This is a genomic window from Aeromonas sp. S9(2024) (genome assembly GCF_041403185.1).
Lineage (GTDB): Bacteria > Pseudomonadota > Gammaproteobacteria > Enterobacterales > Aeromonadaceae > Aeromonas > Aeromonas enteropelogenes.
Map to the genome: position 1 here is coordinate 171,104 of NZ_JBGLRE010000006.1, position 95,143 is coordinate 266,246.

The window sequence follows — 95,143 nt, forward strand, 5'->3', positions numbered from 1 at the left end:
CTCAATCGGCTGCAACTCACCCCCAACATGCCCGATACGGAGCCTCAAACCTGATGTTTGCAAGTTTTCTCATTACCCTGCGCGAGGGGCTGGAAGCCTTTCTGCTGGTGGGCATCTGCCTCTCCTACCTCGCCAAGCTGGGGGCGAGCCGCTACAACAAGTTCATCTATCTGGGGGTCGGGCTTGGGCTCGTCACCTCGCTGGTGGTGGCCTTTCTGTTCCAGGTGGTAGTGAGCCAGTTCGAGAGCGAGCGCTACAACCACCTCTTGATGGCGGGGATCCTGATTTTTGCCACCCTGGTGCTGAGCTACATGGCCATCTGGATGCAAAAGCAGGCCAAGTCCCAGGTGGGGGCCATGACGGCGCGCATCGACGCGGCGCTCGATAGTGGCAACCTGTTTGGCCTGGCCCTGCTCGCCTTCCTCGCCGTGATGCGTGAAGGGTTTGAAACCGTGCTCTTCTTCTCCGCCCTGCTTTACTCGGGTCAGGGAGTCGATCTGCAATCCGGCCTTGTCGGCGCGCTGGCAGGCCTGCTGGTATCGGTGGCGCTGGTGTGGGGGCTGCTGCGCTCCACCCGCAAGGTGGCCCTGGCACCTTTCTTTCGCTGGACCGGCCTGCTTATCATCATCATCGCCGCCGGATTGCTCTCCTCTGCCGTCAACATGCTACAGGCGGCGGGGGTCATTACCCTCTGGACCGAGCCGGTGTTCAACATCAGCCACATTCTCGACGATCAGGGGATCTTCGGCACCTTCCTGCGCGCCCTGTTTGGCTACAATGCCTCGCCGGCCGGCCTGCAGCTGCTGACCTGGGTCGCTTATCTGGTGGTCTTCGTTACTCTCTGGCAACGCAGCTACCGCCCCCAGCCACAGCCAGCGGGATCCGGCGCCAAGCCCTGATATGCTGAGGGCCTGATATGGCAAGGCGGCTCACCGGGGTGAGCCGCTTGTTCATCCGTCCCTTTTCTCTTTTGCCAGCCGTTTTGGAACACCGTCATGAGCGACAACAACACACAACACATTGCGGTATTGGGCGCCGGCCCTGCCGGTCTGATGGCCGCCTGGCGCCTGCGCCAGGCCGGTTTTGCGGTCACCCTGTTCGAGCAGGAGAGCGTGGTGGGCGGCATGTGCGCCACCCAGACCTTCAAGGGGCGCGACGGTGAGTATCGCTTCGACTACGGCGGCCACCGCTTCATCACCAAGAACCCCGAGCTGCTCGCCTTTATCGACGAACTGATGGGAGACGATCTGCTCCACGCGATGCGCAAGAGCGTGATCCGCTTTGGCGGGCGCACCTATGACTACCCCTTGAACCTGCCCAATTTGCTCAAGACGGCGCCGCTCGCCCTGATGGCCGGGGCGGTGAAGGATCTGCTGCTATTGCCCTTTGCCAAGAAGCCTACCGATTTCGCCAAGGCGAGCTTTGCCGAGTGGATCCAGAGCCACTTTGGCCGCACCCTCTATCGCCAGTTCTTCGAGGGCTACACCGGCAAACTGTGGGGCATCAACCCGGACAAGCTCTCCGCCGACTGGGCTGGCCAGCGCATCAGCCTCATCGATCTCAAAGATGTGGCGCGCCGCCTGCTGCCAAGGCGTAAGGGGAGCCTCTCGGTGCGTACCTATGCCCGCAAGTACCGTTACCCCAAATATGGCTTCGGCCAGATCTTCACCACCCTGGGCGAGCGGTTGGTTGCCGAAGGGGTTGAGCTGAAAACCGGCGCCACCATCACCCGCCTCGAGCAGGCTGATGGCCGCATCGAACGGGTTTATTGGTCACAAGATAACGTGGAGCAGAGCGAGCGATTTGATCAGGTGATCTCTACCCTGCCGCTGCCGCTCACCTGCCAGCATCTGGGCTTGCCGTGCGATCTGCACTACCGGTCGCTTCGCTTCGTCAATATGCCCCTCAAACAGGAGAACCTGTCGGACAACACCTGGCAGTACCTCTCCGACCCCCATATTCTGGCCACCCGTCTGCAGGAGCCGCGCCGGCGCAGCCCCTTTATGGCACCCCAGGGCCAGACCTCGGTGATGCTGGAGATCCCCTGCAACCCGGGAGATGCCACCTGGCAGGCACCGCTCTCTGATCTGCGCGGCCGGGTCACCGCTGATCTCGCCAGTCTCGGCGTCGATACCGCCAAACTTGGCGATGAAACCTTCGAGGCCCGCAGCGAATACGCCTATCCGCTGATGGATCTCGGCTATCAGGCCCGCCGCAACGAGGCCATCAAGGCGCTGATGCCCATCACCAACCTCATCATGACCGGCCGTCAGGGGACATTCCGCTACATCTTCACCGACACCGCCATGGAGATGGGGATGATGGCCGCCGACATGGTGATCGACGGGGTGGACAGACGCCACGCCATCTTCAACCATCGCAACGAAAATACCGTGATCGAGACCCAGAGCGTGGCGTGAGCACGATGACTGGTGTTCAACAGGCAGACAGACGCCGCAACACCTTCAACCATCGCAACGAAAATACCGTGATTGAAACCCAGAGCGTGGCCTGATGGCCGCGCCATAAACAAACAAGGAGAAGAGGATGACCATCCGCCCGGGTTTACTTGCCCTCACCCTGCTGCTGGCCCTGAGCGGGCAGGTACAGGCTTACTCCTACGCCGCCGCCGGCAAGGAGCCGCTGATCGATGCCCGCGAGGCGCTGCTGGGCGCCGCCACTGACGGCAAGGATGCCAGTGCCACCTTGAGCGACATCGCCGAGGAGCTGACCTATCTGGAGGAGCACCACAAGGTCGAGCTGCAAGCACCGCTCGCGGCCGCCATCAAGGCCAAAGACGCGGCAGCTACCGCGGCCCTGCTCAACCGGGCCTACAAGGCGGAGATCGAGCGCCGCCTCGAGGGGGCCAGCCAGAACCTTGGCGACTACCAGACCGCCAAGGTGCTGGTGGTCAAGAGCAAGCGCTTCCTGGATCTCATCCTCCCCTCCCTCAGTGAAGGGGATCGCAAGGCCGCCGAGCAGGCGCTGGCCAAGGTGCTCGATGCCATCGGCAACCCGGGGGTGTTCGGGGTGGGCGCCAAGCCCGCCGATGCGGCCGCCTTTAGCGATGCAGAAAAAGCGCTGATGGCCGTGCTGGCACCGCTCTGATGGCTACCTGCCCATCACTACACCACCTCGCTGTGACAAGCGGTGGGTTTCGCTGCGCGCTATCCACCCTACGCACTTTGATGACCTCTCATTGATGACGACGGCCCCCCTCATCCCCGACCCTTCTCCCACAAGGGGAGAAGGGGGGCGTCACCATGGCCGATTACGCTTCGCTAATCGACCCTACTTGCTGATCCTTCTGCAACTGGCCTGGCTTGGCTGGCTGCTGGCCTTCCCGGTGGCCCTCGATTCCGACGATGCCCTCAACTTCGCCCACGGAGTAACGCGCTTCAGCGTGCTGGAGTTCTCCCCCCACTTTCCGGGTTACCCCGCCTTTATCTGGCTGGCGAGGCTGATCAATCTGCTGGTGGACGACCCCGCCCGCGCGGTGCAGTGGGCAAGCCTGTTGGGGAGCAGTTTGCTGGCGCCGCTCGCCGCCTCGCTGGCGGTCAGATTGTGGCAACGGCCCAGCCTCCTGGCGCCCGTCTGGCTGCTGGTGCTGGCTCTGCCGCTCACCCCGACGCTCGCCCTCTCCGGCCTCTCTGACGGGCCGGCGCTCGCCGCCTGGCTTGCCGCCCTGCTGGCGCTGTCACCCACTCAATCCACATCCGGACATCAGGCTCGCCACCCGGCGCTGGCCGGTCTGCTGCTGGGCCTCATGCTGGCCCTGCGCCCCTCCTATTTCGTGCTGGCCCTGCTGCCGATCGCTCTGGGGTCGCAACACAGAGGCGAACGGCTCAGGTTTGTGCTTCCTATCGCCCTGGTGGGATTCACCTGCCTGCTGTTTGTCTGGCAGGCCGATGGCTGGGCCTATTTCAGCGAAGGGCGCCGCTTTACCGACGGCCACTTTACCTTGTGGGGCAACACGGCAGCGGCCCACGGGGATCGGTTGCTGAGCTGGGCCAAGACCCTGCACGCCCAGCTCACGCCACTCTGGCCTCTGGCATTCGGGCTGCTGCTGATGCCGCTCTGGCGAAAAGAGAGAGGGAGCAGGCTTGTCTGGACGCTGGGTTGGCTCGCCCTGCTGCTCTGGACCCTGTTTGGCCAGAACCCGGACAATCCCCGTCATCTGGCGCCGCTTACCCTGCTCGGTCTGGTGTTGCTGGCAGGCAGGCTGCCGCACCGGGGGGAGACGCTCGCCGTGCTGGCGGCGCTCCTGCTGCTTGGTTCCACCCTCACTGCACCCCGGCCACCTGCCATGGTTCAGGCGGCCACCCTGGCAGAGCAGCGCTGTACTGCGCTGGTCACCCAATGGGGCGTCAGGCTGCTGCGCGAGACCACGCGGCTTCCGATCACCGATGGTTGGTATGGGGGGGATGCGCGTCTGGTCCTGACGCAGGGCGCCTGTCGTCTCAGTCGGCGCCCTATCGACGCGAGCAGCCTGCCCGCGCCCTACCGGCAGTGGTGGTTTGCTCCGCGCTTTCGCGCCGAGCCCGGCCTCTGGCTTGCCATTCCCGACAGGCAAGCGGATGCTGGGCCCTGACGGCAGGATCAGGATGCAGAGGGAGCCGGCAACTCGACCAGACTCTCCTTGCGGCCATAACCAGCGAGTCCCGACATGGTTGGATTGCGGACGCGCTACAGCATTCCTCTGGTATTGCTGATAGCCACAGCGATTATGTTGTTGCCCTTCTGGCTGCGCGGCGGCAGTCAGGGGCATGATCTGTTTCACCATCTGCTCTCCAGCCACTTTTTTGCGGTGCAACTGTGGCAGGGGGAACTCTATCCCCGCTGGCTGATGGCCATGAATGGCTCCTTCGGCAGCCCGGTTTTTTTCTTCTACCCACCGCTCCCCTACTATGTCAACGCCCTCTTCGCCGGCCCCACGCCCCTCGCTCACGAGGCCATGACGCCCCTGCTCTGGAGCAGCAGTCTGGCGCTCTGGCTCTCGGGTCTGTTTGCCTATCTGTGGCTGCGTACCTTCGCCTCTCCCCGCCGGGCCCTGGGGGCCAGCCTGCTCTATATGGCGCTCCCCTATCATCTGGCTATCGACATCTATGCCCGCTTCGCCCTGGCAGAAAGCTGGGCCTTCGTCTGGGCACCACTGGCGCTGCTGGGGCAGGACAGGCTCAGCAAACAGGCCCCCTTCGGCCTGCTCCTGCTCGCGTTCGCCGTGGCCATGCTGGCCCTCTCCAACCTGCCGAGCCTGCTGCTCATCCTGGCATTGCTGACGGTACGCAGCCTGGTGCTGGCCTGGCGCAACCAGACAAGCGACGCCATCTGGCCCACCCTGCTGGCACAGGGATGGGGGCTGGCCATGGCGAGTCTGTTGCTGTTGCCCGCCCTGCTGGATCAGGGGGGCATCTCCATGGAGCAGATGCGCACCGGCATCTTCGAATTCCAGCGCAATTTTCTCGATCGCCTGCCCCAGAGCCTGGATGACTGGCGTTTTCGCGGTCACCTCACCTGGCTGACCATACTGACCCTCGCCCTGATGCTGGTGGCCTGGGCCGCCACCCGCGAGCCCCATCATCCCGAACTGCGGCGCTGGGGGGTGATCGGTACCCTCTGTTTTCTCATGACCCTCTCCGTGAGCGAGCCGCTCTGGCAACTCCTCACGCCGCTGCAACTGGTGCAATTTCCCTGGCGCTTCAACCTGATCCTGGTCATCGCCACCGTGGCCGTGGTAGCCCTGGCGCCCCCCGTCCATCGGTTATGGCAGTGGCTCTGGTGGGGGCTGCTCGCCCTTATCATGGCCTCGCAGGCGCTCTATGTGCGTGAATCCCCCCTCACCCAGAGCCCTGACAAGGCAGCGATCGATACACTCTTTGACAGCAAGCGCAGCGCCCGGGAATACCGGCCAAGGCAAGTGCCCCGCGGCAACTTCTCGCCCACCCTGCTGGCCTGGAAGGATGAGTTCCAGCCCGAGATCACCACACAGCGGCCGGGCATCCAGTGGCAGATCCAGAGCTGGCGTCCCCGCAACATTGTGCTGACCGTGAACGCCAAGACCCCGGCCACTCTGGTGATGCACCAGTATTACTATCCCGGCTGGCAGGCCTGGCGCGACGATGGCACCGAGTTGCCTGTCAGCAATACCCAGAACGGACTGCTGCAGGTTCAGGTGCCCGCCGGCGACTACCGGCTCACCGTGACCCTGAGTGCCCGCTGGCCTGAGCGCCTCGGCTATGGCCTGTCGCTGGTGACCTGGCTTGCCTGGTGGCTGGCCCTGGCGGGCGCCTTCATCAAGACCCGTTACCAATCGCCCAACACGGCCCGTCACCATGACAAACAGCCGGGCACGCCGGCGCAGGAACGCCATGCCCGGCGTGGTTAAAGCTGATAGACTCGTTATTTCCTCTTATTCGCAACCAAGGTCGACAACCGGACACCCTATGCCCCACGCCCCAGTTCCCCAAGCCGCCGCCCTCTCTCCCCGTTTTCTCTTTATTCTGCTCGGTGCCCTGGCGGGCCTGACGCCGCTCGCGGTGGACATGTACCTGCCCGCCATTCCGGCCATCGCCCGGGATCTGGCCACCAGCATCGACGGAGCCCAGCTCACCATCAGCGCCTTTCTCGGCGGCTTTGCCATCGGCCAGCTCTTCTACGGGCCGCTCGCCGACAGTTTTGGCCGCAAACCGGTGATCCTGGCGGGATTGATGATGTTCGCCATCGCCTCGGTGGGTTGCGCCATGGCGGATTCGCTACCCGAGCTGCTTGCTTGGCGGATGCTGCAGGCCGCCGGTGGCGCGGCAGGCTCGGTGGTGGTCAACGCCTTGCTGCGGGACCTTTTCGAGAAGGATGCGTTTTCCCGCGCCATGTCCTTCGTCATCCTGGTGATGACGCTCGCTCCCCTGGTAGCCCCCGTGGTGGGCGGCTACATCAGCGCCCATAGCGACTGGCGGGTGATCTTCTGGCTGCTGGTGGTCATCAGCCTGCTTATCTGCGTGGTGATGCAGTGGAAAATTCAGGAGACCCTCAAGCCCGAGCACAAGCAGCCCCTGAAGATAGGCCAGGTGCTGCGCAACTACTGGGGGGTGCTCACCCATCGTGGCGCCATGGGCTATGTGCTGTGCGGGGCGCTCTCGAGCTCCGGCATGTTCGCCTTCTTAAGCGGCTCCCCTTACGTCTATATCGAGTATTTCAAGGTACCGACCGAGCACTACGGCTGGCTGTTTGGCCTCAATATCCTGCTGATGATGGTGGTCACCTTCGTCAACAGCCGGCTGGTGAAGGGGGTGGGCGCCGAGCGGATGCTGCAATACGGCCTGCTGGTGCTGCCCTGCGCCGGGGCCCTGCTCATCTACAACGCCTGGAGCCAGACCGGGGGTCTGTGGGGCATCGTCATCCCCGTGGTGCTGTTCGTCGGCCATATCAGTCTGGTGGGGGCCAATGCCATGACCGGCCTGATGGGCCACTTCCCGCAATCGGCGGGCACCGCCTCGGCGCTGGCGGGCACCCTGCGTTTTGGCATCGGCGCCCTGGTGGGCATACTGGTGAACCTCAACCCGCCAGCATCACCGCTGCCCATGGCCATCGCCATCGCCAGCTGCGGGGCGGGATCGGCCCTGAGCTACTGGTTGCTGGCAGGCAAGCGCAGCGCCTCCTGACGCTTCTGTCGCCATCGCGCATGAGACATATGAAAAAGCCCTGCTTGTATCAGCAGGGCTTTTGGCATCCTGGAGCATAGTTCCCTATTTAGCTGTCGCGCCTTCTCCAAGGTGTGGCCTCCAACCCGCTGCGAGCCAGGATCTCGCTCTCCAGACCATCCAGGCTCAACTGGTTTTTCTTGCGCCAGTAGGCCTCGATCCCTTCCCTGCCCTGGCGCATTGACCAGTAGGCAAGATCCTCCCTGTCTCCTTGGTAGTCGAACAGGGGCACCGACATGCCGCAGGAGGCCTGCACCCGCTCGATATCCAGCAAGAAGATCTGGCGGGCCGCGATACTTGCGGGAAAGCGGGCCAGCGCGGCCTCCCACCCCGTGTCGCCACGGTGCAGCACCCGTGCCTGACCATAGGCCCGCAGGATCAGCGGTGCCCCCTCGAAGGCACAGAACATCACCGTCATGCGCGGATTGTGCAGCACATGGGCCGCCGACTCGTTGCCACTGCCGGTCAGATTGAGCCAGGCCAGGGTATGGGCATCGATGACCCTCAACGAATCGCCCCCCTTGGGGGAGAGGTTGACCGTCCCCTGATCCGCAGCCGTGGCGACGAAGTAGATCTTCTGTGCCTCGATAAAGGCCACGTGTTGCGACGAGAGCGCCTCGAACAGTTGTCCCATCTTTCCTTCCCTGGATGTTCATCGCCCTTAGAACTGGGCGCTATTGAGCCACAGATGCGCCCCTATGCTCACCAGATAGCCAAGCAAGATCGCGGGCAGCCACTTGAGGTGGCCGAAGAAGGTATACATGCCGTGGGCCTGCCCCATCAGCGCCACCCCGGCCGCCGAGCCGATGGAGAGCAGACTGCCCCCCACCCCGGCCGTCAAGGTTACCAGCAGCCACTGACCGAGCGCCATGTCCGGGTTCATCGAAAGCACAGCAAACATCACCGGGATGTTGTCGACGATGGCGGAGAGCAGGCCGATGGCGATGTTGGCCTGGGTGGCATTGCCCCCTTCATAGAGCCAGGCGGAGACCAGTTCAAGATAACCCATAAAGCCCAGCCCGCCGACGCACATCACCACCCCGTAGAAGAACAGCAGGGTATCCCACTCCGCCTTCGCCACCTTGTTGAACACATCAAAGGGCACCACGGAACCAAGTTGTCTGAGACGCGCCTGATCGCCGTTGCGCTCGTAGAGGGCGCGCTTGCGGGCAAGTGATGTGGGCAGGGTCTTGCGCAGGTAGAAACCGAAAAACTGCAGATAGCCAAGCCCCATCATCATGCCGAGCACAGGGGGAAGATGGAGGAAGTTATGGCAGGCCACCGCCGTCAGTATGGTCAGGATAAAGAGCGCGACTATGCCAAAGGCCCCGCGTTTGAGATCCACCACCTCGTTGACCGCCTTGGGGGCATGCTTGGGCACCATGAAGCTCATCAGCAGGGCCGGCACCAGAAAGTTGAGCACAGAGGGGATAAAGAGCGCGAAAAACTGGCCAAACGCCACCTTGCCCGCCTGCCACACCATCAGGGTGGTGATGTCGCCAAAGGGACTGAAGGCGCCGCCGGCGTTGGCCGCCACCACGATATTGATGCAGGCGAGGTTGACGAAACGCCGATCGCCGTTGGCCACCTTCAGCACCACGGCGCACATCAAAAGCGCCGTGGTGAGGTTGTCCGCCACCGGCGAGATGAAAAACGCCAGCACGCCGGTCAGCCAGAACAGGGTGCGCAACTGAAAGCCGGAGCGAATGAGCCAGGCCCGCAGCGCATCGAACAGCATCCTGTCCTCCATGGCATTGATGTAAGTCATCGCCACCAGCAGGAACAGCATCAGCTCGGCGTATTCGAGCAGGTTGTGGCGAAATGCCTGCTCCGCAGCCGAACTCATGCCCCCCTGGGCATAGACGATGCCGATCAGGATCCAGATCACCCCGGCAGCCACCAGCACGGGTTTGGACTTGCGCAGTTGCAGATACTCCTCTGCCATCACCAGGGCATAGGCCAGGGTGAACAGGGCGACACAAAACAGGCCGACCGTGGAGAAGGTCATTGGAATGGGACCACTGCTGGCCTCGGCGGGAAACACACAGAACAAAAACAGAGGGACAAAGCGGGATAACGTAGACATGGAGCCTCTTCCTTTGGGAACCGTCTGGCTTTCATGCTAGCACCTGGATGAAAAAATAATTTCATCCAGGTCAATCAATTATCAATTGGTCGGCAACGAGAACTCACCGTTATTTCTTGCCAAACCCCGACTGCTTGAGGGTGTAGCCGGCACTGTTCTGCCAGGCATCCAAACCGCTGCGGTTGTTGCCCGCTACCAGGCTGGCAGCCAGGCTCGGGCTGTTGAACAGCTGATCGGCCACAAACACGAAGCCCCCTTCGCTGCGGGGGGAGAGGATCCCCTTGCCAAGCAGCTCCTGGCGCAGCTCGATCACCGCCTCGCGCAGGGAGGCCGCATCCTCGCCGTTGGCGGTGGAGCCCGCCAGCACCATGAAGCCGGGGTTCTGCCGCTTGCCCACCGGATAACCGTGGGCTTCGGCCCCCTTGCCGTTGAAGTGGTAGAGCTCGCGCTCCCCCGGCTTGTTGTCGGAGAGCGCCTTTTGCAGGGTCATCAGCTCGTTGTAGATATCGATGGGGACCACGGCAGCCTGCTTGTTGCCCTTGCTGTCGACGATAAAACTGACTTGCTTGTGTAACATCCTTGCGCATCCTGTGACCCATGGAAGCCTCTATTCTAACCACCTCTTGCGAGCAGGATCCAGCCAGGATCCGCTTCGCTTTTGCAGCCGTGATCACTAACTGGCATAGTAGCGGGCATACTGAAAGCCATTGACCATCAACCGGTTATCCCATGCTGACCCTGCGCAACCTCTGCAAGAGCTTCGATAACGGCAGCGAACGGCTGCCGCTGTTCCAGCGCCTGGATCTTGCCCTCCCCCCCGGCGAGATCACCCTGCTGCTGGGGCAAAGCGGCTGCGGCAAATCGACCCTGCTCAATCTCATTGCCGGCCTCCTCCCCCCGGATGAGGGGGAGATCTGGCTGGGAGAGACCCGTCTCGACACCCAGCCGCCGGACGAACGGGCCCGCCTGCGCGGCCGCCATTTCGGCATCGTCTATCAGGATTTCAACCTGCTGCCGACCCTGACGGTGGAGGAAAACCTATGCCTGCCACTCGCCATCAACCAGCTCCCGCGCCAGCAGTCAGAGGTTGACACCCTGCTGGCACGGCTCGATCTCGCCCACAAGCGCCACGCCTGGCCGGAGCAGCTCTCCGGCGGCCAGCGCCAGCGGGTCGCCCTGGCCCGCGCCCTCATTCACAAGCCCCGGTGGCTGCTCGCCGACGAGCCCACCGGGAGCCTCGATGAACACAATGCCGAGCAGGTGATGGCCCTGATGATGGCGGCGGTGCGCGATACGGGAGCGGGCCTCTTGCTGGTGAGCCACAACCCCGCCTATGGCGCCTTGGCAGACAGGGTGCTGCGCCTCGAAGGGGGCCAACTGGTCGAGCTAAAGCGTGCCCCCAGCACCGGAGCTCCCCATGGGTGACGTCCGCCCCGTGAGCGAGGGCTTGCCATGCTGCCCCTAAAGGCGCTGCTGCGCCTCTATCGCACTCACCCCTGGCTGCTGTTGATGAGCCTGACCGGGCTCACTCTGGGGATCTCTCTGGTGGTGGCCATCGAGCTTCTTAACCACAGCGCCCGCACCAACTTCGTCGCCGCCCGCAGCCAGCTGGCGGGGGAAGCGAACTACCGGCTGGCGCCGGACGGCGGGCTGGATGAGGGGCTTTACGTCAAGCTGGTGCGAAGCCAGCCCGACCTTGACGCCATGCCAGAGCTGCACGCCTGGCTCAAGGATGAGCAGGGGCGCAGCTTCCAGCTGCTGGGGATGGATTTCTTCAACCCCGGCCCCTTGCGCCGGCTGTTTGGCGCCGCACCGGACAAAGAGCCCACCTTCTCCCTCACCCGCGCCGACAGCGTCTGGCTGGCCGCCCCCGAGGCCAAGCGCCTGGGCTGGCAGCCGGGTCAGCCCCGCACGTTTCTCCTAAGCGATAGCTCGCCTGATGGCAAACGGGGTGAGCGAGCGCTGACCCTCACCCTGGCCGGCACCTTTGAGCCCGGCGCCGTGCCCATGGAGCGGCTGCTGGTGACCGACATCGGCCTCGCCCAGCCCCTGCTTGGCAAGGAAGGGCGGCTCGATCGCATCGTCTTCAAGCTAAGCGAGACGCAAGCTCGTACCCTGCAAACCGCCCTGCAAGCCTATGCCCCCCATCAGCCCCTCTGGCTCGAGCCCATCAGCCCGGCGCTCGATGCCAGCCAGCTCGGCGATGCGCTGGCCCTCAACCTTACGGCGCTCTCCTTGCTCGCCATGGCGGTGGGGCTCTTTTTGGTGTTCAACGCCCAGCGCTTCGTGCAGAGCGTGCGCCGCCCCCAGCTCGCCCAGCTCATCATCCTCGGCATGCCGCCGCGCCGGGTGCTTGGCTGGCTCATCCTGGAGCTTGTGATCCTCGCCACCCTCGGCACCCTGCTCGGGCTGCTGCTGGGAAGCCTGCTGGCCCTGGCCCTGATGGGGCAGCTCACCCAGGCGCTGGCCGATCTCTACGGCCCCAACCCCATCGATCTGCTGCGCCTCTCCCCCGCAAGCCTTGGCAAGGCGCTGGTCATCGGCCTTCTGGGCACGCTCGCCGCCAACCTGCCCGGCTGGTGGCAACTGCTGCGCCAATCCCCCCTTGAGCTGCGAGAGGGCAACAGCCGCCCGCCAGCTCATCCCTGGCGCAGGCGCCTGCTCGCCATCGCCATCCTGCTGCTGTGCGCGCTTTGTCTGTGGCGGCCAGAAACCGGTCTCACCGGCGCCCTCTTTATCGCCGGCGGCTGGCTGCTGGCCATGGCGCTCTGGCTGCCCGATGCCCTGCGCGCCGTGCTGGGATGGCTGCGCTCGCGCCCCGGCGGTTCCCTCAACACACGGCTGGCGGTGGCTGAGACCCGCTACCATCTGGATCGCACCGCCATCGCGGTGATGGCGCTGCAACTTGCCATCGCCGCGGCCATCGGCATCGGGGTCATGGTGTCGAGTTTTCGCTCAAGCGTGGAGATCTGGCTCGGCCAGCGCCTGGCCGCCGATCTCTACGTCACCGCCCCCAAGGGAGTGGCCGGCAGCAAGGGGACCCTGAGCCAGGCAACCTTCAACACTATCCTCACCACGCCGGACGTGAGCGCCGCCTCGCGCCGCTCGGTGCACCCCGCTCGCTGGCAGGGGCAGCCCATCGAGTGGGCGCAGATGGACTTTATCCCCGAGCTCAAAGCCGCCTACCCGCTGCTGGCCGGGCGCTGGCCGGCCACCCCCGACGAGGTGCTGGCGAGCGAACCGCTGACGGTGCGCCTCGGGGTCAAGGTGGGCCAGAGCCTCGAGGTGACCGGCGAGCAGGGGCCAAGGCGGCTTACCGTTACCGGCATCTATCAGGATTACGGCAGCGACAAGGGGCAGATACTGCACGCCTTCGAGGGCGGAGTAGTGCAATCCCTCGCCCTCTTCAGCAACCAACCGGAGCGCCTCGCCGATCGCCTGCGGGCGCAGTTTGGCGAGAGGGTGAACCTGTTGCCCGCCCCCGCCATCCACGCCGCGGCCCTCAAGGTGTTCGACCAAACCTTTGTGGTTACCGAGCTATTGAAATTGCTGATCCTGGGGATCGCCTTCGTCGGCATCGGCTCGGCCTTTATGGTGCTGGGGCTGGCCCGGCACGGCGAGTTGCAGACCCTGCAGAGCTTAGGCGTAGGCCCCCGTCACTGCCGCAGCCTGCTGGTATGGCAAGGGGCGGGCCTCGGGCTGCTCACCGCGCTGCTCGCCCTGCCGGTGGGCTATGGCCTTGCCTGGGTGCTGATTGAGGTGGTCAACCCCCGCGCCTTCGGCTGGCGTCTGGCCTTCGAGGCCGCCCCTTTGCACGCCGTCACGGCGCTCCTGCTCGCCCCCGTCTGTGGCGCGCTCGCCTCCTGGTACGCCGCAAGGAGAGTGGTATGAAATATTGGTTAGCGCACTGGCTCAGCCATGGCTTGACGATCCCATTGACCACCCCACTGTCACCGCCCTTGATTCAGCGCAGAGAAGCGCATAGAGCTGCCGCGAACCATCCCCTCTCCCTTCGGGAGAGGGCCAGGGTGAGGGGAATCTTGCCCTCTTTACGGACCCTGTGGCTCGCAGCCCTCTTGATCCTGCTTATTGCCATGAGCGGCAACGCGCAGGCCAGCGATCTGGGGAGCATCCTTGGCGGCAGCAGCGATCACTTTAAAAAGGCTCTGCCGGGTCAGTCCATCCGCCTGCCCGCCGATCACAGCGCCCATCCCGACTACCGCTCCGAGTGGTGGTATCTCACCGGCAACCTGAAAGACGAACAGGGGCGCGGCTACGGCATGCAGTGGACCCTGTTCAGGCAAGGCATCGAGCAACAGATAAAGACAGACAACCCCTGGCTCACTCCCCAGCTCTGGCTGGCCCAGTTCGCCATCACAGATTTGAGCAAAGGCAGCCACCAGCAGGATGAGCGCACCAGCCGCCAGGGGCCGGGGCTGGCCGGTGCCAGCGGCGGCCAGTATTGGCTCAAGGAGTGGGTGCTGGCCTCTCAAGGGGAATCGCTCTTTCCCGCCACCCTCAAGGTGCAGAGCAAGGCGGGAGATCTTGATTTGCAGGTGAGTGCCGCCAAGCCGGCGGTGCTGCAGGGTAAACAGGGTTACAGCGAGAAGAGCCCGGGCAACGCCTCCTTCTACTACTCCTACCCACGCCTCACTTTAAGCGGCACTTTAACCCTGGATGGGGAAACCCGCACCGTGACCGGCCAAGGCTGGTTTGATCACGAGTGGAGCAGCTCGGTATTGGCCGAGTGGCAATCGGGCTGGGACTGGTTTTCGCTGCAATTTGACGATGGTCGCGAGCTGATGCTGTTTCGCCTGCGCACCAAGGCGGGCCGCACCAATCCCGAAAATCGCTACGGCATCCTAATTGAGCGGGACGGCAACAGCCGGGTTCTCGCCCCAGACAGTCTCCGCCTCACCCCCGGCAGGACATGGCGCGGCCCCAAGGGGCAAGACTACCCCGTCGAGTGGCAACTGGAAGCCGCCGATATGAGGCTCACCATTGAGGCGCGCCAGCCCAATCAGGCCATGACGGGACGCTTTGATTACTGGGAGGGGGCGGTCTCCGTCTCGGGAGACGCCAAGGGCGTCGGCTATCTGGAGATGACCGGCTACTAAGGTGGCCGGATTTCCACCTGCTATTTTTTAGCACTTGTAACTCGATTTCTAGCGTCTCTCTTACCTTTTCCCCCGACACTTCTCGCCTGTATTCCTGATCCACGTCACTAATTGGAACAAAATCAGCACGATAAATTACTTTTTACTCAACACGATTAGTCGATGTTTGATACTTTACCCAAGTGAGCCTCATTGCAATAAAAACCACCGAGGTATGCCAATGATTCACTCCCTATTCAGTTTGGTGACAAAGCAGCACACTGGGAGCTGGAACCCCGTGCGGTAGCCATCCAATTTGCTAGTCGACAAAGACTATTGGTTGCCCAAGTACAAAATCTAATACCGCTAAAACTATTTTTTTACTTCTAGCTTAACGACTTATCTGATAGCAGGATTATTTATGGACGATAAAATTCTTTTAGAAAAGGCAAAGGAGTTAATTGAATTAAAGTATGAATTAGATACTTTAATGTCAAAAATGAACGACCTAAAACAAGATATTATACAAGACATCAAAAATATGGTGTTATTAAACTTGATTCTGGTAAAGTTTATTATGGTGAGTCAAAAGGCGCTGAATCATTCCGTAGAAAAAACGTTCTCCAATATTTAAGAGATACTTACGGGGACTCTTTAGCTAATCAAGTTGATGAAGATTGTACAAAACATGGAAAACCAAGAGCTATCGTTTATGTGAAAATAAATAAAATCTTACCTGAGCAACTTTAAAAAATTTCGGATAACTATAATAATAAAACAATGTTACCATAATATTTATTAACATCTCATTCGCCCCCCCTCATCAAATGATTTAAATAAGGACTTTTATGCCTGGAGCATTTGCACATATCACTGCTGTGAACTTTGCCATGGCCAATTCAAAGCTAGCTGGCTTGGATATGCCCAAAAGAGCTAAATTCATACTCACTAAACATCAGAAATTCGTAGAGCTTGGTTGTGTGAGCCCTGATTATCCCTACTTGAAAATAGGTGATTCTAATCAGAACTCATGGGCCGACAAAATGCATTACGAAAAAGTAGGCATTTTTATCAAAAAAGCTATCATACTCATCAGACAACTCTCCCCTCAAGATCAGGAAAAAGCATTTTCGTGGCTTTGTGGATTCGTTGCTCATGTGATCGCCGATATCACTATACATCCAGTAGTTGAGTTAAAAGTAGGGCCTTACAATGAAAATAAGAGCCAACATCGTATATGTGAAATGAATCAAGATGCTTATATATGGCAGAAGTTAAATCTTGGCGATATTGGTTACGCTGATAGAATCAGATTGAATATAGGATCCTGCGTTGAATCCAATTCCCATGACTCACTTGACAGAGTCATACACAACTTATGGGAAGCCTGTCTAAAGGAAACTCATCCTGACCACGCAGATTTAATCTCCCCAGACATAGATAAATGGCACCAAGGTTTCTTACAAGTTGTTGATCATGTGGAAGAAGGTCATAAGCTTTTTCCTTTTGCCAGACATGTAGCCGCAGAACTTGGACTCACTTATCCAGATGTAAAGCATATCGATATCTCATATATTGATAACTTAACAACTCCCTGTGGAATAGAGCATTATGACTCTATCTTTGAGAGAGCAGTGAGTAACATTCAAAAATATTGGTGCTACTTGGCTAAAGCCATTTATGAACATGGCGAAACAGATATGTTTTTAAACTGGAACTTAGATACTGGTCATTGTGAATCAAATGTATTAACAGCCTGGGTATAAATATGAAATATATCTCTTTTTTATTATTATCACTGACTTTAATAGGGTGTTCATCAACAAATAGCTATGATGATGAGCATATGTATGATCTGGCATCCCAATTCAAAGATTTGGCTCAATCAGTAGATGGCATGGTCAAGTTTGGCGATCTTACAACCAAAGATGGCGATCAAATATTGGCACAGGTGTTTCAAGAATCACCAGAAAAAGCAAAACCATTCGAAAAGTATACGATTAAAGTCGAACTACAGGGAGATAATGCTATTTTATTACTCTGTGATAAAGATATTGCTCTCATAGAGGACGCAGGGTGCAATGCAGAATTGGATAAAGTGCATTGGAAGACCCCAACCCATCATAGCTGCAGCTTTACGATAGACAGCATTCCTTTATGTAAATAGAATTAATAGGCTAGCGTCTGCAATAAGCTGACAAAGTCAAAGTAGTGGTGGAAACATAGCAACTGACCACTGTGATGGGAGAATTTCAGATAATTTTCACAATCACACACAAGTCTGATGCGTTGCCGCATAAATGAAAAACATCCTAATAATAAAATCCAATTTTTATATGAGACCATTTACATGAATTTTATTAAAACTGATCAACTATTCGCAAGACTGCGCGACGTTGTAGATCACCCTGTACACGATGCTGATGCAAGAAAAAATCTTGCCTTAACATTAGCCATTAGCTCGATGCAGTTTTCCGATGCTGTTAGATTATTATGCTCACAAGGGTTGATACTGGGGGTTGGTGCAACATTACGTTCTCAATATGAAGCACTGGTAAGGAGTGTTTGGGTTCTTTATTGTGCTACAGACCTACAAGTCGAAAAGTTAGATGCAGTTTTAAATACAGAGTCTCAACAAGCAAGCAAAAACATTCCCACTGTCAATACGATGCTTGGTGAGCTCGACAAAATACCACAAGTTAAGAATCTATTGGTTTCACTCTATGAATTCAAAGACAGCTCTTGGTTGCCATTAAACTCCTTTGTTCATTCAGGCATTCACGCTGTTTTTTGGACCAAGTACAAAGTACCACCGGAACTAATAGAGCAGTCGTTTCGCATAAGCAACGGATTGAATGTTATCGCCTTTCAGGGAATGGGAATACTTACTGGTCGACCGACCATTCAACAGGAAATATTTTCAGTGATAGCGCATTATTCAGATTGTTTGCCTAAGGCTCGATAGTAAAACTAAAAATATGTACGCATGAAAACATTCCCACCTATCTACCCATCCTATAAACCCCGACAGAATTAATTCTGCCGGGGTTTTATTTATTTCGCCGCCTGATCGACCAGATAGAGAATGCTGTGATAGGGAATGCCGGCGTGCTGGCTAAGCCCCATCTCGCAGGTGCGGCTATTGCTGAACCCCTGACGGCAATTGGCGGGGACCTGGGCGGGCAGGCTGGCGAGGGCGGCGGCGTTGAGCTCCGGGGTCATCAATCCCTTGTCGCCGGCAAAGCCGCAGCACTGGATATGCTCAGGGATTATCACCTCGCGGGCGCAGGCGCAAGCCACCGCCAGCACCTTATCCCCCAGCCCCATGCGCCGGCTGCTACAGGTGATATGGAGCATCACTGTCTCATCGATGGGGGTCAACTCAAGGTGGGGCAACAGGTGTTCCAGCACAAAGGCGGAGGGCTCGAACACCCGAAGACCCTTGCCGAGCGCCCCCGAGAGCAACCGCTGCACGCAGGGGCTGGTGTCGAGCAGCACGGGCCAGCGCCCCTGCTCGCTTGCCTGCCACAGGGCCTCGGCCAGCTCAGTACGCTTGGCTTCCGCCACCTCGCTCATCCCCTTGCTGTCATAGGGCATGCCGCAGCAGAGCCCCTCGATGCCTTGCGGCACTATCACCCGGCAGCCCGCCTTCTTGAGCAGGGATAACACCACGTCCGGCAGTGACGGCGCATCCTCCTGCTGGCCAAATACCCGGCTCGCGCAGGAGGGCAGATAAACCACAGCGCGCTCGCTGGATCCGCCATGGCTCCCCTCCCCTGGCGGCCACTGGTAGCGGCTCGGCCCCGGCAGGGTGGGCAGCCAGGCGGGCGTGCGCTGGCTGCTGATGTTGCGTACCCCGTTCACCAGCCCTGCCAACGCTTTCTCTCCCAATACCTTGCCCGCAATCCCTTTAAGGCCCAGCGCACTGCGGGCAGTGCGGGTGACGCCCGCGAAGTGATCGGCGCTCCAGCGAGCGATGGGCACGAAGCGCCGGTACTTGTCAGTTCGCAGCTTCTTGATCAGGCTGCCGGTGTTGATGCCGACCGGGCAGCGATCGGCGCAGAGCCCGGTCGCGGCGCAGGTGTCGATGCCCTGATAGTCAAACAGCTGGGCCAGCTGGTTGGAGGGCTCATCGGCACGATTGCGGCGGGCCAGTTCGCGATAGAGCACGATGCGCTGACGCGGCGACAGTGACAGGGTGCGCGAGGGGCAGACCGCCTCGCAAAATCCGCACTCGATGCACGGATCCACGATGGCATCGCTCGCCGGCATGGGCTTGAGGTGGGCCAGGTGGGCCCTGGGGTCATCGTTGATGATGACGCCGGGATTGAGCAGGCCGTCCGGGTCCAGCAGCGCCTTGATGCGCCGCATCAGCGCCATCCCCTCCGGCCCCCATTCCAGCTCCACGTAGGGGGCCATGTTGCGGCCGGTACCGTGCTCGGCCTTGAGGGACCCGCCAAAGCGCACGGCGACCAGCTCAGCCACCGCATCCATAAAGGCGCCGTAGCGGGCCACCTGGGCCGGATCGTCGAACCCCTGGGTAAAGACGAAGTGCAGGTTCCCCTCCAGCGCGTGGCCAAAGATGATGGCTTCACCGTATTCGAAGCGATCGAACAGTTGCTGCAGCCCCGCCACCCCTTCGGCCAGACGCTCGATGGGAAAGGCGACATCCTCGATGATGACGGTGGTGCCTGTGGTGCGCACCGCCCCCACCGCCGGGAAGAGCCCCTTGCGAATGGCCCAGAGCCCGGCGCTATCGCTGGTAAAAGGCACAGAGGCGACCTGAACGAACTCGGCCGCCATGGCTGTCACCTGCTCGCAGCGATCGACCAGCTCCTCTTTCGATTCCCCATGCACCTCGACAAGCAAGGCGCAGGCAGCCAGGTCCAGCGTCTTGATAAAGTCCGGCAGGCCGGGCTTGCCCGCCACCGAGCGAAGGGATCGCCCATCCATCAGCTCCACCGCCGCCACTGGCGCGCTTTTCAGGCGCGAGGTGGCCAGACAGGCCTGCTCGGCGTCCCGGAACACCAGCAGGGCCGAGGCCTTGTGGGGGTATTCGGGCACGGTGTCGAGCACCACCTCGGCGATAAAACCGAGGGTCCCCTCCGAGCCAATCATCAGGTGGGTGAGGATATCGACGGGGTCCTCATGATCGAGCAGGGCATTGATGGCGTAGCCGGTGGTGTTCTTGAGCCGGTACTTGTGGCGGATCTTGGCGGCAAGTTCAGTATTCGCCAGCACCTCGGCACGCAGGGCGGCGAGCCCCGTGAGCAGCTCCGGGCGTTTGGCCGCAAAGGCGGCGCGGCTGTGGGGATCGCTGCTGTCCAGCACGGTGCCATCGGCCAGCAGCAAGGTCATGGCGTGCAGGGTGTGATAGCTGTTGTGGGCGGTGCCGCAGCACATGCCGCTCGCGTTGTTGGCGGCGATGCCGCCGAGCTTGCAGGCGTTGATGGAGGCGGGATCCGGCCCAATCTTGCGCCCCAGAGGCGCCAGATAGCGGTTGGCATCGGCGCCGATCACCCCGGGTTGCAGGGCAATGCGGGCCCCCTCGTCCAGAATGCGGTGGCCGCGCCAGCTGTCGGTCAGGGTGATGAGCACCGAATCGCTCAGGGCCTGGCCCGAGAGGCTGGTGCCGGCGGCGCGAAAGGTGCACGGCAGGTGCAATTCGCGGCACACCCCGAGCACGAAGCGCACTTCATCGAGGGAGTCGAGGCGCACGATGCGCTCGGGCACCAGCCGGTAGAAGCTGGCGTCCGTGCCGTGAGCCAGCCGAAGATCCGGGTCGCTCACCAGCCGCTCCGGCGGGATGCGCGAGAGCACGGCGGCGTCAAACTGGTTCCAGGGCATCAGCAATCCTCCACCAGCACCACCAAGAGGCGACTCGGGCCGTGGGCGCCGTAGGCCAGGGTCTGCTGGATGTCGGCGGTCTTGGAGGGGCCGGAGACCAGCAACAGATTGGTGGGCATGGCCTGCTGCCAGCGCCCGGCCTCCACCAGCCCCGCCAGGTTGTCGGCGATGGTGGAGGCCGCCAGCAGCGCGATATGGCAAGGGGGCACCAGGGAGAGGGTGCGCGGCTCGCCGCCATCCGGCAGCAACACCAGCGTCCCGGTATCGGCGATGGCCCCCGCGCAGTGGGTGATACCGGCCTGACAGACGTCGAACAGATCGTCTTTCCAGCCGGCGAACTCCCCCGCCGGGGTCAACACAGAGCGCCCGGCGCAGGCGGCCGCGACCGCCGCCTGCCAGCGACCGCCCTGGCCACAGGCCAGACTCGTCACTCCCTCTTCATCCAGCCAGGCGGTCAGATCCCGGGCCAGGGTCGCCTCCTTGACGGTGAGGATCTCGGCATGGCTGGCACTGATCCCGGCAAGAAAGCGCTCGCGCCGCGCCTGCTCATCCTCCCCGCGCCAGGGCTGCCAGCCATGGGGGGAGTGGGCGATGGGAGTGGCGGCGCCGCGCAGGCGGCTTAATATGACCTCTTTGCTCGACATCTCAGGACTCCTTCTTCTTCTGGCGCAGCAGGGCGTGCAGACTCTGGGGGGCGGGTTGGGGGGCCTCGCGGCACTGGGTCCAGGGGCCAAGGTGTTTAGGCATCAGCCCCCGCAGACGACCGGCGACACCGGTCGCGGCGTGATAGAGGCGCGGGTGGGTGGCGGCGAAGGCAAAGCCCTGCATGGCGAGGGATTCGAGCCGACTCTTGGCCGCCCCCTGCCCCGCCAGCGGCTCGTGGCCGGGCTCAGCGTCATGCTTGGCCTCCCGGCGCAGGCGCTGCAACATGTCGGGGATGGGGATGCGCACCGGGCACACCTCGCCGCAGGCCCCGCACAGGCTGGACGCCGTCACCAGATCCTGGGTGCTTTCGAGCCCCAGCAGATGGGGGGAGATGATTTTGCCGATGGGGCCCGGGTAGATGGTGCCGTAGGCGTGGCCACCGATGCGGGTGTAGACCGGGCAGTGATTCATGCAGGCGCCGCAGCGGATGCACTGCAGGGTCTTGCGCAGCTCCTCGTCCCGGTAAGCCTGGCTGCGGCCGTTGTCGAGCAGCACCAGGTGCACCTCGTCCGGGCCGTCCAGCTCCCCTGCCCGGCGCGGGCCGCTGATGACGTTGAAGTAGGTGGTGATGGCCTGGCCGGTGGCCGAGCGGGTCAGGGCGCTGTAAAGGGGCGGCACGTCGGATAAAAATTCCACCACCTTCTCGATGCCGGTGATGGCCACGTGGACCTTGGGCACTGTCGTGCACATGCGCCCGTTGCCCTCGTTCTCGACGAGGCACAGGCTGCCGGTCTCGGCCACCGCGAAGTTGACGCCGGAGAGCCCCATGCCGGCACGGCGAAACTCTTCGCGCAGGGCCCGCCGCCCGGTCTGGATCAGTGCGTCCACGTCGGTGGTGGGGGTGAAATCCGCCAGATTGCTTGCGAAGGTGTCGCTCACCTCCTGCTTGTTCTTGTGGATGGCGGGCATGATGATGTGGGACGGGGTGTCACCGTCGAGCTGGACGATAAACTCCCCCATGTCGCTCTCAAGGCAGCGGATGCCGTGGCGCGCCATCTCGTGGTTGAAGCCCACCTCCTCGCTCACCATGGACTTGCCCTTGACGATGGAGCTCACCCCGTATTGCTGGGCGATCCCCAGAATGATGGCGTTGGCCTCGTCCGGCGTCTGGGCCCAGTGCACCCGGATGCCGTTGCGCTCACAGTTCGCCTCGAGCTGCTCCAAGAGAGCGGGCAGGCGCGAGAGGCAGCGCTGGCGGATCTGCTCCGCCGCATCGCGCACCGCCGCTTCTTCCTGCGGATCTGCGAAGGCGTCGCGGCGCTTGCCGCGCAGGTAATCCATGGCGCCGCGAAAATTCTGGCGCAGCACGGGGTCGGCCAGGGCCGCCTCGGCCTGGGGATGGAAGCGGCGCGGCGAATACTTGGCGTGATCACTCATGATGGGCCCCCTGTTTTTGCGCTTGTAAGCCCTGAGCCACCGGCTCGCTATGGGCGAGCAGGAAGCTCGCCAGATGGGTGGCAGGGAGCGTCTTACCCTGATACGCCAAGGATCCCTTGATGTTCAAGAGGCACCCCCAGTCGGCACTCACCAGGGTATCGGCGCCGGTGGCCAGCAGGTGGCGGGTCTTGTCCTCCACCATGGCCTGGCTGATGTGGGGATGGCGCACCGAGAAGGTGCCGCCAAAGCCGCAGCACTCGCTCTCGTAAGCCTGCTCGTGCAGGGTCACGCCCTCGAGTTGCCCCAGCAGGCTGCGGGCCGTGGTGTGCACCTGCATCTCGCGCCGGGCCGAGCAGGAGGTGTGCATGACGATGTTCGCCCTCCCCATCCCCTGCCAGCGCACCCGGCAGACCCGGGCCAGAAACTCGGTGAGCTCGAACACCCGCTCGCAAAACGCTGCCACCTCGGAGCTCTCCGGGAAGAGACGGGCATAGTGATGGTGCATCATGCCGCCGCAGGAGCCCGACAGCACCACCACCGGCCAGGGCTCGGGGAAGAGCGCCATCTGGCTTTGCGCCACCTGGCGCGCCTCCTCCTCGTGACCCGAGGTGTAGGCCGGCTGCCCGCAGCAGGTCTGTTTCTCGACAAAGTGCACCCTTATCCCTTCCCGCTCGAGCAGGGCGATGGCATCGAGCCCCGCCACCGGGTCGAACAGATCCACCAGACAGGTGGCGTAGAGATAGACATCGGCCGGCTTGGCCGGATAGACCCGCATTACCTTCATCACTTGCTCTCCTTTACTTCAACTGCAGCAGTGCGTCCGAGACGTGGAAGCTGTACATGAGCGCCAACCCGATAAGGCCGGTAGCCAGCAGGTAGTAGAGGGTCGGCAACGCGGTCTTGCGCAGCGTCGCCCCCTCGCGGCCCAAGAGGCCCACTGTGGCCGAGGCCGCCACCACGTTGTGAATGGCAATCATGTTGCCAGCCGCCGCGCCAACGGCCTGCAGCGCCAGCATGGCGGCGGTGGAGACCCCCAGGGTCTGGGCCACCTCGAACTGGAACTGGCTGAACATCATGTTCGACACCGTGTTGGAGCCGGCGATAAAGGCCCCCAGCGCGCCTATGGTGGCGCTGAGCGCCGGGAAGAACTCCCCGACCAGCCCGGCGGCAAAGTTCGCGGTGGTCACCGGCATGCTGGCGAGATCCGCCCCGTTGACGCCGGAGTTGATGAAGATGCGCACCATGGGCACGGTGAAGATCAGCACGAAACCGGCGCCGATCAGGGTGCGGCTCGACTCGCTCACGGCGCGGCCGAGGGGGGCCAGGGCGCGGGCCTGAATGAGGGTGGCGAGCAGAGCGCAGAACACCAGCAGGCCCCCCGGCAGGTAGAGCGGCTCAATGGAGGCGCTGACCCCCTTCTCCCCCAAGAGGTCGGTGAAGGCGAGGCTCACCGACAGGAGGCTTGCCTTGAACTCCGGGCTCACCCGGCTCGCCACCAGCAGGAGCGCCAGCGCCACATAGGGGAGCCAGGCCAGCAGCAAGGACATGGGGCGGCCGGCGGCCTCTTTGAGATCGAGCTTGAGGGATCCCAGCCACTCGGCGGGCCACTCTTTCTCGGGGGCGAAATCCCAGCTGGTTTTGGGCACCAGAAAACCGTGGCGCGCCGCCGTTACCACCAAGGCCAGCCCCACCAGGCCGCCGATGAGGGACGGGAACTCGGGGCCGAGCAGCATGCCGGTCAGGGCATAGGGCACGGTGAAGGCGAGCCCGGCGAAAATCGCGAAGGGCAGGATGGATAGCCCCTCGGTCCAGCTGCGATTACGGCCAAAGAAGCGGGTCAGCATCATCACCATCAGCACCGGCATCAGGGTGCCGACGGTGGCGTGAATGAGGGCCACGTTGGTGGTCACCTGTTGCAAATAGATGTCCCAGCTGCTGCCACCGGCGCTTAAGGTGTGGCCGATGGCCTGGTTATCCAGCCCCTTGTTGATCCCCACCAGGATGGGAGTGCCCACCGCACCGAACGACACCGGAGTGGACTGAATCATCATGCCGAGCAGCACGGCAGCGAGCGCCGGGAAGCCGATGGCCACCAGCAGCGGAGCGGCGATGGCGGCCGGGGTGCCAAAGCCCGAGGCTCCCTCGATAAAGGCGCCGAAGCACCAGGCGATGATGATGGCCTGGATGCGCCGGTCCGGCGAGATGTTGGTGAAACCGCCGCGAATGGCGGTGATGGCACCGGTGTGTTTGAGGGTGTTGAGCATCAGGATGGCGCCGAACACTATCCAGAGCACGGTCACCGTGATGATGAGCCCCTGCAGGCTGGAGGCGAGCACCCGGGTCGGGCTCATCTGCCAGCCCCAGAGGGCGATGAATACGGTCAGGAGAAAGGCGATGGGCATGGCGCGCTTGGCGGGCCAGTTGAGGCCGACCAGCAGCACGGCGGCCACCACGATCGGCGAGAAGGCCACCAGGGCCAACAGGGTGTCTGTCATCATTGCATCCTTGTCCAGAGGTCGTGCGACGGGCGCACCTTGTTGTTGTTTTGTTAAGCGAACGTGACCTTACCCTGTTCCTTTTTCGCGATATATGGAAATAATGAACAACATTCATTCCTAAAATCGACAAATATGGCCAGTACCGACGACCTCATTCTCTTCGCCCAGGTGGTGGAGGCCGGCTCCTTCAGCAAGGTGGCCGAGCAAAATTCCCTGACAAATTCAGTGGTTAGCAAGCGGATTGGGCGCCTGGAGGAGGAGCTCGGGGTGCAGCTGCTCTATCGCACCACGCGCCGGCTGACCTTGAGCGAGGCGGGCAAGGAGCTCTATCAGGGTGCCAAAAATGTGAAGGCCGCCGCACTGGACGCCTTCGATGCGGTGGCGGGATTCGGTGAAAAGGTGAGCGGTCATGTGCGCATGTCGGTGCCCACCATCTCGGGGGAGCTGCTGCTCGCCGACGCCGTGGCCGATTTTTGCCAGCAGCACCCGGGGCTCACGGTGGAGATGTCGCTCGACAATCGCTTCGTCAATCTGGTGGAAGAGGGGTTCGATCTGGTCATTCGCACCGGCTATCTGGATGATTCGAGCCTGATTGCCCGCCACATCCTCGACTCCCAGTGGGTGATCTGCGCTGCCCCCGCCTACGTGCGCCGCTTCGGGGCGCCGCGCGAGCCGTCAGACTTGCTCAAGCACAACTGCCTGCGCTACGCCTACCAGAGCACGGGGGCCTCGGAGTGGGCCTTCAAGGGGGAACAGGGGGACTATCTGTTGTCGGTGTCGGGGAGTTTCTCCACCGACAACGCCAGCGCCCTGCGCAAGGCGGCGCTGGGGGGGCGCGGCATCGTCTATGTGCCGCGCTGTCTCGTCTATCACGACCTGATGAACGGGGCTCTGGTGGATCTCTTCCCCGACCGGGTGGGCAAGAAGCTCGGGATCTACGCCGTCTACCCCTTCACCCGCCAGCCGCCGCGCAAGATAAGGTTGCTCATCGAGCATATCCGCCAGCGTTACCTCGACATTGCCCACTACTTCGTGTGAGCGAACGGGTTGGCAACTTTGACCTGACGGGAGGCCTTGCTTACCATGGCCTCCCCGTTTACCCAGGAGGCGCCCCATGTGCACCGTTTTCTCCGGCCAGGATCCCTACAACTACACCAGCACCACCCGCTCGGTGCGGATCTGTGGCCATAGCACCAGCATCCGGCTGGAAAACAAGTTCTGGGATATTCTCGAGCAGCTCTGCCACGCCCAGGGGCGCTCCATGGGGCAGTTTCTCTCCGAGCTCTACCAGGAGGCGCAGGGCAACGGCATGGAGATGGGCAACTTTGCCTCCCTGCTGCGCTGCTCCTGCCTCATCTATCTCGAATCCAACCCCGCGACCGCTCGGGACGCTGCCTGAAAAAACGGCCAGAGGATCTCCCTCTGGCCGCCAAGTACATCCTGCCAGTTCAGCGTCAGGCAAAGCGCCCGTCGCGCTCGATAAATTCAATCTTGTAGCCGTCAGGGTCGGTCACGAAGAAGAACCGGGCCAGCAGGTTGCCCTCGTGCTCCATCGCCTTGACCGGCGAGGGTGTGAGCCCAAGCGCCGTCAGCCGTTGATGGGCCGCCTCTATATCCTCCACCGCTACCGCCAGATGGCCGTAGCCGCTGCCGTGGCTGTAGGGCTCGGCCTGCCCGTGATTGTGGGTGAGTTCGAGCTCGAAGCCGCTCTTTGCATTGCCAAGATAGGTGAGGGAGAAGCCGTCGAACGGGAAGTGATCCCGCACCTCCAGCTCGAGGGCATCGCGGTAGAAACGGGTGGAGGCATCCAGATCGCGAACCCGGATCATGGTGTGGATGAGTTTGGTCATGTTGGCTCCTTATCAATGGGAGCCACAGGGTAGCGAAGCGCACGGCGCGCCGGGTAGTAGCGGAGTACCACAGCGGTCGGCAACCGCAAGGCGCCCGATTCAGGGGCGCTGGGCGGTGAGAAAGGCCAGAGTGGTGCGGTTGAACTGCTCGGGCTGCTCCACGTTGCAGACGTGACCGCACTGCTCGATCACCATCAGGGAGGCGCTGGCATCGCGGGCCACCTGTTCGCGCACCGGCGCCAGGAACATGTGATCCTCCTCCCCCATCACATAGAGGGTGGGAATGGGCAGGGCGCGCTCGCGGAAATAGCGCATCAGGGGATTGACCTCGGTGGCGAGGCGAAACCAGCGTTTGAACTCCTTCTGGCAGAGCTTGCGCGCCTCGCGCACGAAGAGATTGCGCGACTCCTGATGATGCTGGCGTGGCATGATAATGAAGGCGAACAAGCGGTAGAGCCACATGTAGGGCAGGATGTGCTGGCCGAGGCGACCGAGCTGCACCAGCACCCGGGAGCGGATGTCGAGGCGCAGGATGGCGCCCCCCAGCACCATGCTCTTGACCCGCTCGGGGCAAAGCTCCGCCAGATGGCGAATAAGGATGGTACCGAGAGAGATGCCGACGAAGTGGGCGCGGCGGATATTCAGATGATCGAGCAGACGAACGATGTCCTCGGTCACGGCGCGAAAGCTGTAGTGGCCCTGGATCACCTGCTGCAGCTTGTGGGACTGACCGTGGCCGCGCAGATCCAGCAGCAGCACGTTGAAATGCTCGCGATAGGCGCGCAGCTGTCTGAACCAGATGGAAGAGCTGCCGCCCGCCCCGTGCACGAACACCACCCAATCCCGTTCGGGACCCAGCTCGAAGGTCTTGTGGTACAACATCCAATGGGCTCCTTCTGTGATGGGGGGTATACTCGGCAGCGCGCATAGTACCAGAAGCAAGCCCCTGATAGATATGCGCAAACCATGACCAGGATCACCCCTTACGCGAGAACCCACCATGGACCTGACTCACTTGCGCCAGTTTCTGCTCACCCTGCCGGGCGCCACCGAAGACACACCCTTTGGTCCGGAGATCCTGGTCTACCGCATCGCCGGCAAGATGTTTGCGCTGGTGGACTGGCAGGCGGAACCCCTCACCATCAACCTCAAGTGCGAGCCCGAGCTGGCTCTGCTGCTGCGAGAACTCCACCCCGAGGTCAAACCGGGTTGGCACATGAACAAACAGCACTGGAACACGGTCACCCTGAGCAACACCCTGGCCGAGGATCTCTGGCAGGGTTGGGTGCACCACTCCTATGAGAGGGTCGTCGCCGGCTTGCCCAAGGCAAAACGCCCGCAGGCTCCTCAGGCCAAGTCATGACGTCGCAACTTCATATCGTCCCGCTGGGTGAGCAGCATATCCCCGCCCTCATCACCCTGTTCGAACAGACGGTGCGCCGCGCCGGCCCCGAGCACTACAGCCCGGAGCAGGTGGAGCAGTGGGCTTTGGGAGCCCATCATCCCGGCTTTGCCAATCAGCTTCGCGAGCACCACGGCTGGGTCGCCTGCTGGGGCGACACGCCCCTGGGTTTCGTCACCTTGAGCCAGGACGGACAGCTGAGCCTTCTTTATGTGAGCGCCGAGCATCAGCGCCAGGGACTTGGCAACCTGCTGCTGACCACGGCGTTGGCAAACGCCCCTCTGCTCGGGCTCAAAGCGGTGACCACCGAAGCCAGCGCCTTCAGTTATGGGCTATTTTTACGACATGGTTTTACCCTGACCGGGATGGAGTGTGTGGAGCGTGGCGGGGTCAGTTTTACCCGATATCGCCTGTTCTGCCGCTTGCCAAGCTAGGTCAAGCCACTAAAATACGCCTGATTTTCGTATTGTTACTGTATTGAGGCTGCACCCATGGTGGTAGAAAGTGATGGCTATATCTCGCTGATCGAGTATCTGGTAGAGCGTTTGGGACTGTTCGAGACCCAACAACAGAGTGAAGGGGGCGAGACCATCGAGGATCTGGTCAGCGGCCGTGTGGCCAGCAACCTGATGGCCATCTGCGAGCAGCATCCCGAGCTCGATCCCAAGGTGCGTTTCGTCATCATGCAGGAAGCGGATGCCGTGGTAGCGGATCTGGAAGAGGTACTCTCGGCCGTCTGGCTGCGCGCCCCGACCCCGGAACAGCAAGCCTTCCTCGAAGAGTTCATCGATCTCATCAAGAACCTGTTTGACAGCGCGATCGCCTGATCCGCGCCTGTTTCACTCTCCTTCGCCAGAAAATGAAAAGGGCCGCCTTGTCAGGCAGCCCTGCTTGCTATCATTTTCAACCCACCCGACCGTTCACTTATCGAGTGGTTCTCAAGGCATGAAATGTGTCTGGACTTTGCATCCGATCCCTGGACGCTAATCAGTTAGTCAGCGGTCGTCGCAGTAAGTTCCAGACTTTGATCTTATATTTTTACTTTTTTTAAAAACCAGCTACCGCTTGCCTCAACGGTTGAGCGACGGCGGCAGGCACACCCCAATTCCCCCCAGACCACAGTAGCCATCCGGGTTCTTCTCCAGATACTGCTGGTGATAATCCTCGGCGTAATAGAAGGGAGCATAGGGCTGGATACGGGTAGTAATGGTGCGACTGTCGCCGCTGGCCACCATGGCCTGCTGGAACGCCGCCAGGCTCTGCTGGGCAATGGCCTGCTGGCTCTCGTCACCATGGAAGATAACCGACCGGTACTGGGTACCGATATCGCCCCCCTGGCGCATCCCCTGGGCCGGATCATGTTGCTCCCAAAAGAGCTTGAGCAGGTCACCGTAGCTAATCACCTTGGGATCAAACACCACCTGCACCGTTTCGGCGTGGCCGGTCAGGCCGCTGCACACCTCTTTATAGGTGGGATTGGGGGTCAACCCGCCCTGATAGCCGGCGGCAGTGGAATAGACTCCCGGCTGCTGCCAGAACAGACGCTCGACACCCCAGAAGCACCCCATGCCAAACCAGGCGATCTCCATCCCTTCAGGCCAAGGGCCCTGAGTCGGGTGACCGTTCACCGCATGTTGCTGGCCAATCACCATCGCCTCGCGGCGGCCCGGCAGCGCATCTGCCGGCGAAATAATCTGTTCCATGAACCCTGTCCTTGTTTAAAACCCTGTGTCATCGCACAGCTGACGAAAAGGAATATCGAAGATAACAGTTTATCGCCCCGGATCAACCAGAGCTCCCCTGCATAATCCAGTGATGGCTCACTCCCCTCCTCTACACCAGCCGCCAAGGCAGCTGAACAAGGGAAACAACGGCGGGACCAGAAATCCCACAAATCAATATTTAGTCTTGATCTGTGAATTTATTTTCATATATTGAGCGAATCGCTGTTTTTTTATGGAAGATCCCTCAAGTGCGTGAACGCGAACCCAGTCTGGTCAATGCTTTCCGGCAATCCACCCCCTACGTCAACGTGCATCGGGGTGCCACCTTTGTCTTGATGATCGGGGGCGAGGCCATCGCCCACCCCAACTTTGCCAATATCGTCAGCGATATCGCCCTGCTGCAGACCTTGGGGATACGCCTGGTGCTGGTGTTCGGTTCACGTCCGCAAAATGACGAGGCACTGGCCCGCGCCGGCATCGACGCCCAGTACCACAAGCGCACCCGGGTCACCGATGACGAAAGCTTCGCCCTCATCAAACAGGTGTGCGGCGGCCTGCAATACGACATCACGGCCCAGCTCTCCATGGGGCTGGCCAACACCCCCATGCAGGGGGCACGCATCAGCGTGGTGAGCGGCAACTTCGTCACCGCCCAGCCGCTCGGGGTGGATGACGGCATCGATTTTTGCCACAGCGGCCGGGTGCGCCGCATCGACGTGGAGGGGATCTCCCGCCAGCTGGATCAGAAAAGCCTGGTGCTCATCTCCCCCATCGGCTGCTCGGTCACCGGCGAGAGCTTTAACCTCAGCTCCGAAGAGGTGGCGCGCCGGGTGGCAGTGGATTTGAAAGCGGACAAGCTCATCTGTTTTAGCAGCACCCAGGGGGTGATGGACAGACACGGCGAGGCCATCTCGGAGCTCTTCCCCGAACAGGCCGAAGAGCTATTGGTGGAGCTGGAACAGGCGGGGGCCGAGATGTCCGGCACCGCCCGTTATCTGCGCGCGGCGATTGCCTCCTGCCGTGGCGGCGTGCCCCGCTCCCACCTGGTGAGCTACAAGGAGGACGGCGCCATGTTGCAGGAGCTGTTCAGCCGCGACGGTCTCGGTACCCAGATAGTGCGCGAAAGCGCCGAGCAGGCCCGCGCCGCCACCATAGAGGATATTGGCGGCATTCTCGACCTCATCCGCCCGCTGGAGGAGGAAGGGATCCTGGTGCGCCGCTCCCGCGAGCAGCTGGAGATGGAGATCGACAAGTTCACCATCATAGATCGCGATGGCCTCATCATCGGCTGCGCCGCCCTCTACTGCTTCCACGAGGAAGCGATGGCCGAGATGGCCTGCGTCGCCATCCACCCCGACTACCGCAACTCCAATCGCGGGGATCAGCTGGTTGCCAAGGTGGCCGAGCGGGCCAAGCGGCTCGGGATCCGCAGCCTGTTCGTGCTCACCACCCGCTCCATCCACTGGTTCCGGGAACGGGGTTTCGAGCCGCTGGAGGTGGAAGAGCTGCCGGTGGCGCGCCAGCGCCTCTACAACTGGCAGCGCCGCTCCAAGGTTTTGTCAAAGAGCATTGCGTAACTTGTTGATTCTGCGTTTGGTTGAAGACTAATTTGAACTTTTTCACGAACTCGATTGACAGTGTAATCCAACGCAGGTTATTTCTAATTGTACTCCACCGCCACGGTGGAGCCAGAAGAGGAGCGCTGCCCAGGCAGCCCGAGGGAGGACGCCAGAGTCCGGTGAACTTGGGTCAGGGGGAGCAGCGCCGAGATGGACGAGGTAACTGGATGCCTCGCTGTCGGCTGCGGGGGCTGAATCCCCCGGGTTGTCATTGGTAGTGGTCATCCCCCACCGCGCTCTCACAGGGCGGGTACGGGATGGGCTCTGCGGATGGAGTGCTTCTGGCCGGGATAGCTTCGATCATTCCTGCCATTTTCAGCCTCCTCCTCTCTTTTGCCCGATGGAACCGGATTTTTATATTAAGACAGGAGTACGCAATGAGCCCGATCAATGTCGCCAAGTTTGGCGGAACCAGTGTCGCCAACGCCGCGGCCATGAACAACTGCGCCGATATCGTGCTGGCCAACCCCGCCACCCGAGTGGTGGTGCTGAGCGCCAGCGCCGGCGTCACCAATCTCTTGGTAGCGCTGGCACAGGGCGAGCTGGATGAGGCGGGCCAGGAGACGCAACTGGGCAAGCTGGCAGAGATCCAGCACGCCATTTTGGCTGATCTGGGCCACCCGAACGACGTGAGCGAGTTCATCCGGGCCCAGCTTGGCGAGATCCGCACCATGGCGCGCCAGGCCAGCCAGCAGACCGACGCCGAGCTGGCCGATCGCCTCATCGCCTGTGGTGAGCTCATCTCCACCCGCCTCTTTACCGAGCTGTTGCACCAGCGCGGCGTCAAGGCCCACTGGCAGGATGTGCGCCAGCTGATGCGCACCGACAGTCGCTTTGGCAAGGCCACTGTGGATATCGCTGCCACCCGCACCCTCTGCCAGCAAGCCCTGGCCCCCATGCTCGGGGACACCCTCATCATCACTCAGGGCTTCATCGGCGCCGATGGCGACGGCCGCACCACCACCCTGGGCCGGGGCGGCTCCGATTACAGTGCGGCCCTGCTCGCCGAGGCGCTGGACGCTGGCAGCATAGAGATCTGGACCGACGTGCCCGGCATCTACACCACGGATCCGCGCCTCGTCACCCGCGCTCGTCCCATCCCGGAGATCAGCTTCGTCGAGGCGGCCGAGATGGCCACCTTCGGTGCCAAGGTGCTGCATCCGGCGACCCTGCAACCTGCGGTGCGCCAGAACATTCCGGTGTTTGTCGGCTCCAGCAAGGATCCGGCGGCGGGAGGTACCTGGATCCGCTCCAGCACGGATTCGAGCCCGCTGTTTCGCGCCGTGGCCCTGCGCCGCAACCAGGTGCTGGTCACTCTGCACAGCCTCAACATGTTCCACGCCTATGGCTTTCTGGCCGAGGTGTTCGGCATCCTGGCCCGCCACCGCATCTCGGTGGATCTCATCACCACCTCGGAGGTGAGCGTGTCGCTCACCCTGGATCACACCGGCAGCCAGAGCAACGGCGAGCCCGTCTTGAGTGACAAGGTGCTGGCGGAGCTGGGGCAGTTGTGCAAGGTGGAAGTGGAGACGGGGCTTGCGCTGGTGGCCCTCATCGGCAACCGCATGAGCGAGGTGAACGGAGTCGGCAGTCAGGTCTTCTCGACTCTGCGGGATCACAACATCCGGATGATCTGCTACGGCGCCAGCGCCCACAACCTCTGCTTCCTGGTACAGGAGTCGGACGCCGGCAACATAGTCAACTGCCTCCATCAGGAGCTGCTGGATTAAGCAGCTTCCATAACAGAGGGCACCCCGGGGTGCCCTCTTTTTTTGCCTTCACGGTTGACCCTGTTTCAGGCCGGCGTCGCCACCGGCAGCTGCCAGGCCATGGCCTCGCGGCGCTGTCGCTGCAAGCGCGCCAGCATGTCATCCTGGCTGGTGCCCTCCTCCTGCCCAGGCAGGTTATCCACCAGCAGGGGATAGTGATCGGTGACCGCCTGCTCCAGCCAGTCGAGACGGCGCAGGGTGAGCGGGCCGCAGCTCTGGCCGCTCAGATCGTCCGCTACATCGAGCTTGTGGCTGCGATACATGTCGCGCCACCAGTTGGCGGCAAGCGCCTCGTCAGTGGCCAGCGCCGCGCTCCACTCCCCCTGCAGGGCATGCAGCCGCGCCAGCACGGGGGCGCTCGCCCCCTGGCGACCGAGATGGAGGATCTCCTGCTTCACCCAGGCAAGGCAGAGCTCGCGCCAGTGGCGAAACTGCGGCAAGGGATCGGGCTCATCGAGCCAGAGCCCGGAGAGGGTGCGGGTCTCCAGCCGCTCCGGAACATGAAACTGGGGGTCAACCAGCCCGTTGGAGTTGTATTCAAAGCGGGGATCGAAGGTCCACATGTAGCCAAAATCGAAGACGCTGATCTGCTCGCCGTCATCGAGCAGGTTGCCGGGGCTCGGATCCCAGTCAAACCAGCCCCAGCGGGCCAGCTCCCCCTCCACTTCCAGCATCTGGGCCAGATTGCGCTCGTTGAGGCTATGCACCGGCACGCCACGCAGCCAGGGAGAGACCAGGATGCCGGCCCGGGCCGAGCCATAGCTGGTGCAGACCACGTGGGAGAGGATGGTGGGATGGAGCTCGCGCAGCGCTTCTATTTCCCGGCGGCGCTCCAGCTCGGTCAGAAAGGCGGTCTTGCCATCGAGATTGGCGACCAGTGAATCCTGGCGGCGCCGCTTCAAGCACCAGTGATGGCCATCGACCTTGAGGTGGAACACCTCGGCCGTCAGGCCATGGCGATAGACCTTGAGCACGGCGGGATGCGTCTCCTTGAGATTGACCAGTTGCCCCACGGGCAGCGGGCAATCGCGCTCGCGCCCGATCCGCACCTCCTCCTTACTCTCCAGCATGCGCAGCAATCTGGCCTGACGCGCCATCACTTTAGGATTCATATATGTACCTCCCGGCTCTATTGAGAGACTAAACAGCCCACTCTCCCCAAACCAGCGGCAAAACATCATGATGACGCTTTCATCACAGAATCCGTGCAGCCTCTCGATCAGGATCACAATTTGCAGGGATGTATCGTCACCCAATATTCATCAAGCCGTCATTAAATTGACAAGCAGGAACAAGGTCAGCACCATCGGGTCAAACAGTATGCGGATACACGCTTTTTCTCTCACTCGCTCAAAGGACGAGCTCATATGAACGTCTCCTCCTCAGGTCGCCCGACGGGCCGCATCCTGAGTCTGCCCACCCTGCTGCTCGCTCTGCTGTGCGCACTGCTGCTGTTTACCCTGGTGTTGCCCCTCCTCAATCCGGGCAGCTGGCTCGGCCGTGCCCAACCGCTGGTGCTGGGGCCCGCCGATCAGCCCCTGGCTACCCTCACCCGCCACTCGCTGCTCTATAAAAGCGACAGCCGTGGCCTCTATCTGGTGGTACGCAGCCAGTGGCAACTGCTCAAACCGCTGCAACCCGAGGACAGGGTGCGCGTCGAACTGCTCAATGACAAGGGGGAGCGGATCGACCAGCTGAGCCAGCGGGTCGACAAGCGTCAGCGTTGCCGGCAGGCCCGCTGCACCCTTGACCTCAACAGTACCTTGCGGGCACCGGACGATGCCCTCGCCAGCCGCTATCAGCTGCGCATCGGCCTGTTGCTGGCAGACCGCCCCGAGAGCGCCGAGTTCAGCCAGATCCTGCAAACTCTGCCGGAACGGGGGTTCAATCTCACCTATCTGTTCACCAGCCTGGTGCTGGTGCTGACCTTGAGCGCCGTCGTGCTCAGGGTACTGATGCCCAGACTCAGGCGCAACATGTGCTGGCGGGTGCTCGGCAGCCTGCTGCTCGGCAACCTCACCTTCGTGCTGCTGCACGGCTTCGTGGTGTTCAAGCTGGGGGAATTTCTGGTCTGGTCCGGCTTTCGACCGGAACACTACTATCTGGCTTGGGCCAGCATGGTGCTGGGTTGGGGCCTGTGCGCCCTGGCGGGGTTCAACCTCTATATGGGGCTGGTCTTCACCGCCCTCTCCGGCATCGGCCTCTTGGCCAACTTCATGAAGATTGCCATCTATGGGGTGCCCCTTGGCGGGGATGACCTTGGCAACCTGCTGGCCCTGGTGCGGATCCTGCTCGATCAGCATCCGGTGCTGCCGATATTTGCCACTTTGCTGGCGCTGTTTCTCTGCTGGCGCTTCGCCCTGTCGCGCTGGGTACTGCGCACCGCCGCCGCCACCGCCGCGTTTTTTGCCCTGTGCGTATTCGCCACCCAGACCGGCAACAAGCTGCTGGGAGCCAACATTCGCTACGTGGACAGGGCGGTCAACTATCACAGGGACATCATCCGCTCCGGCCCCGGCCTCTATCTGTTCAACCTGGTGGACGAGATGCTGCAAAGCGGCAGCGTGTTTCGCTATCCGCTGCAGATCAACGAGCTGACGCCGCAGTTGAGCCACCCTCCCCAAGGAATCGCGCCGCGCTGGGATCTGGTGATCGTGCTGCAATATGAATCACTGATGCTCAACTGGCAGGGACGGATCTGCGCCCCGGCCCCCACCTTGAGCCTGCCCGCCAGCGTGCAGCAGTGGCGCAAGACCATCCACTCCCCCACCACCGGCGGCATGACGGTGCTGGCGGAGTTCGAGATGAATACCGGGCTGCCGGTGGGCCTGCTCAAACAGGGGGTGGTGCCCTATTACTACCTCTCGGAGCAAGTGCCCGGGCTGGCCCAAAGCGCCAGGCAAAGCGGTTACAAGACCCTGTTCGCCCACCCCTATGTGGAGAAGTTCTGGGGCCGCGCCAAGGCCATTCCCGCCCTTGGCTACGAAGAGCGCTGGTTCGATACCCGCTTCACCACCCTGGAGCACAAGGGGCTCTATATCTCGGATGATGCGCTGATCGACCATCTGCTCAAACGCAGTGAGCAGGACAGCCAGCCCCTGTTTGCCTATGCGGTCACCATGCAGGGACACGGCCCCTTCGATGGCCCCCGCTATCAGGGACAGGAACTCAATGGTGCCTGCCCGACCCAGAGCGCGTCAGATAAACAGCTGCTCAACACCTACTACACCGGGGTGGTGGATGCCATGGCATCCCTGGAGCGGCTGCTCAAGACCCTGGATCAATCGGGCAAGCGCTACCTGGTGGTGGCCTTTGGCGATCACCAGCCCTTCCTGATGTCGGCGGGCAAAGGCATTCACGGCGACAAGCCGCCGCGCGATGCCAGCTACCAGATCCCCATGATGGCCTTTGCTAGGGCCGATGATCCCCTGTCGCTGGCCCAGCAGTTTGCCCCGGTGCGCCAGCTTTACCAGATGGGCCAGGCCACCCGCCAGCTACTGGCGGGGGACACCACCCCCATCACCGACCGGCCCCTGCTCCACCCGGTACTGGGAGAAGAGAAGGGGTTCGAGGTCTCCCCCCTGGTGCCCCAGATCCGTGCCAGCTTCCGGCCAGATGCCCTACCCTGAGCCCTGCTGGCCGGATAACGAACAAGGCCGCGATTGCGGCCTTGTTCGTTACCCAATGACAATGCACAGATAGCTCGTCATGACTCATGCCACCAGTGCTCCAACAGGGTGAGGCTCTGGGCGTCCAGATCTAGCTCGGCGTCAATGCCCAGCGGGAGCGTCAGCATGGGGTGGGTATGGGCGCAATCAAATTCCGCCAGAATGGGGAAAGTCGGCTCCCCCACCACTTCCAGCAGGATATCGAGTGGCCGCTTGCCACTGCCCTGATCGTTAAACAGCTCGTGCTTGCCGAGAATGAGGCCACCGATGCGATCAAATATCCCACACAGCTTGAGATGGGCAAAAGCTCGCTCTACCACCTCGGCGCTTTTTAGGCTGTCTTCAATGAACAGAATGTCTCCCGGATTGATGCCCGGCATATAGGGAGAACCCCAGATCCCTGCCATGGTATTAAGGTTGCCACCGATGAGGCGCCCCCGCACCTTGCCACTGCCGACCGAGATCAAGCGGTTGGCCAGACAGTGTTTGGCACGCCCCTGATTCTCCCAGTCGAGTCGCTCCTCGCTCCACTGTGCCGGGGTCGGCAGACGGCACGGTACCTTCGCCTCGCCAGCCAGAGCGATACGGGTAAACCCGGCCAGGGTCTCGTCTACCAGAGGAGACAATTCGCCAAATGACGCCACCATTGCCGGCCCATAGAAGGTGACCAGACTGGTTCTGGCATAGATGCCGAGCAAGAGGGCTGTCACATCGGAGTAACCGACGATGATCTTGGGATCCTGCCTGAGTGCGTCATAGTCGATATGGGGAAGCAGGGAGTTGCTGTTGCTGCCCCCTATCACCGACATGATGCAGCGCACCTCGGGATCACGGATAAGGGCATTGAACTCGGCAGCCCGCGCTTCGATGGGGCCTGAGCGCCAGTACTCCTGCTGGCCGGTGAGGCTGCCCGCTGCCAGCTTGAAGCCGTGCCCCTCGAGAAAGGCTTTGGCACGGGCAAACCGGTTGGGCGCCCAGGCGGTCGCCGCACTGGAGGGAGAGAAAAAGCCGATGGTCTGGCCAGGTTTCAATAAGAGTGGGAAAAGACGCGATGACATGAGCACTCCCTGTTGTCTATCTATCGCACCACTCTACCCACCCTGACCGCCAGAATACAGGCCGCCTTGCGCGGCCTGTCGGGTTTGAAACTGGCTTACACCACCACGGCGGTACCGCTGATGCTGACCATCAGCATGCTGCCACTCTGGCCCACCACTTCGTAATCGATATCGATCCCGACCACGGCGTTGGCGCCGAGCGCCGCGGCGCGCTCCTTGAGCTCATCGAAGGCGATCTCCCGGGCCCGGGCCAGCTCCTTTTCATAGGCACCGGAGCGGCCGCCAATGATGTCGCGGATCCCGGCGAACAGATCCTTGAAGACGTTGGCCCCGAGAATGGCTTCGCCAACCACGATGCCGCGATATTCACGTATGCTCTTGCCTTCCAGAGTGGGGGTGGTGGAGAGGATCATCTTGTACTCCTGCAGGTAACGAAGGAGCCAGCCTACCCCAAGTGGCCGCAAATCCCAACCCGCACGCCAGCCGCACACTGGCGGATAAAAACACACCGCGCACGGGGCGCGGTGTGTTTGTCGTTGGCTGGCGTTACGGATTGTAGGAGACGACCGAGCCACTGAGGCCCGTCATCTGGGCGATCCGTCCCTGCATCCCCTGCAGCTTGGCCTTGGAGACATCCGGACCGATAAAGACCCGGTTGAGCTGGCCCTGCACCGGCGTGCGCGGCGAGGTGTGGGCCGAATAGCCCGCCGCCCGCAGCTTGCTCACCAGCGCATTGACGCTGTCGACATTCTTGAAGGCCCCGAGCTGGAGGATCCAGCTGCCCTGTGCCGGCGCGGGAGCTGGCTGGGTCGGCGTGTTCATCTTGCTCTCGATCAAATCGTCGAGGGACTTGATCTGGCCAGCCTGTGGCTTGGGCGGCGTCTTGACCACCTCGGCCGGCTTGGCAGGCTCGGGTTTGACCACCGGCTTGGGTGGCTCGACCGGTTTCTTGGCGACCACCTCGGGCTTGGGCTGGGGTTTGGGTTGTTCAACCTGTGATGCTGGTGCTGTTGGCTGAGCGGCGCTGCCCTGCCCCTGGTTGGCCAGGGTCATGGGATCGGCGATCTCCTCCACCTGCCACTGCTGGGCCGCCGAGGCCTGCTGCTGGCTGACCTGATGCTCGGCAGGCAGAGTGCTGGCCGCGGAAACCTGCAGCTCGGGACGAGCGGGCTCCAGTTCAGGGCGCAGCGGGATCTTGGCGAATGCCTCCTCCTTTTGCGCCAGCTTCTGCCCATCCAGCAGATCCGGCAGGAAAATGACGACCAGGGCCACCAGGATGACGGTACCCACCAGACGGTTTTGAAACTTCGAGGCCAAGTTGACTCCTAGCTTTACTTAACTCGATACGCGGCAGGCCCCCGCAAGCGGGGGCAGGAGGCTGCCCTAGCGGGGGGCCTGCGCCAAAATGTCGGCGACAGTGTAAAACGAACCAAACACAATGACCATATCATCCGGACTCGATGCAGCCAGGGCAGCCCGATAGGCGTCAACCACGGCATCGTGAGTCTGTGCCGGGCCCCTATCCTCCCCCAGCGCATCGCGCAGCTGGGTGGCGCTGGCCGCACGCGGCCCGGTGAGACTGGCCAGATGCCACTCGTCAATAAGGCCATCGAGTTCGGCGAGCGATCCTGCCATGTCCTTGTCTTTCAGCATGCCGACCACGGCCTGGCGCACGCCTTTGCAAGGGATCTGGCGCAGCTGGCTGGCCAGATAGGCCGCCGAATGGGGATTGTGGGCCACATCAACGATGACCAGCGGCGCAGTTTGCAGCTGTTGCATCCGCCCGGCCAGGCGGGCATTCGCCAACCCTTCGCGGATGGCAGACTCCGGTAGCGGCAGACCCAGGGATTCCAGCGCGGCCAGCACGGTCACCGCGTTCATCAGCGGCAGGGCCGGTTTGGGCAGATCGCACCAGTGGTTGAGACCGTGATAATCCCAGCCGCTGTCGTGCTCATCACCACGAAAGTCTATGCCGACCTGACGCAAATTGGCACCGATGCGCTGTGCTTCGCTGGCAATGGTGGCTGGCGGATTGGGCTCACCGCTGATGGCGGGTTTGCCGGCGCGATAGACGCCGGCCTTCTCCACCGCCACCGCCTCCCGGGTATCCCCCAGCCAGTCGCAGTGATCGAGCGCAATGGAGGTGATCAGGGCCACATCGGATTCCACCACATTGGTGGCATCGAGCCGGCCGCCCAGCCCCACTTCCAGCAGCAGTACGTCCGGCGCGGCACGGCGAAACAGCCAGAGCCCAGCCAGGGTGGCAAACTCGAAGAAGGTGAGGGCCGTCTCGCCACGGGCCGCTTCCACTTCGGCAAACGCGGCGCAGTGATCGTTATCGGCCAGCTCTTCACCGTTGATCCGCACCCGCTCGGTGAAACGCAACAGATGAGGGGAAGAGTAGACGCCGACCTTATAGCCCGCCGCCATCAGGATGCTGGCCGCCATGGCGCAGCTGGAGCCCTTGCCGTTGGTGCCCGCCACAGTGATCACCTTGAACGGCAGCTCGGTGAGCCCCATACGACGGGCGACGAGACCGACCCGATCCAGCCCCATGTCGATATTGACCGGGTGGATCTGCTCCAAATAAGAAAGCCAGTCGACCAGCGACCGGCTTTGGGATTGTTGCATGTTTGAGCTCATCTTTACTCTTCGATGACGTGCGTATTCATCAGTTTGGCAAGCAGGCTGGCCAGACGATTGCGCATCTCGCGACGGTCAATGATGAGATCGATGGCGCCCTTCTCCAGCAGGAACTCGGAGCGCTGGAAGCCTTCCGGCAATTTCTCGCGCACTGTCTGCTCGATGACTCGCGGACCGGCAAAGCCGATCAACGCCTTGGGTTCGCCCACGTTGACGTCACCCAGCATGGCGAGACTGGCGGAAACGCCACCCATGGTGGGGTCTGTCAGCACGGAGATATAGGGTAGACCCGCCTTGGAGAGACGATCCAGCGCCGCGCTGGTCTTGGCCATCTGCATCAGGGAGAACAGGGCCTCCTGCATGCGGGCACCGCCAGAGGCAGAGAAGCAGACCAGGCCGCGACCATCCTTCAGGCACTCCTCGACGGCGCGCACGAAACGGGCACCGACCACGGAGGACATGGAGCCGCCGATGAAGGAGAATTCGAATGAACAGGCAACGACCGGCACCCCTTTGAGGGTCCCTTTCATTACCACCAGCGCATCTTTCTCTCCCGTCTCTTTCTGAGCGGCAGACAAACGATCCTTGTAGCGCTTGGAATCCTTGAATTTCAGTACGTCATGGGGCTCCAGCTCGGCACCGACTTCGGTCCGATCCTGCTCGTCGAGGAAGCTCTCGAGACGGGCACGGGCGCTGATGCGCATATGATGATCACACTTGGGGCACACTTCGAGGTTGCGCTCCAGTTCTGCCCGGTAGAGCACCTGTTCACAAGCACTGCACTTGGTCCACACCCCTTCCGGAATGTTGTGACGACGAGGGGCAGTGATCTTGCTCTTGGGAAGAATCTTCTCAAGCCAGCTCATGGAATTCCTTAATGCTTTTGTGCCTGACAACACGCATCGAGCCTTGGTTGTTCAATGACTTAATAGCTCGATGGCAACAAATGACGGGTCATTAAACCACAATTTTTCGGGCGCAGTTACTAAAAACTGGTCGTACCCGGTGCCGAGTCCGGCAGCCACAGCGGACCGAGCGGCACCCGCGGCAGGGCAAGCTCTGCCGGGTAATCCACGTCCACCAGATAGAGACCACCGGCCTTGGCGGTCGGCCCCGCCAGGTTGCGATCTTTGGCCGCCAATACCTCGGCGATCCACTCCACAGGTTTGAGCCCCTGCCCCACCAGCAGCAGTGAACCTGTGATGTTGCGCACCATGTGGTGCAAGAAGGCGTTGGCGCGGATATCGAGCACCACATAGGGCCCCTGACGGCTGACGCACAGGTGGGTCACATTGCGCCACGGGGTCTTGGACTGGCAACCGATGGCCCGAAACGAGCTGAAATCCTGCTCACCAAGCAGATACTGGCCGGCCTGGTGCATCAGCTCGGCATCGATGGTCTCGTGGTAGTGGCTGACGCCGCTACCGAGGATCGCCGGGCGATAGTTGTGGTTGTAGATGACATAACGGTAGCGGCGGGCGGTGGCGCTGAAGCGGGCGTGGAACTCCTCGTCCACCTCCTTGACCCAGCGCACGGCGATATCCGGCGGCAGGTTGGAGTTGAGCCCCAGGGTCCAGGCGGACTCGCTGCGGATCGCGTGGGTATCGAAGTGGATCACCTGACCGGTAGCATGGACTCCGGCATCGGTTCGGCCCGCACACTGGATGGAGACCGGATGATTGGCGATGCGGCTGAGGGCTTTTTCCAGCTCTTCCTGCACGCTGATCACTTCGCGCTGACGCTGCCAGCCAAAATACCGGCTGCCGTCATATTCAATACCTAGGGCAATTCGCATGGATAAACTTGTCTTGTTGTAAAAGGACGGTGAAAGAAAACTGGCGGATTATACGCGCCTCGTCTCAAAAATCCCAAAAAGCCGAAAGAAAAGGGGCAGCCTGCCGGCTGCCCCTGTCGTCATTGTCTTGCTGGCGCTGGTCTAGCCAAGGCGCTTGAGCAGCTTCTCGGCTTCGGCGCGCTGGTGATCGCTCCCCTGCTCCACCGCCTCTTGCAGCAGCTCGCGGGCGCTATCCTTGTCGTCGATCTCGAGGTAGGCGCGGGCCAGATCCAGCTTGGCCCCCACGCCGCCATCGTCGGCGTCCACGTCAAACCCGGTGGACTCCGGCAACACTTCGGGGAAACCGTCCAGCCCCACGTCCAGGGAGAAGTTCTGGTAAGGCTCCTGCTCGGGCACACCGGCATCGGCTTCGGCCAGCAGCTTGTCAATCTCGACGTAGCCGTTCTCCTCGGCCTGCTCGCGCGGCTGCACATCGCTCGGATGAGACTCCACCTCGGTGAAGGCATCTTCGAAATCGGCCAGCGCCAGTTCGTTGGGATCCCACTCCAGATCCGGTTTGGCATCCTGGGTACCGGTAGGCTCCAGGCCAAGCTCGGCCAGCATCTCGTCGGCACTGCTGTCTGCGCTCAGTTCGATCGCCTCGTCCCCCTTCGCCTCTTCACTCTTCACCTCATCGGCGGGCGCGTCGAAGGCACTCTCGAAATCGCTGAGATCGAAGCTTGCCAGCTCATCATCCGCCTCTTTATCAGTGGCGTGCTGGTTCAGTTCGGGTTCGATATCCGCAGCAAGATCGGCATCCAGCTCGGCAAACAGGGCCGCTTGCAGCTCCTCTTCGCTCATGATCTCGTCGGCGGCATCCGGCTTGGGATTGAACTCGCCGGCCAGATCCATGGCGGGTTCACTGTCCAGCGCCACCGGTTCGTCATGCTCCAGATCGAGGTCGGGCACCAGATCCGGATCGCGGCTCGCACTCTGGGCCGGCATCCGCTCGGGCTCGAAGCCTTGCAGCTCCATCTCGCCCTCATCGCTGAACACCAGATCCACATCCGCTTTTTCCGGCTCGTCCGGTGCAAAGCCGTCCGGGGTGTTGAGATCCGGCACCACGGGGCGCACCGGTTCGTTGTCGGTCACATCGACGCTGAGCAGGTCGTCAAACTCGTTGCGATCCTGATCCATCATCATGGCGGTGGATTCGGAGAGGCTCTTCTCCTGCTCTTCCAGCTCGCGGCGGGCACGGGCACGCAACCACAGGGTCACCATCGCCAATACCAGCAACACCGGCAGCAGGATGATCATGGCGAGGTTGAGCGGCGAAGAGAGCAAGTCCATCAGCCAGTTCTGCTTGGGTTCTGGCTCGGCCGCCACCGGTGGTACCGGTTTGGCCTTGAGTTCGGCAATCTCTTTTTGCAGCGCGGTCTGATCCTGCAACTGGGCCTTGAGGGTTTCCACCTCCTCGGTCAGGGATTGCAGACGCAGCTTGAGCCTGTGGTTCATCTCGGTCATCTGGCCGAGCTGGGCATTGGCATCTTCCAGCGCCAGCGCCATCTCGGTCGCCGGTTGGCCCACCGGCTTGTCGAGATCGGACGGCAGCGGGGTCGGCGCCGTTTCGGCTGCCGCACTCGGGGCCGGGACCACCGCCTCTTTCGGGGCGGATTCGCTTACCTTGGCCACTTCCTGCGGTTGTGCCTTGGGTTCGACGACAGGTGCAGGAATGGACGCCGGCTTGACGACCGGAGCGGGAGCCACAGGCGCTTTCACGGGTTCGGGTTTGACCGGCTCAGGCTTGGCAGGGGCCGCCTTGGCCACCACGGGCTTGGCGGTATGAGCCTGCTTGTCAGCCAGATATTTGGGGCTCAGCCCCTTCCAGCTGGCGTTGTCACTGCGGAACTTGGCGCGGGCCTCGGCATCCGTGATGACGCTCGCTTCTGCCGCCGTGGGCAGCAAGATGCGGGACCCCACCAAGATATGGTTGATGTTGCCATCGGCGAAGCTGCGGGGGTTTTTCTCGTAGATGGCGACCATGGTCTGGTAGACGCTGACCCGGCTGGAGGGGCGGTACTTGTTCGCCAGGCTCCAGAGGGTATCGGTCGGACGGATCGGGCCATAGCTGCCCGCATTGGCGGTGGCGACCTGACGAACCACGGGCTGGGCGGTGGCACGCACCGGTTGTGCCACGGGTCTTGCTGCCGGCTCGGCCTGCTGCTGGGTATTGACGGCAGGTGCTTCAGGCTGATCAGGGCCTTTCAGCTCGACAAAAAAAGGCGCGCGCGCAGGATCTTCGGCCTGGGCCGGGCCCAGCAGGCCCAGTGCGAGTAGCGTTGCCAACGTTATGCGGGAATGTCCCATATTCGTTCCTTCGTATGACGGCCCTATCACATTGAAAAATCTGGATAGTTACCCCAAAACAATCGGTTCAATATAAATCAGGCTTGCATCGCAAGCCAGCAGTCCGACACATTTAGCACCCAACTTGTTCCTGAGTGTAGGAAAAAACTTAATCAGTTGATATCACAACAGAATCTGGATGCAACGTAGTGCGGCCCCGGTCACACCCGGATCAGGTGCGCTAGTACCGGCATCGGGTGCCCGGGTACGCGGCGCTCCCTGCCGCGTCCCCATACTGCCTTCAGCCCTTACAGATAGTCGCGCACCAGCAATTCGGCAATCTGTACGCTGTTGGTGGCGGCGCCCTTACGAACGTTATCGGCCACGATCCACATATTTACACCACAAGGGTGAGAAATATCCTGGCGAACTCGGCCCACCAGCACCTCATCCTTGCCGGTGGCGTCGCGCACCGGGGTCGGATAATCCTCTTCCTCGTCAAACAGGGTCACGCCAGGAGCATGGCGCAGCAGATCCTTGACCTGCTCGGCATCCAGCGGCTGGTGCAGTTCGACATGGACCGCCTCGGCATGGCCGTAGAACACCGGCACCCGCACGCAGGTAGGGTTCACGGCGATACTGGCATCCCCCAGGATCTTCTGGGTCTCCCACACCATCTTCATCTCTTCACGGGTGTAGCCATTGTCGGTGAAGCTGTCGATCTGCGGAATGAGGTTGAAGGCGATCTGCTGCGGATAGAGACTCGGCTCCACCGGACGGCCGTTGAGCAGCTGCGCGGTCTGGCCGGCCAGCTCGCTCACCCCCTCCTTGCCGGAGCCGGAGACGGACTGGTAGGTCGCCACGTTGATGCGGGCGATGCCCACCTCGTCGTGCAGGGGCTTGAGCGCCACCAGCATCTGGATGGTGGAGCAGTTCGGGTTGGCGATGATGTTGCGGTTGCGAAAATCCGCCAGGGCGTCCGGGTTCACTTCCGGGATCACCAGCGGAATGTCTTCGTCGTAACGGAAGCAGGAGGTATTGTCGATGACGATGCAGCCGTGCTCGGCGGCAACCGGCGCCCACTTGGCGGACGCCTCGGCACCGGCGGAGAAAAGGGCGATCTGCACCTGGCTCCAGTCAAACTCCTCGACATCCTGGATCTCGAGGTTCTTGCCATCAAAGCGCACGGTTTCACCGGCGCTGCGGCTGGAGGCCAGCGGATAGAGGGTCGCCACCGGGAACTCGCGCTCCTCCAGGATCTCGATCATCGCCTGACCCACGGCGCCGCTTGCGCCCAATACCGCTACGTTAAACTGCTGGCTCATTCTGTTCTCCTCTGAAAATGGTGCGATGGCGCCGACAGGCACCATGGTCGGCAGATTGGTGTCTGCCTGAAATGTCCGAACCGGTGCAAGGACCCCGGCACCGGCTCGGTAATAAATTGGACATCACGCGCGAATGGCCGCTTCGGGCCACCCGATCAGGGCCGGGAGATATCGAATCCCAAGGCCCCCAACGCCGCGCTGGCATGCTCCCCCCCGATCTGCAGGGAGGATAGTTCACGGCGCTCCGGGTAGTGCTTGCGCTGGGCATCGAAACTGCCGGGCTGCCCCAGCCGGTTGCGAAAACGGGCATCATCGCGGCGCACGTCATAAATAAGGTGCACCAGCTGCTTGATCAACGCCTGATCCGGCGCCCGGCCGGGCTCGACCAGCCGCGCATCGGGCGGCGGCAGGAGGCGGCGCAGATCCTGGCGCGGCTCGCGCCCCAGCTGGCGGCAAAGCGCCTCATAGAGCATCCAGGTGCCACGGGCCTTGCCCTCCAGGCTGTAGCCCGCGATATGGGGCGTGGCGATCTCGGTATGAGGCACCAGCGCCTGCAACGGATCGGGCTCCCCTTCCCACACATCCATTACCAGCCGCAGTGGTTCAGGCCCCTGTTGGCGGGCAAGCAGCGCCCGGTTGTCCCACACCTCGCCGCGGGAGGCGTTGATAAGGATCTGGCCTGCGGGCCGCCTGGCAATCTCCTGCTCCCCCAGCAAATGGAAGGTGGCATCCGGCCCCTCGCGGGTGATGGGCACGTGGAAGCTGATGATATCGGCGCCAAGGGCGCTCTGGTAATCCACATACTCCCCCGCCGCGCCACTGCGGGCCTTGGGCGGATCGCAGCGCAGCACCTTCATGCCAAGCGCCTCGGCCTTGCCGGCCACGCACTCGCCGGTGTTGCCGGCACCGATCACTGCCAGGGTCAGGTTAGCGAGCATCAGTTCGTAGCGCTCGGCCAGCACCAGCAAGGCGCTCAGCACATAGTCACCGACCGAATACTTGTTGCAGCCGGGGGCACTGAAAAAGGGGATGTGGCGACTCGCCAGGAGCGCCTTGTCCACATGATCCGTCCCTATGGTGGCGGTACCGACGAAGCGCAATTTGGGACAATCCGCCAGCAGGGTGGCATCGACCCGGGTGACGGAGCGCACCAGGAGGACATCGGCATCCTGCAGATCCTGCGCCTGCATCTGCCGCCCTGGCAGGGGGACGACCTCACCGAATTCGGCAAACAGCTCCACGGCGTGGGGCATATTCTCATCAACGACTATTTTCATCGGGCTCTCTTTGGTCAATACCGCCAGCGCGCGCCATTCTAGCCCAAAGCCAGTCAGGATTTCAGCCCGTTAGGCAATAACAGTGCCCGCGCGTCCCGATTTCAGCGCGGCGGTACACACAACAACCGGCCAAAGGGCAATATGTGGCCGATTGTGTAAGCAGAGGTAACAAGGAGGCGGCAGACTTTGCCCTCCCGGTCGCCCGCTGGCACAATGACCCTCTTTTGCCATCGCCCTTGTCTGCTTTTCTTTATGTCACCACAGCTTCACGCCACCGCTCTCACTCGCCGTCAGGTAGCCGGTTTCAGCGCCCTGCTGATCCTTCCCCTGCTGCTGCTCGTCTGCCTGCACTGGCAGCCTTTTGTCCCCGCGCTGCTGCATGGGGACGGGCTATGGTGGCTCTACGCCCTTACCCGTACGGTCGATCTCCCCGGGATCGTGGTAACAGGCGCCGTGTTGCTGCTGTTGACCCGCCACAAGCTCAAACTGGATCACGCAGCCTTTGTGGCCCTCGCCGGCGCCCTGTTTGCCCTGCTGGCCTGTGACTGGCTCCTCAAGAGCCTCCTCAAGCACCTGACCGAGGAGCCCAGGCCCTATCTGCTCTGGCTCGAGAGCCAATCCCTCATTCCGGCGCTCAAGACCTTCTACGCCAGTGCCACCGAGCTGCGCAGCGAACAGGTCCATGCCGCCAGCCAGTTGCTGGCCCTGCCCGACTGGCTGGGTCATCACTGGCAGGCGGAGGTGAACTACGCCTTCCCCTCCGGCCACAGTATCGCCGCCATCGCGCTGGCGCAGTTTTTCGGCCTAATCTGGCTGGCCCGTGCCCCCGGAGGGGTCTGGCTGCTCCCCTTGTGGGCACTGGGAATTGGCCTGTCTCGGATGCTGCTCGGCATGCACTGGCCCATTGACGTGCTGGCCAGCGCCCTGCTTGGCGCCTTCACCGCCCTCATTGCGGCGCGCTGGTGGCTGCGCCGCTACTAGGTCGCCCCCCCTCTGGCCAGACGGGGGGACAAGCACCGGCTTTTTTGCCATAATGCCGCCCTGTTTTACGCCGACCGAGATCCCATGACCGACGCAGTTCATACCCTCAAGGGCCGTTTTCGTGGTTTTTACCCCGTCGTCATCGATGTTGAGACCGCAGGTTTCAATGCCAAAACCGATGCCCTGCTCGAAATCGCCGCTTATACCCTGAAAATGGATGAGCAGGGCTGGCTCGTGCCCGACCAAATCTTCCACTTTCATGTCGAGCCGTTCGAAGGGGCCAATCTGGAGAAGGCAGCGCTGGAGTTCACCGGCATCGACCCCTACAACCCGCTGCGCGGAGCCGTCTCAGAGAAAGAGGCGCTGACCGAGATCTTCAAGGGCATTCGCAAGGGGATGAAGGAGCAGGATTGCGGCCGCGCCATCATAGTGGCCCACAACGCCACCTTCGATCATGGCTTCGTCATGGCCGCCGCCGAGCGGGCCGGGCTCAAGCGCAATCCGTTCCACCCGTTTGCCACCTTCGATACCGCCGCCCTGTCCGGGCTGGCCCTCGGTCAGACGGTGCTGGCCAAGGCGTGTCAGGCGGCCCGCATCCCGTTTGACAACAAAGAGGCCCACTCCGCCCTCTATGACACGGAGCGCACCACGGATCTCTTCTGCCATATCGTCAACCGCTGGAAGAGCATGGGGGGCTGGCCTCCCGCCCAGATAGATGAAGAGACCACTTATGCCCCTGCCAACGACGATGCACAGGATGCATAAACCAAAGGCTGCCATGGGCAGCCTTTTTGCTGTTGGCCATAAGGCCGGAGCCTCTTCCTGGCCCCATTCTGACCAGCATAGAGATGAACTGCGGAGATAAATCCCGTACAGGATCAACTTTGTGCCAGATGCCGCTACCGGATGGCCCTCTCTCCTGATTTTTTTCTCGACATTTGTCACATTTTTCGCAAACTAGCTCTCTTTCATATGACAGACAGCAATCACAAACTATAAGGAAATCAAATGAATCCTGTTGTTGTCGCAGTGGGGCTGATGCTGGTGCTCAGCCTGCTGCGGATCAATGTGGTGGTCTCCCTCGCTCTGGGCGCCATCGCCGGCGGCCTGGTCGGCGGGCTCTCGCTGACCGACACCCTCAGCACCTTCAGCGGTGGCCTGGGTGGCGGTGCCGAAATCGCCCTCTCCTACGCCATGCTGGGCGCCTTCGCCGTCGCCATCTCCCGCTCCGGGATCACCGACCTGCTGGCCCGCAAGGTGATCAGCCAACTGGGCAAGGATGCCAGCAGCTCCCGTATCCTCTGGGTCAAGGCTCTGCTGCTTTGCTCCATCCTGGCCGTCGCCATCTCTTCCCAGAACCTGATCCCGGTTCATATCGCCTTCATTCCGATCCTGATCCCGCCCCTGTTGCACGTGATGGCACAGATGCGGATCGACCGTCGCCAGGTAGCCTGTGTCATCACCTTCGGCCTGACCGCGACCTATATGCTGTTACCGGTCGGCTTTGGCGGCATCTTCCTGAACAACATTCTGGCCAAGAACCTGATCGACAATGGCGTCGCCATCACCACCAGCCAGATCCCGATGGCCATGGCCATCCCGGTCGGCGGCATGGTGCTGGGTCTGCTGGTAGCCGTCTTTATCAGCTACCGCAAGCCCCGTCAGTATGATCTGGCCAAGATCCTGGATGCCGAGCCGGAAGCCGTCGAGCTCAACCTCACTCACATCTGGGTTGCCTTGCTGGCCATCGCCGTGGCCCTCGGCCTGCAGCTGATGACCAACAGCATCGTCCTGGGTGCCCTGGCCGGTTTCGTCATCTTCACCTGTGGTGGCGTCATCAAGTTCCGCGAGAGCCAGGATGCCTTCACCCAGGGGGTACGCATGATGTCGCTGATCGGCTTCATCATGATCTCCGCCGCCGGGTTTGCCGCCGTGATGAAGGCCACCCACGGGGTCGAAAGCCTGGTGCAGGTCGTTGCCTCCAGCATTGGCCAGCACAAAGGGATTGCCGCCTTCCTGATGCTGCTGGTGGGTCTGCTTATCACTATGGGGATTGGCTCCTCTTTCTCCACCGTGCCCATCATCGCCACCATTTATGTGCCCCTCTGCCTGCAACTGGGCTTCTCCCCCATGGCGATCATCGCCCTGGTCGGCACCGCCGGCGCGCTGGGTGATGCGGGCTCCCCCGCCTCGGACTCCACCCTGGGCCCGACCTCGGGTCTCAATGCCGATGGCCAGCACGACCATATCTGGGACAGCGTGGTGCCCACCTTTATCCACTACAATATCCCGCTCATCATTTTCGGCTGGATTGCCGCCATGGTGCTCTAAGCGCGAGATATCCGGCTGGATAGACAGATGCAAAAGGCGACCTCGGGGTCGCCTTTTTACTGCCTGCCGCCGACTACTAATGGAAGAGTGCACGTATACTCAGGCTTTGCCTCATGTCAGGGGAACAGACATGCTGGCCCCCGCATCTCTTTATGCTCCTCTTCTCTTGTCACTCGCTCGTTGAGGTCACAAGCGCCCCTTCTCCTTATTCCCTTTCTTGCCATTGCCAGAGCGGCAACAACTACAGGGTAAATCCGTTGCCAACAAGGCACCCTCGATCCCGCACTACCAGCCTTATAGCAGGCTTACCCACAGGATAAAAAAAGACCGCTCATTGAGCGGCCTTTTGATGGGCAGTGTCGGGATTAACCCAGACGAACCCGGGCATTGCGGAACATCCGCATCCAGGCGCCATCCTCGCCCCAGTGGTCCGGGTGCCAGGAGTTGGCCACGGTGCGGAACACCCGCTCCGGGTGCGGCATCATGATAGTGGCGCGACCATCTGTGGTCGTCACCGCAGTGATGCCCGCCGGTGCGCCGTTCGGGTTGGCCGGGTACTGCTCGGTCACGTTGCCGCGGTTGTCCACGAAACGCAGACCCACCAGACCGCTGGCTTGCAGCGCATCCAGGTGAGCAGCATCGCGTACTTCCACGCGCCCTTCCCCGTGGGAGACGGCAATCGGCATCACGGAGCCCGCCATGCCGGCGAAGAAGGCTGAGGGTGACTCCTGCACCTCGACCAGGCTGAAGCGCGCCTCGAAACGCTCGGAGCGGTTGCGCACGAAACGCGGCCACAGATCAGCCCCCGGGATGAGCTCGCGCAGGTTGGACATCATCTGGCAGCCGTTGCACACGCCGAGCGACAGGGTGTCACCGCGCTCGAAGAAGCGCTGGAACTGCTCGCGGGCGTTGTCGTTGAACAGGATGGACTTGGCCCAGCCTTCGCCCGCCCCCAGCACGTCACCGTAGGAGAAGCCGCCACAGGCCACCAGGGTCTGGAACTGCTCCAACTTGATACGACCGGAGAGGATATCGCTCATATGCACGTCGACCGCGGTGAAGCCGGCGCGGTCAAACGCCGCCGCCATCTCCACGTGGGAGTTGACCCCCTGCTCGCGCAGCACCGCCAGACGGGGTGAGACACCTTTGGCGATATAGGGTGCGGCCACATCTTCAGACGGGTTGAAGCAGAGCTTGGCCTGCAGGCCCGGATCGGTGGCGTCCTGACGGGCGGCGTGCTCCTGATCCGCACACTCGGGGTTATCGCGCAGGCGCTGCATCTGCCAGCTGGTCTCACCCCAGATAGTGCGAAGGGCAGTGCGGCTGGCGCGATAAACCTCTTCACCGGCCCGTTGCAGGGTGATGAGGTCTCCCTCACGCACCGTGCCGAGCACATGGGAGCAGGCGGCCAGACCGTGGCCGGCCAGCAGGGTCAGCACCGCTTCCTTGTCGTCGCGGCGCACCTGGATGACGGCACCCAGCTCCTCGTTGAACAGGGCCGGCAGCAGGTCACCACCCACGCGGTCAAGCTGGATGTCGAGGCCGCAGTGACCGGCAAACGCCATCTCGGTCAGGGTGACGAAGAGGCCGCCGTCGGAGCGGTCGTGGTAGGCGATCAGCTTGCGATCCGCCACCAGCGCCTGGATGGCGTTGAAGAAGCCCTTGAGCTGGACCGGGTTGTCCAGATCCGGGGCGCTTTGCCCCAGCTGGCGGTAGACCTGGGCCAGGGCGGAGGCGCCGAGGCGCTGCTTGCCGTTGCCAAGATCGATGAGGATGAGGTCGGTTTCACCGAGATCGGTGCGCAGCTGCGGGGTCACTGTGTTGCGCACGTCTTCGACCCGGGCAAAGGCAGAGATGAGCAGGGAGAGCGGCGAGGTGACGCTTTGCTCCTTGCCATCCTGCTGCCAGCGAGTCTTCATGGACATGGAGTCCTTGCCCACCGGAATGGTGATGCCAAGGGCCGGGCAGAGCTCCTCGCCCACCGCCTTGACCGCCTCGTAGAGACCGGCATCTTCCCCCGGGTGACCGGCGGCAGACATCCAGTTGGCGGAGAGCTTGACCCGCTTCAGCGATCCGATGTGGGCCGGCGCCAGGTTGGTCAGGGCCTCGGCCACCGCCATACGGGCCGACGCAGCGTGGGAGAGCAGCGCCACCGGGGTACGCTCGCCCATGGACATGGCTTCGCCGTGATAGCTGTCGTAGGTGGCGGCGGTGACGGCGCAGTCGGCCACCGGGATCTGCCAGGGGCCGACCATCTGGTCGCGGTTGACCAGGCCCGTCACCGAGCGATCGCCGATGGTGATGAGGAAGGATTTCTCCGCCACGGTCGGCAGGCGCAGCACACGCTCGGCGGCGTCGCCGAGGGTGATGCCGTCCAGTTGCAGCGCCTTGCCCTGGGCGGGCAGGCTCTGCACGTCGCGGTGCATCTTGGGCGCCTTGCCCAGCAGTACGTCCAGCGGCAGATCGATGGGCTGGTTGTCGAAGTGCGCATCGGACAGGGTCAGGTGCTTCTCTTCGGTGGCGGTGCCGATGACGGCATAGGGGGCGCGTTCACGCTCGCACAGGGCCTTGAACAGGGGCAGCTTGTCCTGGGCCACGGCCAGCACGTAACGCTCCTGGGATTCGTTGCACCAGATCTCCAGCGGGCTCATGCCCGGCTCGTCATTCGGGATGGCACGCAAATCGAAACGGCCGCCGCGATCGCCGTCGCTCACCAGCTCCGGCATGGCGTTGGAGAGGCCACCCGCCCCCACGTCGTGGATGAAGACGATGGGGTTGTCGTCCCCCAGTTGCCAGCAGCGGTCGATCACCTCCTGGCAGCGGCGCTCCATCTCGGGGTTGTCACGCTGCACCGAGGCAAAGTCGAGATCTTCGGCGGACTGGCCGGAGGCCATGGAGGATGCGGCGCCGCCGCCCAGACCGATGTTCATGGCCGGGCCACCCAGCACGATGAGGGCGGCCCCGACCGGGATCTCCCCTTTCTGGACGTGCTCGCTGCGGATGTTGCCGATGCCGCCCGCCAGCATGATGGGTTTGTGGTAGCCACGCACCTCGACGCCATTGTGGCTCGGCACCTCCTCTTCGAAGGTACGGAAGTAACCGAGAATGGCCGGACGGCCGAACTCGTTGTTGAACGCCGCCCCGCCAAGCGGCCCCTCCTGCATGATGTCAAAGGCGCTGACGATGCGGCTCGGCTTGCCGAAGTCCTGCTCCCAGGGCTGCTCGAAACCGGGGATACGCAGGTTGGAGACGGAGAAGCCAACCAGACCCGCCTTGGGTTTGGCGCCGCGTCCGGTGGCGCCCTCGTCGCGAATTTCGCCGCCAGAGCCGGTGGCTGCACCCGGGAACGGGGAGATGGCGGTCGGGTGGTTGTGGGTCTCCACCTTCATCAGGATGTCGACCTGCTCCTGGTGATACTGGTACTCGCCGTTGGCGGGGCTTGGGAAGAAGCGGCCGGCCTGGCTCCCTTCCATCACGGCGGCGTTGTCTTTATAGGCAGACAGGACATGATCCGGCGTCTGCTCGAAGGTGTTCTTGATCATCTTGAACAGCGACTTGGGCTGCTGCTCACCGTCGATGGTCCAGTCGGCGTTGAAGATCTTGTGGCGGCAGTGCTCGGAGTTTGCCTGGGCAAACATGTAGAGCTCGATGTCGTTGGGATTGCGACCCAGCCGGGTGAAGTTCTCCACCAGGTAGTCGATTTCGTCGTCGGCCAGCGCCAGACCCAGTGCCAGGTTGGCCTCGGCCAGGGCGGCGCGGCCACCGGCCAGCACATCCACCTGGGTAAAGGGGCGCGGCTCGTGATGGGCAAACAGGGCAGCTGCCTGCTCCATCTCGCCAAATACCACTTCCATCATGCGATCGTGCAGCACGGCGGCCACGTCGGCGCGCTGGGCCGCGCTCAGCTCACCCTTGGCCTGCACGTAATAGGCGATGCCGCGCTCGAGGCGCTTGACCTGGGTCAGGCCGCAGTTGTGGGCGATGTCGGTTGCTTTGGAAGACCAGGGGGAGATAGTGCCGGGGCGGGGGGTAACGAGAAACAGCTGACCGCTGGGGGTGTGTTCGGGGATGGTCGGGCCGTAGCGCAGCAGCTGGCCCAAGGTCGCTCGCTCGGGGGGCGACAGCGGGCTGGTCAGCTCGGCAAAGTGCACATATTCGGCATAGATCCCTTCTATCTCTACTCCTCTCTCCGGTTCACTCTCTGCCGCTATCTGCGCGAAGCGTTGCAGCAGTTTTTGGACTCGAAACTCAGACAGTGCAGGGGCACCACGCAAGATATCCATATGACCTTTCTCACCAAGTTTTAAAGTGGGGGGGAATTGAGACGCGCGTATTATAGGGATCTGGCTCACAGCGGACAAACGTTTTTCTAATTTGATGCAGTGTGACTCGACGCACACTCTCTGGTATAAAGGTGCCTCTTTTTTGACAAATGCCGATTTTTTCAACAAAGGTACTCACCTACTTGCGCTGCATTTTTCGACTGTTTATCGGGTTGATGTTGACGCTGGCCCTGGGTGGCTGTGACTTCTATACCCCCTCCAGTCAGCTGGAGCAGATCCGCCAACGGGGCGAGATCCGGGTTGGCACCCTCTACGGCCCCACCTCCTATTACCAGCGGGACGACATCGCCCAGGGCTTCGATTACGAACTGGCCAAAAACTATGCCGACTGGCTGGGGGTCAAGCTCACCATAGTGCCGGTCAACACCGCCGACGAGCTGGTAGCCCTGCTGCAAAAAGACAAGCTGGATCTCGCCGCCGCCGCCATCATGGTCACGCCGGAGCGGCGCGCACTGCTGCGCTTTGGTCCCGGCTTTTATCAGGTCTCCCCCAAGCTGGTCTATCGCAACGGCAAGCCCAAGCCTGCTTCCCTGAACGACATCAAGGGCAAACTGGTGGTGGCCGCAGGCTCCAGCGGCGAAGATCTGCTCAAAGAACTCAGCAAGGACTATCCCAACCTCAACTGGAGCACCCGCACCGATGCCGACGTGGAAGATCTGCTCAAACAGGTCGTAAAAGAAGAGATCGACTACACGATAGTGCAGGATACCGTGCTGGCTCGCACCCAGCGCTACTACCCGGAACTCACCGATGGCCTGACCCTGGCCCAGCAGCAAACCGTGGCCTGGGCCATGACCAAGCTGCCGGACGACAGCCTCTATGCCAGCGTCATCGACTTCTTCGGCCAGCGCTTCATGGATGGCGCCATCGCCAAACTGGATGAGAAATACTTCGGCCACGTGCAGAACTTCGACTTCGTCGATACCCGCACCTTCCTGAAGCGCGCCAAGAGCCTGCTGCCGAAATACCAGCCTCTGTTCCAGGCCTATGCCAGGAACATCGACTGGCGTTTGCTGGCGGCCATCAGCTACCAGGAATCCCACTGGGATCCCCAGGCCCGCTCCTATACCGGGGTGCGCGGCATGATGATGCTGACCGAACCCACCGCCAAGGCGATGGGGGTCAACGACCGGACCCATCCGGAGGAGAGCATCAAGGGGGGCGCCCTCTATCTGCAACACATGATGGAGAAGGTGCCCGACTCTGTGCCCGAGGATGAGAAGGTGTGGTTTGCCCTCACTGCCTACAACATCGGCTACGGCCACATGATGGATGCCCGTCGCCTGACCAAGGAACTCGGCAAGAACCCGGATGCCTGGGGCGACGTGAAAGAGGTGCTGCCGCTGCTGCAGCAGGCGCGCTGGCATCGCAAGGTGCGCTATGGCTATGCCCGTGGCGGCGAGGCGCGTAACTACGTCAACAACGTGCGCCAGTATTACCAGAGCCTGCTGTGGCTCGACAACGAACAGCAGAAGGATCAGCAGCGGGAAAGTCTCGATCGGGATGACGACAGTCCGTCAGAGCCGGTAGAGCGGCCGACCATTATCGCCGAGGTAGTGAGCCGGATCACCCAGAGTTAACCTGCTGATCCCGCTGTTTTCGGCCAAATTTCTCTGCTACCATCTGATCACATCGGAGCCTATCTGAAATCGCATTGTTTTTCATAGCGTTGAGATATGCACTAACAGCAATTTCCGATGGGCTCCGCCAATGACCCAAGGCCGGGATGGCCACCCAATTGGGAGGAGACCAAGATGCAAAAACGTAGAAAAATCAGTCTGGTCAGAAAAGCAAAGAGCAGCTGGAGCCCCAGACGCAAACTCAAGCTTAATGACATGAAGCGCAAGATATGGCGCAGAAACCGCTCATTTACCCTGCTCATCGCTGAGCACACAGCATAAACCCGGCATTTGCCGGGTTTTTTTATCGCTTCTTTTACTAACCAACCATCATGGCAACAGGGTCGCCTGGAACTGCACCGAGCGTTTTGAGACCAGATTGTTGCAGTGGTTGCAGAAGTAATCCACCGCGCCGCACGCCTTCAGCCGCTCCAACTCCTGCTGGCAAGTGGGGCATAGCGCCGTGATGCGCACGTTGGCCTGACACTGGCCGCAGGTCTGCTCCTTGCTGCGGGTATCCAGTTCGGCCTGGCAGGATGGACAAAGCGGGGTTTCCATTTTCGACTCCTCGTAAAGTGAACCAGCCATGGGGTGGCCCATGGCTGGTTCCCCTTCCCTTCCGGATCCGGGAGAGCATAACAAAGCGGCTGCCGGTGAGGGCAGCCGCCAGGGCTTATTTCTTCTTCATCTTCAGCAGGCGTTTGCGCTGACGCTCCTGACTCAGTGTCAGGGTGTTCTTCTTGCCCTCGAACGGGTTGACCGACTCCTGGAACTCGACCCGGATCGGGGTGCCCATGATCTTGAGGGACTTGCGGAAGTAGTTGATGAGGTAGCGCTTGTACGAATCCGGCAAGTCGTTGAGCTGGTTGCCGTGGATCACGATGCGCGGCGGGTTGTAACCACCGGCGTGGGCGTACTTCAGCTTGACCCGGCGACCGTTCACCATGGGCGGCTGGTGATCTTCCTGGGCCATCTGCATGATGCGGGTCAGCATGGCGGTGCTGGTACGGCGGGTCGCCGACTGGTACGCCTCCTGAATGGATTCGAACAGGTGGCCGACACCGCTGCCGTGCAGGGCCGAGATGAAGTGCACGCGGGCGAAGTCGATGAAGCCCAGACGACGATCAAGCTCATTCTTGACGTCCTCTTTCACCTTCTGATCCAGACCGTCCCACTTGTTCACCACCAGTACCACGGATCGGCCGGTGTTGAGCACGAAGCCGAGGATGCTGAGATCCTGATCGGTGATGGTCTCCTGGGCGTCGATCACCAGCAGGCAGACGTTGGCATCTTCAATGGCCTTCAGGGTCTTGATGACGGAGAACTTCTCCACCGTCTCGTGCACCTTGCCACGACGACGCACGCCGGCGGTGTCGATGATGACGTACTTCTGATCGTCGCGCTCCATCGGGATGTAGACGGAGTCGCGGGTGGTGCCCGGCATGTCATAGACGATGACGCGGTCTTCACCCAGCATGCGGTTGGTCAGAGTGGATTTGCCGACGTTGGGGCGACCGACGATGGCAAACTTGATGGGCAAGTCGGCAAACGGAGTCTCCTTGGTGTCTTCCTTGGTATCCAGATCACCGGCAGCCACCATGCGCAGCAGGGCTTCTTCGTCGAAGTCCTCCTCCTCTTCATCCTGCGCTTCTTCCCCGGTTACCGCACCGACCAGCTCCTCCAGGTGGGGCGCCAGGGCCAGCTCCAGCAGGCTCAATACACCACGGCCGTGGGCCGCCGCCATCTGGTACACCTCGCCCAGGGCCAGACCGTAGAACTCGGACACGGCGGAATCACCGTCGATGCCGTCGGTCTTGTTGGCCACCAGGAACACCTTCTTGTGGGACTTGCGCAGGTGCTCGGCGATGGCCTGATCCGCGGCGGTCAGACCGGCGCGGGCATCCACCATGAACAGCACCACGTCCGCTTCATCGATGGCCAGCAGGGACTGCTCGGCCATCTTCAGCTCGATCCCCTCTTCGGTGCCATCGATACCGCCGGTATCGACCACGATAAATTCCAGCTCGCCCAACTTCGCCTGACCGTATTTGCGGTCCCGGGTCAGACCGGGGAAGTCGGCAACCAGGGCATCCCGAGTACGGGTCAAGCGGTTAAACAGGGTGGATTTCCCCACATTGGGGCGGCCCACCAGGGCTACTACAGGAGTCATAAAAGCCTCATTCTCAAGACGACAAAGGCTCCGGGTCCGAAGACCAGGAGCCGGATATTCACATTTTCGGACGATCAGGGACGCTTGATGGCGTACAACTTGCCGTCACGGCTCTGTACATACAGGGTGTCACCATCCACCAGGGGGGCGGAGTAGAGACCACTGCTGTCGAGCTGCTGCATCGCCTGGATGGTACCGTCGGTACGATCCAGCCAGTACAGGTATCCTTCCACATCACCCACCACCACATAGTCACCCAGGATGACAGGTGCGGTAACGGTACGATTCTCCAGCTGGGTATTGGACCACAGCTCCAGACCATTGCGACGGTCGATGGCAAACAGATGGCTGCGGCTGTCGGTCAGCACGATGGCATTGCCGGTCAGCGCCAGATCGCGGTAGCCGGAATACTTGCGCTTCCACACTTCGTCGCCGCTCATCAGCTTGCGGGCCATCAGCTGGCCGTTGTAGGCGATGGCATAAAGCTCGTCACCGGCGATGAGCGGGCTGGCGTCCACGTCCACCATGCGATCCAGCTCGGTGGCGCCGCGCGGGTCGGCCACCTTGGACTGGCGCACCGGCTGGCCGTTGCTCAGCAGCGCAATACCCACCTTGCCATCGGCACGGCCGTAAATGACGGCGCCGTTGGTGATGATGGGGGCGCCGGTGCTGCGCAAGGTCAGCGGCGGCTGCTCTTCGGAGAGCGACCACTGCAGCTTGCCTTCATCGGTATCAAGCGCCACCAGGCGACCGGAGGTGGTCAGCACCACCACACGGCCATCTTCCACCGCCGGGCTTGCCACCACTTCACCGGGCACCGAGGTCTGCCACAGCACCTCGCCGTTCTCCTCGTTCAGGGCGTAGACCACCCCGTTTTCGGAGCCGAGGAACAGTTTGCCGTAACGGGCAACCAGACCGCCGGAGAGACGGGCGCTGCGCTTGTCGGCATTGATCGGCAGATCCGCCAGATCGACGCTCCACAGCTCCTTGCCGCTGGCGCGATCGAAGGCAGTGACGTCGCCGTCACGGGCGGCGGCATAGATACGGTCCTCTTCCACCACCGGCTTGAGCTGGGAGTAGAAGTTGCCGATCCCGTCACCCACGGTGGAGGACCAGACGGTATCCGCCGTGAAGGAAGAGGTCACCTGCGGCAGGGGCGCCATCGGGGTGAGATCCTCTTCCGAACTGAACAGGGAGCACCCCTGCAGAGCGAAGGAGACTGCCGCCCCCAACGCCATCATCTTGAATAGATTACGCATCCGCTGCCTCACCTGTGGTCGTGGCCGGCAAGGCCAGATCGTCCATCTTCAATTTGAGTTCCTGGCTGCCCTGCAGGCCGCCGGCATCCGCCGCCGCCTGATAGGCATCCCGCGCCTCTTCCAGCTTGCCCTGCCCCAGCAGGATATCGCCACGCACTTCCGCCACCTGGGCCTTGAAGGCGTCATTGTTGATCTTGCCAAGCTGGGCCAGCGCCTCGTCGGCCTTGCCCTGACCGTTCAGCACCCGGGCCAGACGCAGGGAAGCAAACGGACGAATGCTCTCGTCACCTGAGGAGGCCACCAGCGCAAGCTGCTCGGCCGCCAGGTCCAGCTTGCCCGCCTTCACAGCGGCTGAGGCCAGTTGCAGTGCAGCCATATCGCCATAGGCATCGCCCTTGTTGGCGGTGACAAACTGCTGCGCCTGCTCAAGATCGGCAGCTTCGCCCTTTGCCAGCTGCTCCAGCACCTGGTTGTAAGAGCTGGAAGCAGCCTCCATGGTCTCTTGCTGATGCTGGTTGTAATAGCGCCAGCCGAACAGACCAACCAGACCGATCACGGTCCCGGCGATCACCGAGGTTCCGTTCTCTTTCCACCACGCCTTGATAACCTCAACCTGTTGTTCTTCGGTGGTATAGACTTCCACAGCTTACTCTCCTTTGGCTGCCAGCAGGGCAATGGCGGCATCGACCGTGACGGTCTGTTGCTCGGCCTGACCACGCAGATATTTGATGGTGATCTCCCCATTTTGCACCTCGGTCTCACCGAGGATCAGGGCGATCGCCGCGCCGCTCTTGTCGGCACGCTTGAGTTGTTTCTTGAAGTTGCCACCACCGCAGTGGCTCATCAGGCGAAGATCCGGCAGCGCATCGCGCAGACGCTCGGCCAGCTGGAAGCCAGCCTGCTCGGTCCCCTCGCCCACCATGCAGAGGTAGACATCCACCGCCGGGCGGATATCGGCGTTGAGCTCGAGCGTTTCCAGCATCAACACCAGACGCTCCATGCCCATGGCGAAACCCACGGCCGGGGTCGGCTGGCCACCCAACTGCTCTACCAGACCGTCGTAACGGCCACCGGCACAGACGGTGCCCTGGGCACCCAGACTGTTGGTCACCCACTCGAATACGGTGAGGTTGTAGTAATCGAGACCACGCACCAGGCGCTCGTTCACTTCATATTGAATACCGGCAGACTCGAGCAGGCGCTTGAGACCCTCGAAGTGGGCCAGGCTCTCTTCGCCCAGGTGATCGAACAGACGCGGGGCATTGACCAGGATGGCCTGGACTTTTTCATCCTTGGAGTCGAGCACCCGCAGCGGGTTGCTGTACATGCGACGCTGGCTGTCTTCGTCCAGCTGATCCTTGTACTGCTCCAGGTAGGCCACCAGGGCATCACGGTAAGCCGCACGCTCACTGCTCTGGCCCAGGGTATTGAGCTGCAGGGTGACGTGATCCTGGATGCCGAACAGACGCCACAGGCGGTGAGTCAGCATGATGAGCTCGGCATCGATGTCCGGCCCGTTGATGCCAAACAGCTCGACACCAAACTGGTGGAACTGGCGGTAACGGCCCTTCTGGGGACGCTCGTGGCGGAACATGGGACCCATGTACCACATGCGGCGTTCCTGGTTGTAAAGCAGACCGTGTTCGATACCGGCGCGCACACAGCTGGCGGTCCCTTCCGGACGCAGGCTCAGGCTGTCGCCGTTGCGATCTTCAAAGGTGTACATCTCTTTTTCGACCACGTCGGTCACTTCACCGATGGCGCGCTTGAACAAATGCGTCTGCTCGACGATGGGCATGCGCACTTCGCTGTAACCATAACTGGCAACGACCTGGCGCAGGATCTGTTCAACTTTCTGCCATACCGGGCTCTGCTCCGGCAGGCAATCATTCATACCGCGAATAGCTTGGATCTGTTTTGCCACGTTGATACTCGAGAAAAAGAGGTAAAATTTGGCCGCATTATAGGGATTTTCACCCCCGAGGTAAAATCAGGGAATCCGGATGCGGGATGTAAAATCAGTCACCTGGACACGGGGCCACCGAATGTGGCCCCGTTTCGCTCAATCCTTGTCCAGCAGGATCTGGTTGGCGGGATCCAGCATGGCCGCCCGGGCGCGAATGCGACGCTCCAGGGTCGGGATCAGATCCTTGTTGTCGAGCCGATCGACCCGTTGGCCCCCCTCGTAGAAGGCGCTCTTGTTGGCCGCCCCGGCCAGCCCCAGATCGGAAACCAGCGCCTCCCCCGGACCATTCACCACGCAGCCGATGATGGAGACATCCATCGGTGTGATGATGTCCTCGAGACGCTGCTCGAGCTCGTTGACCGTGCCGATGACGTCGAACTCCTGACGGGAGCAGGAGGGACAGGCGATAAAGTTGATGCCACGGGAGCGGATACGCAGGGATTTCAGGATATCGAAGCCCACCTTGATCTCTTCCACCGGATCGGCGGCAAGGGAGATGCGCAGGGTATCGCCAATGCCCTCGCTCAGCAGCATGCCAAGGCCGATGGCGGATTTGACCGCACCGGCACGGAAACCGCCCGCCTCAGTGATGCCAAGGTGCAGCGGCTGCTCGATCTGCTTGGCCAGCAGACGATAGGCGCCGACCGCGAGGAACACATCGGAGGCCTTGACGCTCACCTTGAAATTCTGGAAGTCGAGACGGGTCAGATAATCCACGTGACGCATGGCGGATTCCACCAGCGCCTCCGGGGTCGGTTCGCCGTACTTCTCCTGGATATCCTTCTCCAGCGACCCGCCATTGACCCCGATGCGGATCGGGATGTTGAGGTCGCGGGCGCAGTCGACCACGGCACGCACCCGCTGCTCATTGCCGATGTTGCCCGGGTTGATGCGCAGGCAGTCGGCCCCGTACTCGGCCACTTTCAGGGCGATGCGGTAGTCGAAGTGGATATCGGCGACGATGGGAATTCGGGTCTGCTGCTTGATGAGTTTGAAGGCTTCCGCCGCCTCCATGGTAGGCACGGAGACCCGGACGATATCGGCACCGACCCGTTCGATCCGCTGGATCTGCTCGACGGTGGCGGCCACGTCCGTGGTCTTGGTGTTGGTCATGGTCTGCACCGTGATGGGGGCATCGCCCCCAACCGGTACATTGCCAACCATGATCTGCCGGGATTGACGACGAATAATGGGAGATTCGTGAGCGGACATGACTGAGAGATTACTCCTGCGGCAGTGAGAAGCGGGCAGTACGGCCGTTGTTGTAACGACTCATATCAAACGACTGGCCCTTGTATTCGAGCTTGACGGCCATGGGCGCGCCAACGATCAATTTCAGCGGCTCGGCGCCTTCCAGCACCAGTTCGTCGTTTGCCTTCTTCAGACCGCTATACAGGGTCTTGCCATTGGCATCCTTGACATCCAGCCAGCAATCGGCGGTAAAACTCATCTTGAGCTGGGGCGCGCTGGCCGGCTCGCTCACAGCGCTCTCGTCGGTCGCGGTCACATCAGATGTGCTGCTCTCAGCCTGGGTGCTGACGGCGGCGCTGGGATTTTCCTCAGGCAGGACCGCCGCCTCAGGCGCCAGGGTGCCAGTCGCATCGGAGACGGCAGCGGGCGCTGCAGCGTCGATGACAGGCTCAGTTGCATCGGTCACCGGCGCCAGGCTCTCGGCTCCCGGCACAGTGTCTGTGGCTGCAACGGAGGTTGAGGCGCTCATCTCGGTAGCAGCGAGGGCTTCGTCACCTGCGGAGCGACGGGCCGTGCTCTGCCACCACCAGGCAACGGAGAGGCCGATCAGCACCAGGATCACCAGCCAGGTCACCACCTTGAGCCGACTGTCGTTGGCTTGCTGGCGGGAACGGCGGGAGAAGCTCTGCATGTCGATGTTGTCGGGGGGCGTCAGACCCAGCTTGTCGTAAGCCGCCAGTATGGTCTCTTCGGGGATCCCGACCAGCTTGGCATAGGTACGCAGATAGCCACGGATAAAGGTATGGGACGTGTGCTTGTCGTAAGTATCCGATTCAATGGCGGCAATCAGGGTCAGACGAAGATGAATGCGAGACGCAACCTGCTCTCGTGTCCATCCGAGCTGTTCACGGGCGTTGCGCAGCAGCTGGCCTGGGCCCACTGCCTGGGAATCGTCTTGGAAATCGTGTTGCTGTTCAGTAGTCATTGGCTAAGTAACGCTTGGCTTGTTGCGAAGTGGGATATTGCCTTACCAGCTCAGTCCCGAATTGGTGAAGTAATGCCGGTTTGTCCATGGCCTGCGCCAGCCGCAATCTCAACCAGAGACTCGCTTCGTTTTCGTCCGATACATCGGCAAAACGGGCGAGGTAGGACTGCACGTCAGGTAGCTTGCCATCTTTCATGGAAAGTTCGGCCAAGTCCAGCAATAACCTTGGATCGCGAGGATTATACCCCAAGGCCAGACGATAGTACTCGCCGGCTTTATCATTTCTGCGATTTTGCAGGGCACAAAGCGCCGCATTCTCGTACGTATCGGCTATTTTCACGTACCCGGGCTGGGTGACCGCCTGGTTGAACGCCTTGTCCGCCTCATCATAGCGCCCCCGGTTGCACAGGAAGGCTCCATAGTTGTTCATTGCGTCAGCATTGGACGGATCCATGGCCAAGGCATTCTTGTAACTGGTTTCAGCCGCCTTGAAATCCCCCACCTTCTGGTAGAAGTAGGCAAAGCCGATCTGAACCTGGGGATTGGAGGGGTCATACTGGAGGGCGCGGTCAAGGTTGAACTTGGCCTGTTCGGCATTGCCTTGACGCAGATATTGAATACCCAAATCCAGGCGAGTCTGGGCTGCCGCCTTGAGGTCGGGGCCCACTTCACGCTGGGTCGAATTCTGGCCAGCGTAAGTGGTCTCGGTCACACAGCCTGGCAGCGCACAGAGCGCTGCCACTACGATCAATGTACGTGTATCCATTCCCTGTCTATACAATGGCTTAGCAATTAAACCATTTTGACGGAAATCCCATCCTGTTGCATCCGATTTTTGATGGTGCGCTTGGTGCGGTCGATCACATCCCCCACCAGCTGACCACAGGCGGCATCGATGTCATCACCCCGGGTCTTGCGGACGATCACGGTGAAACCGTACTCCATCAGCACTTTGGAGAAGCGATCGATACGGCTGTTGCTCGGCTTACCGTAGGGGTTTCCCGGGAAGGGGTTGAACGGGATCAGGTTGATCTTGCTCGGGGTGTCTTTCAGCACCTTGGCCAGCTCGTGGGCGTGCTGCATGTCGTCATTGATATGATCGAGCAGCACATATTCCACGGTCACCCGACCGCCGTTGGCATTGGATTTGGCCAGATAACGGCGCACCCCGGCGAGGAAGTCCTCGATGTTGTACTTGTCGTTGATCGGCATGATCTCGGAGCGCAGCTTGTCATTGGGCGCATGCAGGGAGATGGCCAGGGCCACGTCGATCTGATCCCCCAGCATGTCCAGCGCCGGCACCACCCCGGAAGTGGAGATGGTCACCCGGCGCTTGGAGATGCCAAAGCCGTAGTCATCCATCATCAGGCGCATAGCAGGCACCACGTTGGCCAGGTTGAGCAGCGGCTCGCCCATCCCCATCATTACCACGTTGGTGATGGGACGCTTGCCACCGACAACCCGGGCGGCACGCCACACCTGGCCGATGATCTCGGAGACTTTCAGGTTGCGGTTGAAGCCTTGCTGGGCGGTGGAGCAGAACTTGCATTCCAGCGCACAACCTACCTGGGAGGAGACGCACAGGGTGGCGCGATCGTCTTCGGGAATGTAGACGGTCTCCACTTCCTGGTCCCCTACCTGCAGCGCCCACTTGATGGTGCCGTCAGAGGAGCGTTGCTCACGGCTGATCTCGGGGGCCTTGATCTCGGCGATGGCCTTGAGGCGCTCCTTGAGCACCTTGTTGACGTTGGTCATCTGATCGAAATCATCACAACCAAAGTGATAGATCCACTTCATGACCTGATCTGCCCGGAATGGCTTCTCGCCCAGTTCGACGAAAAAAGCGCGCATGGCATCCCGATCAAGATCCAGCAGGTTGATTTTTGTTTCGCTCATCAATGGCCTCGGTTCAAACACTTCATCAATTATTGGCTGACGATGTCAGGGGGCGGCATTGTACAAATTATGGGTCTGGCTTTCTACCTGGAGAATAGAGGGATATTGCACCGGAGGCGAAAACAACAAAGGGAGCCGAGGCTCCCTTTGTCATATCACCCGGACCTTATCAGCCGCGCGGGCAGATCTCGTCATCGGAGAAGAAGTAGGCGATTTCACGGGCGGCAGAGGCCGGGGCATCAGAGCCGTGAACGGCGTTGCGATCGATGCTTTCGGCATAGCAGGCACGCAGGGTACCGGCCAGGGCCTCTTTCGGGTTGGTCGCGCCCATGATTTCACGGTGACGGCGGATGGCATCTTCGCCTTCCAGCACCTGCACCATGACAGGACCCGAGGTCATGAAGCTGACCAGGCCGTCATAGAAGGGCTTGCCCTGGTGCTCGGCATAGAAACCGGCGGCCTGTTCGCTGCTCATGTGCAGCATCTTGGCGGCAACCACTTTCAGGCCTGCGCTCTCGAAGCGGTTGTAGATGGCACCGATCAAGTTCTTGCTGACAGCATCCGGCTTGACGATAGAGAAAGTACGTTCGATGGCCATTGAGATCTTTCCTTAACTACAGAGGTTTATTGTTAGAATCCATGTTCGCTGGCGATTATACGTAAACAAAAACCCAAAAAACACACAGTTTGGCAACTTTTTATTAAAAATAGCGTTCTTGCAGTCAACATCAGGGCCATATTGGCCGAGCCAGGCCAGAAAATATGTGCGCTTGTGCACGATAATCCTATGAAGCGCTTAAAAAGCCATCTTTTGCTCATTATTCCAGCACCATGAAAAAGGGCGCCCAAGGCGCCCTTTTCGTTTAGCCAGCCTCTGCCAGCAAGGTGTGCGCTATGGTGCGCATCCCCAGGGTATTGGCCCCCGGCGCCCAGAGGGCGTCGCCGTTGTCGCTGAAGCAGGCGGCCAGATCGATATGAAGCCAGCCAGTCCCCTCGTTGGCCACAAAACGGGAGAGGAAACCCGCCGCGTTGGAGGCGCCACCCGGCCCGCCTCCCTTGACCGGACGACTGTTGGCCGTATCGGCGTAATGAGACGGACACTGCTGGCGATGCCAGGGCTCGAGCGGCAGCGGCCAAGCCGGCTCCTGCTCTGCCTCTGCATAGGCCATGGCCCGGCTCACCAACGACTTGTCCAGACCAAACAGGGCGTTATAACGCCCACCCAGCGCCATCACGGCGGCGCCGGTCAGGGTGGCCGCATCAATGATGAGCGGGGCACCGGACTCGCTCGCGAGCTGCAGGCCATCGGCCAGCACCAGCCGCCCTTCGGCATCGGTATTGACGATTTCCACCGTGGTACCGTTCTTGTAGGTGAGGATATCCCCCAGCTTGTAGGCATGACCCGACACCAGGTTTTCGGCGCAGCAGAGGATCAGCTTCACCCGCTTGTCGAGTCCACGCAGCATGGCCAGCGCCAGGGCACCGGTGACGATGGCCGCTCCGCCCATGTCGCACTTCATGGTGAGCATCCCCTCGGAGCTCTTCATGGAGTAGCCACCGGAGTCGAAGGTGATCCCCTTGCCCACCAGGGCCGCCGCCACCGGCGCCTTGGGATCCCGACTCGGGTTGAAGTCGAGTTCGAGCAACACGGGTTCGCGCTCGCTGCCACGACCCACCTGATAGAGGCCGACCCAGCCCGCCTGCTGCAAGGCGGCCCCCTTGAGGATCCGGTGGCTCACCTTGTCCGGCGCCAGCTCGGTGATGAAGGCCGCTGCCTCCACCGCCAGTTCCAGTGGCCCCAGCTGCTCGGGGGTAGCATTGGTCATCTCGCGCACCCAGCGACCACACAGCCAGCGCGCCTCCAGTTCCTCCCTGTCCTCTTCCGACGACATGGCCCACTGCAGTTGCACCTCGGCCTTGGGGGTCTGCAAGCCCTGGGCAAAGGCCCACTGCTGTTCACGTTCCCAGTGACCGGCCAGGGTCACTTTCTGGATCCCCTGCTGGCAGAGGCGGCGCGCCGCCTGCTGGATATCAAGCAGGGGGCTTGTGCTCACCAGGTGGATCACCATGCCATCGGCACGGTGGGAGAGCAGTGCCCCCTCCCCCCATTCGGCCGGGGCAAAGTCACGGCATAACCAGACGTTCATACACTCACCTCCTGCAACCAGCGGGCGATGGTGCGCAGACCATGTCCCTTGGCACCGGTTGCCCAGAGATCGTTGCCCGCTTTTTGATAGGAAGCGGCCAGATCCAGGTGCACCCAGCCCTTGCCTTCGTCACGCACGAAGCGCGACAAAAATGCCGCCGCCGTGGTGGCGCCGGCCGTTCCTTCCGCCGAGGCGACATTGCCCAGATCGGCAAACGCCGAGGTGAGTTGGCCTGCATGCCAGGACTCCAGCGGCAGCGGCCAGGCCTTCTCGTTTTCGGCTTTGGCGGCGGCCAGCGCACGCAGCTGCTCGGCCTCGTCCAGGGCAAACACGGCGTTGTAATCACGGCCCAGCGCCATCTTGGCGGCGCCGGTCAGGGTCGCGGCATCGAGAATGTGAGCGGCGCCGCTCTCACTGGCGGCCAGCAACCCGTCGGCCAGCACCAGGCGGCCTTCCGCATCTGTGTTCTGGATCTCGACCGAAACACCGTTGCGGTAAGTAAGGATGTCACCGAGCTTGAAGGCGTGGCCGGAAACCAGGTTCTCGGCGCAGCAGAGGATGAGCTTGACCCGCTTGTCGAGCCCCCGGCTGATGGCCAGTGCCAGCGCCCCTGTGACCATGGCGGCGCCGCCCATGTCGGATTTCATCGGCAACATGTTGTCGGAAGACTTCATGGAGTAGCCGCCGGAATCAAAGGTGATCCCCTTGCCCACCAGGGCCGCTGCCACTGGGGCATCGTCACGACCGGTCGGGTTATAGTCGAGCTCGAGCAGCACGGGTTCCCGCTCGCTGCCACGCCCCACCGACCAGATCCCGATATGGCCCGACTCTTTCAATGCCTCGCCAGCGGTGAGACGCGCGGTCACCTTGTCCCCAGCCAGGCCGCGAATGAGCAGCAGCGCCGACTCCGCAAGGCTCATGGGATAGATCTCCTCCGGGCAGCCATTGGTGACGTCACGCACCCAGCGGGTCGCCCTCTGCAGGGCCTCCAGCTCGCGAGCCTCTTCTGCTGGTTGCTCACCAAAGTCGAGCTCCCGCTCCCCCTTGGCGGCGTAGAAACCCTGGGCAAACGCGTAACGACGTTCCAGATCCCAGCCACCGCCAGCCAGTGTGATGCGCTTGATCCCGGTCGATTCAAGGCGGCGGGCGGCACGTTGAATAGCACGCAGCACCTCGTTTTCCTGGCACACAGGATCGAGATGGATCAACGCACCATCACCGTTGAAACTGAGCAGGGCACCTTCGCCCCAGTGAGCGGCCGCAGCCTGGGTGGACAACCCTACCTTCATCATGTCAGCCATCTTTTCTTGCTTCCTTCTTCACTGGCACTGTTTTATTGGCGCTTGTCATGGCCAAAGGGAAATCACGAATACAAAAAAGGCCGTGCCCTCACGGGTCACGGCCTTCACCATATCACTGATGCACCACAGGTTGCTGCATGTGCAATTCACTCATGTCCGATTAATGACGTTCAGAGGCGAGGTTCAGGGTGTACTTGGGCAGCTCCACCACCAGATCCTCGTCCGCCAGCTTGGCCTGGCAACTGAGACGGGATTCCGGCTCCAGTCCCCACGCCTTGTCCAGCATGTCGTCTTCCAGCTCGTCACTCGGCTCGAGGGAGTCAAAACCTTCCCGCACCACGCAGTGGCAAGTGGTACAGGCACAGGATTTCTCGCAGGCGTGCTCGATCTCGATGCCGTTGCGCAGCGCCACGTCCAGGATGGTCTCGCCGCTTTGCCCCTCAAGGGCAGCGCCATCCGGACAGAGCACGGGGTGAGGAAGAATGATCAGTTTTGGCATATTACACCTTGTTGACGTTTTGTCCGGTCAGCACCTTGCGGATGGAGGCATCCATCCGGCGGGCTGCAAATTCGCCACTGGCAGCATCCGCCGCCTCAATGGCCTCTTTGATTTGATTGGTGGAGCCCGACTGGCGCATGGCCAGCAGATGGGCGATTGCCCCGTCGATCTCGGCACGCTCGTCCGCGTTCAGCAACGCCTCACCATCGGCAGCCAGGGCAGCATTGAGGCTCTCGACCACGCGATCTGCCTCAACCTGCTGCTCGGCCAGCATACGGGCCTCCATGTCCTGCTGGGCGTTCTCGATGGAGGCGCTCAGCATGGAGAGAATGTCCTCTTCCGCCAGCCCGTAGGAGGGCTTGACCTGGATCTCGGCCTGCACACCGGAGGATTTCTCCATGGCGCTGACCGAGAGCAGGCCATCCGCATCCACCTGGAAGGTGACGCGAATGTGGGCGGCCCCCGCCGCCATCGGCGGAATACCGGTCAGGGTGAAGCGGGCCAGGGAGCGGCAATCGGCAACCAGCTCGCGCTCCCCTTGCACCACGTGAATTGCCATCGCGGTCTGACCATCCTTGAAGGTGGTGAACTCCTGGGCGCGGGCCACCGGAATGGTGGTATTGCGCGGGATCACCTTCTCGGCAAGGCCGCCCATGGTCTCAAGACCGAGAGATAGCGGGATGACGTCCAGCAGCAGCATCTCGGCATCCGGCTTGTTGCCCACCAGGATATCGGCCTGGATGGCGGCACCGATGGCCACCACCTTGTCAGGATCGATGCTGGTCAGCGGGGTGCGCTCGAAGAACTCGCCCACCAGTTCGCGCACCAGCGGAACCCGGGTGGACCCCCCCACCATCACCACCTCCAGCACTTCCACCTGCTCGAGCCCCGCATCGCGCAGCGCGCGGCGGCAGGCCAGCAGGGTCCGTTTGACCAGCGAAGTGATGAGCGCGTCAAACTGGCTGCGCGTCACCTCCCCCTGCCAGCCGGCAAAAGAGCAAGGCACGGCATCAGCATCGGTCAGACCGTGCTTGACGGCAGCGGCCACATCCAGCAGTTCCCGCTGCAAACGGGCATCCAGCTCGCCGGACAAACCAGCCTGCCCCTTGATCCAGTCGGCCAGCAGGTGGTCGAAGTCATCGCCGCCGAGGGCGGAGTCACCACCGGTGGCCATCACTTCAAACACGCCGCGGTGCAGGCGCAGGATGGAGATATCGAAAGTACCGCCCCCGAGATCGTAAACGGCGATCACCCCTTCCTGACCGGAGTCGAGGCCGTAGGCAATAGCTGCCGCAGTCGGTTCGTTGAGCAAGCGCAACACGTGCAGACCGGCCAGTCTGGCCGCATCCTTGGTGCCCTGGCGCTGGGCATCGTCGAAATAGGCGGGCACTGTGATCACCACCCCATCCAGATCGCCGCCCAGGGTCTGGGCGCCGCGCTCAGCCAGTTTTTTCAGGATCTCGGCTGACACCTGCACCGGATTGACCAACCCCTGACGGGTCTGCAACTGGGGCATGCCGTTGTCGGCAGCCACAAATTCATAAGGCTGCTGGCGGGTGTCGATGTCAGCCAGCGCCTTACCCATCATCCGCTTGACCGAGACGATGGTGTTGTGAGGATCGAGGGCCGCTTCGCGCTTGGCGTCGAAACCAACCCGGATCCCGTCGGCCTGATAGTGCACGACGGACGGGAGCAGATCGCGACCTTGCTCGTCACTGAGGGTATCGGCGTGGCCGCTGCGCACGGCGGCGACCAGCGAGTTGGTGGTACCAAGGTCGATGCCGACGGCACGCTTGTGCTGATGAGGAACGGCGCTCTGGCCGGGCTCGGCGATTTGCAGTAATGCCATGGGTAATCAAACTTCCAGCGTTAAGGGATCAAGACTCGAGCAGCGAGTCTTCGAATCGTTCCAGCTCCTCAAGGAGCTTGTCGACAAACTTGAGTTTGCGAACGCAATCTGCTGCCGCGAGATCCTCGCCATCGGCGAGCATGCGGGTCAGCTGCTGCATCAGCAGCTGGTGATCATGCCTGATCTCGTGACGAAAATCCTTGATGGCGCGCTCAGGGTCGGCCTCGCCTTTCAGATCGGCCAGGCGCTCGCGCCACTCCAGCTGTTGCATCAGAAAGGCCGTGTCTTGCAGGGTTTGCTGTTCACCGCGAATATCGGTGCCACGCAGGGAGAGCAGATATTCTGCACGGCGCAGAGGCGCCTTGAGGGTCGTGAAGGCATCGTTGATCTGGGCGGCACGCTGCACCGCAGCCAACTGCTCCCGCTCGGGAGCAGTGGCAAAACGATCGGGGTGAAACTGGGTTTGCAGCTGACGATAGGTGTCTGCCAACTGGCGGGTATCGAGCTCGAAGCCTTCAACCAGCCCAAACAGCTCGAAATGGTTCATGCCAACCTCTTAGACACTGAAGCTTTCGCCACAACCACACTCGCCCTTGACGTTGGGGTTGTTGAACTTGAAGCCTTCGTTAAGGCCTTCCTGGACGAAATCCAGCTCGGTGCCATCCAGATGGCTCAAGCTCTTGGCATCGACAATAATCTTGACGCCATGCTGCTCGAATACCTGATCTTCATCAGCCAGTTCATCGACGAACTCGAGCACGTAGGCAAGGCCAGAGCAGCCTGTGGTCTTGACGCCGAGGCGCAGGCCAATGCCCTTGCCCCGGTTTGCCAAGAAAGAAGAAACCCGTGCCGCTGCGGCATCTGTCATGGTAATAGCCATACTGCTCTCCGGCGCTTAAAGACCTTTCTTCTGCTTGTAATCGGCGATGGCGGCCTTGATGGCGTCCTCGGCCAGGATGGAGCAGTGGATCTTCACCGGCGGCAGGGCCAGCTCTTCCGCGATGTCGGTATTCTTGATGCCGGCCGCTTCGTCCAGAGTCTTGCCCTTGACCCATTCGGTCACCAGGGAGCTGGAAGCAATGGCGGAGCCACAACCGTAGGTCTTGAACTTGGCATCTTCGATGATGCCATCGTCACTGATCTTCAACTGCAGTTTCATCACGTCACCACAGGCTGGCGCACCGACCATGCCGGTAGCGATGCTGGGATCGTTCTTGTCGAAGCCACCTACGTTGCGGGGATTTTCGTAGTGGTCGATTACTTTTTCACTGTAAGCCATATCTCACTCCTGCTAATTCTGTTGTTCACCGATCATCGAGATCAGTGATGAGCCCATTCGACCGTGTTCAGATCGACGCCGTCCTTGTACATCTCCCACAGGGGAGACATCTCACGCAGGCGACCGATGGAGTCACGAATAAGCTTGACCGCGTAGTCGATCTCTTCTTCTGTGGTGAAGCGACCGATGCTGAAGCGGATGGAGCTGTGAGCCAGCTCGTCGTTCAGACCCAGGGCACGCAGCACATAGGAGGGCTCCAGGCTGGCGGAAGTACAGGCAGAACCGGAAGAGACCGCCAGATCTTTCAACGCCATGATGAGGGATTCCCCTTCCACATAGGCAAAGCTGACGTTGAGGTTGCCGGAAACACGCTGCTCGAGGTCACCATTCAGGTAGACGGCTTCAATGTCCTTGAGGCCATCCCACAGGCGCTGACGCAGTGCCATCACACGCTGACCTTCGCTGGCCATCTCTTCCTTGGCGATACGGAAGGCTTCACCCATGCCGACAATCTGGTGAGTTGCCAGGGTGCCAGAACGCATGCCGCGCTCGTGACCACCACCGTGCATCTGGGCTTCGATACGCACACGCGGCTTGCGTCGCACGTACAGAGCACCGATCCCTTTCGGGCCATAGATCTTGTGAGCGGAGAGAGAAAGCAGATCGATCTTCATCGCTTCGACGTCGATCTCGACCTTGCCCACGCTCTGGGCGGCATCTACATGCAGCAGGATCTTGCGTGAGCGGCACAGCTCACCCAGCCCCTTGATGTCCTGGATGACACCAATCTCGTTGTTCACGTGCATCATGCTGACCAGAATAGTGTCGTCGCGCATGGCATTTTCGATCATCTCGAGGGTGAACAGACCGTTCGGCATCGGCTCGAGGTAGGTCACTTCGAACCCTTCGCGCTCCAGCTGGCGACAGGTGTCCAGCACCGCCTTGTGCTCGGTCTTGGAGGTGATAATGTGCTTGCCCTTGCTGGCATAGAAGTGAGCGACGCCCTTGATGGCCAGGTTGTCAGACTCAGTCGCACCGGAAGTGAAGACTATTTCGCGCGGGTCGGCACCGATCAGCTCAGCCACTTGATTACGAGCCAGATCTACCGCTTCTTCAGCCTGCCAGCCAAAACGGTGAGAACGGGAAGCCGGATTGCCAAACAGGCCATCCATGGTCAGACACTGCATCATTTTTTCTGCGACACGCGGGTCCACCGGACAGGTTGCCGAATAATCAAGGTAAATAGGCAATTTCATGTTTTTCTCCGTCACAGTTCGGGTCATACATCGCCCCGCTGTGGAAAGCACGTTTATAGTTGGACTTTCAAGCTCACATCGCCGCGTTCCGCCCGTTCAACAAGGGACAACGCAGTTTTCATCTGTTCATCTTGCTTGCCGGCAATCCGGCGCACATCGGCCTGGCAAACCAGTTCGGCCAGGGTGATATCCCCAAGGAAACTGGAGATCCGCTCGCTCAAGTCCCGCCACAGGGAGTGAGTCAGGCACTGGGTGCCACCGTGGCAGCCACCCTTGCCCAGGCATTTGGTCGCGTCGACCGACTCGTCAACCGCGGTGATCACCTGGCCAACCGAGATCTCGTCTGGCGCCAGACCGAGGCGATAGCCGCCCCCCGGGCCACGCACGCTGCTCACCAGGCCATGCTTGCGCAGGCGGGCAAACAGTTGCTCGAGATAGGACAAGGAGATGCCCTGGCGCTCGGAAATATCGGCAAGGGGAACGGGCCCCTGCTCAGCATGCAGCGCCACGTCGAGCATGGCGGTTACAGCGTAACGTCCTTTTGAAGTCAGTCTCATGTGCCTTACCGTCTTGCGAAGCAATTAATGGGCACATGGTCACATACCCGACCAAATCAGTCAAGTATATGGTTGAGTAAATTAGTCGGGATTAATCGATGACGCCCGATTTCTGGACCGAGGTCAAAATTCCCCGCAGGATATTGAGTTCCACCGCTTCCGGTCGGGCCCGATTGAAGAGACGACGCAACTTGCTCATCACGTGCCCCGGGTGATCTTCGGTGATAAAACCGGTCTTGAGCAAGGTCTGCTCCAGATGCAGGTAGAAACCTTCGAGCTGGGCCGCACTCGGGTAATCTTGCACATCGTTAGTTTCAGCGACTTGTTCCTGCGACTGCAGCCAGTGCATACGCACCTCATAGCAGAGGGTCTGCACCGCCATGGCCAGGTTGAGGGAGCTGTACTCAGGGTTGGCCGGAATCGCCACATGGTAGTGACACTTTTGCAACTCATCGTTGGTCAGGCCGGTGCGTTCACGGCCAAATACCAGCGCCACCCGATGCCTGGCCCCTTCCGCCACGGTTTTTTCACCCGCCTCGCGAGGATCCAGCATGGGCCAACTCAGGGTGCGAGAACGGGCACTGGTACCGATGACCAGACCACAATCGGCGATGGCTTCATCCAGGGTAGAGACGACTCGGGCATTGGCGAGTATATCGCTGGCACCGGCCGCCAATGCATTGGCATTGCCATCCGGCAAGGCTTGCGGATCAACCAGCACCATCTGGGTCAAACCCATGGTCTTCATGGCGCGTGCCGCAGAGCCCATGTTGCCGGTATGAGAGGTGTTTACCAAAACAATACGAATCTGATCCAACATGCCCAGTCAATCTTCGGTGAAAAATGGCGCGCAATTATAACATAAGAAAGCGCTATTTTGGCACCGTTAAAGGAACGCCATTTCAGCACTAACGCGACAGTTTGTATAACAAACCAGCATGAGGCAAACGTGAGAGATGACTAAACTTGAAGGATAAGCGATTAACAGCACAGGAGTGCCGCAGCCATGCTTCCCCCATATATCTATGAGAGACTGCCCAGCCTCTATTTGCTGATGGCCATTGTCATGATCACCTTGAGCGAGCAGCCTCTGCTGTGGTTTGCAGGTTGCCTGCTGTTTATCGTCGGGGCGATCACCTGGATGATGCGCTCCAGCTATCGCCGTACCGATCTCATCATCTTTCCAGACAAACGCTGGTTGCAACCGGAGTGGCTCTACGAGGCACAACCCTTTATCTGGCTGGCCTTGGGGCTGCTGATATCGCAGCAACCCGCCCCCTTTGCCTCGCTTGCATTGCTCCCCTGTCTGTGGGCATGCCGTTGTCTTTGGGCCCGGCACCGCTACCGTCATCACGTCTGCGGGGCGACAGCCCACTTAAGACGGGATCCCGCCCGGCGTCGCCTGCATCGCAGTCTGAACTGACCCGTTGCGGGCACGCTCGATAAAGGTCGCCAAGTCCATCAAGGGATACTTCATCAGACTCGGCAGACCATCGAGATCCAGACTATCCATCAGGTTTTTCACTTCCAGACCCAATTCCGTATCACCTTCAATTTTCAGCTTGCGCTGGAAGAAGAGCGAATCCGGGTCTTCCTTGCGTCCGGCGATCAGGATGAGGTCATTGGTAGTGCCGCTGAAGCAGACATCCACTTTTTCGCAGTCGCGCGCCACAACCAGTTGACCCTTCTGCTCGCTGATGAACCAGCACAGCTCGAGATCGGATACTTCCACCTTAAGCCACTTGCCAGCCAGAAATTCGAAGTCGCCATCCTCAATGGCCTCCTTGAATACCCGTGCCAACAGGCTCTCCATTACCTGCTTTTGCAGATTGAAGGGCACCAGTTTGAGGGGATGACGCAAGAAACGGGGGGCCTGCTCTACCAGACCAAGATGCAATTTTTGAAACACGATGGACTCCCTTTTTTGCGCATTCAACCATATGCCTCCCCATCAGATCCTGTGGGAAATCAAACTTCTGCCGAGTTACCTCTAGAAGGGTAAAGCCACCGAAAACTGCCTCAGGTCAAAAAGCAGCGCCATGCCGATGAATACAATCAGGGCCTATTTGCCCTTCATATGCACCCTCGGAGCGTACTAATGGAATTACTCTGTCCGGCAGGCAGCTTGCCGGCACTGAAAACCGCCGTTGATAACGGGGCTGATGCCGTTTATATCGGCTTCAAGGACGACACCAATGCCCGCCACTTTGCCGGTCTGAACTTCACCGACAGCAAACTTGAGAAGGCGGTTGATTATGTGCACCAGCATGGTAGGAAACTGCATATCGCCATCAATACCTTCGCCCACCCGGGGGCTGATGCCAGGTGGAAACAGGCGGTGGATCGCGGCGTGGCGCTTGGCGCCGATGCCCTGATCATCGCCGATCTGGCGGTGCTTGATTATGCCAGCCGTCGCTACCCGGAGATGGAGCTGCATGTCTCGGTACAGGCCAGCGCCACCAATGCCGCTGCCATCCGCTTCTATCAACAACAGTTCAATGCCAAACGGGTCGTTCTGCCCCGGGTGCTATCCATGCATCAGGTCAAGCAGCTGGCCCGCGAGACCGACGTCGGCCTTGAAGTCTTTGCCTTCGGCAGCCTCTGCATCATGGCCGAAGGGCGTTGCTACCTCTCTTCCTACATGACGGGGGAGAGTCCCAACACGGTCGGCGCCTGCTCACCGGCCAAGTTTGTACGTTGGGAAGAGACGCCAAACGGCCTCGAATCCCGCCTCAACGAGGTATTGATCGACCGCTACGGTCCGGGTGAAAACGCCGGCTATCCGACCCTGTGCAAAGGGCGATTCGAGGTGGACGGCCAGACTTACCACGCCCTGGAGGAGCCGACCAGCCTCAACACCCTCGGCCTCTTGCCCGAGCTCTTCAAGACCGGGATCCAGTCGGTCAAGATTGAGGGACGCCAGCGCAGCCCCGCCTATGTAGAGCAGGTGACCCGGGTCTGGCGCGCCGCCATTGATGCCTACCAGGCCAATCCCGATGTCTACCAGGTCAAGAGCGAATGGGATGCCCAGCTCGCCCGCGTCTCCGAGGGAAGCCAGACCACGCTCGGTGCCTATCACCGCCAGTGGCAATAAGGAGTCCCCTATGTCCTTCTCTTTCCTGCTCTTCTCTTGCGGCTACAAGGAGCTCAACTCATGCAATTCTCTCTAGGGCCCCTGCTCTTCTACTGGCCCAAGGCCGACACAGAGGCGTTCTATCAGGCAGCGGCCAGGAGCGACGCCGATATCATCTATCTGGGAGAAACCGTCTGCAGCAAGCGTCGCGAACTCAAGGTGGATGACTGGATCGCCCTGGCCCACCAGGTGGCGGATTCCGGCAAACAGGTGGTGCTCTCCACGCTGGCACTCATTTCGGCCCCTTCCGAGCTCAAAGAGGTCAAGCGGCTGGTCGACAATGGCAATCTTATGGTCGAGGCCAACGATCTCGGCACTGTCCAACTTGCCCGGGAAGCGCGCCTGCCATTTGTATGCGGTCCGGCCATCAACGCCTACAACGCAGATGTGCTCGGCATGCTGCTCAAACAGGGGATGAAACGCTGGGTGATGCCGGTAGAGCTGTCGCGCGACTGGCTGGTGCAACTCAACCAGGATCTGGGCGCTATGCGCCAGCAGTTTGAAGTAGAGGTGTTTGCCTATGGTCATCTGCCACTGGCCTACTCGGCCCGCTGCTTCACCGCCCGCTCCCTCGACAAACCCAAGGACAACTGCGAGCTCGCCTGCATTCACTACCCGACCGGTCGTCTGGCCAACAGTCGCGAGGGGCAGCGGGTGTTCAATCTCAACGGGATCCAGACCCAGTCCGGTTACTGCTACAACCTGGGCAACGATCTGGCGAGCATGACGGATCTGGTGGATGTGGTCAGGCTCTCTCCCCAGGGCATGGATACCCTGGACATTCTGGCCCGCTTCAAGGCCAACCAGCAGGGAGAGGCCCCCCTGCCCCTGCAGCAGGATCGTGACTGCAACGGGTACTGGCGCCAGATCCCCGGCATGAGTCTGGTGGAATAACGCCGGCTCTCGCCCAGCAAAAAGGCCTCATTGCGAGGCCTTTTTTACAGCTGATGACACCAGATCAGGATGGTTGATCGCTCTTGCTGCGAGCACTCTGGGCTCCTGGCGGCAAGGGTTTGCGCGCCATCAGCTCCAGCTCGAGCAGGGCATAGCGGTGTTCGATGAAGTCATAGACGTTGTTGGAGAGCGCCAGCTTGAAGTAGCTGATGGCCTCCTTGCGATTGCCCTTGCCCAATTCTAATTTGCCCAGATAGAAGTAGGTCTCGCACAGGCGCTCGGCGAGTTCGCGATTGTCCTTCACCCCTTTGACCACGTTGGCCATCAGTTTGCTGGCATTGATCTCGCCGGTATAGAGGCGAACCAGATCCCAGTTCCAGGCATCGTCGTCATATTTGTTCAGGCGTTCGCGCATCCGGCTCATGGCGGCAGCGGGATCGAGCTTCTGCTCGGCCAGATAGAGCCAGATCACCCGATAGGGATCTTCCGGCTGCGCCTCATAGAAGCGCTTCATGTCGGCGGCGGAGAGATCGGGGCGGTTGCCGTAATAGAGCGCGATGCCGCGGTTGAGGTAGGCATAATCATAATCGGGAGCCAGTTCGAGGGCGGAATCAAATGCCTCGTAGGCTTCGTCATAGTTCTGCTGCTGCACCAGATAGACACCGATGAAGTTGTAGGCTTCGGCAAAATCCGGTTTCTCCCGCAGGGCACGGTTGAAATCCAGGCGCGCGAGGGAGCGCAGCCCCACCCGATCGAAAACGACGGCACGCTCATAGAAGAGTTCTGCTCGCTGCTCCGTGGTCAGCTCCATTTCGCTCAGCATCTGCCCGAGGCGCGCCAGTGCCAGCTCGCTCTGGTAGGAGACCTGCAGAGGGGTCGCCAAAACCAGTGACGCGGGCTGCGGCTTGGGCTCTTTCGGGGTGTTGATCTGACTGCTACTGCTGCAACCCCACATAGGAAGCAACAACAGGATACCAAGGAGGCATCCAATCCCTTTCCTGACGTTCAATGAACACTCCGACGCTGACGCTTCTTGACCTCGCATATGGTAAAGGGCAACAACCACTTTGTCATGTGGCTGAGCCCCTCTCCATCAAATAAATCAGGATTCGACAGGGTATCCGGCATCCTTCCATCCCCGAAAACCGCCATCGACACTGACAACCCGACTGTACCCCATCTGGCGCAAATTATCGGCCGCCAGGATCGAACGAAATCCGCCCCCGCAATAGAGGTAGAGTTCGGTCGCCGGATCCGGGTAACGAGTCTCGATATCGCGCTCTATCACCCCTCGCCCCAGATAGACGGCCCCCGGCAAATGGCCGTTGGCCCATTCGCTCTCCTCGCGCACATCGACCAGGATGAAGGTACGTCCCTCCTCCTGCCAACGCCGGATCTGGTGAACGTCTGTCTCCTCGACCCGGGCGCGTATCCCTTCAACCAGCGCCAGAAAACGGGGATTGTGTTGCATGGCAAACTCCTGTGACTTGAATCATCTGCGTCAGCATACGACAGGCAGACAAAAGAAAAGAGCGCCAGCGGCGCTCTTTTTCACGGTTACGGCAGGATCTCCTGTTGATCCGCGCCCTCTTTCTCTACCTGGGTTGGCAGCATGTGCTCGCGCTTGACGCCGAGGAACATGGCAAACGCACTCGCCACATAGATGGAAGAGTAGGTACCGAACGCCACACCGATCACCATGGCCACGGCAAAACCGTGGATCAGCGCGCCGCCCTTGAGCAACAGCGCCAGCACCACCACGAAGGTGAGGCCGGAGGTGATGATGGTACGGCTCAGGGTCTCGGTCATGGAGAGATCCAGGATGTACTCGGTATCCCCCTTGCGCACCTTGCGAAAGTTCTCCCGCAGGCGGTCGAACACGACGATGGTATCGTTCAGGGAGTAACCCACGAGCGTCATCAGGGCTGCCAGCACGGTCAGGTCAAACTCGTACTGGAAGTAGGCAAAGACGCCGAGGGTGATCACCACGTCATGCACCAGGGAGAGAATACCCCCCATGGCCAGACGCCATTCGAAACGTACCGCCACATAGGCAAGGATACAGAGGATGGAGGCCAGCATCGCCAGCGCACCGTCCGTCGCCAACTCGTCACCCACCGAAGGACCGACAAACTCGACGCGCTTGAGCACGGCATCCTTGTCGATCAGCTTGGCGGCGGCCAGCACCTCGTTGCCCTGCTGCTCGACCTTGACCCCCTCTTGCGGGGTCAGGCGGAACAGCACGTCACGGCTGGAGCCGAAGTGTTGCAGGGTTGCCCCTTCAATTTTCTGCTCGGCTAGGACGTCGTGGATCTTCTCCAGGCTCACCGACTGCTGGAACCCCACCTCGATGGTGGTACCACCGGTGAAGTCCAGACCCCAGTTCAACCCGCGATCAAACAGGAAGAACAAGGAGATCACCATCAGCAGGGAAGAGAACACCACACCCGGTTTGGCGAAACGCATAAAGGGGATGGGTTTTTCAAAATGTAGGATCTGAAACATGTCTCTTCCTCAGATGGGCAGCTTGTCGATACGCCGTCCACCCCATGCCAGGTTGATAATGGCGCGAGATACCGTGATGGCAGTAAACATGGAGGCAGTCAGACCGATGCCCAGCGTCAGGGCAAAGCCCTTGATGGGGCCAGTGCCGATACCGAACAGGATCACACAGGTGATGAGCGAGGTGACGTTGGAGTCGGCGATGGTCGAGAAAGCACGATCAAAGCCCAGGTGGATAGCCTGTTGAACCCCGCGCCCGTTGCGCAGCTCTTCCCGGATACGTTCGTAGATCAGCACGTTGGCATCCACCGCCATACCGAGCGTCAACACGATACCGGCGATACCAGGCAGGGTCATGGTGGCCCCCGGGATCATCGACATGATGCCGACGATCAGCACCAGGTTCATGCACAGCGCCAGGTTGGCAACCCAACCGAAGGCACGATAATAGATCCCCATGAACAGCACGATCACCAGCATGGCCCAGCCGATGGCTTCCATACCGCTGTCGATGTTCTGTTGACCCAGGCTCGGACCAATGGTGCGCTCTTCGACGATCTGGATAGGCGCGATCAGGGCACCGGCACGCAACAGCAGCGCCAGGTTATGGGCTTCGTTGGCGTTGTCGATCCCTGTGATGCGGAACTGGCTGCCAAGGCGCGACTGGATGGTGGCGACGTTGATCACCTCCTCCTGCTTGCGGAACTTGCGCTTGCCATCCGGACCGGGCTGACCCACCGGCTTGTACTCGATGAAGACGGTCGCCATGCCTTTACCGACGTTGTCCTTGGTAAAGTTGGCCATCTTGTTGCCACCCTGGCCATCAAGCTTGATGTTGACCTGGGGACGACTGTACTCATCGAAACCGGACTGGGCACCCACGATGTGATCACCGGTCAGGATGACTCGCTTGTGCAATACCACCGGGCGGCCATTGCGATCGGTATACACCTTGGAGCTCGGCGGGACACGACCGGCGGCAGCAGCCTGGATATCTGCTGTCTCGTCGACCATGTGGAATTCCAGGGTCGCAGTCGCCCCCAGGATCTCCTTGGCACGGGCAGTGTCCTGGATACCGGGCAGCTCCACCACGATGCGCTCGGCACCCTGCTGTTGCACCAGCGGCTCGGCCACACCCAGCTCGTTCACCCGGTTGCGGATGATGGTGATGTTCTGCTCAAGCGCGTACTTCTTCACCTCCTTGATCTTGGCTTCACTCAAGCCAGCCAGCAGGATGTACTCATCCCCTTTCTGCTGCGTGGTGAAGGTCAAATCAGGGTTCTGGCGACGCAGGTGGGAAACGGCACGCTCCTGATCCGCTTCATCGCGGAACACCACCTGTACCTGATCACCGACCCGGCGCACGCCGGAGTAGCGGATCTTCTGGGTACGCAGTTCGGTGCGAAAATCCTGCACCATCTGCTCTTGCTGCTTGGCCAGCGCCTCGGCCATGTCCACTTCCATCAGGAAGTGCACGCCACCGCGCAGATCAAGACCGAGTTTCAGTGGCGCCGCGCCGATAGCTTCGAGCCAGGCGGGAGTGGAAGGGGCCAGGTTGAGCGCGGTTATGAAACCATCGCCCAATTTATTGGCGACGATATCACGCGCCTTGAGCTGATCTTCGGTGTTCTTGAAACGTACCAGGATCAGCCCGTGCTCGAACGCCGCATGTTTGACCGGGATCTTGGCCGCCTCGAGCGTCTCTTTCACCAGGTCAAGAGTTTCCAGCTTGACTTCGGCACCACGGCTGGCAGAAACCTGCAAGGCCGGGTCTTCGCCGTAAAGATTGGGGGCTGCATATAGAAAACCGATGGCGATCACCACGATCACCATCAGGTATTTCCACAGCGGATAGCGATTTAACACGCTGTGCTCCTCGGGAGATTAAAGGGACTGGATAGAGCCCTTGGGCAGAACGGCAGAAACGAAGTCCTTCTTGATGGTGACTTGAGTCTGGTCGTTCAGGGCGATCACCAGGTAATCGCTGTCAGCTGCCACTTTGGCAATCTTGCCAACCAGGCCACCGGAAGTCAGCACTTCATCACCCTTGGAGAGAGAACTCATCAGGTTGCGATGATCCTTGGCGCGCTTGGCCTGGGGACGGTAGATCATGAAGTAGAAGATGAGACCAAATACGGCCAGCATGATGATCATTTCCATACCACCACCCTGTGCTGCCGGAGCTGCGCCTTCTGCATATGCCTTGGAGATAATGCTCATTTAACAACCTCTTATTGATGTAGATTCACAAAGATAACGAGCTGATACGCTGTTGTTATTTCACGTCATTTTCAGCGAGTGGAGGCACAGGCTTCCCTTGCCGACGGTAAAACTCTGTTACAAAGTCGTCTAATTTACCCTGCTCGATCGCGTCCCGCAAACCCTGCATGACACGCTGGTAATAACGCAGGTTATGGATGGTATTCAGACGGGCGCCGAGGATCTCGTTGCACTTGTCCAGATGGTGCAGATAGCTGCGGCTGTAGTTTTTGCAGGTGTAGCAATCGCAATCGGCATCCAGGGTGCTGGTGTCGTCACGGTGCTTGGCGTTGCGGATCTTGACCACCCCATCGGTAGTGAACAGATGGCCGTTGCGGGCGTTGCGGGTCGGCATCACGCAGTCGAACATGTCGATACCGCGGCGCACCCCTTCCACCAAATCTTCCGGCTTGCCTACCCCCATCAGGTAGCGCGGCTTGTCGGCCGGGATTTTCGGGCAGACGTGCTCGAGGATGCGGTGCATGTCCTCTTTGGGTTCACCCACTGCCAGGCCGCCGACTGCATAACCGTCGAAGCCGATCTCCAGCAAGCCATCCAGCGACACATCCCGCAGCGGCTCGTAAACGGAGCCCTGGATGATGCCGAACAGGGCGTTTTTGTTGCCGAGGGCATCGAACTTGTCACGGGAGCGTTTGGCCCAGCGCAGGGACATCTCCATGGACTTGCGCGCCTCTTCATAAGTGGCCGGATACGGGGTGCACTCGTCGAAGATCATCACGATATCGGAGCCCAGATCGTACTGGATCTCCATGGATTTCTCGGGGTCGAGGAAGATCTTCTCGCCATTGATGGGGTGACGGAAATGCACGCCCGCCTCGGTGATCTTGCGAATATCCCCCAGGCTGAATACCTGAAAACCACCGGAGTCGGTCAGGATCGGTCCCTGCCAGTTCATGAAGTCGTGCAGATCGCCGTGGGCGCGCATCACTTCCTGACCCGGACGCAGCCAGAGGTGGAAGGTGTTACCCAGCAGGATCTGGGCACCGGTCTCGGCTACCTCTTCCGGGGTCATCCCCTTGACGGTGCCATAGGTACCGACCGGCATGAAGGCCGGAGTCTGTACGGTACCGCGTTCGAATACCAGCTGACCGCGACGGGCGCGGCCGTCAGTGGTTTTCAATTCAAATTTCATTGCTACCTCGGTTTCAGTCAGAGAAACAGTCTGACAATGGAAGGCCCTCATGGGTCCGATTTTTTGGGGCCGCCCACGATTATCACAGAGTGCTCGTGAACAGCGCCTGAAGGACGAAGTTAAGCCTGCGCCCGGCGACGGGTGACGAACATGGCGTCCCCGTAGCTGAAGAAACGGTACTGCTCGGCCACCGCAGCCTGATAGGCAGCCATCACGTTGTCATACCCGGCAAAGGCGCTGACCAGCATGATCAGGGTCGACTCCGGTAGATGGAAGTTGGTGACCATGGCATCCACCACCTGGAACTCGTAACCCGGGAAGATGAAAATGTCGGTGTCGCTGAAAAACGGCGCCAGCGGCTTACCCTGGGCCAGGGTGACCTTGGCGGCACTCTCCAGAGAACGCACCGAGGTGGTACCCACCGCAATGACGCGACCGCCACGGGCTCGGGTTGCCGCGATAGCATCCACCACCTCCTGCGGCACCTCGGCATATTCAGAGTGCATGTGGTGATCTTCAATCTTGTCCACCCGCACCGGCTGGAAGGTCCCCGCCCCCACGTGCAGGGTGACGAAAGCCGTTTCCACCCCCTTGGCGCGGATCTTCTCGAGCAGAGGCTCATCGAAGTGCAGACCGGCAGTTGGGGCCGCCACCGCGCCCGGTTTGGCGTTGTAGACGGTCTGGTAACGCTCCTTGTCAGCATCTTCATCGGGACGATCTATATAAGGTGGCAGCGGCATGTGACCGATGGCCTCCAGGATCTCCAGCACTGGGCGCGCATCGAGGAAGTGGATCTCGAACAGGGCATCGTGACGGGCCCGCATCTCGGCGTCAACCTTCTCGCCATCTGGGCCGCCATCCAGGATAAGGCGGGTACCGGGCTTGGGCGACTTGGAAGAACGGACGTGCGCCAGTACGCTGTGCTCGTCCAGAATGCGTTCGACCAGCACTTCCAGCTTGCCGCCGCTGGCCTTCTGGCCAAACATGCGCGCCGGAATGACGCGAGTGTTGTTGAATACCAGCAGATCACCGGGGTTGAGCTGGTCCAGCACATCGACAAATTGACCATGGCGCAGCGCACCAGTCTGACCGTCAAGCTGCAACAGGCGGCTGGCGGTACGCTCTGCCATCGGGTAGCGGGCAATCAGCTCGTCTGGCAGATCAAAATGAAAATCGGATACTTGCATCTTTCACCTCGGGGGAATCGGCGGCTAGTCTAGTTATCCCCCTCTTGCAAGGCAACCCAAAAGACCAAAAACCCAAGAGAGACAAGGGATAGCGGCCATTTTTGTGACAGACAATGGGTTAATGATTCTTTAATGATCTGTATTGACCCTGATCATGTCTTGCCCGCTGGGGGTGGGCTAGGGTGAAAGCAGGTACATAAGGAGGCCCACCATGATGACCCTAGCCGAAATCATGACAGAACAGCCCTTCACCCTGGGTCCGGAGAACAGCGTCAAACAGGCGATGGATCTGATGCAGCAGGAGCGGATCCGTCATATCCCCATCGTCGATGAGCATCATCATCTGCTGGGCCTGGTCACCCTCACCGACATTCTGGCGACTCGCGAGTCCAAACTGCTGCTCATCAGTCCGGAGCGGGAGGCCGAATTCACCGATAGTGTCCAGCTCGACGAGATCATGACCCGTCAGGTGGCAAGCGTGGATCCCCACGCCGGCATCAAGGAGGCGGCCCTCTATTTGCAACGCCACAAATATGGCTGCTTGCCGGTACTCAAGGGGCGCAAACTGGTGGGCATAGTGACTGAGTCTGACTTTATCGCGGTGGCCATTAACCTGCTTGAGTTGATGGAAGAGCAGGATCCCCCTACCGATTTCTGACCACCTATTTGTAATTAAATTACAATAAAAGCGTTTTTAGGCGATAAAACAGCCTGTAAAAATGAAAGCCTTTCATTTTGAATGAAAACTTACACCAAAAACTTGCTTTGTGATCTTCATCACACTATTATCTCCCCCATGCAATAATTGCCGAGGGGGAGACGAGGGATTGTGCACCCACCTTCTTCCTCTCATTTGTCTGCAAGTTTGCACACCCCGTAGTTAGTCTTTGCTGTAAAGCATTTGTTTATATAGCCATTCCTTGTTTGATGACCCGGCCCTGTCTCACGATAGCGCCGGGATTTTTTTATCCGCGTTTTACCCCTCCCCTTCACCTGGCACACTCGCGCCGCCCGTTCGCTCACCCCCGATACCCCTCTGTGCCACGGCTTGGCCGGCACTCTCCCCTCTCCCCCTTGAAAAGCCGAGGTCGCGCACAGATGTTGAATCTCGACAAGGAGTTATCTCTGCATGCTGGCGATATTCATGTTAGGTACAGCAGAGGTGGATTATCTAATAAGTCGATTTAAGTGATTCAAAATTGCGGCTTTTATCGATTAGCGAAAGACCCTAAGATGAATCCATCGAAAGTTAAACGCCTTGTCCGGCTCGACTTATCAACACCAGACAGGCATATGTACATCACCAAGGAGCCAATACATGTCTACCTACATCAACACTGAAATCAAGCCGTTCAACGCCACTGCCTACCACAATGGCAAATTCGTTCAGGTGTCTGACGCTGACCTGAAAGGCAAGTGGTCCGTTGTCTTCTTCTACCCGGCTGATTTCACCTTCGTCTGCCCGACCGAACTGGGCGACCTGGCTGACAACTACGCCGAATTCCAGAAGCTGGGCGTCGAGATCTACTCCGTCTCTACCGACACCCACTTCACCCACAAAGCCTGGCACGACACTTCTGACACCATCCAGAAGATCCAGTACCCGATGATCGGCGACCCGACCGGCACCATCACCCGCAACTTCGGCGTGATGATCGAAGAAGCAGGCCTGGCTGACCGCGGCACCTTCGTTATCGACCCGCAGGGCATCATCCAGATCGTTGAAATCAACGCCGGCGGTATCGGCCGTGACGCTCTGGAGCTGCTGCGCAAAGTCAAAGCTGCCCAGTACGTTGCCGCTCACCCGGGTGAAGTATGCCCGGCCAAATGGAAAGAAGGCGAAGCCACTCTGGCCCCGTCCCTGGATCTGGTAGGCAAAATCTAAGCCTCCCCACTCCAAAGACCGGCCCGATTCAGGGCCGGTCTGCTTTCTGGCCCACGCATACCGCCGACCCGCAATAACAAGAAGGAATTCGAAGATGTTGGATACCAACCTCAAACAACAGCTGAACACCTATCTGCAGTACATCGTCAATCCCATCGAGATCAGCGTGTCCGGCAATGACAGTGACAAATCCGCAGAGCTGCTGGCACTGGCCACCGAGATCAGCGAGATGTCACCCAAGATTACCCAGACTTCTGGCACTGCCGCTCGCAAGCCTTCCATGAGTGTGGCCACCCAGGGCCAGACTCCGCGCATTCACTTTGCCGGCATTCCCATGGGTCATGAATTTACTTCTCTGGTACTGGCCCTGCTGCAAAGCGGCGGTCACCCCTCCAAGGCCGATGCAGCTGTGCAGGAGCAGATCCGCAACCTCAAGGGTGAGTTCCACTTTGAGACCTATATCTCCCTCTCCTGCCACAACTGCCCGGACGTGGTTCAGGCACTGAACCTGATGGCTACCCTGAACCCGGGGATCACCCACACCATGATCGACGGCGCCCTGTTCCAGGACGAGGTCAACGAGCGCCAGATCATGGCGGTACCGAACGTCTACCTGAATGGCCAGCCGTTCAGCCAGGGTCGCATCTCGCTCGAAGAGATCGTCGCCAAGCTCGACACCGGCGCTGCCGAACGCAAAGCCGCTGAGCTGAATGAGAAAGATCCCTACGACGTGCTGGTGGTGGGTGGTGGCCCGGCTGGCGCAGCGGCAGCCATCTATGCAGCCCGCAAGGGGATCCGCACCGCTATCGTCGCTGAACGTTTCGGTGGTCAGGTGATGGACACCGTCGGCATCGAGAACTTCATCTCCGTGCCCTATACCGAGGGCCCCAAGCTGGCCGCGAGCCTGGAGCAGCACGTCAAGCAGTATGGCGTGGAAGTGATCACCGAACAGCGCGCCGCTGCCATCAGCCGTGACGGCTACGTCAACGTGGATCTCGCCTCCGGTGCAACCCTGAAGAGTCGTTCCGTGATCCTGGCAACCGGTGCCCGCTGGCGCGACCTGAACGTGCCGGGCGAGCTCGAGTACCGCACCAAGGGTGTGGCCTACTGCCCGCACTGTGACGGCCCCTTCTTCAAGGGCAAGCGGGTGGCGGTGATCGGTGGCGGTAACTCCGGCATTGAGGCGGCCATCGATCTGGCCGGCATCGTCGAGCACGTCACCGTGGTGGAGTTCGCCGACACCCTGCGCGCCGACGAAGTGTTGCAGCAGAAGGCCCGCTCCATGGCCAACATCGACATCATCATGAGCGCCCGCACCACTGAAGTGATCGGTGATGGCAGTAAGGTGACAGGCATGGATTACGAAGATCGCACCACCGGGGAAATCAAGCATCTGGCTGTCGCGGGTATCTTCGTCCAGATCGGCCTGGTGCCCAATACCGAGTTCCTCAAGGGGAGCGAGGTAGCGATGACCCGCTTCGGCGAGATCGAGATCGATGCCAAGGGCGCCACCTCCCTGCCCGGCGTGTACGCCGCAGGGGACGCCACTACTGTGCCGTTCAAGCAGATCATCATCTCCATGGGTGCTGGTGCAACCGCCGCACTCGGGGCCTTCGATTACCTCATCCGTAATCCGGCACCAGAAGCAGCCAAGGCTGACGCCGTCACAGTCTGAACGCCATTCAAGTAAACAAAAGCCGACTCTCTCGAGTCGGCTTTTTTCATTCTGATGTTGCGCTGGACATTAAAAACCCGCTGCGAGAGCGGGTTTTGGCATTATCAATACGCAATAGACTGGCTATCCATCATTCCAGGAGGAAAACCGCTTCTATGTTGTCAGTGATGGTGATCTGCTGCTGTTGATAGCTGTTTTCCACCATATCTGCGGCCGGTGCGGCGGACATGGCCAGCGCCTTGAGATTGCGGCTATAGACGGGAACTGGCGATGAATTTCGATATTCAGCGCTGTATACCTTGCCAAGCTTCATGCCAAATGCCTTGGCCAGAGATTCGGCCTTGCTTTTCGCATCCTCGACCGCAGCAAGGCGCGCCTGTTCCTTGATGGTTTGCGGAGATTTCAGACCATATTCGATATGTGACACCGACTCGAGTCCTGCCTTGAGTGCGGTATCCATCAACTGGCTCAGCTTGTCGAGTTGATACAGCTTCACCGCCAGTTGACGCTGGGCACGATACCCCAGCAAGGTCGGCTTCTTGTTCTCGCCATATTGATATTCGGGAGAGATGACCAGATTTCCCGCCTCCACATCACTGCGCTTGATACCCAGACCTTCCAGCTGGCCAAAGAATGCAGCCACTCTGGTATCAACCTGTTGCTTGGCCTTGAACCCCTGTTTTTCCAACGCGGTGACCGACACATTGAGGGTCAGCATGTCGGGTTCCGCTTTCTGCTCGGCGTAACCACTCACCACCAGATGGGGTGCCTGAGGCACTTCCAGAGCATACAGGGGGACACTGACAACCAGCGCAGAAAGGGTAAGAAGCGGACGCCACATATAAAAAACCTCAATCGAAAAATTGAGGTCATTATGCTCCTGGCAAACGGGAATTTATATATCGTGCAATGGCGGGATCTGATCCAGTACCTGATTGGTCAAATCGAGACTGATGCTGATTGTCGCATCAGCAGCGGGAAGAATCTCTGCATGCGCTGTCGTCGGCAGTGAACTGTCGAGCAACACCTCATCATCGAAATGGAATGAATCCCACGACAGGATATGTCCTTGAGGAGGTAATTCCGTTCCGAGAGAACTGAAGTCATCTGCGACTACAGTCCAAGCGATTGTTTCAGAAGGCCCCAACAACTCCTGCAAGGATGCAGGATGAAAGCTATTCAATAGATACTCCTGCTGACCCAACTCATGACCAACCAAAATCATGTTATGGGAAGCTTCTGCATCCATGACGGGGATATAGCTGATCGATGCTGCCGCAAAGTCGACATGAAGCGTCCCTGCGACATCACCGGCATCATTCTCTATCTCCACCGCATCCAGCCGATCACCTGCGATCGAAGCTTGATAGCCAAACTGGCCGGCACAGGTAATGTGACCCTGTCCATCCCAGCTATAGCGGATGCCATCAATGTCGACCCAGTTGAATGACTGCATGGTGTCTCTCCTTTATACCGCCGCTATCTTATCCATCCTCTGTCATAAAAAACAGGGGCCAAGCATGGCCTGGCCCCGACTCCTGGCTACGGATCAACCTTGAGGTTACCGTCATCCAGCATTTGCTTGATGATGTCGTGGTTGGTTATGAGCCCTCCGTTTTGATCCAGATCCAGGTTGCCCTGGAACTGGACGGTCAATTGAGAGCCACCACTCGCCGATCCGTTCGTGTCTATGGTCAGCTTGTTGGTCGTGGTGTCGAACTGCAGATAGTTGTCCAGTACCGTGGCAAGATCTTCGTTAGAACTGCCTGTCGGTACGCCAACCAGCAAATCTGACAAATCCAGCACATCACCACCATCGCTCAGTTTGCCTAGCGTGAAGTCGGTAATGGTGTCGGTACTGCCATCCGCATCACCCGCAACCCACTTGAAGGTGTCGCTGTCCGCCCCCCCCGTCATGGTGTCGCTGCCTAAACCACCGATCAGTAGATCATGGCCATCACCACCAATCAGGATGTCGTCCCCTTTACCTCCCAGCAAAATGTCGTTGCCACTGCCACCGTCGAGGGTGTCGTTGCCATCGCCCCCTTCCAAACGGTCATTACCACCGCTACCACTGAGGATGTCATCCCCCGCCAGCCCCAGGATAAAATCATCCTGATCGCCACCGGTGAGGATATCATTCCCCGAGGTGGCTCCCGCCAGCGGCACCGGGTCGGCACTCGGGCTACTGCCTATCCCGATCACCAGGTTGGCTTCATCACTGTCCCCGTCGGCCTGCACCAGGCGGTAGGTAAAGCTCTCCTCCTGCCCCACATTGCCGAGCACAGGGTCTGGGGTGTAGGTGTAGGAGCCGTCCAGGTTCACTACCAGATCCCCGTATTGACCGGAGACACTGGTGCCGTTGACCACATTCACGTAGGCGCTGCCATTCCAGATCTGCAGGGTCGCCCCTTCGGCCCCCTTGTCATCCACGGCGCCCCACGCATCGCTGCTGGCCAGACTGGTGTTGGCATCGGTCAACAGGTTACCGCTCGCCGCGAGCGTTTCCGTCACCAGCACACTCGACAGGCTAACCAGCTGGATGTTGTCCAAACGCACCTCTGCCGTACTGTTCCGAGTATTACCCGTCAGGGTGTAGCGGATACGATAGGTATCAGGACCGAGGGCCTGCATTAACACCGTTGCGTCGCTGCCCACAGTACCGGACTGCTTAATAGTCCCCGACGAATCGATGATTTGCCAAGTGAAGCTGTCTCGACTGTTATTGCTGAATCCGCTTTGTACATCCACCTTGAACGACAAGACACCTGTGCTGCCCGCCGCGATGCTGAACTCGGGGGTCAATATCACGGTCGACCCACCGCCGTTCGAATCGCTTAGCAGCAAGCTTCCGCCACTCACCGACGCAGTGCCGGTCAGTTCCCACTGAGAGGCGTTAGCCGCCCCAGCCCCTACCACGTTGTCACCCGCCCCCACATTGTCAAACACCCAAGTGGCGCCCGAGGGAGAGTTCACATCCCCACTGCTGAAGTTAGCCAGCACTGTGGTGGTGCTCACGTTCTGTAGGACTTGGCGCACCACGGCCTGATCGGCGTTGTCGTAAGCAAACACCTCGCTGCGATCCCCCAACCCCAGCTGGAGGGTTGCCGTGGCCGTGTCCCCGTCGCCATCTGCCACCGTGTAGGTCAGATCGGCCAGCACGGGCTCATTGACGTTGGTATAGACAGGATTGAACTGGTAGGAGCCGTCGCTATGAATCGTCACAGCCCCTATACCCGCCCCCAGATTGATGGTGTGCGAATTCACTCCAGCCGTGAAGAGGTAATCGACCCCGTTGTAGTTCACCGACTGCAGGGCCGGTGAATGCCAACCATCGCTGCCCGAGACATCGTTGCTCAGCACGTTGCCGGAGATGGTCGGCACGATGACGGTGGTCTGCAACATGGTGGAGAGATCGCTCTCGCTGGTGACCACCAAGCCGCCCATCTCGGTACCGTCCTTACCGTTCCAGGCAATCGGGTTGAGAGCGCTGCTGCTGACACCGCTGCCCACGCCGATGGCGTACGAGACCATGTCGTTACTATTGAGGAAGTTCTTCCAGACGGTCTCCTCACTGCTGCTTATCCCTGCGCCGCCGCTACCGATGTTTGGCGCGCCATCCGAGAGGAAGTAGGCCACATTCTGGGCCCCGGCCAACTTGCCGGTGGTCGCGAAGGCACTCTGTGCCACCGCGAGCGCGGCATCATAGTTGGTGAGATCCCCCATGCCCTGGAGCGAGCCATAGGTTAGCCCAGTCACGGCTGCAATGGCCTGGGAGATGGTCATCCAACCCGAGCCGACCGTCGTCGCGTCACCAGTATCGGTGCCATCATCATCCCCGCTGAACTGCACCAGGCGAACGCGCACATCGGAGCTGGCGCTGTCGTAACTGTTCAACAGATCGATGAGGGCCAGCTTGGTGGCCTCGAGGCGAGTCATGGTAGTGCCGTTATAGGAGACATTGCTCGACATACTCCCCGACACATCCACCATCAGCAGCAGATTGGTCTCACCACTTTGCCCCTCAGCGACATAAGCGCTGTCATTGACTGCGGTCGGCGAACTGTCAACGCTGACCGTGAAGCTGGCCAAGACAGTATCCCCATCACCATCGGTCGCTGTAGCGGTATAAGAGAGCTCCAGATCGGGCGGCAGTACCTCGTTGATGATGCTGAAGCCCTGGATCCGTACCGCATCGTTCGAATCCGGATGGTCAAAACGAATGGTCATGGAACTGAACTCGACATCTGACAATATGGTGACCGTCTGTTCAGGAGCGACACTCTTAAGCCCCGTCAGCGTCACGCTACCAGAGTCAACAACATCACCATTCTCATTTTTGGCCTCCCAATAGAGCGTGGTGGTGTCAATATTGCCAGCCGCGCCAACCACGGAGAACTGCATTCCGATAACCGGTTGAGTGACAGTGGCAGAAAAGCCTTCATTGTCTTCCAGGTTACCGTTCTTGATACCGAATCCCTGACTGTTTGGATTGATATCATCATCACTGCTCAGTGGTAGATCGATAGCCATGTGGGTCACCGGATCAAACCGTAGACCGTTGAAAGTGACCGAGTTTCCTGGAGGGGTAAGAGTGACCGTCTCTTGCGGCCCACCGGCCGTCACTTGACCAAAGTCAAGCGGGATATACTGCACCTCACCCGGGGTAACCAGATTGAAGGTGTAAGTATCATCATCGTTGAGCTTGAGGGTATAGAAGACGGTGTCTGTGTTGTCATATTGGCCATTAGCCCCATCGAATGTCGCAATCAGGGTCTGGGTATCAGGATCCCAGGTATGGGTCACCCCATCGATATCCGGCCAGCTTGTGATGGCCAAGCTCTGCGGGCCGTCAGCCCCGAAGTCCAGCCCGAAAATATTTCCATTTGTAGGTCCAGCCTGATTATTGACTGTAATGCTCTCAATGCTGGAGAGTGAAGGGCCGTCATCCTTAAACACCACCCCGGCGCCAATGCTCACGCTCTGGCTCGCCACATCCCCGTCCCCGTCAGTGGTGGTCACCACCGCCGACAGTTTGCCCGTCAGATCTACCGGCTCGTCATAG

At 60.6% G+C, this 95,143-nt stretch carries 86 protein-coding genes and 1 riboswitch (1 of these 87 only partly in view); of the genes, 33 read left to right on the top strand and 53 right to left on the bottom strand.

Annotated features, from left to right (window positions below; all coding sequences use genetic code 11):
* The 7 genes from ACB028_RS12040 to ACB028_RS12070 form a co-directional block, all read left to right on the top strand.
* On the top strand, nucleotides 1-54 hold the 3' portion of the coding sequence (locus ACB028_RS12040) for a YncE family protein (RefSeq protein WP_371144375.1). Its footprint begins 2,922 nt before the window's first position; the window shows 54 of its 2,976 coding nt (coding positions 2,923-2,976); the start codon falls outside the window, past its left edge; it ends in the stop codon at nucleotides 52-54.
* Nucleotides 54-899, top strand: a complete 846-nt coding sequence (locus ACB028_RS12045; protein ID WP_042071647.1) for an FTR1 family protein — start codon at nucleotides 54-56, stop codon at nucleotides 897-899. The genes ACB028_RS12040 and ACB028_RS12045 overlap by 1 nt, the downstream gene beginning before the upstream one ends.
* Nucleotides 900-995: 96 nt before the next feature.
* On the top strand, nucleotides 996-2,420 hold the full coding sequence (locus tag ACB028_RS12050) for an FAD-dependent oxidoreductase (RefSeq protein ID WP_371144376.1): 1,425 nt from the start codon (nucleotides 996-998) through the stop codon (nucleotides 2,418-2,420).
* A gap of 127 nt (nucleotides 2,421-2,547) precedes the next feature.
* The gene (locus tag ACB028_RS12055) at nucleotides 2,548-3,108 is read left to right on the top strand and encodes a hypothetical protein (protein WP_279451051.1); all 561 of its coding nucleotides are present in this window, start codon (nucleotides 2,548-2,550) and stop codon (nucleotides 3,106-3,108) included.
* Nucleotides 3,109-3,295: 187 nt separating this feature from the next.
* A complete protein-coding gene (locus ACB028_RS12060) occupies nucleotides 3,296-4,591 on the top strand; it encodes a hypothetical protein (RefSeq protein ID WP_371144377.1) in 1,296 nt (431 codons plus the stop codon).
* A gap of 75 nt (nucleotides 4,592-4,666) precedes the next feature.
* The gene (locus ACB028_RS12065) at nucleotides 4,667-6,385 is read left to right on the top strand and encodes a hypothetical protein (RefSeq protein WP_371144378.1); all 1,719 of its coding nucleotides are present in this window, start codon (nucleotides 4,667-4,669) and stop codon (nucleotides 6,383-6,385) included.
* 58 nt (nucleotides 6,386-6,443) lie between these two features.
* Complete coding sequence (locus ACB028_RS12070; protein WP_371144379.1) at nucleotides 6,444-7,658, top strand: Bcr/CflA family multidrug efflux MFS transporter; 1,215 nt, start codon at nucleotides 6,444-6,446, stop codon at nucleotides 7,656-7,658.
* Between the two features lie 88 nt (nucleotides 7,659-7,746).
* Here ACB028_RS12070 and ACB028_RS12075 read toward each other — a convergent pair whose 3' ends face one another.
* From ACB028_RS12075 to ACB028_RS12085, 3 genes are all read right to left on the bottom strand, one after another.
* On the bottom strand, nucleotides 7,747-8,331 hold the full coding sequence (locus tag ACB028_RS12075; RefSeq protein ID WP_371144380.1) for a pyridoxamine 5'-phosphate oxidase family protein: 585 nt from the start codon (nucleotides 8,329-8,331) through the stop codon (nucleotides 7,747-7,749).
* Nucleotides 8,332-8,358: 27 nt separating this feature from the next.
* Nucleotides 8,359-9,783, bottom strand: coding sequence for a sodium:proton antiporter NhaD (nhaD, locus tag ACB028_RS12080; RefSeq protein ID WP_371144381.1), 1,425 nt, complete (start codon nucleotides 9,781-9,783; stop codon nucleotides 8,359-8,361).
* Nucleotides 9,784-9,892: 109 nt separating this feature from the next.
* Entirely contained in the window at nucleotides 9,893-10,360 is a 468-nt protein-coding gene (locus ACB028_RS12085) for a DUF4357 domain-containing protein (RefSeq protein WP_026457061.1), read from the bottom strand.
* A gap of 152 nt (nucleotides 10,361-10,512) precedes the next feature.
* On the opposite strand from ACB028_RS12085, the gene ACB028_RS12090 reads away from it, so the two are divergent.
* From ACB028_RS12090 to ACB028_RS12120, 7 genes are all read left to right on the top strand, one after another.
* Complete coding sequence (locus ACB028_RS12090; protein ID WP_371144382.1) at nucleotides 10,513-11,208, top strand: ABC transporter ATP-binding protein; 696 nt, start codon at nucleotides 10,513-10,515, stop codon at nucleotides 11,206-11,208.
* 27 nt (nucleotides 11,209-11,235) lie between these two features.
* Complete coding sequence (locus tag ACB028_RS12095) at nucleotides 11,236-13,674, top strand: FtsX-like permease family protein (RefSeq protein ID WP_371144383.1); 2,439 nt, start codon at nucleotides 11,236-11,238, stop codon at nucleotides 13,672-13,674.
* 185 nt (nucleotides 13,675-13,859) lie between these two features.
* A complete protein-coding gene (locus ACB028_RS12100; protein WP_371144419.1) occupies nucleotides 13,860-14,900 on the top strand; it encodes a lipocalin-like domain-containing protein in 1,041 nt (346 codons plus the stop codon).
* Between the two features lie 400 nt (nucleotides 14,901-15,300).
* The gene (locus ACB028_RS12105) at nucleotides 15,301-15,513 is read left to right on the top strand and encodes a hypothetical protein (protein WP_371144384.1); all 213 of its coding nucleotides are present in this window, start codon (nucleotides 15,301-15,303) and stop codon (nucleotides 15,511-15,513) included.
* 214 nt (nucleotides 15,514-15,727) lie between these two features.
* Nucleotides 15,728-16,645, top strand: a complete 918-nt coding sequence (locus ACB028_RS12110; RefSeq protein WP_371144385.1) for a zinc dependent phospholipase C family protein — start codon at nucleotides 15,728-15,730, stop codon at nucleotides 16,643-16,645.
* Nucleotides 16,646-16,647: 2 nt separating this feature from the next.
* Nucleotides 16,648-17,046 (top strand): hypothetical protein, encoded by a 399-nt coding sequence (locus tag ACB028_RS12115; protein ID WP_371144386.1) that lies wholly within the window; start codon nucleotides 16,648-16,650, stop codon nucleotides 17,044-17,046.
* Between the two features lie 183 nt (nucleotides 17,047-17,229).
* Complete coding sequence (locus ACB028_RS12120; RefSeq protein WP_371144387.1) at nucleotides 17,230-17,844, top strand: hypothetical protein; 615 nt, start codon at nucleotides 17,230-17,232, stop codon at nucleotides 17,842-17,844.
* A gap of 89 nt (nucleotides 17,845-17,933) precedes the next feature.
* Here ACB028_RS12120 and ACB028_RS12125 read toward each other — a convergent pair whose 3' ends face one another.
* From ACB028_RS12125 to ACB028_RS12145, 5 genes are read right to left on the bottom strand one after another with little or no spacing between them, the layout of a single operon-like run.
* Nucleotides 17,934-20,726, bottom strand: coding sequence for an FAD-binding and (Fe-S)-binding domain-containing protein (locus ACB028_RS12125; RefSeq protein ID WP_371144388.1), 2,793 nt, complete (start codon nucleotides 20,724-20,726; stop codon nucleotides 17,934-17,936).
* A complete protein-coding gene (locus tag ACB028_RS12130; RefSeq protein WP_371144389.1) occupies nucleotides 20,726-21,370 on the bottom strand; it encodes a lactate utilization protein C in 645 nt (214 codons plus the stop codon). Before ACB028_RS12130 ends, ACB028_RS12125 begins: the two co-directional genes overlap by 1 nt.
* Before the next feature lies 1 nt (nucleotide 21,371).
* Nucleotides 21,372-22,808, bottom strand: a complete 1,437-nt coding sequence (locus ACB028_RS12135; RefSeq protein WP_371144390.1) for a LutB/LldF family L-lactate oxidation iron-sulfur protein — start codon at nucleotides 22,806-22,808, stop codon at nucleotides 21,372-21,374.
* Nucleotides 22,801-23,592 carry a (Fe-S)-binding protein gene (locus ACB028_RS12140; protein ID WP_371144420.1) on the bottom strand — a complete coding sequence of 264 codons (792 nt, stop codon included), beginning with the start codon at nucleotides 23,590-23,592 and terminating at the stop codon, nucleotides 22,801-22,803. Before ACB028_RS12140 ends, ACB028_RS12135 begins: the two co-directional genes overlap by 8 nt.
* A 13-nt stretch (nucleotides 23,593-23,605) precedes the next feature.
* Nucleotides 23,606-25,303, bottom strand: a complete 1,698-nt coding sequence (locus ACB028_RS12145) for an L-lactate permease (RefSeq protein ID WP_371144391.1) — start codon at nucleotides 25,301-25,303, stop codon at nucleotides 23,606-23,608.
* Between the two features lie 63 nt (nucleotides 25,304-25,366).
* Here ACB028_RS12145 and ACB028_RS12150 point away from each other — a divergent pair, with 63 nt between their 5' ends.
* Complete coding sequence (locus ACB028_RS12150) at nucleotides 25,367-26,344, top strand: LysR family transcriptional regulator (protein ID WP_371144392.1); 978 nt, start codon at nucleotides 25,367-25,369, stop codon at nucleotides 26,342-26,344.
* A 76-nt stretch (nucleotides 26,345-26,420) separates the two neighbouring features.
* On the top strand, nucleotides 26,421-26,705 hold the full coding sequence (locus ACB028_RS12155) for a ribbon-helix-helix domain-containing protein (RefSeq protein ID WP_026456519.1): 285 nt from the start codon (nucleotides 26,421-26,423) through the stop codon (nucleotides 26,703-26,705).
* A 55-nt stretch (nucleotides 26,706-26,760) separates the two neighbouring features.
* Here ACB028_RS12155 and ACB028_RS12160 read toward each other — a convergent pair whose 3' ends face one another.
* On the bottom strand, nucleotides 26,761-27,156 hold the full coding sequence (locus ACB028_RS12160) for a glyoxalase superfamily protein (protein WP_371144393.1): 396 nt from the start codon (nucleotides 27,154-27,156) through the stop codon (nucleotides 26,761-26,763).
* A 99-nt stretch (nucleotides 27,157-27,255) separates the two neighbouring features.
* Nucleotides 27,256-28,038: an alpha/beta fold hydrolase gene (locus ACB028_RS12165; RefSeq protein WP_026456517.1), complete on the bottom strand. Its 783-nt coding sequence runs from the start codon at nucleotides 28,036-28,038 to the stop codon at nucleotides 27,256-27,258.
* Between the two features lie 118 nt (nucleotides 28,039-28,156).
* Between ACB028_RS12165 and ACB028_RS12170 the strand changes: the two genes are divergently transcribed.
* From ACB028_RS12170 to ACB028_RS12180, 3 genes are read left to right on the top strand one after another with little or no spacing between them, the layout of a single operon-like run.
* Nucleotides 28,157-28,519 (top strand): MmcQ/YjbR family DNA-binding protein, encoded by a 363-nt coding sequence (locus ACB028_RS12170; protein ID WP_224209390.1) that lies wholly within the window; start codon nucleotides 28,157-28,159, stop codon nucleotides 28,517-28,519.
* Nucleotides 28,516-28,992 carry a GNAT family N-acetyltransferase gene (locus tag ACB028_RS12175; RefSeq protein WP_124238833.1) on the top strand — a complete coding sequence of 159 codons (477 nt, stop codon included), beginning with the start codon at nucleotides 28,516-28,518 and terminating at the stop codon, nucleotides 28,990-28,992. Before ACB028_RS12170 ends, ACB028_RS12175 begins: the two co-directional genes overlap by 4 nt.
* Before the next feature lie 57 nt (nucleotides 28,993-29,049).
* On the top strand, nucleotides 29,050-29,385 hold the full coding sequence (locus tag ACB028_RS12180) for a DUF3802 family protein (RefSeq protein ID WP_201939978.1): 336 nt from the start codon (nucleotides 29,050-29,052) through the stop codon (nucleotides 29,383-29,385).
* Between the two features lie 243 nt (nucleotides 29,386-29,628).
* Here the strand turns inward: ACB028_RS12180 and msrA are convergent, their stop codons facing one another.
* A complete protein-coding gene (msrA, locus tag ACB028_RS12185; protein WP_338610233.1) occupies nucleotides 29,629-30,261 on the bottom strand; it encodes a peptide-methionine (S)-S-oxide reductase MsrA in 633 nt (210 codons plus the stop codon).
* Between the two features lie 269 nt (nucleotides 30,262-30,530).
* Here msrA and argA point away from each other — a divergent pair, with 269 nt between their 5' ends.
* Together argA and lysC are read left to right on the top strand one after the other, a co-directional pair.
* Nucleotides 30,531-31,859, top strand: coding sequence for an amino-acid N-acetyltransferase (gene argA, locus ACB028_RS12190; RefSeq protein ID WP_042071699.1), 1,329 nt, complete (start codon nucleotides 30,531-30,533; stop codon nucleotides 31,857-31,859).
* 107 nt (nucleotides 31,860-31,966) lie between these two features.
* Nucleotides 31,967-32,190, top strand: a riboswitch (Lysine riboswitch).
* Nucleotides 32,191-32,278: 88 nt separating this feature from the next.
* A complete protein-coding gene (gene lysC, locus ACB028_RS12195) occupies nucleotides 32,279-33,631 on the top strand; it encodes a lysine-sensitive aspartokinase 3 (protein ID WP_371144394.1) in 1,353 nt (450 codons plus the stop codon).
* A 65-nt stretch (nucleotides 33,632-33,696) separates the two neighbouring features.
* Here the strand turns inward: lysC and ACB028_RS12200 are convergent, their stop codons facing one another.
* A complete protein-coding gene (locus ACB028_RS12200; protein ID WP_371144395.1) occupies nucleotides 33,697-34,782 on the bottom strand; it encodes a hypothetical protein in 1,086 nt (361 codons plus the stop codon).
* A gap of 255 nt (nucleotides 34,783-35,037) precedes the next feature.
* On the opposite strand from ACB028_RS12200, the gene ACB028_RS12205 reads away from it, so the two are divergent.
* Nucleotides 35,038-37,299: an LTA synthase family protein gene (locus tag ACB028_RS12205; RefSeq protein ID WP_371144396.1), complete on the top strand. Its 2,262-nt coding sequence runs from the start codon at nucleotides 35,038-35,040 to the stop codon at nucleotides 37,297-37,299.
* A gap of 77 nt (nucleotides 37,300-37,376) precedes the next feature.
* On the opposite strand, the gene ACB028_RS12210 is transcribed toward ACB028_RS12205, so the two are convergent.
* The 9 genes from ACB028_RS12210 to ACB028_RS12250 form a co-directional block, all read right to left on the bottom strand.
* Complete coding sequence (locus ACB028_RS12210) at nucleotides 37,377-38,396, bottom strand: S66 peptidase family protein (protein ID WP_223377282.1); 1,020 nt, start codon at nucleotides 38,394-38,396, stop codon at nucleotides 37,377-37,379.
* Nucleotides 38,397-38,491: 95 nt separating this feature from the next.
* Nucleotides 38,492-38,809 carry a heavy metal-binding domain-containing protein gene (locus ACB028_RS12215; protein ID WP_042025987.1) on the bottom strand — a complete coding sequence of 106 codons (318 nt, stop codon included), beginning with the start codon at nucleotides 38,807-38,809 and terminating at the stop codon, nucleotides 38,492-38,494.
* Nucleotides 38,810-38,942: 133 nt separating this feature from the next.
* Entirely contained in the window at nucleotides 38,943-39,713 is a 771-nt protein-coding gene (gene dedD / locus ACB028_RS12220; protein ID WP_223377280.1) for a cell division protein DedD, read from the bottom strand.
* A gap of 66 nt (nucleotides 39,714-39,779) precedes the next feature.
* Nucleotides 39,780-41,039 (bottom strand): bifunctional tetrahydrofolate synthase/dihydrofolate synthase, encoded by a 1,260-nt coding sequence (gene folC / locus ACB028_RS12225; RefSeq protein ID WP_371144397.1) that lies wholly within the window; start codon nucleotides 41,037-41,039, stop codon nucleotides 39,780-39,782.
* A gap of 2 nt (nucleotides 41,040-41,041) precedes the next feature.
* Nucleotides 41,042-41,905 carry an acetyl-CoA carboxylase, carboxyltransferase subunit beta gene (gene accD, locus ACB028_RS12230; protein WP_026458562.1) on the bottom strand — a complete coding sequence of 288 codons (864 nt, stop codon included), beginning with the start codon at nucleotides 41,903-41,905 and terminating at the stop codon, nucleotides 41,042-41,044.
* A gap of 119 nt (nucleotides 41,906-42,024) precedes the next feature.
* Nucleotides 42,025-42,834 (bottom strand): tRNA pseudouridine(38-40) synthase TruA, encoded by an 810-nt coding sequence (gene truA, locus ACB028_RS12235; RefSeq protein WP_042025983.1) that lies wholly within the window; start codon nucleotides 42,832-42,834, stop codon nucleotides 42,025-42,027.
* 141 nt (nucleotides 42,835-42,975) lie between these two features.
* The gene (locus ACB028_RS12240; protein WP_371144398.1) at nucleotides 42,976-45,180 is read right to left on the bottom strand and encodes a FimV/HubP family polar landmark protein; all 2,205 of its coding nucleotides are present in this window, start codon (nucleotides 45,178-45,180) and stop codon (nucleotides 42,976-42,978) included.
* 287 nt (nucleotides 45,181-45,467) lie between these two features.
* Nucleotides 45,468-46,484: an aspartate-semialdehyde dehydrogenase gene (locus ACB028_RS12245; protein WP_042025981.1), complete on the bottom strand. Its 1,017-nt coding sequence runs from the start codon at nucleotides 46,482-46,484 to the stop codon at nucleotides 45,468-45,470.
* A 155-nt stretch (nucleotides 46,485-46,639) separates the two neighbouring features.
* Nucleotides 46,640-47,761 (bottom strand): 4-phosphoerythronate dehydrogenase, encoded by a 1,122-nt coding sequence (locus ACB028_RS12250; RefSeq protein ID WP_371144399.1) that lies wholly within the window; start codon nucleotides 47,759-47,761, stop codon nucleotides 46,640-46,642.
* A 252-nt stretch (nucleotides 47,762-48,013) separates the two neighbouring features.
* Here ACB028_RS12250 and ACB028_RS12255 point away from each other — a divergent pair, with 252 nt between their 5' ends.
* The 3 genes from ACB028_RS12255 (at nucleotide 48,014) to ACB028_RS12265 (ending at nucleotide 51,073) form a co-directional block, all read left to right on the top strand.
* On the top strand, nucleotides 48,014-48,742 hold the full coding sequence (locus tag ACB028_RS12255) for a phosphatase PAP2 family protein (protein WP_371144400.1): 729 nt from the start codon (nucleotides 48,014-48,016) through the stop codon (nucleotides 48,740-48,742).
* Between the two features lie 84 nt (nucleotides 48,743-48,826).
* Nucleotides 48,827-49,507 (top strand): ribonuclease T, encoded by a 681-nt coding sequence (gene rnt, locus ACB028_RS12260; RefSeq protein ID WP_371144401.1) that lies wholly within the window; start codon nucleotides 48,827-48,829, stop codon nucleotides 49,505-49,507.
* Between the two features lie 243 nt (nucleotides 49,508-49,750).
* A complete protein-coding gene (locus ACB028_RS12265; protein WP_042025976.1) occupies nucleotides 49,751-51,073 on the top strand; it encodes a Na+/H+ antiporter family protein in 1,323 nt (440 codons plus the stop codon).
* A gap of 365 nt (nucleotides 51,074-51,438) precedes the next feature.
* On the opposite strand, the gene purL is transcribed toward ACB028_RS12265, so the two are convergent.
* Nucleotides 51,439-55,356 carry a phosphoribosylformylglycinamidine synthase gene (gene purL, locus ACB028_RS12270; protein WP_371144402.1) on the bottom strand — a complete coding sequence of 1,306 codons (3,918 nt, stop codon included), beginning with the start codon at nucleotides 55,354-55,356 and terminating at the stop codon, nucleotides 51,439-51,441.
* A gap of 149 nt (nucleotides 55,357-55,505) precedes the next feature.
* Between purL and mltF the strand changes: the two genes are divergently transcribed.
* Nucleotides 55,506-56,996, top strand: coding sequence for a membrane-bound lytic murein transglycosylase MltF (gene mltF / locus ACB028_RS12275; protein WP_371144403.1), 1,491 nt, complete (start codon nucleotides 55,506-55,508; stop codon nucleotides 56,994-56,996).
* Nucleotides 56,997-57,170: 174 nt separating this feature from the next.
* A complete protein-coding gene (locus tag ACB028_RS12280) occupies nucleotides 57,171-57,317 on the top strand; it encodes a hypothetical protein (protein WP_167335329.1) in 147 nt (48 codons plus the stop codon).
* Between the two features lie 48 nt (nucleotides 57,318-57,365).
* On the opposite strand, the gene ACB028_RS12285 is transcribed toward ACB028_RS12280, so the two are convergent.
* From ACB028_RS12285 to trmJ, 20 genes are all read right to left on the bottom strand, one after another.
* Entirely contained in the window at nucleotides 57,366-57,593 is a 228-nt protein-coding gene (locus ACB028_RS12285) for a zinc ribbon domain-containing protein (protein ID WP_371144404.1), read from the bottom strand.
* Nucleotides 57,594-57,708: 115 nt separating this feature from the next.
* Entirely contained in the window at nucleotides 57,709-59,205 is a 1,497-nt protein-coding gene (der, locus tag ACB028_RS12290; protein WP_061475428.1) for a ribosome biogenesis GTPase Der, read from the bottom strand.
* A gap of 74 nt (nucleotides 59,206-59,279) precedes the next feature.
* Complete coding sequence (bamB, locus tag ACB028_RS12295) at nucleotides 59,280-60,464, bottom strand: outer membrane protein assembly factor BamB (RefSeq protein ID WP_042071731.1); 1,185 nt, start codon at nucleotides 60,462-60,464, stop codon at nucleotides 59,280-59,282.
* A complete protein-coding gene (locus ACB028_RS12300; RefSeq protein WP_371144405.1) occupies nucleotides 60,457-61,107 on the bottom strand; it encodes a YfgM family protein in 651 nt (216 codons plus the stop codon). The genes bamB and ACB028_RS12300 overlap by 8 nt, the downstream gene beginning before the upstream one ends.
* Before the next feature lie 3 nt (nucleotides 61,108-61,110).
* Nucleotides 61,111-62,388, bottom strand: coding sequence for a histidine--tRNA ligase (gene hisS / locus ACB028_RS12305; RefSeq protein WP_026456143.1), 1,278 nt, complete (start codon nucleotides 62,386-62,388; stop codon nucleotides 61,111-61,113).
* A 138-nt stretch (nucleotides 62,389-62,526) separates the two neighbouring features.
* A complete protein-coding gene (gene ispG, locus ACB028_RS12310; RefSeq protein WP_042025965.1) occupies nucleotides 62,527-63,642 on the bottom strand; it encodes a flavodoxin-dependent (E)-4-hydroxy-3-methylbut-2-enyl-diphosphate synthase in 1,116 nt (371 codons plus the stop codon).
* A 10-nt stretch (nucleotides 63,643-63,652) separates the two neighbouring features.
* Nucleotides 63,653-64,606: a cytoskeleton protein RodZ gene (gene rodZ / locus ACB028_RS12315; RefSeq protein ID WP_371144406.1), complete on the bottom strand. Its 954-nt coding sequence runs from the start codon at nucleotides 64,604-64,606 to the stop codon at nucleotides 63,653-63,655.
* Nucleotides 64,596-65,387, bottom strand: coding sequence for a PilW family type IVa pilus biogenesis/stability lipoprotein TapF (gene tapF / locus ACB028_RS12320; protein ID WP_156130408.1), 792 nt, complete (start codon nucleotides 65,385-65,387; stop codon nucleotides 64,596-64,598). Before tapF ends, rodZ begins: the two co-directional genes overlap by 11 nt.
* Before the next feature lie 11 nt (nucleotides 65,388-65,398).
* The gene (locus tag ACB028_RS12325) at nucleotides 65,399-66,502 is read right to left on the bottom strand and encodes a bifunctional tRNA (adenosine(37)-C2)-methyltransferase TrmG/ribosomal RNA large subunit methyltransferase RlmN (RefSeq protein ID WP_042025961.1); all 1,104 of its coding nucleotides are present in this window, start codon (nucleotides 66,500-66,502) and stop codon (nucleotides 65,399-65,401) included.
* A gap of 169 nt (nucleotides 66,503-66,671) precedes the next feature.
* A complete protein-coding gene (gene ndk, locus ACB028_RS12330) occupies nucleotides 66,672-67,100 on the bottom strand; it encodes a nucleoside-diphosphate kinase (RefSeq protein ID WP_026457648.1) in 429 nt (142 codons plus the stop codon).
* A gap of 265 nt (nucleotides 67,101-67,365) precedes the next feature.
* A complete protein-coding gene (gene pepB / locus ACB028_RS12335; RefSeq protein WP_371144407.1) occupies nucleotides 67,366-68,649 on the bottom strand; it encodes an aminopeptidase PepB in 1,284 nt (427 codons plus the stop codon).
* Nucleotides 68,646-69,950, bottom strand: a complete 1,305-nt coding sequence (gene pepB, locus ACB028_RS12340) for an aminopeptidase PepB (protein ID WP_371144408.1) — start codon at nucleotides 69,948-69,950, stop codon at nucleotides 68,646-68,648. Before pepB (ACB028_RS12340) ends, pepB (ACB028_RS12335) begins: the two co-directional genes overlap by 4 nt.
* 160 nt (nucleotides 69,951-70,110) lie before the next feature.
* The gene (gene fdx, locus ACB028_RS12345; protein WP_005333808.1) at nucleotides 70,111-70,449 is read right to left on the bottom strand and encodes an ISC system 2Fe-2S type ferredoxin; all 339 of its coding nucleotides are present in this window, start codon (nucleotides 70,447-70,449) and stop codon (nucleotides 70,111-70,113) included.
* A gap of 1 nt (nucleotide 70,450) precedes the next feature.
* Nucleotides 70,451-72,298, bottom strand: coding sequence for a Fe-S protein assembly chaperone HscA (gene hscA, locus ACB028_RS12350; protein ID WP_371144409.1), 1,848 nt, complete (start codon nucleotides 72,296-72,298; stop codon nucleotides 70,451-70,453).
* Between the two features lie 28 nt (nucleotides 72,299-72,326).
* The gene (hscB, locus tag ACB028_RS12355; RefSeq protein ID WP_026457930.1) at nucleotides 72,327-72,845 is read right to left on the bottom strand and encodes a co-chaperone HscB; all 519 of its coding nucleotides are present in this window, start codon (nucleotides 72,843-72,845) and stop codon (nucleotides 72,327-72,329) included.
* Nucleotides 72,846-72,854: 9 nt separating this feature from the next.
* Nucleotides 72,855-73,178: an iron-sulfur cluster assembly protein IscA gene (iscA, locus tag ACB028_RS12360; RefSeq protein ID WP_371144410.1), complete on the bottom strand. Its 324-nt coding sequence runs from the start codon at nucleotides 73,176-73,178 to the stop codon at nucleotides 72,855-72,857.
* Nucleotides 73,179-73,193: 15 nt separating this feature from the next.
* The gene (iscU, locus tag ACB028_RS12365; protein ID WP_005299770.1) at nucleotides 73,194-73,577 is read right to left on the bottom strand and encodes a Fe-S cluster assembly scaffold IscU; all 384 of its coding nucleotides are present in this window, start codon (nucleotides 73,575-73,577) and stop codon (nucleotides 73,194-73,196) included.
* A 41-nt stretch (nucleotides 73,578-73,618) separates the two neighbouring features.
* Entirely contained in the window at nucleotides 73,619-74,833 is a 1,215-nt protein-coding gene (locus ACB028_RS12370; RefSeq protein ID WP_042025954.1) for an IscS subfamily cysteine desulfurase, read from the bottom strand.
* 53 nt (nucleotides 74,834-74,886) lie between these two features.
* The gene (iscR, locus tag ACB028_RS12375; RefSeq protein WP_026457689.1) at nucleotides 74,887-75,390 is read right to left on the bottom strand and encodes a Fe-S cluster assembly transcriptional regulator IscR; all 504 of its coding nucleotides are present in this window, start codon (nucleotides 75,388-75,390) and stop codon (nucleotides 74,887-74,889) included.
* A gap of 91 nt (nucleotides 75,391-75,481) precedes the next feature.
* Complete coding sequence (gene trmJ, locus ACB028_RS12380; protein ID WP_371144411.1) at nucleotides 75,482-76,210, bottom strand: tRNA (cytosine(32)/uridine(32)-2'-O)-methyltransferase TrmJ; 729 nt, start codon at nucleotides 76,208-76,210, stop codon at nucleotides 75,482-75,484.
* Nucleotides 76,211-76,396: 186 nt separating this feature from the next.
* Between trmJ and ACB028_RS12385 the strand changes: the two genes are divergently transcribed.
* A complete protein-coding gene (locus tag ACB028_RS12385) occupies nucleotides 76,397-76,813 on the top strand; it encodes a hypothetical protein (protein ID WP_026457687.1) in 417 nt (138 codons plus the stop codon).
* On the opposite strand, the gene ACB028_RS12390 is transcribed toward ACB028_RS12385, so the two are convergent.
* Nucleotides 76,766-77,299: an SCP2 domain-containing protein gene (locus tag ACB028_RS12390; RefSeq protein ID WP_042025951.1), complete on the bottom strand. Its 534-nt coding sequence runs from the start codon at nucleotides 77,297-77,299 to the stop codon at nucleotides 76,766-76,768. The two genes, ACB028_RS12385 and ACB028_RS12390, sit on opposite strands and share 48 nt — an antisense overlap.
* A gap of 189 nt (nucleotides 77,300-77,488) precedes the next feature.
* Here ACB028_RS12390 and ACB028_RS12395 point away from each other — a divergent pair, with 189 nt between their 5' ends.
* Both ACB028_RS12395 and ACB028_RS12400 read left to right on the top strand, forming a co-directional pair.
* On the top strand, nucleotides 77,489-78,484 hold the full coding sequence (locus ACB028_RS12395) for a peptidase U32 family protein (RefSeq protein WP_225632787.1): 996 nt from the start codon (nucleotides 77,489-77,491) through the stop codon (nucleotides 78,482-78,484).
* Between the two features lie 60 nt (nucleotides 78,485-78,544).
* The gene (locus tag ACB028_RS12400; RefSeq protein WP_371144412.1) at nucleotides 78,545-79,417 is read left to right on the top strand and encodes a U32 family peptidase; all 873 of its coding nucleotides are present in this window, start codon (nucleotides 78,545-78,547) and stop codon (nucleotides 79,415-79,417) included.
* Between the two features lie 64 nt (nucleotides 79,418-79,481).
* Here the strand turns inward: ACB028_RS12400 and nlpI are convergent, their stop codons facing one another.
* The 7 genes from nlpI to queA form a co-directional block, all read right to left on the bottom strand.
* A complete protein-coding gene (gene nlpI, locus ACB028_RS12405) occupies nucleotides 79,482-80,426 on the bottom strand; it encodes a lipoprotein NlpI (RefSeq protein ID WP_324606633.1) in 945 nt (314 codons plus the stop codon).
* 93 nt (nucleotides 80,427-80,519) lie between these two features.
* Entirely contained in the window at nucleotides 80,520-80,888 is a 369-nt protein-coding gene (locus ACB028_RS12410; RefSeq protein ID WP_061475435.1) for a rhodanese-like domain-containing protein, read from the bottom strand.
* Nucleotides 80,889-80,974: 86 nt separating this feature from the next.
* The gene (gene secF, locus ACB028_RS12415; protein ID WP_061475436.1) at nucleotides 80,975-81,922 is read right to left on the bottom strand and encodes a protein translocase subunit SecF; all 948 of its coding nucleotides are present in this window, start codon (nucleotides 81,920-81,922) and stop codon (nucleotides 80,975-80,977) included.
* 9 nt (nucleotides 81,923-81,931) lie between these two features.
* Complete coding sequence (secD, locus tag ACB028_RS12420) at nucleotides 81,932-83,785, bottom strand: protein translocase subunit SecD (protein WP_371144413.1); 1,854 nt, start codon at nucleotides 83,783-83,785, stop codon at nucleotides 81,932-81,934.
* An 18-nt stretch (nucleotides 83,786-83,803) separates the two neighbouring features.
* Entirely contained in the window at nucleotides 83,804-84,139 is a 336-nt protein-coding gene (gene yajC, locus ACB028_RS12425) for a preprotein translocase subunit YajC (RefSeq protein WP_026456614.1), read from the bottom strand.
* Nucleotides 84,140-84,194: 55 nt separating this feature from the next.
* Nucleotides 84,195-85,331 carry a tRNA guanosine(34) transglycosylase Tgt gene (gene tgt, locus ACB028_RS12430; RefSeq protein ID WP_026456613.1) on the bottom strand — a complete coding sequence of 379 codons (1,137 nt, stop codon included), beginning with the start codon at nucleotides 85,329-85,331 and terminating at the stop codon, nucleotides 84,195-84,197.
* A gap of 119 nt (nucleotides 85,332-85,450) precedes the next feature.
* On the bottom strand, nucleotides 85,451-86,518 hold the full coding sequence (queA, locus tag ACB028_RS12435; RefSeq protein ID WP_371144414.1) for a tRNA preQ1(34) S-adenosylmethionine ribosyltransferase-isomerase QueA: 1,068 nt from the start codon (nucleotides 86,516-86,518) through the stop codon (nucleotides 85,451-85,453).
* Between the two features lie 211 nt (nucleotides 86,519-86,729).
* Here queA and ACB028_RS12440 point away from each other — a divergent pair, with 211 nt between their 5' ends.
* From ACB028_RS12440 to ahpF, 3 genes are all read left to right on the top strand, one after another.
* On the top strand, nucleotides 86,730-87,176 hold the full coding sequence (locus tag ACB028_RS12440; protein ID WP_042024955.1) for a CBS domain-containing protein: 447 nt from the start codon (nucleotides 86,730-86,732) through the stop codon (nucleotides 87,174-87,176).
* A 660-nt stretch (nucleotides 87,177-87,836) separates the two neighbouring features.
* Nucleotides 87,837-88,403, top strand: a complete 567-nt coding sequence (gene ahpC, locus ACB028_RS12445) for an alkyl hydroperoxide reductase subunit C (protein WP_026456610.1) — start codon at nucleotides 87,837-87,839, stop codon at nucleotides 88,401-88,403.
* A 94-nt stretch (nucleotides 88,404-88,497) separates the two neighbouring features.
* Complete coding sequence (gene ahpF / locus ACB028_RS12450) at nucleotides 88,498-90,078, top strand: alkyl hydroperoxide reductase subunit F (protein ID WP_371144415.1); 1,581 nt, start codon at nucleotides 88,498-88,500, stop codon at nucleotides 90,076-90,078.
* A gap of 130 nt (nucleotides 90,079-90,208) precedes the next feature.
* Here the strand turns inward: ahpF and ACB028_RS12455 are convergent, their stop codons facing one another.
* From ACB028_RS12455 to ACB028_RS12465, 3 genes are all read right to left on the bottom strand, one after another.
* The gene (locus ACB028_RS12455; RefSeq protein WP_042071768.1) at nucleotides 90,209-90,919 is read right to left on the bottom strand and encodes an SIMPL domain-containing protein; all 711 of its coding nucleotides are present in this window, start codon (nucleotides 90,917-90,919) and stop codon (nucleotides 90,209-90,211) included.
* A gap of 54 nt (nucleotides 90,920-90,973) precedes the next feature.
* Nucleotides 90,974-91,534: a hypothetical protein gene (locus ACB028_RS12460; protein WP_042071770.1), complete on the bottom strand. Its 561-nt coding sequence runs from the start codon at nucleotides 91,532-91,534 to the stop codon at nucleotides 90,974-90,976.
* An 86-nt stretch (nucleotides 91,535-91,620) separates the two neighbouring features.
* Complete coding sequence (locus ACB028_RS12465; protein ID WP_371144416.1) at nucleotides 91,621-94,308, bottom strand: type I secretion C-terminal target domain-containing protein; 2,688 nt, start codon at nucleotides 94,306-94,308, stop codon at nucleotides 91,621-91,623.
* Between the last annotated feature and the right edge of the window lie 835 nt (nucleotides 94,309-95,143).

What these genes read in the sequence shown, in the direction of transcription:
- ACB028_RS12045 (WP_042071647.1), top strand. Translation starts at nt 54, where the DNA reads ATGTTTGCAAGTTTTCTCATTACCCTGCGCGAGGGGCTGGAAGCCTTT.
- ACB028_RS12050 (WP_371144376.1), top strand. Translation starts at nt 996, where the DNA reads ATGAGCGACAACAACACACAACACATTGCGGTATTGGGCGCCGGCCCT.
- ACB028_RS12055 (WP_279451051.1), top strand. Translation starts at nt 2,548, where the DNA reads ATGACCATCCGCCCGGGTTTACTTGCCCTCACCCTGCTGCTGGCCCTG.
- ACB028_RS12065 (WP_371144378.1), top strand. Translation starts at nt 4,667, where the DNA reads ATGGTTGGATTGCGGACGCGCTACAGCATTCCTCTGGTATTGCTGATA.
- ACB028_RS12070 (WP_371144379.1), top strand. Translation starts at nt 6,444, where the DNA reads ATGCCCCACGCCCCAGTTCCCCAAGCCGCCGCCCTCTCTCCCCGTTTT.
- ACB028_RS12075 (WP_371144380.1), bottom strand. Translation starts at nt 8,331, where the DNA reads ATGGGACAACTGTTCGAGGCGCTCTCGTCGCAACACGTGGCCTTTATC.
- nhaD (WP_371144381.1), bottom strand. Translation starts at nt 9,783, where the DNA reads ATGTCTACGTTATCCCGCTTTGTCCCTCTGTTTTTGTTCTGTGTGTTT.
- ACB028_RS12085 (WP_026457061.1), bottom strand. Translation starts at nt 10,360, where the DNA reads ATGTTACACAAGCAAGTCAGTTTTATCGTCGACAGCAAGGGCAACAAG.
- ACB028_RS12090 (WP_371144382.1), top strand. Translation starts at nt 10,513, where the DNA reads ATGCTGACCCTGCGCAACCTCTGCAAGAGCTTCGATAACGGCAGCGAA.
- ACB028_RS12095 (WP_371144383.1), top strand. Translation starts at nt 11,236, where the DNA reads ATGCTGCCCCTAAAGGCGCTGCTGCGCCTCTATCGCACTCACCCCTGG.
- ACB028_RS12105 (WP_371144384.1), top strand. Translation starts at nt 15,301, where the DNA reads ATGGACGATAAAATTCTTTTAGAAAAGGCAAAGGAGTTAATTGAATTA.
- ACB028_RS12110 (WP_371144385.1), top strand. Translation starts at nt 15,728, where the DNA reads ATGCCTGGAGCATTTGCACATATCACTGCTGTGAACTTTGCCATGGCC.
- ACB028_RS12115 (WP_371144386.1), top strand. Translation starts at nt 16,648, where the DNA reads ATGAAATATATCTCTTTTTTATTATTATCACTGACTTTAATAGGGTGT.
- ACB028_RS12120 (WP_371144387.1), top strand. Translation starts at nt 17,230, where the DNA reads ATGAATTTTATTAAAACTGATCAACTATTCGCAAGACTGCGCGACGTT.
- ACB028_RS12125 (WP_371144388.1), bottom strand. Translation starts at nt 20,726, where the DNA reads ATGCCCTGGAACCAGTTTGACGCCGCCGTGCTCTCGCGCATCCCGCCG.
- ACB028_RS12130 (WP_371144389.1), bottom strand. Translation starts at nt 21,370, where the DNA reads ATGTCGAGCAAAGAGGTCATATTAAGCCGCCTGCGCGGCGCCGCCACT.
- ACB028_RS12135 (WP_371144390.1), bottom strand. Translation starts at nt 22,808, where the DNA reads ATGAGTGATCACGCCAAGTATTCGCCGCGCCGCTTCCATCCCCAGGCC.
- ACB028_RS12140 (WP_371144420.1), bottom strand. Translation starts at nt 23,592, where the DNA reads ATGAAGGTAATGCGGGTCTATCCGGCCAAGCCGGCCGATGTCTATCTC.
- ACB028_RS12145 (WP_371144391.1), bottom strand. Translation starts at nt 25,303, where the DNA reads ATGACAGACACCCTGTTGGCCCTGGTGGCCTTCTCGCCGATCGTGGTG.
- ACB028_RS12155 (WP_026456519.1), top strand. Translation starts at nt 26,421, where the DNA reads ATGTGCACCGTTTTCTCCGGCCAGGATCCCTACAACTACACCAGCACC.
- ACB028_RS12160 (WP_371144393.1), bottom strand. Translation starts at nt 27,156, where the DNA reads ATGACCAAACTCATCCACACCATGATCCGGGTTCGCGATCTGGATGCC.
- ACB028_RS12165 (WP_026456517.1), bottom strand. Translation starts at nt 28,038, where the DNA reads ATGTTGTACCACAAGACCTTCGAGCTGGGTCCCGAACGGGATTGGGTG.
- ACB028_RS12170 (WP_224209390.1), top strand. Translation starts at nt 28,157, where the DNA reads ATGGACCTGACTCACTTGCGCCAGTTTCTGCTCACCCTGCCGGGCGCC.
- ACB028_RS12175 (WP_124238833.1), top strand. Translation starts at nt 28,516, where the DNA reads ATGACGTCGCAACTTCATATCGTCCCGCTGGGTGAGCAGCATATCCCC.
- ACB028_RS12180 (WP_201939978.1), top strand. Translation starts at nt 29,050, where the DNA reads ATGGTGGTAGAAAGTGATGGCTATATCTCGCTGATCGAGTATCTGGTA.
- msrA (WP_338610233.1), bottom strand. Translation starts at nt 30,261, where the DNA reads ATGGAACAGATTATTTCGCCGGCAGATGCGCTGCCGGGCCGCCGCGAG.
- lysC (WP_371144394.1), top strand. Translation starts at nt 32,279, where the DNA reads ATGAGCCCGATCAATGTCGCCAAGTTTGGCGGAACCAGTGTCGCCAAC.
- ACB028_RS12200 (WP_371144395.1), bottom strand. Translation starts at nt 34,782, where the DNA reads ATGAATCCTAAAGTGATGGCGCGTCAGGCCAGATTGCTGCGCATGCTG.
- ACB028_RS12205 (WP_371144396.1), top strand. Translation starts at nt 35,038, where the DNA reads ATGAACGTCTCCTCCTCAGGTCGCCCGACGGGCCGCATCCTGAGTCTG.
- ACB028_RS12210 (WP_223377282.1), bottom strand. Translation starts at nt 38,396, where the DNA reads ATGTCATCGCGTCTTTTCCCACTCTTATTGAAACCTGGCCAGACCATC.
- ACB028_RS12215 (WP_042025987.1), bottom strand. Translation starts at nt 38,809, where the DNA reads ATGATCCTCTCCACCACCCCCACTCTGGAAGGCAAGAGCATACGTGAA.
- folC (WP_371144397.1), bottom strand. Translation starts at nt 41,039, where the DNA reads ATGAGCTCAAACATGCAACAATCCCAAAGCCGGTCGCTGGTCGACTGG.
- accD (WP_026458562.1), bottom strand. Translation starts at nt 41,905, where the DNA reads ATGAGCTGGCTTGAGAAGATTCTTCCCAAGAGCAAGATCACTGCCCCT.
- truA (WP_042025983.1), bottom strand. Translation starts at nt 42,834, where the DNA reads ATGCGAATTGCCCTAGGTATTGAATATGACGGCAGCCGGTATTTTGGC.
- ACB028_RS12240 (WP_371144398.1), bottom strand. Translation starts at nt 45,180, where the DNA reads ATGGGACATTCCCGCATAACGTTGGCAACGCTACTCGCACTGGGCCTG.
- ACB028_RS12245 (WP_042025981.1), bottom strand. Translation starts at nt 46,484, where the DNA reads ATGAGCCAGCAGTTTAACGTAGCGGTATTGGGCGCAAGCGGCGCCGTG.
- ACB028_RS12250 (WP_371144399.1), bottom strand. Translation starts at nt 47,761, where the DNA reads ATGAAAATAGTCGTTGATGAGAATATGCCCCACGCCGTGGAGCTGTTT.
- ACB028_RS12255 (WP_371144400.1), top strand. Translation starts at nt 48,014, where the DNA reads ATGTCACCACAGCTTCACGCCACCGCTCTCACTCGCCGTCAGGTAGCC.
- rnt (WP_371144401.1), top strand. Translation starts at nt 48,827, where the DNA reads ATGACCGACGCAGTTCATACCCTCAAGGGCCGTTTTCGTGGTTTTTAC.
- ACB028_RS12265 (WP_042025976.1), top strand. Translation starts at nt 49,751, where the DNA reads ATGAATCCTGTTGTTGTCGCAGTGGGGCTGATGCTGGTGCTCAGCCTG.
- purL (WP_371144402.1), bottom strand. Translation starts at nt 55,356, where the DNA reads ATGGATATCTTGCGTGGTGCCCCTGCACTGTCTGAGTTTCGAGTCCAA.
- mltF (WP_371144403.1), top strand. Translation starts at nt 55,506, where the DNA reads ATGCCGATTTTTTCAACAAAGGTACTCACCTACTTGCGCTGCATTTTT.
- ACB028_RS12280 (WP_167335329.1), top strand. Translation starts at nt 57,171, where the DNA reads ATGCAAAAACGTAGAAAAATCAGTCTGGTCAGAAAAGCAAAGAGCAGC.
- ACB028_RS12285 (WP_371144404.1), bottom strand. Translation starts at nt 57,593, where the DNA reads ATGGAAACCCCGCTTTGTCCATCCTGCCAGGCCGAACTGGATACCCGC.
- der (WP_061475428.1), bottom strand. Translation starts at nt 59,205, where the DNA reads ATGACTCCTGTAGTAGCCCTGGTGGGCCGCCCCAATGTGGGGAAATCC.
- bamB (WP_042071731.1), bottom strand. Translation starts at nt 60,464, where the DNA reads ATGCGTAATCTATTCAAGATGATGGCGTTGGGGGCGGCAGTCTCCTTC.
- ispG (WP_042025965.1), bottom strand. Translation starts at nt 63,642, where the DNA reads ATGTCCGCTCACGAATCTCCCATTATTCGTCGTCAATCCCGGCAGATC.
- rodZ (WP_371144406.1), bottom strand. Translation starts at nt 64,606, where the DNA reads ATGACTACTGAACAGCAACACGATTTCCAAGACGATTCCCAGGCAGTG.
- ACB028_RS12325 (WP_042025961.1), bottom strand. Translation starts at nt 66,502, where the DNA reads ATGAGCGAAACAAAAATCAACCTGCTGGATCTTGATCGGGATGCCATG.
- ndk (WP_026457648.1), bottom strand. Translation starts at nt 67,100, where the DNA reads ATGGCCATCGAACGTACTTTCTCTATCGTCAAGCCGGATGCTGTCAGC.
- pepB (WP_371144407.1), bottom strand. Translation starts at nt 68,649, where the DNA reads ATGAACGTCTGGTTATGCCGTGACTTTGCCCCGGCCGAATGGGGGGAG.
- pepB (WP_371144408.1), bottom strand. Translation starts at nt 69,950, where the DNA reads ATGGCTGACATGATGAAGGTAGGGTTGTCCACCCAGGCTGCGGCCGCT.
- fdx (WP_005333808.1), bottom strand. Translation starts at nt 70,449, where the DNA reads ATGCCAAAACTGATCATTCTTCCTCACCCCGTGCTCTGTCCGGATGGC.
- hscA (WP_371144409.1), bottom strand. Translation starts at nt 72,298, where the DNA reads ATGGCATTACTGCAAATCGCCGAGCCCGGCCAGAGCGCCGTTCCTCAT.
- hscB (WP_026457930.1), bottom strand. Translation starts at nt 72,845, where the DNA reads ATGAACCATTTCGAGCTGTTTGGGCTGGTTGAAGGCTTCGAGCTCGAT.
- iscA (WP_371144410.1), bottom strand. Translation starts at nt 73,178, where the DNA reads ATGGCTATTACCATGACAGATGCCGCAGCGGCACGGGTTTCTTCTTTC.
- iscU (WP_005299770.1), bottom strand. Translation starts at nt 73,577, where the DNA reads ATGGCTTACAGTGAAAAAGTAATCGACCACTACGAAAATCCCCGCAAC.
- ACB028_RS12370 (WP_042025954.1), bottom strand. Translation starts at nt 74,833, where the DNA reads ATGAAATTGCCTATTTACCTTGATTATTCGGCAACCTGTCCGGTGGAC.
- iscR (WP_026457689.1), bottom strand. Translation starts at nt 75,390, where the DNA reads ATGAGACTGACTTCAAAAGGACGTTACGCTGTAACCGCCATGCTCGAC.
- trmJ (WP_371144411.1), bottom strand. Translation starts at nt 76,210, where the DNA reads ATGTTGGATCAGATTCGTATTGTTTTGGTAAACACCTCTCATACCGGC.
- ACB028_RS12385 (WP_026457687.1), top strand. Translation starts at nt 76,397, where the DNA reads ATGCTTCCCCCATATATCTATGAGAGACTGCCCAGCCTCTATTTGCTG.
- ACB028_RS12395 (WP_225632787.1), top strand. Translation starts at nt 77,489, where the DNA reads ATGGAATTACTCTGTCCGGCAGGCAGCTTGCCGGCACTGAAAACCGCC.
- ACB028_RS12400 (WP_371144412.1), top strand. Translation starts at nt 78,545, where the DNA reads ATGCAATTCTCTCTAGGGCCCCTGCTCTTCTACTGGCCCAAGGCCGAC.
- ACB028_RS12410 (WP_061475435.1), bottom strand. Translation starts at nt 80,888, where the DNA reads ATGCAACACAATCCCCGTTTTCTGGCGCTGGTTGAAGGGATACGCGCC.
- secF (WP_061475436.1), bottom strand. Translation starts at nt 81,922, where the DNA reads ATGTTTCAGATCCTACATTTTGAAAAACCCATCCCCTTTATGCGTTTC.
- yajC (WP_026456614.1), bottom strand. Translation starts at nt 84,139, where the DNA reads ATGAGCATTATCTCCAAGGCATATGCAGAAGGCGCAGCTCCGGCAGCA.
- tgt (WP_026456613.1), bottom strand. Translation starts at nt 85,331, where the DNA reads ATGAAATTTGAATTGAAAACCACTGACGGCCGCGCCCGTCGCGGTCAG.
- queA (WP_371144414.1), bottom strand. Translation starts at nt 86,518, where the DNA reads ATGCAAGTATCCGATTTTCATTTTGATCTGCCAGACGAGCTGATTGCC.
- ACB028_RS12440 (WP_042024955.1), top strand. Translation starts at nt 86,730, where the DNA reads ATGATGACCCTAGCCGAAATCATGACAGAACAGCCCTTCACCCTGGGT.
- ahpC (WP_026456610.1), top strand. Translation starts at nt 87,837, where the DNA reads ATGTCTACCTACATCAACACTGAAATCAAGCCGTTCAACGCCACTGCC.
- ahpF (WP_371144415.1), top strand. Translation starts at nt 88,498, where the DNA reads ATGTTGGATACCAACCTCAAACAACAGCTGAACACCTATCTGCAGTAC.
- ACB028_RS12455 (WP_042071768.1), bottom strand. Translation starts at nt 90,919, where the DNA reads ATGTGGCGTCCGCTTCTTACCCTTTCTGCGCTGGTTGTCAGTGTCCCC.
- ACB028_RS12460 (WP_042071770.1), bottom strand. Translation starts at nt 91,534, where the DNA reads ATGCAGTCATTCAACTGGGTCGACATTGATGGCATCCGCTATAGCTGG.
- ACB028_RS12465 (WP_371144416.1), bottom strand. Translation starts at nt 94,308, where the DNA reads ATGACCATTCGTTTTGACCATCCGGATTCGAACGATGCGGTACGGATC.